Below are 115,343 nucleotides of genomic sequence, written 5' to 3'. Positions count from 1 at the left end.
GAAGTCTGGCTGGATGATCCGGGATATGACGGTGCGCGCGGGGCGTTTGTGTCTCAGGGGCTGACAGTGCGCCCGATCCGGGTGGATGAAGAGGGGATGGATATTCACGACGGACTGAGCCGCTGGCCTGATGCCCGGCTGGTTTTTACCGCACCGTCTCATCAGTTTCCGGCAGGCGGAACCCTGAGTCTGTCCCGGCGCGCAGCATTACTGTCCTGGGCGGCGAAGCACCATGTCTGGATTTTGGAAGATGATTACAACGGCGAGTTCCGTTATGCGGATCGTCCGCTTCAGGCATTGCAGGGGCTGGACAGGCATCAGCGGGTGATTTATGCGGGCACCTTCTCCAAAATGCTATACCCCGCGTTCCGGCTGGGTTTTCTGGTCGTGCCGAAAGCGCTGATCCCGGCATTTACCGCGATAAAATACTTTGCTGATACCGGGTGTGGCTATCTGGAGCAGGCGACACTGACGCGCTTTATCAATGAAGGTCATTACGCACGTCATGTACGGCGCGTCCGCAAAGCCTGCTATGAACGGCAGCATGCGCTCACTGATGCGATTAATCATTATCTGCCTGCGGTATTTGATATTGTTCCCAGCGATTCAGGTATTCATCTGATGTGCCGGATGAAAAACCGGGTTCCTGCTCAGATTGTGATACAGACAGGGCGCGCTTGTGGGATGGGTATGCAGCCGCTGTCGCGTTATTGTCGTCCGGATACCCCGCAGGAAGGGGTTTTGTTCGGATTTGCCGCATATCCGGCAGAACCGCTCAGGGACGGGGTCCGCCGTCTGGCGGCGGCATTACAGGCGGCAGGCGTTACGGTCGCTTAAAACAGTTTCAGGATCATCATTACGGCACTGCACAGGATAAGCACCAGGGTTGCATATTGAAATGCGCGATCCGGCATCCGTATCAGCAGAATTTTGGTCAGCGGCATACTGATAAGGGAGCCGGCGAATAACCACAACGCCAGGCTGACATCGGTGTGTCCGTCCTGCATATAAGCAATGGCAGACGATCCGGAGAGCAACGTTGTGACAAAAATGGAGGTGCCGATAGCTTGTTTGATATCCATTTTGGCGTAACGCAGCAGCATCGGTAGTACCACTATTCCGCCACCGACACCCGTTGCGCCTAATACAATACCGGCGGCAATCCCCGGCAGCAGCAGTGCGCGTACAGAAATGGGGTCTGATGCATCCGCAGGCGGCAGCGGCGGGCAGAAAAACATCCGCCGGATAAATAACCAGAGAGAAAAAAGGATCGCGGCAACCACCAGCAGATTAATGGTTTGATTAACGGTGGTCTGCCAGGCGGGAACGGAGGCGAGATAGCTCACCAGCAGGCTGGCACCAAATGTTGCGGGCAGCATAATACCGATAACAATCATTGCGCGTTTCAGCGGAATATTTCCGAGTCTGTAATGTAACCAGGACGAGGTGATTTTCATCAGCATGGAGAGGAGGTTGGCTGTCGCAACGGCCATCAGGGCATTCATTCCGTAGAGATAGGCGAGGATGGGCAACACGATAACCCCGCCGCCCACGCCGGTGGTGCTGATAATCAGCCCGGTGACGGCACCGGTGGCCAGTGTTGTGAGTGTCGCTATCATTGCGTATCCCTGATACAGAATAAAACAGGCGTATTATCATACCGCAAGCGGGTGCAAAGCCCTAAAAAAACGCGGAATTGTCCCCGGTATCATATTTATAAAGCAGGTTCATGCAGATAAGGATTATTCCGGTCAGTATTTGGAATTTTTTGCGTTATGATCACGCGGGGAATTATGTAATAAGTGAAATGAAAGGAAACTGCATGAAAAGGGGCGTTTTTTTATCTGTTGCGATTGCACTGCTGGCGGGTTGTAAAGAAGCACCGCCACCGGCACCGGATGGATATTATGTGATTGATAATATTACCGTCACATATGATAACACCGCAGATAATGAAAGCTCATCCGGGGACCCGGAGCAAAATGTGAAATCCGCTATCCGCGAAACGATGGTGGGTCTGAAAGAGACAACCTATTTTTATTTTGAACCGGCGAAGGTCACTGTCGATAACAGCGGCAGCCGGTTTGACAGTGATATCAGCGGCAATACGTTCGATCTTAATAATATACAAACCACATGGGCTACACCGGACGGCGGGCAGACTGTGTATCTGACCACCGAGAAAGAAGGTGCGTGCGGCTTTTTTAACTGTATCCTCTCTATGACGTTGTCCAAAGCGGATCATACGTCAGAGAAACTGGCCGGACTGAAAGCGGTGTCTGATGCCAGAGCATCCGCCTATGAAGCGTATCTGGATACCCAGCGGCTTTATTATAAGCAGGCGGGCTTCCCGGACGTGCCCGGTGATACCGTCAGAATGACAGAAAACATTGCAATTACGCTGCCTGAAATGATGGCACTGAGCCTGAAAAAACAGGAAACGGACTCTTATGTCCGCGATATCGGTGGAATACAGATCGATCGCGACGATCAGAATGTGGAGATTTACCGCTTCAGTGATCCTGTCAGCGGAGCCGAAGGTATTATTCATCTGGTCAAAATCCCGAAATACCGGTTTCGTTTTGATAAATGGCTGAAAAAACAAAAAGGTGTGGTGCATCAGGAAGAGAACGGAGCTATTTATTACAATCGCTGGGGTAAGCCTGAAAGTACGTATTTCAGGTATGACCTGAAAGAACGGCGCTATGTGATTGTTGTAGCGGAAACGGCAGACCCGGAAACAATGCGCCGCCTGTACAGTATTGCGCGATCTATCGGGAAAAATCCGGAAACAACAGATAAAAAGTAACGAACAGACAGAAAAGGCCCGGTAACAGTTTGTGTTACCGGGCGGTTTATTATGACTCTTTGGTACTGATATAGATATTTTTCACTTCTGTGTAAGCATCCAGCATCATTTTATGGGTTTCGCGCCCCAGACCGGAATTTTTATAGCCGCCAAACGGGGCATGTGCCGGTAACTCATGATAGGTATTCACCCACATACGCCCGGTTCTTACCGCTTTTGCCACGCGTAATGCGCGGTTAATATCTTGTGTCCAGACCGCACCGCCCAGCCCGTATTCAGAATCATTTGCCATCGCGACAACTTCGTCTTCATTACTGAACGGGATCACAACCAGCACCGGTCCGAAGATTTCTTCGCGGGCAACGCGCATCTGATTAGTGACATTGGTAATGATTGTCGGCTTCATAAAGAAACCGGCATCCAGCCCGTCACGGGTCAGGCGCTCGCCGCCGGTAAGAACAGTGGCACCCTCTTTTTTCGCCAGTTCAACATAGCCGAGAATGGTGTCCAGTTGTCCCTGACTGACCTGGCTACCCATCTGTGTCTCTTTCGCCATCGGGTCGCCGACATTGACTGACTCAAAGCGGGCTTTCAGTTTTTTCAGGAATTCGTCATGGATATCTTTATGCAGGAACAGGCGCGAGCCGGATTCACATGCCTGACCCTGGTTCATCAGGATAGCAATCGCGGCATATTTTACCGCTTTTTCCATATTGGCATCCGGGAACACGATATTGGCGGATTTCCCGCCCAGCTCCAGGGTTGCCGGGATCAGTTTTTTCGCGGCAGCTTCTGCCACGGTATAGCCGACGCTGGTGGAGCCGGTGAACGCGACTTTATCCACATCCGGATGGTCGAGAATCGCCTGACCCACGACCGAGCCACGTCCGGTAACAATATTGACAACACCGGCAGGCAGAACATCATTCATGATGCGCCCCAGTTCCAGCAGTGTGATGGGTGTCAGGCTGGCGGGGTTTATCACCACGGTGTCACCCGCTGCAATCACCGGTGCCAGTTTCCATGCCGCCATCAGCAGCGGGAAGTTCCAGGGGATAATCTGACCGATAACGCCCAGCGGCTCGCGGATCACCAGACTCAGCGTATTTTCATCCAGTACATCGGCCTGATCTGAATGGGCGCGGATAGCGCCGGCAAAGTAGCGGAAATGGTCAATCGCGGCAGGCAGGTCAATAGAAATAGCTTCGTTGTACGGCTTGCCGTTATCAAGGGATTCCAGAGTGGCGAAGCGCTCTTTCTCTGCTTCCAGGCGGTCGGCAATTTTCAGTAACAGTTGCTGGCGTTCAGCGGGGGAGGTATGACGCCAGGTTTCAAATGCTTTTTTTGCACCGGCGACCGCGGTATTTACATCTTCCGCAGTACCGGCAGGGTAATCGGCTAACAGTTCGCCGGTTGCCGGGTTAAATGTCTGGCTTTTGGCGTGATCACTGCTTTCAGTCCAGCGGCCGTTAATCAGCATTTTGTAGGATGGTTGCGGGCGCAGTGCGTGTTCAATATCTTTCAACTTAATCATTATCTTCTCCGTTCTATCCGGGTGACGGATGAGTGCCGGGATGGCCTCATCGGTACAACAAGGCACAAATTCACAGAAATATAGCTGACAAGTATTTTATTAACGTCCCGGAACATTACCATATCAAACTATTAACGTGGTGATTAATTGGTTACTAAATACAAACGGCAGCATTAATTACCAAATTTATTGGTTATGAAAATAAAGTTAGAGCAGGAATATTGCAGACTGAGGTTGCTGCGAGGATGGCAACTCAAAAGCAAAATGTTTCACGCCCGGAAAAAGGTGAGTACGATCCTTGACCAGGGGCATTACTCCGCTATGCTGAGGCAATCGGCGGGTGGCTGTATTTTTATTTTCTGCCCGGCGTGTAACACCGGGCTTCAATTCACACCATCAATAATAACCTTCCGGCAAACAGCAGCAGCACCACTCCGATGATATTATCAAACAGTTTGCTGTGGGCGAGGAAGCGTTCGCGTATCCGCTGATGGGAAAAAAGCAGGGAAACCAGCATAAACCATGCGGCATTCACGCCACACATCCAGATACCGTAGAACAATTTTACCGATACCGGTGTCGACACACTGACCAGCGTGGTGAACATCGCCAGGAAAAACAGCATCGCTTTCGGATTGGTGGCATTGGTCAGAAAACCCATCCAAAATGCTTTTCCGGCGGTTTGTGCTGATCCTGAATCTGCATTGTCCGGTGTGATTTTGGCACTTGATCCTTTGCTGCGCAGGAATTGGACACCGAGCCAGATAAGGTAAGCCGCACCAATGTATTTCGCAACATTCATCAGCCACGGTGTTGCCTGCATCAGGGCGGTCACGCCAATCAGTGTATATACCACATGAACAGAAATACCTGCGCCTATCCCCAGCGCTGTCATCAACCCGGCTTTGCGTCCGTAGTAAATGCTCTGGCGCAACGTGACGGCAAAGTCCGGCCCCGGCGAGACAACAATGAAAAAATGAACGAGCGCAAGCCCCAGAAATTCATTCCAGTTAAATAGGTTCATAGTAACCTCAGTGTTGTATACCCTTATTCATTCAAAGTGCAGGTTCGTTGGCTGCATCCTGAATGATGTTGGGTATGGACGCGGCGGAAATGGCTCCGCCGCAAAGAGACAGATGTTATCAGGCGACGTCGTATTGAATGGACAGAACGCCTTTTTTGGTCTTTTGTGATTTAAGGATAACAGAGCCGATTTCCCCGAGTGACTGCACATGTGTACCGCCGCAGGAGTAAGGTTCAAAGTCCGCAAAGCGGATCTGAAACAGCCCGTCGTCATCCTGATAATGGTGACATTTATGATCAGCGTCGATCAGTTGCTGACAGCGCTGACGAACATCTTCTGAATCAATAATAACCGGCGATCCGACAGGAATATATTGGATCCGTCCTTCATCCGGCCAGTGATGACCTTTGGTTGGTTTCCAGCCGAGGGTTTCCATCACATGAGAGAGCAGATGCCCGCCGGTATGCAGCCGTGAGTGCAACAGGCGCTTTTGTGCATCCACACAAATCACCGCTTCACCGGCAGGAACAGCGGCATCAGTGTAATGAATGATCCCCTCAGGCATAAAAGCCGTCTGAATAACATTTACATCACCAATCGTTCCGGTATCACCCGGTTGCCCGCCGCCCTGTGGATGAAACAGGGTTTTATCCAGGATAACCGCATAACGCCCGTCTTCAGCCGGATGGCAATCCAGTACAGTGACAGTATCTTGTAAGGCCGTGCTGGTCAGATAACATTTTTCGGTCATGATGATGTGCGTCCCGTGATTATTCTGTTTGATTATTATCCATTGTATTGCAGACTCTGTAATATGATAATACGGCAAAAATGCAAAGGATTTATTCCCTGTGATCACAAGTGAAACCCTCGCATTACTCGAAGAAATGGCGGTGTTTGCCAAAGTGGTTGAGACCGGCAGCTTTTCTGAAGCCGCCCGGCAACTGGGTGCCTCCCCTTCTGCTATCAGCCGCTCGGTTTCCCGTCTTGAACGCGCGCTCAATACCCGCCTGTTACAGCGTACAACCCGGAAATTGCGCCTGAATGAAAGTGGTAAAGCGGTTTATCAGCATTGTCTGGCGCTGGTGAATTCTGCGGGTGCGGTGATGAATGCCAGCGGGCAGTTCAGTGAAACGCCCTCCGGGCTGGTACGTCTGGGTGCGCCGAAAGCACTGGGATATTTTATGGTGCATCCGCTTATCAATGAGTTCCTTAATACTAATCCCGGGGTGAATGTCATGTTGCGCCTCGAAGACCGCTATATGGATTTGATTGATGAAGAGATCGATCTTGCTATCCGCATCACGAATGAGCCGCCGCCGGGGCTTATCGGCAAGCGACTTTTTGCGGTCACCCATGTCCTGTGTGCCACACCGCAATATCTTGCTGAGCACGGTGTACCGTCTGACCCGCAGGAGCTGAAAAACCACAGTTGTTTATTTCTGAGTGAGGAGGCAACAGATACCCGCTGGCGTTTTCAGCAGGGAAATAAAGTGGTGTCTGTGAATGTACACGGGCGTTATGCATCTAATCACAGTGGCGTGCGGCTCGATGGTGTGAAATCACACCTTGGTATTGGCGGGCTGCCGGTATTTACTGCCCGTAAATCACTGGAAAGGGGAGAGGTGGTTCAGGTACTGGCGGATTGGACATTTAAAACGCGTTACAGTGGAGATGCCTGGTTGCTTTATCCGCCGTCGCGCTATCAGCCGCCGCACATGATGGTGTTTATTGATTATCTGGTTCAGAAATTGCGGAACATTACGTGAAATGTGAGTCATATAAATATGAATTATGAATAAGGGTATAAATCGCAGACATAAAAAAAGCGCCTCAAAGGCGCTTTTTTCGTGAATCTGTCACTCAGAATGCTTTGCTGTATTTAGCAATGATAGCAGCAGCCTGGGTCAGATGAGAAAAGAAAACTTTGATGCTTTTCATAATGAACTCCTGCGTTTGAATTAGGTTTAAAGCGTGTGTCGCTTCGATGGAGGTATCTTACCAGTTTTGTGATTCCGGTCAACATTAATTTCAACTATTTTTTAATGATTACAAAATCATTTTAATAACAAAAAAGCAGCGAAAAATAGCAATAATGAGCATCATAAGCGGAGGGAAACAGTGTGTTTCTGCTGGTATGTTTTTATTTAATTGATTTAGCAGTATTTTTTAAGGCGTGCAAATATGTTGTAAATGTTGAATTTTGGTTGTGAGGTAAGATTTCCTCTGTGCGACGGGGATCTTTTACTGAGCAAGCCGGGGTATTCTCAACTTTTGTTGAACACCTAATCGCAGACATAAAAAAAGCGCCTCAAAGGCGCTTTTTTCGTAAATCTGTTACTCAGAATGCTTTGCTGTATTTAGCAATGATAGCAGCAGCGTGGGTCAGATTTGAGAAGAAAGATTTAATCATTTTCATAATGAACTCCTGCGTTTGAATTAGGTTTAAAGCGTGTGTCGCTTCGATGGAGGTATCTTACCATTTTTGTGATGTCGGTCAACATTAATTTCAACTATTTTTTAATGATTACAAAATCATTTTAATAACAAAAAAGCAGCGAAAAATAGCAATAATGAGCATCATAAGCGGAGGGAAACAGTGTGTTTCTGCTGGCATGTTTTTACTGAATTGATTTAGCAGTATTTTTTAAGGCGTGCAAATATGTTGTAAATGTTGAATTTTGGTTGTGAGGTAAGATTTCCTCTGTGCGACGGGGATCTTTTACTGAGCAAGCCGGGATATTCTCAACTTTTGTTGAACACCTAATTGCAGACATAAAAAAAGCGCCTCAAAGGCGCTTTTTTCGTAAATCTGTTACTCAGAATGCTTTGCTGTATTTAGCAATGATAGCAGCAGCGTGGGTCAGATTTGAGAAGAAAGATTTAATCATTTTCATAATGAACTCCTGCGTTTGAATTAGGTTTAAAGCGTGTGTCGCTTCGATGGAGGTATCTTACCATTTTTGTGATGTCGGTCAACATTAATTTCAACTATTTTTTAATGATTACAAAATCATTTTAATAACAAAAAAGCAGCAAAAAATAGCAATAATGAGTATCACAACCGGAGAGAAACAGTGTGTTTCTGCTGGCATTTTCTTACTTAATTGATTTAGCAATGGTTTTTATCTGTGCGGATATATTGTAAATGTTGAATTTTAGTTGTGAATAAAAAAAGGGTGGCATACGCCACCCGAAACTGTGCATTTAAAGGATGAGACTGTCGTTACTTTATTGTTGCTGCATTAATGGCGGTTGCGTACTAACTGATAGCGGCGCGTAATATATTCAACAGGCGCACTCCAGATGTGCACCAGACGGCAGAACGGGAACAGAATAAACAGAGTCATTCCGAGCACCAGGTGCATCCGGAAGATAAAGGCAACGCCCTCTAAGTGTGCAGCGGCATCCCCCTGAAACGTCACCACAGCCTGCGCCCAGCCGACCAGTTTCATCATTTCGCTGCCGTCAGTGTGTTGTGCGGAGAACGGAATGGTTGCCAGTCCGAGGATCACCTGAATGACCAGCAGTGACAGGATAAGAATATCGCCGGCTGAGGATGTTGCACGTACACGTGGATTGGTCAGACGGCGCTTGAGCAGCAGACCGCCACCCACCAGAGTCATCACACCGCAGGCTCCGCCCGCGACCATTGCCAGCATCTGTTTTTGCCCCACCGTAATGAAGGGTTCGTACATCCAGTGCGGCGTCAGCATTCCGACAAAATGACCGAAGAAGATCCCGATTATCCCGAAATGGAACAGGTTTGATGCCAGATGCATCCCTTTTTTACTGAGCATCTGGCTGGAACCCGCGCGCCAGCTGTACTGACCATAGTCATAGCGCAGCCAGCTGCCGATGATAAAAACTGTTCCTGCAATATACGGGTAAATATTAAAGAAAAACGTATTGAGGAAATTCATGGATTCACTCCTTTCGCCGCAGGGGACGCCGGGGCATCACCGACCTGAATATAATTCGGGGCGACACTTTGTGAAAAACGACGCTGATGCTGTGTCAGCACGGAGTTATCACAGCCTTTATCCGCCAGGAATGTAACCTGTTCTTCTTCCCAGACCGCATCGAGTGCAGCCGGGGTATCATCACGGGCTTCTCCTGCGACCTGACGGTTCAGTGATTCAAGTGTCAGTTCACTGTCGGCCAGTTCCAGAAGAAGTTTGAACAGCTCATGGTAATGGCTCTCCCGCTGGCGCAGACGCTCCCCGAGAAGTGCCAGGATCGGCGCGATATCTTTCAGTCCCTGAATGGCTTTTTCCGGCGGCATCACAGAGAGATATTCCAGATAAACCGGCAGATAGTCCGGCAATTCGCGGCTGCTCAGGGTGATCCCGGCTTCTTCATATTGATCCAGTAATGAGACCATCGCCTGACCACGATCGCGTGATTCGCCGTAAACATGTTCAAACAGCAGCAGAGAAGTGGCTCTGCCGCGATCAAACAGTTCACTGTAACGCGCCTGACTGTCGAGCAGGGACTCTGCGGTCAGTTCACCGGTGAAATACATCAGCGCGGCAGCCTGAGTCAGGCGCAGCTCGTGCGCCTGTTCAATCTCCGTGATCAGTTCATCACGGTGCGTCCATAACGCCTCATTTGGATAATCCAGCAGGCATCCGATGATTTTCAGTGTGATCATGATGAATGCCTCTCTGAGATTGGCGCATCTTCAGGCGTCTTTTGGGTGATATCAATGGCATCGATACGGTGGCTGTTAAACAGATTAAATTTAGTGTCGCTGCCGTGGCAGCCGTCACCGAAACTGAATCCGCAACCGTTGCGTTCCGGGAAGGCTTCCCGCGCGAGTTCGCGGTGGCTTGACGGAATAACAAAGCGGTCTTCATAGTTGGCGATAGCCAGGTAGCGGTACATCTCCTGCGCCTGGGCTTCTGTCAGCCCGACCTCTTCCAATGCACTGATATCACGGGTTTTATCCACAGTTTCAGCACGTTTGTAATGACGCATTGCCAGCATCCGTTTCAGTGCAAGCAGCACCGGCGCGGTATCGCCTGCGGTCAGCAGGTTAGCGAGATACTGCACAGGAATGCGCAGGCTCTCCACATCCGGCAGTATTCCGCTGTGCGGTAACATGCCCGCATCGCTGACAGACTGAATCGGTGACAGAGGCGGCACATACCAGACCATCGGCAATGTGCGGTATTCCGGGTGCAGTGGCAGGGCAAGTTTCCACTCCATCGCCATTTTGTAGACCGGCGATTTTTGTGCTGCATCAATCACACTCAACGGAATGCCGTCGGCCTGCGCCTGGCGGATCACGTCCGGGTCATTCGGGTCGAGGAAGATCCCGAGCTGGCGCTCATACAGATCTTTTTCGTTATCCGCACTTGCCGCTTCTTCAATCCTGTCAGCATCATAGAGCAGTACGCCGAGGTAACGGATACGCCCGACACAGGTTTCCGAACAGACAGTCGGCTGACCGGCTTCAATGCGCGGGTAGCAGAAAATACATTTTTCCGATTTGCCGCTCTTCCAGTTGAAGTAGATTTTTTTGTACGGACAACCGGTCAGACACATCCGCCAGCCGCGGCACTTGTCCTGGTCGATAAGCACTATTCCGTCTTCGGCGCGTTTATAAATCGCACCGCTCGGGCAGGTCGCGACACATGCAGGATTCAGACAGTGTTCACACAGACGCGGCAGATACATCATAAAGGTCTGCTCGAACTGGCCGTACATCTCTTTCTGCATGTTATCGAAGTTTTTGTCCGCACTGCGGCGGCTGAATTCACCGCCTAAATCATCTTCCCAGTTCGGACCGTTTTCGATTTTTGTCATGCGCTGACCTGTTATCAGGGAGCGCGGACGTGCGGTTGGCAGATTGCCTTCCGGTGCATTTTTCAGATGATCATAGTCATAAGTGAACGGCTCGTAATAGTCATCCAGCTCAGGCTGATTCGGATTGGCAAAGATTTTCGCCAGCACACCGACTTTACCGCCCATGCGGGGAACCAGCTTGCCACGGATATTTTTTACCCAGCCGCCTTTCCATTTGTCCTGATCTTCCCAGTTGTGGGGATAGCCCAGACCGGGTTTGGTTTCGACGTTATTAAACCACGCGTATTCAACCCCTTCGCGGCTTGACCAGACGTTTTTACAGGTGACAGAGCAGGTATGGCAACCAATACATTTATCCAGGTTCAATACCATGCCGACTTGGGAACGGATTTTCATTTTGCTTTCTCCTGCCCGCTCAGGGTCTGTTGGTAGCCATCTTGCTCACCGTCGAGCCAGTCCACGTTTTTCATTTTGCGCACGACTACAAACTCGTCGCGGTTGGAGCCGACAGTGCCGTAATAGTTAAAGCTGTACGCGAGATGACCATAGCCACCGATCATATGCGTCGGTTTAGGGCAGACGCGTGTGACGGAGTTATGGATCCCGCCACGCATACCGGTGACTTCAGAGCCGGGCAGGTTAATCTGACGCTCCTGGGCGTGGTACATAAAAATCATGCCGTCAGGAATACGCTGGCTGACTATCGCACGGGCAGTCAGTGCACCGTTGCTGTTGAAGGCTTCCACCCAGTCGTTATCTTCAATTCCCAGTGAGCGTGCATCTTCTTCACTCAGCCACACCACAGGACCGCCACGGCCGAGTGTCAGCATCAGCTGGTTATCACTGTAAGTAGAGTGAATGCCCCATTTCTGGTGCGGTGTCAGGAAGTTAAGTGCTTTTTCCGGATGACCGTTTGGTTTTGCGCCCAGCAACGGCTGTGCTGCGCGGGTATCAACCGGCGGACGATACACCACCAGCGATTCTCCGAAAGCACGCATCCATTCATGATCCTGATACAACTGCTGGCGTCCGCTCAGGGTGCGCCACGGGATCATTTCATGGACGTTGGTATAACAGGCGTTATAGGAAACGTGTTCATCTTCCAGACCAGACCAGATAGGGCTGGAGATAATTTTACGCGGCTGCGCCACGATATCGCGGAAGCGGATTTTTTCATCTTCTTTATGGATAGCAAGATGAGTATGGTCGCGTCCGGTGATTTTACCCAGTGCATCCCAGGCTTTGACGGCGACGTGCCCGTTGGTTTCCGGTGCCAGGGTGAGAACCACTTCAGCGGCATCAATCGCGGTTTCAATTGCCGGACGACCTTCTGCCACTCCGTCTGTACGGGTACGGTTTAATTTTTTAAGAAAATCAATTTCTTCCTGCGTATTCCAGTTTATGCCTTTCCCGCCGTTGCCGAGTTTATCCAGCAGGGGACCGAGAGAGGTAAAACGGGCGTAGGTTTCCGGATAATCACGCTCTACAGCAATCAGGTGCGGTGCAGTTTTGCCCGGGATCAGGTCACATTCACCTTTTTTCCAGTCTTTCACATCAAACGGCTGTGCCATTTCGGCGGCAGAGTCATGCTGGATCGGCAGGGTGACAATATCTGTCTCTTTGCCCAGATGCCCCGGACAGAGTTCAGAGAAAGATTTGGCGATCCCTTTATAGATTTCCCAGTCTGTTTTGGACTCCCAGGCAGGATCAACAGCGGCTGTCAGCGGATGAATAAACGGATGCATATCGGAGGTATTCAGATCGTCTTTTTCATACCAGGTCGCTGTCGGCAACACGATATCAGAGAACAGACAGGTGCTGGACATGCGGAAATCGAGTGTGACCACCAGATCCACTTTGCCCTGCGGGGCATCATCCACCCATTCAGCCTCTTCCGGTTTGACACTGCCCTGCTGACCCAGGTCTTTACCCAAGATCCCGTTTTCAGTTCCGAGCAGGTATTTCAGCAGATACTCATGCCCTTTCCCGGCGGAGCCGAGCAGATTGGATCGCCAGATAAACAGGTTACGCGGGAAGTTCTGCGGGTTGTCCGGCTGTTCAGCGGCAAAGCGGATACTGCCGTTTTTCAGACTGTCGACAGTGTATGCCAGCGGATCTTGTCCGGCGTCTTTTGCACGCGCGGCAATCTCCAGTGGGTTGACGTTCAGCTGCGGTGCAGATGGCAGCCAGCCCATGCGCTCAGCGCGGATATTGAGATCCAGCAGACTGCCGCTGAAACGGGATTTATCTGCCAGCGGGGACAGCAGTTCCTGCGGCTGAACAGTTTCGTAGCGCCACTGGCTTGAGTGGTTGTAGAAGAAAGACGTGCTGTTCATATGGCGCGGTGGACGTGACCAGTCCAGACCAAACGCCAGAGGCAGCCAGCCGGTCTGCGGGCGTAGTTTTTCCTGACCCACATAGTGGGACCAGCCACCGCCGCTCTGACCGACACAACCACAGAACACCAGCATATTGATGATGCCCCGGTAGGTCATATCCATGTGATACCAGTGGTTGATCCCGGCACCGACAATCACCATTGAGCGACCGTGTGTTTTCTCTGCGTTATCCGCAAACTCGCGGGCAATACGGATGATATTGTGCTGGCTGACACCGGTTACTTTTTCTGCCCACGCCGGAGTATAGGCTTTGATTTCACTGTAATCGGTGGCGCAGTTTACATCACTCAAACCGCGGTCGATGCCGTAGTTGGCGAGGGTTAAATCAAAAATACTGGCAACGCGGGCTTCACTGCCGTCCGCCAGGCGGATAATTTTCACCGGCAGTTTGTGTATCAGTATTTCATCCAGCGCCACACCTTCAAAAAACTCACTTTCGATGCCGCCGAAATACGGGAACGCGACATCTGCGATTTCATCGTGTTTCTCCAGCAGGCTCAGTTGCATGGTGATTTCATCACCGGTTTTAGCGTCACGCGGCTCGAGGTTCCATTTGCGGGATTTATCCCAGCGGAAGCCGATAGAGCCCTGCGGTGCCACAAGTTGCCGGCTGGTTTCATCAATCGCGATAGTTTTCCACTCAGCATTTTCTTTCTCGCCGAGGGAATCAACCAGGTCTGAAGCCCGTAACATGCGGCCCGGAACATAACCGCCTTCTGTGCGCGGATCTAACATCACCAGCATCGGTAAGTCAGTGTAGGTGCGGATGTAATTCGTGAAATATTCGGTCTGACGTTTTGCGTGGAATTCGTTGAGGATCACATGCCCCATTGCCAGCGCCATCGCACTGTCTGTCCCTTGTTTCGGGTTCAGCCACTGGTCACACAGTTTGGCAATTTCAGCATAATCAGGGGTGATCGCGACCGTTTTGGTGCCTTTATAGCGGACTTCAGTGAAGAAGTGCGCATCCGGTGTTCTGGTCTGCGGAACGTTAGAGCCCCAGGCGATAAGGTAAGATGAGTTATACCAGTCTGCGGATTCAGGAACGTCAGTCTGCTCACCCCAGGTCTGCGGAGACGCGGGGGGTAAGTCGCAATACCAGTCATAAAAACTCAGGCAGGCACCACCGATAAGCGACAGATAACGCGCCCCGGACGCATAGGAAACCATCGACATAGCAGGGATCGGCGAGAAGCCGATAATTCGGTCAGGACCAAATTGCTTAGCGGTTGTAATATTTGCCGCCGCAATCATTTCATTCACTTCCTGCCAGTCAGAACGGACAAATCCACCGCGTCCGCGCGCCTGTTTGTAGCTTTTTGCTTTGGTTTCATCATTGATGATGGATGCCCATGCATCTACCGGATCCGCATGTTCAGCTTTGGCTTCGCGCCACAGTTTGATCAGGCGCTTGCGCACCATCGGGTATTTCACGCGGTTGGCGCTGTAGAGATACCAGGAGTAGCTTGCACCACGCGGACAGCCGCGCGGCTCATGATCCGGCAGATCAGGACGGGTGCGAGGGTAGTCAGTCTGCTGCGTTTCCCACGTCACCAGCCCGTTTTTCACATAAATCTTCCAGCTGCATGAACCGGTACAGTTCACGCCGTGGGTGGAACGGACAATTTTGTCATGCTGCCAGCGGCTGCGGTAACTGTCTTCCCAGTCGCGGTTAACATTCAGTTCTTGTCCGTGGTCGCCGGAGAAGGTTTCCCCGCGCTGCTTAAAATAACGGAATCTGTCTAAAAACTTGCTCATTCGGTGTTCCCCCGATAAGCGCCGGGCGCTCACATTGCTCTGATAATTAGAATGGGTTATTTATTTTTACGGCCGTAAACCAGCCATGTGATCAGAATGCAGACCACATAAAAGACAACAAACACTTTCATTGCACCCGCCGGTGACCCTGTCAGGTTCAGCGAAATACCGAAGGCATTCGGAATAAAAAATCCGCCGATAGCCCCGATTGAGGAGATAAAACCGAGTGCGGCGGCACTTTCTGTCACCGCTTCCCGCTGGGCTTCTTTCTCAGTTCCGCCTTGCGCTAAGACGCGCTCAGTGGTGATTTTGCGGAACACCACGGCGATCATCTGGAAGGTGGAGCCGCTGCCCAGACCGGCGGTGAAGAACAGCACCATAAATACGCCGAAGAACGCGGCAAAAGAGCCGGTATCATTTGCGCCCGGTAAGGTGAAAAACAGCAGGAAAGTGAATGTCGCCATGGCGATAAAATTGATAAAGGTCACGCGGATGCCGCCGAATTTATCGGACAGGAAACCGCCGAGCGGACGCGCCAGCGCACCCAGCAACGGACCGAAAAAGGCAAATTTCAGAATAACGATATCCGGGAACTGGGTTTTGGACAGCATGGCAAACCCGGCTGAAAATCCGATAAAGGAACCAAATGTGGAGAGGTAAAGAAAGCTCAGTATCCACAAATGTTTGCGTTTCAGAACCGGTAATTGCTCACTCAGTGAGGCTTTGTTGGCGGAGAGGTCATTCATGCCCGACCAGGCTGCAATAGTAAACAGCAGCAGGAACGGCACCCAGATCCACGCCGCATTTTGCAGCCAGAGAACCGAACCGTCGGGCTGAGTAACACCATTGCCGCCGATAAAACTGAATATACCGAAAGTGACAATAAAAGGTGCGGTTAACTGCATCACACTGACGCCGAGATTACCCAGACCACCATTGATGCCCAGCGCGCCACCCTGTTTAGCTTTCGGAAAGAAGAAGCTGATGTTCCCCATACTTGAGGCGAAATTTGCCCCGGCGAAGCCGCACAGCAGGGCAATAATAACAAATATGCTATATGGCGTTGACGGGTTCTGCACAGCAAAACCGAGCCATATACAAGGCACAATCAGGATAAGGGTACTGAATGCCGTCCAGCGGCGACCACCGAAAACAGGGATAACAAAGGAGTAAGGAACGCGTAACAGTGCGCCGGAAACAGAAGGCAGCGCCGTCAGCATAAAGAGTTGATCAGTGGTAAAATTAAAGCCGACTTTCGGGAGATTGACGGCAACGGCGCTGAATAACATCCACACACAGAATGCCAGTAACAGGCAGGGAACGGAGATCCACAGATTACGTGACGCAACCGCGTGACCGCTTTCTGCCCAGAATTTTTCATCTTCCGGACGCCAGTCAGTAATGACGCCCGCCGGAGCCTTGCCTTTGGATGTCTGAGCCATAACACAGCTCAAAATTATGCTGAAATTAAAGGCGTTTTTACGTGGATTACTGATAGCGGATACTGATCTTTATCAAAGGGTGAACCGATTGATTTTTAAGCGTAAAACCGTCATTCTACTTTAGAGGTAATGCATTATTTATTGTAATAACATATAAAATCAATGAGTTAATATCGTTACTGTTAGTGTGGTTTATGAATACTGATACCTCATGGTTTTAAGGGTTACTACTTTAGTAGTAGGTATTTTTTCGGGAGAATCGGGGAAAATACGCCGGTCTATTCACAGGAGTGTCAGCCGTATGTTGAAACACACATCAATTCTTACTCAAATCACCGGCTGCATGGTGTTGCTGACCGTCTTTGCTGTGATCGGTATGGGGCTGACGAATCAGATAACGGAAAGTGTGCAGGGAAATGCCCATGCGATTAATAAATCCGGCACATTACGGATGCAGAGCTACCGTTTCTTGTCTGAAATTCCGCTGACAGCGGAATCGAAGGGGTATCTGGATGATTTTGAAGCTGATTTAACCATTCTTTCCGGAATGAAAGCTGTCGGCGCTGCGCCTATTCATAAACAATTTCTGACGATCGAACAAATCTGGCGGCAAAAACTGCGCCCGGCGCTGGAAGCGGCGGAACAGCCGGATGAAGCACGGGCACAGGTAACTGAATTTGTGAAGAAAATTGACGGGTTGGTTTCTGCGATTGACCAGCAGACGGAATCGACTATCCGGTTGGTGGCGGCGATACAACTGGTTTTTATTGTACTGATGGTTATGCTGCTTTTGCTGTCTGTCCGCCACTTCCGCCGCCGGATTTTGCATCCGTGGCGGCGTCTTATGGCACAAGCTGATGCGATGGGGCAGGGTAATTTTCAGTTGCGCTTTTCGGATTATGACCACCGTGATGAGATCACGATGATCGGAAAGGCACTGAACCGCACAGCCGGAGAGCTCTCCGCTCTTTACAGCGAGCTGGAAGAGCGGGTAGCGGCAAAAACACAGGATTTACAGCAGAGAAACCAGACGCTGGCGTTTTTATATAACGCCAGCCAGCGCCTGAACCAGACGGCAGATCTCACGGCGCAACTTACTGATATTTTGAAAGAATTACACCAAATCGTACCGGGTGATTCGCTGTGTCTGCGGATTTTTGAGGATAATAATCCCGCACGTTATACCGACATTGGTGATGGCGGGCATGTTCCGGTACAGGCTCAGGAGCAACTGACGTGGAACCTGAGCGGGCCGATTAACCGCTACGGAGTATTGACGCTGTTATTACCGGCCGGACAGGCGCTGGACAGCGAACAGCAAAATATGATGCAGATGCTGAGTAAACAGATTATTTCTGCATTTGCACTGGCGTATCAGCATGAACAACAGCAACAGTTGATCCTGATGGATGAACGCTCTGTGATTGCCCGCGAACTTCACGATTCTATCGCGCAGTCATTATCCTGCCTGAAAATTCAGATAAGCTATTTACAGATGCATTCGGCGCAGATCCCTGAAAATTGTCAGACGTTACTGACAGAAATGCGTCAGGAAGTGAATGGTGCGTATCATCAGTTGCGTGAATTACTGACTACATTCCGCCTGAAACTGACTGAACCCGGATTATATGCGGCATTACAGACGACACTGGAAGAATTTAATCAGCGGACAGGGTTCAGTATCGGATTTGATTTTCAGCTCTCAGGGCGGCAGGTATCCGCACATCAGACGATTCATGTGGTGCAGATTGTCCGCGAGGCATTAAGTAATATTCTTCAGCATTCAAACGCGTCCCGGGCGCAGGTGCAGTGCTGGTCTGACGCGCAGATGATTTATATCTGCGTGGAGGATAACGGGGAAGGTATCCCGGAAAATCCGGAAAAAAATAATCATTACGGGTTATCTATTATGCGTGAACGTGCGGCAACATTGCAGGGAACGTGTCAGATAACTCCCCGGGAGCAGGGTGGTACACAAGTGATGATAAGCTTTCCCTGCAATACAATTATAAAAATAAATGAAGTTGATTCAGGAGCAAGGTAAACATGAATAATAATGCAGCGGCACGCCTTTCTGCCGGTGAGATAATATTGAGTGACCCCGATGAGCCGGGCGATGTCTCTTCACCCGCCACTATTTTGCTGATTGATGATCATCCGATGCTGCGCAATGGTGTCAAACAGCTTATCAGCCTGGAGCCGTCACTGAAGGTTGCCGGTGAAGCCGGGAACGGGCGGGACGGAATTGCGCTGGCTGAAACACTCGATCCGGATCTTATTCTGCTGGATCTGAATATGCCGGACATGAACGGCTTTGAAACGCTGGATATTTTGCGGCAAAAATCCCTGTCCGGGCGCATTGTTGTGTTCAGTGTATCCAATTACCGCGAAGATTTGATAACTGCTCTGCGGCGCGGGGCGGATGGATATCTGCTCAAAGATATGGAGCCGGAGGAGTTGCTGGTGGCTCTCAGGCAGGCGGCAGCCGGAAAAATGGTGGTTTCCCCTGCACTGACAGAAGTGCTGGCGGGCGCACTGCGGGAAGTGCGCAGTGAAGGAGAGCCGGATATAAACAGCCTGACGCCGCGTGAGCGCGATATTCTCAGGCTGATAGCGCAGGGACAGCCGAATAAAATGATCGCCCGCAAGCTGGATATCACCGAAAGCACCGTAAAAGTGCATGTGAAGAATCTGATGAAAAAAATGAAGGTGAAGTCGAGGGTGGAAGCGGCGGTGTGGGTGTTGCAGCAGAAATAGCTTTCCGCTTTTCCGCGTCATCCTTTGCCCTGTGGCTGCGTTGGCTTCGTTCATCCACCCCGGTCACATACTGATGTATGCTCCCGGGGATGTATTCACTTCGCCGCCTTGCCACAGAACAAATGATTTAGCGGAAGATTTGGCCGTGTTCGGGTGTATTCACTTCGCCGCCTTGCCACAGAACAAATAATTTAGCGGAAGATTTGGCCGTGTTCGGGTGTATTCACTTCGCCGCCTTGCCACAGAACAAATGATTTAGCGGAAGATTTGGCCGTGTTCGGGTGTATTCACTTCGCCGCCTTGCCACAGAACAAATGATTTAGCGGAAGATTTGGCCGTGTTCGGGTGTATTCACTTTGCCGTCTTGCCACAGAACAAATAATTTAGCGTGTGATCTGGTAGTGAATGATTAAGAAAATCAGCATATTATTGTTGTCACATAGTTTTGTTATTATCAGTGGATATATCATATATAAAGGAACAAATATGATTATTGCAGCGCACCGTGGTTTTGCTTCCCGTGCACCGGAAAATACCATGACCTCTTTCCGGGAGGCGGTTGAGTTTGGTTGTTCGTGGATTGAAACGGATGTTCAGCTCAGCGCTGATGGTGTGCCGGTTCTTATTCATGATGAAACCGTGAACCGTACCACTAATGGCAGCGGAAAAGTGACGGATTTAACTTTGCGCGAACTGCGGGGGTTGGATGCCGGGTTGTGGTTTGGTGAAGCATTTCGCGGGGAAAAAATTCCGCTGCTGACGGATTTACTGGAACTGGCGGCAGAAAATGGCACACACCTTAATCTGGAACTGAAAACAGAACTGACAGACAGTGACGCTGCGATTGCCGACCTGTGTGAAGCGACCGCTGCGGTGATTGAAATGAGTGCATTTCCCGCAGAGCAGATCCTTTTCTCAAGTTTTGATACCCGCACATTGCGTCACATGCACAAGCGGATGCCGCTTATCCGGCGCGGACAGCTCTGGGAGAAAATCCCGGAACAGCCGCTGACGTTATTGCAGGAAATTGATGCGTTCAGTGTTCACTGTGACTGGCTGTTTTTGCAGGAAAAAACCACAAAATTTCTGAAGAAATCCGGTTATCAGGTCTATTGTTATACGCCGAATTACCCGGAACTGGTTGCGCATTTTGCCGATTGGGGCGTGGGTATGCTTATCACGGATAATCCGTGGGTGTACAGAACGGAAAACATCTTTTCCTGAATGGAAAACGGAGTTTCGTTATTTGTCAGTAGGGAAAGCAGAAACGGCTGATTACAATCACACCGGCTACTCTCTTTATACCCAACGTCATTCAGGATGCAGGAAGGCGGCAAGGGAAGGCAGACGGGGAGCATACATCAGTATGTGACCCGGCTGACTGAGTGCAGCCAACGAACCTGCGGTTTGAATGAATAAGGGTATATAAGGTCGGTGTGATGCGCAGATATATCATTTTCAGTTTCTGGATTGTCCTGATGTACCCGCTGGGTGTGGATTTACACCTGACCGGGCTCCCGCGTATAGCGGCAGATTTAAATGCCGCAGAAAGTGCGCTGCATATCGCTTTCTCTGTGTATCTCGCGGGCATGGCGTCCACCATGTTGATTGCCGGCTGGTGTGCTGATCATATCGGGCGCAGGCCGGTTGTCCTGGCGGGTGCCGTTATTTTTGCACTGGCCTCTGTGGCGGCAGGCTCTGCCACAACCATGCTTTTCTTCCTGATTGCCCGCTTCGCACAGGGGGTGGGTGCCGGATTTTGTTATGTCGTGACATTTGCCCTGTTGCGTGATGTGCTTTCCGGGCAGGCGCTGGCAAAAGTGTTGTCTATGATGAATGGCATCACCTGCATTGCGCCGGTGCTGGCACCGGTTATCGGTTTTATTATCCTCCTGTATTTTCACTGGTCAGTGATGTTTTATGCCTGTGCCGCATACGCGCTGGTGAGTATTATTTTCTGTCTGTTCTTTATTAAAGAAACCCGTCCGGAAAAGCCCCCGCACACAGATGAAACCAGTCGCGGTATAAAGGTCGCGAAAGAGGAATTTCTCAATACCTTTTTCCTGACCCGCCTGGCAATTTCCTGCCTGGGAATGGGGGTTATTCTGACCTATGTGAATGTATCGCCGATGATCCTGATGGGACAGATGCAATTTACATCCGGGCAATACTCTGTGGCAATGGCGCTGCTGGCAGTGGTCAGTATGAGTATCTCTTTCTCCATGCCGAAAATTATTACGGCTTTTAACAGCCGCTCTGTTCTTTATACTGCGCTGGGATTATTTTTTTTGAATGCCGTCTTGCTGGGCATTTTTCTTTGCGTAGCGGATTATGTGGTGCTGCTGCTGATTGTTTTCGGATTGTGCGGAGCGGGGTTTTCACTGATGTCCGGGATTATCATGAGCCAGGCATTATCCCCGTTTGTCACCCGCGCCGGGATGGCAAGCTCAGTACTGGCAATATCTCAGCTCAGTTTTGCATCAGCGTATATCTGGATTATGGCGCAGGCGGGTGTACCGTCAGTAACAATGCTGTTTATTATTCTGCTGACAACCGCACTGGCGGGTGCGATATTACTGAAACGGTATCCCGGCAGCGGCAGGAACGACAGCGCATTCAATGAATAAATCACTGCACCGACTGGATTTAAATTTACTTGTTATCCTTCAGTATCTGCTGGAGGAGCGCAGTGTCAGCCTGACGGCGGCAAGACTCGCGGTAACGCCCTCCGCTATCAGTAAAGCGTTAACAAAGTTGCGTACCTGGTTTGATGATCCGCTGTTTATCCGCAGTCCGCAGGGACTGACGCCGACACCGCTGATGCTGCGTCTGGAAAGCTCGTTGCCGGAATTTTTGCATGCCGCGAAATATATCTCAGAGATCCGTGACAGTGAAAACCCGAAAGGGATTCAGTTCCGTCTGCTGATGGAAGCGCCGCTCAACCTGATTATGCTGCATGACCTTTCTGTTTCTATCCTGGATAACTATCCTGAATCTGCTGTCAGTATCCGCGACTGGGATTATAACTCACTCAGTGCGGTGATTGCGGGGGAGGCGGATATCGGTCTGCCCGGACGTGAAAGTTACCCTAAATCAAAAGAGACAGTCAGTGCTATTCCTGACATTGTTAATTTTGAAGTCCTGTTTACTGACCGTCCGCTGGCATTTATCCGGCGTGATCACCCTGTTCTGAATGAAGACTGGACGATTGATAACCTGGTAAAATACCCGCATATCAGTACCGAATACGGAAACCGCATCCCGTGGGCGCTGGATGATTTATTGCATGATACAGGGCGTTCACGGCAAATCAGGCTCTCTTATTCCTCTTTTGAGCAATCATTACTTATGGCAGCACATCCCGGACATTCACTTATTACCTGTGCGCCCGGTTATTGTCTGCATTATGTCACTCAGTTCCAGCTGAATTTGGTCTGTTTGCCACTTCCGTTTGATGAGTCACTGTACCGGCAGCTGGAGATCCCTTTCCTGATGCTCTGGCATAAGCGTAATAATCATAATTCCAAAATTAGCTGGCTGAGAGAACAAATCCGCCACAGTATTACTGATTTCATTTATTCATAAAATAAAATACAAGTTATCTGAGTTGCATTCACTCCGAAAAATATAATACAAATTATCTGAGTTGTATTTAATTTTCTGTACATGGGATATTGGTTTTTTTTATTTATCTTAAGTAATAATTAAATATAAAATGTAACAAAATGATGCGTCTTTAGCCTTTTTGAGAGTTATATCTGCGTATGTTATAGGGTTAATACATCTCATGATTGTTTCTTCATATGTATAATCTGATGAATTTAAATGGTTATTTACATACTTGCGGTTTTTTTTAATTTTTTGATGATAGGTTTTACCAATTGTTTTTGTAATAACGAAAGAAGAATGATTATTTGCATGGCTTAACCGGATTCATTTATTCTTTACCCGAATCAGATAATAGATATTTACCAGTGTTACTTATTGGATTTTTATTTTTTATTACAATAGCAACATTAAACTCATTTAACTGGTATTTAATTGAAGAGTATTGTTTGAAAGTAAGGCAGTGGCTGGCTTTTTTCAGGTAATGGATTAAATAACAAACAGGGATTGCTGTTTTTTTTTATTGGGTTTTCTGGTGCTAAAGTCAGGCGGGGATTATTTTTATAAATTTTAGTAAATCCCCCGGGTAAACATAAAAGGAGTTAAACATCCTCAGGTAGAACAGGTTTTTCTATGTGTGATAATACTATATCTCTTTCGAAGGAAGTGGGTTTTTTCTTAAAAAGAAGGCGAAAAAGTCAGGGGTTAACCGGTTCGGAACTGGCTGAGAAACTCAATATCAGTCAGCAGCAAATATCCCGCTATGAACGCGGTTTGTCTGTGCTTAGTCCGGATGTCATGCTCAGGTATTGTGCGGCATTGGGAATGGCGGAGCGTGAGATCAGCGAACTTTTCTCCATTATCAGCACATACTATCAGTACGCTGTTTCCGAACAGGAAAATATAGACGGATTTGATGACACACAATGCTGAATATCTATCCGTAATGGCTTCCCTCTTTATCTGTTCTTTTGAGCTGACTCCCCCTTATCTGTTTATCTGATGACTAATAATACGTTATTTTTTTTACGGTATTAACAGCATTCAGATACATCAGGTGTTTTATTGAACCTGTATTTTCTCTCAATAAGAGTTAATTTTTATAAAATAGGAATGAATGAAAATGATGATTAACAAAAAAGCGCTGGTTATTGCCGGACTTTCACTGATTATTTCCGCTTGCTCGACTTCACCGGTAAAGAAAAATACATCCGGAATTAAAAACCCACCAGCTAAACAGCAAACCCGTTCTGCCACACCAAATGTAGAAGGTAATAACGCGGCACAGGCGTATGTGGGGAATAAACAAGTGGCTTCACAGGGTATTGTTATTGCCTCAACAAAGAACGCCTGCGTCGATGGATTTAATTTCCTGAAAGGTGTTAATCAGGGCGAATTTAATGAGTTCTCATCAAGCTATGGTCGTATTAATCAAAACTATACCTTCCTGAATGTGAATAAAGAAATTATGGATAAAGACTCGCGTGAAGTGTTATCCATGACGCTGAATAAGAAGCTGGATACATTATGTACAAAAGTCCAGTACGCAGGTTTCATCGGTGTGAAAGATAAAATAAAAGCACTTTCTGACATTTAATTTTATTTTCTGATTTTTATTTTTATATAGGGATGTATCCATGCAAGTTGCATCGTATTACTCGAAAACAAAAAGAGTAACAGCGTATCTGTTACTCTTTTTACAGTTATTTTTTCCGATATCAGTTGCAACATCGTCGGTTGCTTACGCGATGGAACAAGACAGTGAATTAATAATGTCAAATACGGTTGACGGACTTAATGTACTAATGGATGCATCCCCTGTACTGTCAGAGAAACCTGCCGGTAACTCGTCTGCCGGTAACTCTGGTAGTAACAATTTTACCGTTCAGATGCCTGACGGAGGCGAATTCGGCGTTATGCCCGCAGATCCGGGCGCCGGTTTTATTTCCGGTCAGAACGGCATGACGTTCCCGATGAGTGTCAGTACATTGCCGGACCCGGCAAAACCTGCCCCGCGTGACAATACCGTACGGACAGATGATATTTTCAGCGCCCTGCCGACAATGGGCCTGCCGGATATCTCACCTGAAGATGACGCCGCAGCATCAGAATCAAAATGGGCGGGAAATGCCTCACAGGCAGGACAAATTCTGTCGTCAGATGATGCCGTCGATGCGTCTGTCGGGTATGTCCGCAGCCTCGGTGAAAATCTGCTTAATCAGCAGGTGAATGACTGGCTGAACCAGGTGGGTCATGCCAGGGTACAGTTTGGCAGCAATAAAACCGGCGATGCCGATCTTCTGATCCCGCTGGTTGATAATCCGAACAGCTTATTGTTCTCACAATTCGGTATCCGCGCAAATGATGAGCGGACCACCACCAACCTCGGTCTGGGCTATCGTCAGTATGAAGACGGCTGGATGTGGGGTCTGAACAGTTTCTATGATTATGACATTACCGGCAGCAACTCGCGGGTGGGTGTCGGCGGTGAGCTGTGGGCGGATTATGTGAAGCTCGCGGCAAACGGCTATTTCAGAATTACAGACTGGCATCAGTCCACCCTGAATGACATGCGTGACTATGATGAACGCCCGGCGAACGGGTTTGATATCCGGGCAGAGGGTTATCTGCCGGATTATCCGCAGTTAGGTGCATTTGTAAAATATGAACAGTATTTTGGTGACGGCGTCAGCCTCGCACGCACCACCTCTTCCGGTGAACTGAAAAGTAACCCGTCCGTTTCCACGGTCGGTGTCAGTTACACGCCGTTCCCGTTAATCACCTTCAAAGGCGAAACGTCCGCCGGCGATTCCAATGACAGCAAAGTCGGGATGGAGTTGTCCTACCGCTTTGGTGTGCCGTTGTCTCAGCAGCTTGATACCGAAAACGTAGATTTAATGCGTAATCTGGCAGGTAACCGTTACGACTTCGTAGATCGTAATTACAATATCGTGATGCAGTACCGCAAGCAGGAACTGCTGCGGATCGGGCTGCCACCGGAACTTAAGGGTGAAGCGGCACAGACATTGCCGGTCACCGCCAGTGTTCTGAAAGCAAAATACGGACTGAAATCACTCCGCTGGTCCGCGCCTGAACTGGAAGCAAATGGCGGTGAAATCAGACAAACCGGTCTGACGACAGTCGATATCACCCTGCCTGAATACGTGTTTATGACCCGTAACGGCGCGCCGCAGGGCTACCGTGTTACGGCAGTCGGGGAAGATAACGAGGGTAACTCGTCCAATACCGCAGAAATGTGGGTCAATGTTATTCCGTCCACGGAAACCATCACTAAACTCACCGTCACACCAAACCGCGAATTACTGGCAAATAACAGTGATCAGTTTACCGCTGTGGCATTACTGCAGAGCAGCATCGGCGGTGGCGTGCTGGCAAACAAAGCGGTGACATTCAGTGTCTCCGGCCTGAAAAATTCAGAAGGTGTAACGATTTTCGATGCTGGTGGTAACAGTGGTCAGACTCTGACCGTGATTACCGGCGCGGATGGTACCGCAACGATTAAAATCATCAGTAAATCAGCGGGTAAAGGGTTACTGAAAGCGAAAATGCGCAACGGTAACAGCCGCACGGAAGCGATTGTGTTTGTTGCTGACAGCAGCACCGCGAAGATTAAAACCCTGGAATTAACTCAGAACAACGCGCTGGCAAACGGACAGGAAAAAAATATCGGTCTGACAACGGTCGTTGACCAGTTTGATAACCCGGTGAGTAATTTCACGTTAAACGCGAGAGCAGATAACGGTGCCACGGTGGTGAATGCCACTGCACAAACGGATGAGTCGGGTCGGATGACCACGCAGTTCAGCAGTGAAACCGCCGGAGATTCCAAACTGGTGGTTGAGGGTGCGGGTACATCAAAAAATGTAACTGCGCAGTTTATTGCCGATATCAGCACGGCAAAAATTCAGAGTGTGGTTATCTCGCAGGATAATGCTATCGCCAACGGAAAAGCGAAAAACCGTGTTCTGGTGACGGTCACGGACAACCGCAATAACCCGTTAGCCGGTGCGCCGGTGACAATTACCGTTCCTGTGCCTGCCCGCTATCAGACCCAGCCGGTGAGTGGTATGACCGACAGCCGTGGTCAGTTACAGGTGGATATCACCAATACCAAAGCCGCACAGGAAAATTATACCTTCAGTATTAATGACAGCCGTGAAACTCGACAGCTGACATTTATTGCGGATGAAACTACCGCAACTATCACAGATTCACAGTTAGTGATCGTAACGGACAATCAGCTGGCTGATGGCGTGGCAGCAAACCAGGTGAAAGCAACGGTTGTCGATCAGTACAATAACCGCGTACCGAACATGGCTGTTGAATTTAAAACAAACCATGATGCGATCCCGTCACTGAGTCAGCTGGCAACGGACAGCAACGGGGAAGCGGTATTTGATCTGACCAATACACTGACCGGAGCAACGGCTGTAATTGCCAGGGTTAACAATATCTCTGCCACGAAGAACGTGATGTTTACGGCAGATGGTTCTACCGGGGAGATCCTCAGCAATAATATGACCGTTGTGGTGGATAACAGCCCTGCAAACGGTACGAGCCAGAATCAGGTGAAAGCGATTGTCACTGACGCACAGGGGAACCTGGTGCCGTATGCCAATGTGACCTTTACTACCGATAACGGAGCAAGCCCGGCATCACTGGCATTGCTGACGGATGAGCAGGGAGCTGTGCTTTTTAACCTGACCAATACACTTGCCACGCCGGTTTCTGTTACTGCGCAGGTTAATGCCAACCAGATGACGAAATCAGTAACATTTGTCGCGGACAGCACTAACCCGGATGAACAAAAATCGTCATTGGCTGCTAATCCGGCAACGATTATTGCGGATGGCCAGACAGAATCAACATTGCTTTTCACCTTAAAAGATAAATTCGGCAACCTGATCCCGGGTCAGACCGTGGTATTCAAATCTGATTTGGAAAATACCACGCTGAGCGGCACCACTGAGAATCCGGACGGGACGTATACTGCGACCCTGAAAGGCACCAAATCAGGTGATGCAAAAATCAGTGTCACGCTGAACGGTAAAGCGTTTGCGGTGGCTCCGGTGACAGTCAGGCTGACGGCGGACGGCGGAAATCTGAGTAAGGATAAATCGTCCCTGAAGGCAGTTCCGGCGACAATAGTAGCGAATAATACAGCTGCATCAGCACTGACCCTGACCCTGAAGGATGTGAACGGTAACAGTGTTCCGGGACAGACGGTAGAGTTCAGTACTGTACTGGCGGGCACTACGTTCAGCACGGTAACGGATAATCAGGACGGCACTTACACGGCAACCCTGAAAGGGACCACAGCGGGTGAGGCTGCACTGAAAGTCACCGTCAACAGCGTGGTTCTGGATGTGACTGCGGTAAGAGTGACGCTGACCGCTGACGGCGGCAACCTGAGTAAGGATAAATCGTCCCTGACGGCGGTTCCGGCGACTATTGTGGCAAATAACACGGCGATCTCGGCGCTGACGCTGACGCTGAAAGATGTGAACGGTAACCTGGTGTCCGGACAGGCGGTTCTGTTCAGCACCTCACTGTCAGATACCACGCTCAGTACAGTGACGGATAATCAGGACGGAACCTATACCGCGACCCTGAAAGGCACCAAAGCGGGCGAAGCCGCACTGAAAGTGACTGTGAACGGCACTGAGCTTGCTGTGGCAGCGGTGCGTGTCACGCTGACCGCAGACGACAGTAATCTGAGTGAAGCGAAATCTTCCCTGAAGGCGGCTCCGTTGACTATCCTGACGGATAACACGGAAACCTCAACGCTGACGTTGAGCCTGAAAGATGTGAACGATAACCCGGTCTCCGGACAGACAGTTCTGTTTAGTACACTTCTGGCGGATACCACGTTCAGTACGGTGACGGATAACCAGGACGGGACGTACACCGCGACCCTGAAAGGCACCAAATCAGGTGATGCAAAAATCAGTGTCACGCTGAGCGGAAATACGTTTGCGGTTGCGCCGGTGACAGTGAAACTGACCGCAGACGGCGGCAATCTGAGTGAGGCGAAATCCTCCCTGACGGCGGCTCCGGCGACTATCGTTGCGAATAATACGGCGGCGTCGGCGCTGACGCTGACGCTGAAAGATATGAACGGTAACCTGGTGTCCGGACAGACAGTTCTGTTCAGCACAACTCTGGCAGATACCACGTTTAGCGGCGTAACTGATAATAACGACGGTACGTATACCGCGACCCTGAAAGGGACCAAAGCGGGTGATGCGATAATCAGTGTCAACCTGAACGGAAGTGTGTTTGCAGTCGCTCCGGTAACAGTTGAACTGACCGCAGACGGCGGTAATCTGAGTAAGGATAAATCGTCTCTGGCAGCCACTCCGCTGACTATTGTGGCGAATAACACCGCGACATCTGAGCTGACGCTGACGCTGAAAGACGTAAACGGAAATCCGGTGCCGGGACAGGCAGTTCTGTTCAGTACACCCCTGGCGGATACCACATTCAGTACCGTGACAGATAATAATGACGGGACCTATACCGCAACGCTGAAAGGCACCAAAGCCGGTGATGCCGTCATTAAAGTAACTGTGGGCAGCAATGCGCTGGATGTGGCACCGGTAACGGTGACACTGACCGCAGATGAGGGGAATCTGAGCGGGGAGAAATCCGCTCTGACGGCGGTTCCTGCTTCTATCCTGGCGGATAATACAGAAACCTCGGCACTGACTCTGACCCTGAAGGATGCGAACGGCAACCTGGTGAAAGGTCAGACGGTGGTATTCAGCACAGCTCTGGCGGATACCACGTTCAGTACGGTAACGGATAATCAGGACGGGACGTATAGCGCGACCCTGAAAGGTACTAAAGCGGGTGAGGCGGCGCTGAAAGTCACCGTGAACAACGTTGAGCTGGTAGTGACAGCGATAAGTGTCACGCTCAATGGTGACGGCGGCAATCTTAGTGATGATAAATCCTCTCTGACAGCCACTCCGCTGACTATCGTGGCGAATAACACCGCGACATCGGAGCTGACACTAACGCTGAAAGACGTGAACGAAAATCCGGTGCCGGGACTGACAGTTCTGTTCAGCACGACACTGGCGGATACCACATTCAGTACAGTGACGGATAATAATGACGGGACCTATACCGCAACGCTGAAAGGCACTAAAGCCGGTGATGCCATAATTAACGTGACAGTGGACAGTAATGCACTGAATGTGGCACCGGTAACGGTAACGCTGACTGCTGATGACGGTAACCTGAGCGGGGATAAATCTACCCTGACGGCGGTTCCTGATTCTATCCTGGCGGATAACACGGAAACCTCGGCGCTGACGCTGACACTGAAAGACGTGAACGGTAACCTGGTGTCCGGACAGACTGTTCTGTTCAGCACGGCGTTGGCGGATGTCACGTTCAGTACGGTAACGGATAATAATGACGGAACGTACACCGCAACCCTGAAAGGTACTAAGTCGGGCGAAGCGGCACTGAAAGTGACGGTGAACGGCGCTGAGCTTACGGTGGCAGCAGTGAGTGTCACGCTCAACGGTGACGGCGGTAACCTGAGTGAAGATAAATCGTTACTGGCTGTCGTTCCGGCAACTATCGTGGCAAATAACACAGAAACCTCGGAACTGACCCTGACGCTGAAAGATGTGAACGGTAACACAGTGACCGGACAGACAGTTCTGTTCAGTACCACGCTGGCAGATACCACGTTCAGCACGGTAACGGGCAATCCGGACGGCACCTATACCGCGACCCTGAAGGGCACCAAAGCCGGTAATGCGGAAATAAAAGTCAGTGTTAATAATGCGGTGTTTAACGTTGCGTCTAAGACAGTGAAATTGGTGGCAGATAAAACAACCGCAGTCATGGTGATTACTAACCTGAATCAGGATAAACACGCTGTAGCAGATACAGTATCGGCAAACGGATTAGAAGTGAAAATTGTGGATGCCAATAATAATCCGATTGACGGGGTTAATATCAAAGTTGCTGAAAAGACACCTTCAGGAATGGTGACGATCGTTAATGGTGAAGTCATTACGAATATTAATGGAATAGTTGAACCGAAAGTCATGAGCCGAATTAAAAATGTTGAGCTGTCAGTATCTGCGAAAGATGCAGGCGGTATCGATATAAGCGAAGACTACTCTCTGATATTTGACCTGGTTAAATTTAAAATCGGGTCAATCATCGAGGCAAATTAATCCATTACTTACCGGCTGATTTATATGTTGAGTCAGCCGGTATAACGCTTTTTTTATAAGGCAACACCATGAAAAACAAAATCATTGCTGTATTGTTAGTTGTTATGTCACATAGTGCGTATTCTCACTATGAGGTTGAAAATGTAAAAACGACCACAAGAATATTTTCATTCGATCTTATTCACAAATATCTTGCTGGTCATGACACCAATCATCCTAATACCTGTAAAGGAGCAAACTCCAGTACGCTGGCAACATGTACAGTGAATTATAAAGTCGTATCCGGCGGGAATAATAAGGAAATAAAATCCGGTTTTGTCGATTTAAGAGGCGACGGCAGTTACGATGATGAGCTGATGAGTGCAGTAACACACTATGATTCATTGAAGGTTGCCGAACGTCATGGCGTTGATTTAACACAAATTGTTGAGATACCAAGAGACAGTGTAACCTCGCTGACCGGCGGAAATAATCAATATACAGTGACTACGACATCACTGGGTCGTGTATGTGATGCATCTGCGGTGTGTAAGGATACTCCAAGTAACGGTTATCAAACAAATACATTAGATTTCAAGAAATTGACTGAGTTACAGGTTGCCTGTGAATTCACCAGTAAAGATCTCGATATTAAAACCACATTATCTGAAGATAATCTTTATTTATACTATGGCGCTGATGATAAAAAAATACTTCCTTATGTGTACAGTAGTGACAGTGTTTCAATTGACTGTGTTAACTGGTTATCTACGGCTATTTCGAAAAATATTACATTAGGCTATGAATCATTTAGCCAAAATGTCTCTGATGGCGATACACAATTAGAATGTAAATTATTTGGTGATATTAACGGAAGCGGTGATCCTGCCAGCTCAACGACTAAAATGACGATCCCCGGTTTTTCAACCAAAGATGAGTCCTTTAAAATACCTGAAGCATTTCTGGGGTTTTATGTCAGCTCCCCTTCAGGCACCGCGCAGATATCAACTGAGTTTAATTGTAATTTCAAATTAGCGACAGAGATTAAGTAACTGCAACATTAACATTTTCAGAATCCTCATTTTCTCAGATTATAACCGGCATGGTTTCAAGCTATGCCGGTTAGGTAATCAACTCCCCTTGTAAATAGCTATATCCTGTAAATCAGTAATTATAAGAAGATAGCGGCACTCATAATATTGGTTATTCAAAATTACAAATGTGGTTTTTTTTATTTTTATGCTGATTTTTGCTCGTTTTTTTATGAGTTTTTTTTTCGTTGTCATTTAATTGGTAGTTGTATTTTTATCTGAAAATTGAATTATTTTCATTTTTTTTGTAAGTCTATGTTTCTTTAATCTCTATCATGTGAGTATTTGGTAAGTTGTATCTTCTGTTATATGTCATGGTATTTTGATTTTATTGAATTTTATTTTATCAAGGTATTTAACTATCGATGGTTCTGGCTATTTGAATGTGATCTGTGAAGTATATTATCATTGACTGATAGCGTTATTTTTATTGTTAGTGGATGTAAGTGATATATCCAACTAAACGATGATGCATGTAATTAACTGATTAATTTAATTTTTATATTATTTTTGAGTTGAGGGTTAGTCAGCTGAGCAGGCATTCTGTTTTATTACGCCAAATGTAGAGAAAGTAACTCGGTTAATATGTATAAGGAAAATGAACAACATTGGTTGGTATCGTTTATATCTCAATATAAAACACCTGTATGGGCAGGTCTTATTTTTAGAAAGATATTAATCAGGCTGGTCATCATTGGCCTTTTATCATGTTAATCAGGATTGTGCTTTTTAAATGTAAACAAAGTAATTATGGGTAAAAACTCGTGTGAAGAGTTATTTTCAACACTGAAGAATATGCCGGGTGCATTATGTGGAAAATTCAGTGAACGGGTTTCATCGATGTGAAAGATAAAATAAAAGCGCTCTATGACATTTAATTTTCTTTCCTGATTTTTATATTTATATTCGGGGGATGTGTTCATGCCTGCTACGTCGTATTATTCAAAAACAAAAAGAGTAACAGCCTATCTGTTACTCTTTTTACAGTTATTTTTTCCTATATCGGTTGCAACATCGTCAGTTGCTTATGCGATAGAACAAGACAGTGCCGTCATGATGTCAGATACGTTTGACGGACTTAATGCACTGATCGACACATCCCCGGCACCGTCTGCAAAATCTGCCGGTAACGTGTCTGGCGGTGACAGCTTTACGGTTCAGATGCCCGCCGGAGGCGAATTCGGCGTTATGCCCGCTGATCCGGGCGCCGGTTTTATTTCCGGTCAGAACGGCATGACGTTCCCGATGAGTGTCAGTACACTGCCGGACCCGGCAAAACCTGCCCCGCGTGACAATACCGTGCGGACAGATGATATTTTCAGCGCCCTGCCGACAATGGGCCTGCCGGATATCTCACCTGAAGATGAAGCTGCGGCTTCAGAATCACAATGGGCCGGTAACGCCTCGCAGGCAGGACAAATTCTGTCGTCAGATGATGCAGTTGACGCATCCGTTGGTTATGTCCGCAGTCTCGGTGAAAACCTGCTTAATCAGCAGGTGAATGACTGGCTGAACCAGGTGGGTCATGCTCGGATTCAGTTCGGCAGCAATAAAACCGGCGATGCCGATCTTCTGATCCCGCTGGTTGATAATCCGAACAGCTTATTGTTCTCACAATTCGGTATCCGCGCAAATGATGAGCGGACCACCACCAACCTCGGTTTGGGCTATCGTCAGTATGAAGATGGCTGGATGTGGGGTCTGAACAGTTTCTATGATTATGACATTACCGGCAGCAACTCGCGGGTGGGTGTCGGCGGTGAGCTGTGGGCGGATTATGTGAAGCTCGCGGCAAACGGCTATTTCAGAGTGACAGACTGGCATCAGTCCACCCTGAATGACATGCGTGATTACGATGAACGCCCGGCGAACGGGTTTGATATCCGTGCGGAAGCGTATCTGCCGGATTATCCGCAGTTAGGTGCCTTTGCAAAATATGAACAGTACTTTGGTGACGGCGTCAGCCTGGCAAGCACCACCTCTTCCGGTGAGCTGAAAAGTAATCCGTCCGTGTCCACGGTCGGTGTCAGTTACACGCCATTCCCGTTAATTACCTTTAAAGGCGAAACGTCCGCCGGTGATTCAAATGACAGCAAAGTCGGGATGGAGTTGTCCTACCGTTTTGGTGTGCCGTTGTCTCAGCAGCTTGATACCGAAAACGTAGATTTAATGCGTAATCTGGCGGGTAACCGTTACGATTTCGTTGATCGTAATTACAATATTGTGATGCAGTACCGCAAGCAGGAACTGCTGCGGATCGGGTTGCCACCGGAACTTAAAGGTGAAGCAGCACAGACATTGCCGGTTACCGCCAGTGTTCTGAAAGCAAAATACGGACTGAAATCACTCCGCTGGTCTGCACCTGAGTTGGAAGCGCAGGGCGGCGAGATCCGTCAGACCGGTCTGACCACGGTGGATATCACTCTGCCTGAATACGTGTTTATGACCCGTAACGGCGCGCCGCAGGGATACCGTGTCACGGCAGTCGGGACAGACAACGAAGGTAATCTGTCCAACACCGCTGAAATGTGGGTCAATGTTATTCCGTCCACAGAAACAATTACCAAACTGACTGTCACACCAAACCGTTCATTATTGGCAAACAACAGTGATCAGTTTACGGCAGTGGCATTGCTGCAAAATGACACCGGTGGTGTGCTCGCAAACAAAGCGGTGACATTCAGTGTCTCAGGGCTTAAAAATTCAGAAGGCGTAACGATTTTTGATACGGATGGTAACAGTGGTCAGACTCTGACCGTGATTACCGGCGCGGATGGTACCGCAACGGTTAAAATCATCAGTAAATCAGCGGGTAAAGGGTTACTGAAAGCGAAAATGCGCAACGGTAACAGCCGCACGGAAGCGATTGTATTTATCGCCGACAGCAGCACCGCGAAGATTAAAACCCTGGAGTTAACCCATAACAAAGCGCTGGCAAATGGTCAGGAACATAATATTGCCCTGACAACAGTCACCGATCAGTTTGATAACCCGGTGGAAAACTTCACGTTAAACGCGAGAGCAGATAACGGCGCCACGGTGGTAAATGCCACTGCGCAAACGGACGAATCGGGTCGGATGACCACGCAGTTCAGCAGTGAAACCGCCGGAGATTCCAAACTGGTGGTTGAGGGTGCCGGTACGTCAAAAAGCGTAACTGCGCAGTTTATTGCCGATATCAGCACAGCAAAAATTCAGAGTGTGGTTATCACACAAGATAATGCCACCGCTGACGGTAAGGCGAAAAACCGTGTTCTGGTGACAGTTACGGATAACCGCAATAACCCGTTAGCCAGTGCGCCGGTGACGATTACCGTTCCTGCAACAGCCCGCTATCAGACCCAGCCGGTGAGTGGTATGACCGACAGTCGTGGCCAGTTACAGGTGGATATCACCAATACCAAAGCCGCACAGGAAAATTATACCTTCAGTATTAATGACAGCCGTGAAACTCGACAGCTGACATTTAAACCGGACATAACAACAGCATCAATTGCGTCACTTATCAGTGATAAAAATACAATTATTGCAGACGGAACTGAGTCGGCGACACTGACGGTTACCGTGAAAGATGCTTACAGCAATATTGTCCCTGATAACACGGTAAATCTGACAACCACACTGGGTACACTGAGTGCGCAGACGGTTGTGACAGACAATGCAGGGCAGGCGAGCGTCACACTAACCGCTACAAGGGTGGGTGATGCGACTGTTCATGCTGTTAATGCGACGGATCGTACGGGTAAAAAAGCAATCGTCCGTATTAGTCCGGACAGCAGCACAATGGCGGTTAAAAGTGTCCTGTTAAATGGCGACAAAACAACAAAAGTTGCCAACGGGACTGACAACTTTACCTATACCGCATTGGTTCAGGATGCTAACGGTAACCCGATCGCCGGTGCCACTGTGACGGCTGCGGCAGATAATCCTGACGCTGTTGTTCTGGTGGCAGGGACAACGAATGCGAATGGTGAAGTCATCATTACATTGGCCGGTACCAATAAAGCGATGGACAATATTATTGTCAGCGCCGCCACGGATTCCGGTGTCAGTGTTGATGCAGATAAAGCGGTCAGTTTCATCTATAACATCAATACAGCGAAAGTGAGTAAAGTGACGCTAAATGGCGACCTGACGCAGAAAATCGCAGATGGTGTCAGCAACTTTACCTATACCGCCCAACTGGTGGATGCCAATAACAACCCGGTTCGTCAGGCAGATCTGGATGTGAAATGGACGCAGGATAAGGGTAGTGATGCAGTGTTGTCTGCTGTCAGCAGTAAAACGAATGCCGATGGTCAGGCAGTTATTACGCTGACCTCAACGACTAAAGTGGTGGACAATATCCGTGTAAGCGGACAGTTCGCGGGCACTATTGTTGTACCGGCAGATAAAACAGTCAGTTTTACCTTCGATGAAGCATCAGCCAAAGTCAGTACCGTGAAGCTCAATGGCTCTGTCGTACAGAAAGTGGCGGATGGTACCAGCAGCTTTACGTATACCGCTCAACTGGTGGATGCCAATAACAACCCGATCCGTCAGGCTGATCTGGATGTGAAGTGGACGCAGGATAAAGGCAGTGATGTTGTGCTGTCTGCAACAACCAGCAAAACGGACGCAAGTGGTAAAGCGACTATCACCCTGACCTCGACCAAAAAAGCGACCGATGATGTCCGCGTGAGTGCGCAGTATGAAAATACGGCCAAAGAGGCGGCGGATAAGCTCGTCAGTTTTATCTTTGAACTGAACTCGGCAAAAGTCGGCACCGTAGCACTGGACGGGACAATCGTACAGAAAGTGGCCGACGGCGCTAACACCTTTACCTATACCGCTCAACTGGTGGACAGCAGCAATAACCCGATCCGCAAAGCGGGTCTGGATATTAAATGGACGCAGGATAAAGGAGCTGCAGTAAAACTGTCAGCGGTGAGCAGTAAAACGGATGCAGATGGTAAGGCCGTTATCACCCTGACCTCGACGACGACGGCTGTGGATGATGTCCGTGTAAGTGCTCAGTATCTGGCTACGGCAACCGTACCGGCAGATAAAACAGTCAGTTTTATCTATAACATTAATACGGTGAAAGTAAATAAAGTGGCACTGAATGGCGACCTGACGCAAAAAACGGCGGATGGTACCAGCAGCTTCAGCTATACCGCACAACTGACCGATGCCAACAATAACCCGATCCGCCAGGCTGATCTGGTTGTTAACTGGACGCAGGATAAAGGTGCAAATGTAGTACTGTCAGCGACAACCAGTAAAACGGATGCAAACGGTAAGGCAGTCATTACGCTGACCTCGACCACCACGGCTGTGGATGATGTTTTTGTGAGTGCGCAGTATGAAAGCACTGTGAAAGTCGCAGCGGACAAAGCTGTCAGCTTTATTTCTGACCTGACATCAACCAAAGTCGGTACAGTGACACTCAGTGGCGCAGTTGTTGAAAAAATCGCTGATGGCGTCAACAATTTTACCTTTACGGCTCAACTGGTGGATGCGAACAACAACCCGATCCGTAAATCAGGTTTGGATGTGAAATGGACGCAGGACAAAGGCAGCGATGTGGTGCTGTCTGCGGTCAGCAGTAAAACCAACACGGATGGTAAGGCGATCATCGTACTGACCTCGACCCAAAAAGCGGTGAATGATATCCGTGTGAGCGCACAGTATGTGGATACCGCCGCAGTGGCAGCGGATAAAACCGTTAATTTTATCTATAACATTAATCTGGCGAAAGTCGGTACCGTCTTACTGGATGGCGCTGTCGTGCAGAAAATTGCTGATGGTATAAGCAATTACACCTTCACCGCTCAACTGGTGGACAGCAATAATAACCCGGTCCGTCAGGCTGACCTGATTGTGAACTGGGCGCAGAATAAAGGTAGTGATGTTGTATTGTCAGCCGCAACCAGTAAAACGGATGCCAATGGTAAAGCCACTATCACACTGACCTCGACCAAAAAAGCGACAGACGATATCACTGTCAGTGCGAAGTATAAGGAAACAGCTGAAGTACCGGCAGATAAAACAGTCGGTTTTATCTACAACATTAATACAGTGAAAGTGAATACGGTAACGCTGGATGGTAACCAGACACAGAAAATCGCGGATGGCACCAGCAGCTTTACCTATACCGCACAACTGACCGATGCGAACAACAACCCGATCCGCCAGGCAGGTCTGGATGTGAAATGGACGCAGGATAAAGGAACAGACGTAGCGCTGTCAGCGGTCAGCAGTAAAACCAATGCAGACGGTAAGGCGGTTATTACGCTGACATCAACCACCACAGCGACAGATGATGTCCGTGTGAGCGGGCAGTACGCGCAAATCGCAGCCGTACCGGCAGACAGGACAATCAGCTTTACCTATCAGCTGACCTCAGCCAAAGTCGGCACGGTGGTGTTAAGCGGCCTTGTCACTGAAAAAATAGCGGATGGCGTGAACAGTTTCACCTATACCGCTCAATTGGTGGACAACAACAATAACCCGATCCGTCAGGCAGATCTTGCTGTTAACTGGACGCAGGATAAAGGCGCAGATGTTGTGCTGTCATCCGCAACCAGTAAAACAGATGCAAACGGTAAAGCGACTATCACCCTGACTTCGACCAAAAAAGCAGTCGATGATATCCGCGTGAGTGCGCAGTACGAAGAGACTGTTAAGGTGGCAGCGGATAAGCTCGTCAGCTTTATCTTTGAACTGAGCTCAACCAAAGTCGGCACGGTGAAACTGGACGGCGCAGTCGTGCAGAAAGTTGCAGACGGCACCAGTAACTTCACCTACACCGCTCAATTAGTGGATGGCAATAACAACCCTGTCCGCAAAGCTGATTTGGTAGTGAACTGGACGCAGGACAAAGGAACGGCAGTGAAACTGTCGGCGGCAACCAGTAAAACAGATGCTGACGGTAAGGCAGTTATCACTCTGACCTCGACGACAACGGCTGTGGATGATGTCCGTGTGAGTGCACAGTACCTGGCAACAGCAGCGGTTCCGGCAGATAAAATGGTCAGTTTTACCTATCAGCTGAGCTCAGCTAAAGTCGGTACAGTGTTACTTGACGGCGCGGTTGTGAAGAAAGTGGCGGACGGTGTGAACAGTTTCACATATACCGCCCAACTGGTTGATACCAATAACAACCCTGTCCGTCAGGCGGATCTGGTTGTGAACTGGACGCAGGACAAAGGCAGTGATGTGGTGCTGTCGGCGACAACCGGCAAAACTAATGCGGACGGTAAGGCAACCATTACGCTTACCTCAACCAAAAAAGCAGTTGATGATGTCCGTGTGAGTGCTCAGTATCTGACGACAGCGGCTGTTCCGGCTGATAAGACCGTCAGTTTTATTCATGACCTGACATCAGCTAAAGTCAGCACGGTGAAACTGGAAGGTGCAGTCGTACAGAAAATTGCCGATGGTGTGAACAGTTATACGTTTACCGCTCAGTTGGTGGATGATAACAACAACCCGATCCATCAGGCGGATCTGGATGTGAAATGGACGCAGGACAAAGGGGCGGCGGTAAAACTGTCGGCGGCAACCAGTAAAACGGATGCAACCGGTAAGGCGACCATCACCCTGACCTCGACCACCACCGCTGTGGATGATGTCCGCGTGAGTGCGCAGTATAAAGAAACAGCGACAGTACCGGCAGATAAAGCAGTCAGCTTTATCTATAACATCAATACGACAAAAGTGAGCACCGTAACACTGAATGGCGACCTGACGCAGAAAATTGCCGATGGTGTGAATAACTTTACCTATACGGCACAACTGACAGACGGGAACGGTAACCCTATCCGTCAGGCAGACCTTGATGTGAAATGGACCCAGGACAAAGGCACAGATGTTGCGCTGTCAGCGACAACCAGTAAAACGGATGCCACCGGTAAAGCCACCATCACACTGACCTCGACCAAAAAAGCAGTCGATGATGTCAGGGTGAGTGCGCAGTATGCAACGTCTCCGGTAGTCCCTGCAGATACAAACGTCAGTTTCATTTATGAACTGTCCTCTGCAAAAGTGGGTACGGTGACGCTGGACAACGGAACGGTTGTGCAGAAAATTGCTGATGGCGTGAACACCTTTACCTATACCGCTCAGTTGGTTGATACCAATAACAACCCGATCCGTAAATCAGGTCTGGATGTGAAATGGACGCAGGATAAAGGTACCGATGTCGTGCTGTCGGCGACAACCAGTCAAACGGATGCCAATGGTAAAGCCACTATCACGCTGACCTCGACCACCAAAGTGGTGAGCGATATCACGGTGAGTGCGCAGTATCTGGCGACGACGACCGTTGCGGCAGACAAGAAGGTCAGCTTTATTTATGACCTGACATCCGCCAAAGTCAGTACGGTGACCCTGGACAACGGAACAGTTGTGCAGAAAATCGCCGATGCCGTGAATACCTTTACCTATACCGCTCAGTTAGTTGATACCAATAATAACCCGGTAACTCAGGCTAATCTGGATGTGAAATGGACGCAGGATAAAGGTGCTGATGTGGTGCTGTCGGCGGCAACCAGTAAAACGGATGCCACCGGTAAGGCGACTATCACGCTGACCTCGACCAAAAAAGCGGTGGATGATATCACTGTCAGTGGACAGTATCTGGCGACAGCGACCATTGCAGCAGATAAAAAGGTGAGCTTCATCTATGACATGGCATCAGCCAAAGTCGGTACTGTGAACCTGGACGGAGCCGTTGTGCAGAAAATTGCTGATGGTGTGAACACCTTTACCTATACCGCCCAACTGGTCGATATCAATAACAACCCGATTCGTAAGGCGGATCTGGATGTGAAATGGACGCAGGATAAAGGCAGTGATGTGGTGTTGTCGGCGGTAACCAGTAAAACGGATGCAACCGGTAAGGTTACCATCACACTGACCTCGACCAAAAAAGCGGTAGATGGTATCACCGTGAGTGCACAGTATCTGGAGACGGTCAAAGTTGCGGCAGATAAGAAGGTCAGCTTTACTTATGACCTGACGTCAGCAAAAGTCAGTACGGTGAAGCTTGAAGGTAGTGTCACGGAGCAAATTGCCGATGGTATTAAGTTCTATACCTATACCGCGCAACTGGTCGATCTCAATAACAACCCGGTAACTCAGGCTGATCTGGATGTGAAATGGACGCAGGATAAAGGCAGCGATGTGGTGTTGTCGGCGACAACCAGTAAAACGGATGCTACCGGTAAGGCAACGATCAAACTGACATCAACCACCAAAGCGGTGAGTGATATTCAGGTGAGTGCGCAGTATCTGGAAACAGCAACCGTTCCGGCAGATAAGAAGGTCAGCTTTATTTATGACCTGGCGTCAGCCAAAATCAGTACTGTGATACTGGACGGGGCTGTTGTGGAGAAAATTGCCGATGGCATAAACACCTTTACCTATACCGCGCAACTGGTTGATATCAATAACAACCCGATCACTCAGGCTGATCTGGATGTGAAATGGACGCAGGATAAAGGCGTTGATGTGGTGTTGTCGGCGGCAACCAGTAAAACGGATGCGACCGGTAAAACCACTATTACGCTGAAATCGACCAAAAAATCGGTGGATGATGTCATTGTCAGCGCTCAATACCTGGCCACAGTGACCGTTCCGGCAGACAAAAAAATCAGCTTTATTGCTGATGCCGCAACAGCACGTATTTCGTCGGTGAATTTAAAAGGGGAGATAACCCGCAAGGTCGCCAATGGCACAAATACCTTTATATTTGTAGCGACGGTAACTGATGCGAATGGTAACCCTGTACGGAATATGGATGTGACCTGGAACAATAATAAGCCGGGTACAACAACACTGGTTGCGACAGCACCGAAAACAGGCGTTGATGGTACAGTGGAAGCCACACTGACAAGTTCGTTGACACCAACATATGACATCATCATTTCTGCCGCGATAGCTGGTCAGAATAAGGTTGATGCAAACCTGAACGTTTCTTTTGAGGAGCTATTCAAAAGTACAATCACCGTTGTGGATGCCGGTAAAACGGGTACCGTTGTTATTCCGGGAGCGAGAATTGAAATTTATTCCGAGAATAAAGGTGAAAAACTGGTTGATGAACTGACACCAACCAACGGTAAGATTCAGGTCGAGTTGGTAGCAGGACGTTATGCGATTGTTATTACAAAAGATGGATTCAGGACATATGATAATTTCATTGAGATTCGTTCGGGTCTTGATCTCAATTATCAGTACGGGCTGATCCAGATAGGTAACAATGATGCCAAGATTATTGTCCAGTGGCTGGAGAATAAACCAAGCGATCCGGATACCTATATTAAAGTACCGGACGGAACCAATGTTTTCCGTCAGAAGAAAGATTACGACGGGGTACATCTCGACAGAGATAATACATCAGCTCCGGGCCTTGAAACCATAACGATCGAGAAGTTTAAGCCGGGAACCTATACCTATGCTCTGGAATGCTACAATTGTACCTGGTCGAATTTCAATAACACAGATGCAAAGGTATCAGTACACATTAATGACAGAGTGACATTGGCAGCAGGAACATCTCCGGATACTTATGTTACATCTCCGGGAAATGCTGTGGCGGGCACTGGTAACTCCACCAAATTCTGGCGTGTACTTGAAATTAACGTAACCAGTGCCGGGGTTATCAGTGTGAAAGTGTTAAATACTTACAGTACTGCTTTTTGATTCTGTAATTATGATTTAATAAAGTAATTGCCTGAAGTGAATGTATAAAATACTGTTTTTAATATAGAGTTTCAGGTGTGATTAGATGATAAAAGCCCCGGCAGAGATGTCCGGGGCTTTTTTTTCCACGTATCTTTTCGCAGGTAATTCTTATAGCTAATAGTGCTGATGTCTATGATGTACTCTCTATAATTCTCTGGTTTGTCAATCATATTAAGGCGTAAATTCGTATATTTGACGTTGAATTAATGTTGCTCAAATGTTTGTTGTTTTGTGATCACTGGTAATGGCGTTATCTTCATATGTAATTATTTATGATTATTTTGTAACCAAGTGATTCTAACGTAAACGTAAGAAGAGTCAGGGAAATATTTAGGATAAATCATGATTATTGTGCAAAAACAGACACTTCAATTTAACTTACTGATGTGATTAGTAAATTTGATTTATTGTGCTGTATTTTTATCGCAAATATTTTTTTATTAATAGTTTATGCCTATCATTCTATTTGAATGGAGAGGTGAATAAAAATTTGCACATACTGCTATAAGTCATTTACTCTTTACATGAAAATAAAATGATGCATATAAATCTGACCATTATATAGATGTGATAAAATATGGCAGAACGATTTGAAAAGAGTCATTTTTAATGAAAAACGTTAATTAATAATAGCGTGAAATTACTTTGCCTGTTTATGAATATATTTGAACCCGTGATCACTACTGGTTGGTAATTTCAATTCTGTATTTCAGCCATTAAGGATGGTAAGAAAAACATGATTTGAAAAACAACAACAATAATTGTATATGATATTATTTTACACGCATGAAGTGTTTTGCTATCAGGTTATTTTTAAAATTTAAATTTAATTAGAGGATTGTGTTATTGGTTGATGAATAAAAAAACAATAACTGGTTTATTTAACTATTTAGAGATTATCATTATTTCACATGGCATATGAAAAAGACTATGTTGCTGATATGGCATGGCTATCATAATACTTTATTCATAACAATAGCAGTCAGCGTATAATGTAGTCGTCAGGAGGATTTGTGATCAAGAATGTTCATCCTATTTCCAGTGTAATAGGGCAAGCGTTAAAAAGTAAACGTCGTCAGCTCGGATTATCCGGTATCGAACTTTCCAGAATTCTAAGTATCAGCCAGCAACAAATTTCCCGTTATGAACGGGGAGTCAATTGCTTCAACCTGGATATGCTGATGCGTTATTTTGCCGCATTACAGATGACACCTAATGATGTTAATAATTTATTTTCTGTTCTCGGTAGTTATTATCATCACAAAGTAGGTGAAACAGAAGGACGAGTCATTCAGTAGAATTGTTGTTATTATGAAAAATAATTTAAACAACAATCAAGCATATTTGTAAAATCATAATAAATTAAAAATATTATGATGTAAGTGCTATTAGTGTTTATTGATAAGTGATTTCATTCAACTATTTTTATTTATCCGGGACGGGAATGTATTTATGTTCACAACATTTAAGTCTGTCAACATGCAAAAATTTAAAATGTATTTACTGTTTTCATTACCTTTTGTTTTTCCTGTTTCAGCGGCTGAATCTTCTGCATCATACTCAGTACTCAAACAGTCTGAACCTGTTTTTTCTGAAACGGTAAATGGCATTGGTGTTGTTGTTTCTGCGTCTCCGGATAATTTAAGTTCCCGCTTTTTATCGGGACGGCGGGGAATGCCATTCCCGATGGATCTGACGACATTACCTGAACCGACAGGGAAACATTTCTCCGGCAGTAAAATACCACAAGGTGATGTTTTTGCTTCATTACCCGGCGTACCTGTTCAGGAGGATGGCCCGGGAGCGCAATTTTATTCTGATGAAATAGCGCAGGCATATCAGGCTTTTTTTGAAAATAAATCAATAAATTCTTTTACTGAATATACCGGGGATTTAGAGCGGAATCTTAAAAGTAATCAGGAAAGTAATTTGTTAAATACGACTACTTATCTTGTTATTTACAGTGAGAAACCATAGTCCGGTATAGCACAATCAGAATGCAGTGACTTCTTTTCCACCAACATCAACATCATCGGGAGGAATAATGATTTTTGATGATATGAAAACCGATCTGGGCAAAGTTATGGAGAAATTCATTAGAGGTGGGTGTGATATTACCTATAAACATGATGGTGAAAATGTTATTTTTTATATTCTTGAAAATAACGGAATACATATCCAGATAAATATAAATTGTATCAGTGATGCACCTATATGTTATCCGGTATCTTTTTCCGGAGAGGAGAGAGTTGAACTTATTCCTGTATAGCCTTTGGTTTATCTGGGGGAATGTGCTTATTACAGTCATTCCCTTAAAGACAGATGTTTATATTTGTATGAGTATTTATTCTTCATTTTTATTTATGCTGTACTTCACGACGACAGGACAAAAAAAACTCATGGCATTATTCAAAAAAAATAACGAAATTACACAGGAAGATAAGACTACTAAGACAGATGCTGTAAATAAAGAGAATGTAATAAATACAGCAGATAAAATAGTTAAGAAATTAACCATTATTGGTGCGGACTGTGTCATACAAGGTGATATTAAACTCGATGGCAATATTGAAGTATACGGGCAGATAAAAGGAAATGTGACATCCGGAACATTTAAGGTATCAGTGATGGATAATGGCAGCATTGAAGGCGATGTTATTGCCGAGCATGTATCCATCAATGGCCGGTTAGCAGGCGTATGTCACGCAAGGAATATTGAAATATTACAAAAAGGTGTGCTGAATGGTGTTTGTCGGGCTGAAGTATTTTCAATTAATACCGGAGGTGTTTTTATAGGACAGTCAGAACCATATATAAAAAAGGCAACTGAGTTGAATAAAGAAAAGAAATCCCACCAGGATATTAATTCTTCTGGTGAGAATAATGAAGTGAAAATTATAAAGAAATAGAATCCGATGCTATTTTTAAGCAATAAGGATAAATTAACTGTGAAAAATTATTCTTTGGTTTTTTTAGTATTGTTATTTATATCTTTTTTTTCTTTTGCAAATAACACACAGTACGATATTTATTTACTCAGCCAAAAAGCCGGACAAGGAGATGCCGATGCCCAGTTTTTACTTGGTTCAATCTATCTTTCCGGGGATTATGGTGTAAGAAAAGATATTGATAAAGGTAAGTATTATTTATTGGTGGCGGCAGGTAAAGGGGATTCAGATGCTAAACGCTTTCTGGCATATCAGTTTTATAAAGAACATGAGTTTTATATCTTTATCCGCTGGTTATCCTATTACAGCCTTGATTTCATCAGAGAGTAAGTAATATATTATTTTTGGCAACCGGCTTGTGACTCTCACAAGCCTTTTTTGATCATGTCGCCGGAAACTGATTCGTTTTCTTTTTTATTGATTTAAATGCACTTAGCTTTATATCACTGCACACCTTTCCCAGCTTTATTGTCAGACTGTTTCGCATATAAATTTTTATATCATCATCCATGATGTTTTCATTCTCACGTAAAAAATTAAACTCATTCATTACATCATTGTATTTTCCCGCCAGTACGCGGTAACTTTCATTATTTATTTTTCGCAGTAAATACATATCATCTATGCAGCTGTTACTTGTAGAGTTTTGTATTGTCCCGGGGACCAGTCTGACGGAATCAGTTGTTACATTTTGCACAGGAGGTGATGACCGGACAGGAGCGGGGGGTGTGGCAGATGTACAACCGGATAGTGTAACCAGCAATCCTGATATCAAACATACTCTCTTAAAATACATGATAACTCCTCTGACGGATATATCTCAGATACTAATGGTGAAATAAGACAGAGTTATATAGTAAGTTGAGCTGACAGGGCTTGTATATAAATAGAGTGTGACGAAATTAGCATGATATTATAGCACCTGACAGGTGTTTTATAGTTATTAATACAGGGAGATTGATATTATTAAAGGATATGTACTGATAATTCTGTGTGAAACACAATCGAATGTAACCTGAACATATATATACATGCAATTAGAGTAACGTATTTCGGGTAATAATAAACAATTTAGTGAAATAATACAGGATCTGCGACTGATGTCAGCAAAATAAAAAAAGGCATCCGCCCCCGGATGCCTTTGCAATCACAACTGAATAGTGAACTATTCAGCGGTTCTGGTACTGCTGCGGATCAGATGGTCAAATGCACTGAGTGAGGCTTTTGCACCTTCGCCTGCCGCGATAATTATTTGCTTGTAAGGCACAGTGGTGCAGTCACCAGCACCAAAGATCCCTTTAATACTGGTTTCGTTGCGGGCATCGATAACAATTTCCCCCATCGGGTTCAATGCTAATGTGCCTTTCAGCCACTGCGTATTCGGCAGCAGTCCAATCTGAACGAAGATCCCGGACAGTGTCAGGGTATGAATATCACCTGAAACACGGTCTTTATATTGCAGACCGGTGACTTTGCTGCCGTCACCAAGGACTTCTGTGGTTTGGGCGTTAACAATGATATCCACGTTTGGCAGGCTGTGTAATTTCTGTTGCAGCACCGCATCGGCTTTCAGTTCCGGAGCAAATTCCAGTAACGTCACATGGCTTACCACGCCAGCCAGATCAATCGCAGCTTCCGCACCCGAGTTCCCGCCGCCGATGACCGCAACGGATTTTCCTTTAAACAGCGGACCGTCGCAGTGAGGGCAGTAAGTTACACCTTTGGTGCGATATTCCTGCTCACCGGGAACCCCCATATTGCGCCAGCGTGCGCCGGTACTGATGATAACGCTGCGCGCTTGCAGTGTGGCACCGGATGCGGTCTGTAACTGATGTAACCTGCCCTCTTCCGCCGCCGGGATCAGTGCGGTAATACTCTGATTATCAATGATATCTGCTGTATAATCTTCTACATGCATTTTCAGTGCGGCAGCCAGTTTTGCACCTTCGGTTTTCGGAACTGAGATATAGTTTTCGATATCCACCGTATCCAGAACCTGACCGCCGAACCGCTCCCCGATAAGACCGGTACGGATGCCTTTACGTGCGGAATAAACGGCTGCGGATGCGCCCGCAGGACCACTGCCCACAATCAGAACATCATAAGGTGCCTGTTGATTCAGTGCGTCAGCCGCACGTTTTCCGGCATTGCTGTCCACTTTATTAATGATTTCAGCCAGCGTCATACGCCCCTGACCAAATTCATTACCATTAAGAAATACGGTCGGCACACCCATAATATTGCGTTCTGTAATTTCATTCTGAAATACACCGCCGTCAATCGCCGTATGGGTAATGCGCGGATTCAGAACCGCCATCAGGTTCAGCGCCTGGACAACATCCGGACAGTTATGGCAGGAGAGGGAGTAATAGGTTTCAAAATGAAACTCTCCGTCCAGATTACGAACCTGACCCAATAATTCCTGTGCTTCTTTTGACGGATGACCGCCGACTTGTAACAGTGCTAACACCAGTGATGTAAATTCATGACCCAGCGGTGAACCGGCAAAACGGACACCGTGTGATTCACCGGGATTTGTTATCAGAAATGACGGCGTGCGCACAGCTGCACTGTTATCTTCCCGCAGAGAAATTTTCGGGGACAATGCCACAATGTCATTCAGTAACGATTTAAGCTCAGCGGATTTAGCACTGTCGTCAAGGGTTGATACCAGCTCAACCGGACGGATTAACTTTTCGAGATACGCCTTGAGCTGCGTTTTCATGGTGTTATCGAGGATAGTGTTATCGAGCATGATTATTCCCTTAAAAAACCGGGTGCAGATGCACCCGATAGAAATTGCTGACAAAGCGCGAAAAAGCGTGGTTTTTCTCACTTTGTGTTATCTGCCGAAAATCAATAGATTGATTTTCCTTGTTATTTTCACAACCTCAGCAGAGCATTACAAACGTTGTTTGTGATGCTCTGCATCGGGTGCAGATGCACCCGATAACAATTATTAATATAAAGAAGACGGGTCTTAGATTTTACCGACCAGGTCCAGTGACGGAGACAGTGTCGCTTCGCCTTCTTTCCATTTGGCAGGGCAGACTTCACCCGGATGGCTTGCAACATACTGTGCGGCTTTTACTTTACGCAGCAGGTCAGATGCATCACGGCCAATACCTTCAGCAGTGACTTCAATTGCCTGAATGATGCCCTGCGGGTCAACGACAAACGTACCGCGGTCAGCCAGACCTTCCAGCTCACGCATGTTTTCGAAGTTGCGTGTCAGTGCGCCGGTCGGGTCACCGATCATGGTGTATTTAATTTTACCGATGGTGTCAGAGCTGCTGTGCCATGCTTTGTGAGTGAAATGGGTATCTGTTGAAACAGAATAGATATCCACACCCATTTTTTGGAATTCGTCGTAATGGTCAGCCAGATCGCCTAACTCTGTCGGGCAGACAAACGTGAAGTCAGCCGGATAAAAGAAGAAAATGCTCCACTTGCCTTCAGTGTCTTTTTCAGTGACTTCAATAAATTCACCGTTTTTGAATGCCATGTTTTTGAAAGGTTTGATTGGGGTATTGATTAAAGACATAGGTAACTCCTCCTGTTTCGTTGAGGACAACAATACGCAAACGGGAGAGGGTGCGCCAATGGCTTCCCGCTATCGATTTGATAGGTTTTACCTTGTGATTAAATTAATTTGATAGTTTTAAGGCTTATATTGCGGAGAGTGATACCACAGAGCAGATATTGCGCAGGAACAACAAAACCTCACTCAGTACAAGAAGCACATTCAATCAGAAGAGAGATTTGTTAAGATCTAAACAACTAAAGATGAACAAAAAATCAGTGGCGGAATGACGTTTCGGCTTTCAATTTAAGGTCGCTGTGTTTATCATGCCCCTTCTTTTTTCGACGGCGTAACTGGTTTTGGGCATTGGCCATAAGTAGACCAATCTGCTTTAACAGTCTTTTTTCAGTTACGGTTCTATCTGCACGACCTCCGGGATAGAGTACATAAATGACTGCAATAACTTCTCCGACACCACTTGTTACCCTGAAAGGCCTGAGCAAAGGCTTTGACGGCAAAAATATCATTAATAATTTCGATCTCACTATCAATCACGGTGAATTCGTCACCATTCTTGGCCCGTCCGGGTGCGGTAAAACAACGGTTTTACGTCTGATTGCCGGACTTGAGGATGTGGACAGCGGCACCATTATGCTTGGCACACAGGATATAACCCATATTCCTGCCGAACAGCGCCATATCAATACCGTATTCCAGAGCTACGCACTATTTCCGCATATGACAGTATTTGAAAACGTCGCATTCGGGCTGCGTATGCAGAAAACCCCCGAAAATGAAATTACCCTGCGCGTGGAAGATGCACTGAAAATGGTGCAGTTGCAGGATTTTGCCAACCGCAGACCGGATCAGCTTTCCGGCGGTCAGCAACAGCGGGTTGCAATCGCCCGCGCCGTGGTGAACAAGCCGGAAGTCCTGCTGCTGGATGAATCTCTTTCCGCACTTGATTATAATCTGCGCAAGCAGATGCAGAGTGAACTGAAAGCATTGCAGCGCCAACTGGGGATCACCTTTGTTTTTGTCACTCATGATCAGGAAGAAGCGCTGGCCATGTCTGACCGCATTATTGTTATGCGTGAAGGGAAAATTGAGCAGGACGGCACACCGCGTGAAATTTACGAAGAGCCGGAAAACCTGTTTGTGGCGCAATTTATTGGTGAGATCAATATATTCGGTGCCGATGTTCTGCACCGGATAGATGACCAGCGGATCCGCGCCAGTGTTGAAGGTCATGAGTGTGATATTTATACCACGCTGGCGGTGATACCGGGACAACATGTGCATGTACTGCTGCGCCCGGAAGATCTGCGCGTTGAAGAGATCCATGATAATGCGCCGGTTGCAGGATTGATAGGCTATGTCCGTGAACGCAACTATAAAGGCATGACGCTGGACTCTGAAATTGAAATGGAAAACGGCAAACGGGTGATGGTCAGCGAATTCTTTAATGAAGACGATCCGGATGTGGATCACTCGCTGGATCAAAAAATTGCAGTGACGTGGGTTGAAAGCTGGGAGGTGGTGCTAAGCGATGAAAAAGACGCGTAAACCTTTCCAGACTATTGTGATAACCCTGATTGTCGCGTGGTTACTGTTATTTGTTTTCCTGCCTAACCTGATGATAATCGGTACCAGTTTCCTGACGCGTAATGATGCGGATCTGGTCAGCATGGTTTTTACCCTTGATAACTACCGCCGGTTATTTGACCCGATGTACGCGCAGGTGATGCTGCATTCGCTTAATATGGCAGTGATCGCAACACTTCTGTGTTTACTGATTGGCTATCCGTTTGCGTCAATGATTGCCCGCATGCCGCAGAAACTACGCCCGCTGATGCTTTTCCTGCTGATAGTTCCGTTCTGGACAAATTCCCTTATCCGCATTTACGGGCTGAAAATATTTCTCAGCACGCGGGGTTATCTGAATGAGTTTTTATTATGGACGGGCGTGATAGATAAGCCGTTTAAAATTATGTATACCTCAGAAGCGGTGATACTCGGGCTTATCTATATTTTGCTGCCGTTTATGGTGATGCCGCTGTATTCAAGTATTGAGAAGCTGGATAAATCCTGCCTGGAAGCGGCCCGTGACCTCGGTGCGAATAAACTTCAGACCTTTTTTCGTATTACTCTGCCGCTTACGATGCCCGGAATTATCGCCGGTTGCCTGCTGGTGCTGCTGCCGGCAATGGGACTGTTTTATGTGGCGGATCTGATGGGCGGGGCAAAAAATCTGTTGATTGGTAATGTTATCAAGAGTCAGTTTTTGAATATCCGCGACTGGCCATTCGGGGCGGCAACCAGTATTTTCCTGACGGCAGCGATGGGCTTATTGCTCTGGGTTTACTACCGTGCGGCAAAACTGTTAAATAAGAAAGGTGAACCGGAATGACGGGACGCCTGTTACGCGGTGGTTTTATGACCATCATTTATGCTTATTTATACATCCCGATTATTATTCTGATTGTGAATTCTTTTAATTCATCCCGTTTCGGGATCAACTGGCAGGGCTTTACCACTGACTGGTACAGCATGCTGATGAACAATGACAGCCTGCTTCAGGCGGCAGGGCATTCACTGATGATGGCGGTTCTCTCTGCCACATTTGCCACGGTTATCGGTTCGCTGACTGCGGTTGCCCTCTACCGGTATCGTTTCAAAGGTAAACCGTTTGTCGGTGGTATGTTGTTTGTGGTGATGATGTCACCGGACATTGTGATGGCGATTTCACTGCTGGTACTGTTTATGATCCTCGGGGTATCGCTGGGGTTCTGGTCGCTGCTCTTTTCGCATATCACATTTTGCCTGCCGTTTGTGGTCGTTACGGTTTATTCGCGGCTGAAAGATTTTGATGTGAAAATGCTGGAAGCGGCGCGTGATCTCGGTGCCGGTGAATTTACTATCCTGCGTAAAATCATTCTGCCGCTGGCATTACCGGCTGTTATTGCAGGCTGGTTGCTGAGCTTTACCCTCTCGATGGACGATGTGGTGGTGTCTTCATTTGTCACCGGACCAAGTTATGAGATTCTGCCGCTGAAAATCTACTCGATGGTAAAAGTCGGCGTTTCACCGGAAGTAAATGCATTAGCAACGATTTTAATGGCTCTTTCATTATTTATGGTGATCCTCAGCCAGCTTGTATTGCGCACCAGCTCACACAAACAGCAATAGCCTTTCCTTAACCGGCGCGGTCTGCCGCAGACCCGCCGGTTAATATTGTCTGTAATTTCACATTACAACTGAATTTTGTATTCTGATGTCGCTTTACCCCCGGCTGGTCCGCTTTTATAATCACCCTGCATATACCCTTATTCATTCAAACTGCAGGTTCGTTGGCTGCACTCAGCCCGCCGGGTCACATACTAATGTATGTTCCCCGGCGATCGGAGCTTGCCGCCTGCCTGCATCCTGAATGACGTTGGGTATAATTACTGAAGGAGGGCGTTATCGCCTGTGATATTCATCGACTAACCCGAAGCTCTGAGGGGAAACACTGAAATGAAAAAGTGGTCCTTGCTGCTTGGTGCCGGTATTCTGGCAGCAGGCATAAGTTCAGCATCAGCAGATAACAGTAAAACGCTTTATTTCTATAACTGGACTGAATATGTCCCGCCCGGATTGTTAGAACAGTTTACAAAAGAGACCGGAATCAAGGTGATTTATTCAACCTATGAATCCAATGAGAGCATGTATACCAAACTAAAAACCTATAAAGACGGTGCTTATGATTTGGTGGTGCCGTCGACGTATTTTGTCGCCAAGATGCGCCATGAGGGTATGCTGCAAAAAATAGACAAATCAAAACTCAGTCACTTCAGTAACCTGGACCCCAATCTGCTGCATAAACCATTTGATCCTGAAAATGATTACTCTGTTCCGTATATCTGGGGCGCGACGGCTATCGGTATTAATGGCGATGAGATTGCCTCCGCATCAGTAACATCATGGGGTGATCTGTGGAAACCGGAATATAAAAACAGTCTGCTACTGACCGATGATGCGCGTGAAGTGTTCCAGATAGCACTCAATAAGCTGGGATATTCTGCAAATACCACCAACCCTCAGGAAATTGAGGAAGCGTATAAAGAGCTTCAGGCGCTGCGTCCGAACATCCTCGCGTTTAATTCTGACAACCCGGCTAACCCGTTTATGGAAGGGGAGGTTAATGTGGGTATGATCTGGAACGGCTCTGCTTATGTTGCCCGTCAGTCTGGTTTGAATATTGAGGTTATCTGGCCTTCAGAGGGCGGTATTTTCTGGATGGACAGCCTGGCAATACCGGCAAATGCCAAAAATCCGGAAGGTGCCCATCAATTGATTAATTTCCTGTTGCGCCCTGAAATTGCAGCACAGGTTGCACAGACCATTGGTTATCCGACACCAAATCTTGCCGCAAAGGCACTGTTACCGGCAGAGATAGCGAATGATAAGTCCCTCTATCCTGACGATGAAACTATTCATAAAGGACAGTGGCAGGATGACGTTGGCGACAGCAGTGTGTTGTATGAGCGCTATTATCAGAAACTAAAAGCAGGTCGTTAATTTCACTAATCAATTGATTTTATGTTATAGATAGCAAAAGGTGCTCTCAGGAGCGCCTTTTTTGTTTCTGTATGTAATAAAAAACAAAGTGAATTATTTTTCTTTTATTACACATAATTATATAACTTTTTATATTTTGTAATAATAAACCGTGGTTAATCAATAAAGATCATTACTCAGCATGGCAGTGTGAGATTAATCATATCCAATTATGTCAGTGTCGCAATTGCTTGTTTTAAATCAATTTACGTTTAACGATATGAAATAAAAGAAAAATATGAGTATAAATGCTTTTTGGATCAGAAATTGAAGCAAAAAATAATAATCAAAATATTACAAATACAACAAGTAAGTTACAATATGTTAAGACGATTCTGCAATATCATGCTGAATATCTTTTTTTGCTGAGAATAAAAACTGGAAATTAAAGTTAATAGTTCATGTTGCAGCATGAAACACTTACTCACCATGAATGTCAGATTTTAATAGTTTTTTGAACAAACAGCATAACTGATGTCTATCTAAAAATAATTAGATGATTATAATTACGAAAGTAACTAAGTAGTGCGAAAATGTGTAAACAAAAGTACCGTTACTGGTATTGATTCTTTCAGTCAGGTTCATCATCGAACATCGACTATGTTTCACATAGGGCGTTTTTTTCACCAAAGTGGCTTTTTTTCAGGCTGAAATGTAAAATAAACGTGACTTAAATCACTAAATTGATGCAATGCACTGAAAAATACTTTGTTACATGTGAGCTATTTCGCTTTTTATGATGTTAGATCAAAGAACGATGATTAGGATATAGATTAGTATATTCACAAGCATTCAGAGCTATATCTAATTTTCATTTTTGGCCTTCATTCCTGTAGTAAAAGAAATGAACAGGCGGGAAAGTAAACATAAAAGAGCCAGGTAATTATACTTGAATAATTAACCATCCTTATGTGATTAGTTAATATCACCTGGTCATGATTTGTTTAGAGAATAATCTGAAATAATCAGAGTGGTTTTAAATTTTGTTATCGTAAATAAGATTCTGATGTTTTCCCTATGACGCTGTACTTTTAAATAGCTAAACAGATAAGTGGAAGTTATGGATATTATACAAATTCAGATAAATCCGTTTCTGTAATAGCTTGTGTTAAATAGTTTTATGTGTAAAGCGTATATCACTATCAAGCTGGATTTAATTGTTACGTCATAATTTAAAACGAATCTCTTCATTATATTTTTTGCATTTCGTAAGAAATGCTTTGTTATTTTTATTTTATTATATAAAAAATATTGTAAATTTAGGTATTTTTACTTAATTTAATTCACGACTTATAGAGAAATAGGTAGATATTATGGAAACTTCCGACTTTTATGCAGTCTTAGGCCACAGAATCCAATCAAGACGTAAAGAACTCGGGATCGTTACAGTTAAATTAGCGCAAAAGCTGAATATCAGTCAGCAGCAATTTAACCGTTATGAGCGCGGCGTTAGTAAAATCAGTCTTCATCATCTCATTGAATTATCTGATTTATTAGACGTACCTGTTGAATGGTTCCTCAACGGAAAATCTGAAGCATCAGAACATCCCCACGAGCCACATATTCAGATGCGTTCAAATCAGTTCAGAGCAGAGACCGTTTTACTGAACGGAAAACAGTTTATTTAAATTTTGACACTGTTACTGCATTTGCCGGTAACAAAACCAAAATATATAATCAAACGAAACCAGTAAGCCAGTCATCTTCATTATTATCATGATTGAAATCAGCGGATAACACATCCGGGGCTATGCCACACTGTTTTTTATTCACCATATTAAGAAGATATTGTTGGTACCAGGCATGGTAATTAACTATCTCAATACCAACCTGGCTTACTGATTTACGTATTTCCGAATAAGAATATTCCGGGTTATTGGCTAATTCTTTTTCTACAGTAATTATTAAGTTTATCTTTTTTTGTATATTCCTTTCGTTATTATCACCTAATCCCATCAATGAAAAAGCCTGATAAATATCTTCAGGACGATCTCCATTTGTAACAATAATGTCATATAAGCTACGAGCTGCTACTTCATCTGTTTCCTGAACACGTTTTGTGCCGGAATGTGTATTCATAGTATTAAGTGTCATGTTTGACCCTTTTTATGTTTTCCTGAAAAATAATGCTTATTTCATTTTTCTTTTTATTAAGAATCTCCCGGAGTTCTTTCGAGTCTATTTGCGCTATTTTTTGTTTAGCAAACGTTTCCGGTGTCAGATAAAGTAATTTTTTCCCTACACGTAAGATGATGTGCTGACTGAAATGAAATGAAACCGGAATAGAAATAGTTCGCGCTATATATTCAGAATCCTGATTATTTTTTTTAAATTCAACCGGCAGGATCAACGCACAATCATTTTCAGCCGCATGTTGCCCGGTTAGTTGCTGTATCAGCAAATGACGACTTACACGATCACCGAAAAAGGCGGTCAGTTCTGTTTGCAGACAGAGCAGTGAGTCAGAGAAATGTGTATCTATGATGGTTTTATATTCATCAATAAAATTTATTAATTGAGGTAATAACTGTAATACCCCTGTCTGAAATCCTGCTTCACAGGCAGAATTATGCATCTGCGCCGTCGTTATCCCGGCGGATTTTATTAACTGTGTTGCACGGTGTTGCGCTTGCTCTGTGAGTGTATCAATCCGCTGAAGCGCATCAATGCTGGCCTGCTTAATTACAACTCCGTGGCGCAGGTGAGAAATCAGTGATTCAGGAAGTGAACGGCACATAGTGAAATACCAGTTGAAAAAGTGAATAAGGAAGTGCCGGAATCGTATTTTTATCCGCAAAGGATAACTGTGTATCAAACATCAGTGGCAGCCTGGCAGAGAGTGCCGGTGAGAATTGGTGCATCAGCTGAGTCATGGCGGTAATACCGGGATCAGCGATATTATTGTCATTCGTAAATGTCTGCACCGCCGGCCAGTCAGGCAGAGGCAGTACCGGACATAATGACAGAAATGCGCGCTGTGTATTATCCGGTGGTGAATCATCCGGCAAACCATAATGATGGCAAAGTAGTTTGCCCAGATAGTCACAAACCCGCGGTAATTGTGTCCAGTTGAGCAGCAACTGCATCGCGTGTTGTGAACCGGTATCAAAGTCGATACTCAGCGGAAGTTGGTAGTGATTCAAAATTGCCGCATTAGTCACTTTGCCATGAAGTGGATCATCCTGCGGTAATTCTGAAAATCGGCGGCTGCTGTGAAGGTAACCGGAGGGCTGATACATCACGCGGGTAATGGCTGCCTGTATATCCGGTTGGTTATCCATTACGTTTTTCCCGCAGATTGAATAAAAATGTCCGGATGCGGGATCGCTGCAGATAACCTATCCCGCCGGCCAGTAACAAGCCTGCCAGAGACAGTAACAGTACCAAAGGGGATAACGGTACACGTTCCTGTTCAGAAGGCGGTGAAATAACCAGCGGTTTGTAGTGCAGAATGACTGAAATATGCGCTTCGTCCAGACCACTGAACGCGTTCATGACAAAGGTTTGAATATTGTGGGTGAAGCTGTCTTCATCTTCAATACCGGTGTGATAGATCAAGACAGAAGCCCGTGGTGGTTCCGCGTGTTTTTTACGTGGTTCCGCCATTGGGTAGCTGAGATGTACCCGTGTTTCTGCTACTTCTGCGAAGGAGTTGATCGACTGCTCCAGGCGCTGTTCGATAGCCGAGATCAACCGTGCTTTTTCGGACTGTGGTGAGGCTATCAGTGAATCGGCAGGAAATGCGCCTGCTATCTCAACCCGTTCATTGCTGGGTAACTGATATTCCTGCAATACACGAATGGCGTAGCGGCTCTGTTCTTCCGGTACGGTGACAGAAAACAACCCCTTTCCCTGGGGTATTTTGACCGCCTGAATATGATGTTTATGTAATGCGGCCAGAACTTCATTGGACTGACGCTGATTGAGGGAAGAGAGCAGGGGCCCCTCATTACAGCCGGTGAGCATCAGTGTACTGAGTCCGCATATCATCAGTATGATAAATAAACGACGCATTACTGACCCTTAATCACGGAATCTACCGCACTGATACCCAGGTGTGTGACGCGGGAGTAAAAATTGATCTCCGTATGCCATTTAGCCATTGCCGCCTGGTTTTCAATCAGCATCATAACTTCGTTATTACCGCCGCCACGGTTTTGCTTTTGTAATGCTGAGGTTTTGTCGCGTAGCGCAATTTTCTCTGTACCGGGAAAACTCAGATTTTGGTAGGCAGCCTGTTCCCTGTCGGCCAGACCGGAGAGCATACTACTGATGCCGGGAATCGCACTGACCGGCGGAAGTGTATTAAATGATGACATAATTATCCTTATTCATACCCTTATTCATTCAAACTGCAGGTTCGTTGGCGCGGGGATGCGGGCCTGCATCTTAAATGACGTTGGGTATATGTCAGTGATAAGAAAACGGCAGTCCCGTTTTCTTATCAGAATTAATGACAGATTAGCGGTGAAGAGTTATCAGCGCATGTTACCAATCGGGGTGCTCAGGTTTTCTTTGTGCTGGCGTACGATAGAAGAGAGGGCTGATAGTTTCATACTGAGTGCGCCGGAGGTTGTTTGTAATTTTGCCATATCATAGGCTGTGGAGCCGGCTTTTACTTTATCCATTAATTCCATCAATGTTTTATTCTCTTTTTCAATTGTCTCTGCAAAGTAAGCAGGAATAGTTTCGAACGTAATATCAGCCATAAATATCCTTATTTATTATGGGAGGGTGAAATCAATATGATCACCGGGTAAAATACGGTAAGACTGTTCTCCATAAATACCAGGGGTGTCAATGTTTTTTTTCGTTTGTTGATATAAGATTAATGTGTCAGTGTCATTTTGAAATATTACTTTATTTATTTTTCGTATGTGTTCAGCTATGCTGTTATTGTTTTTTTGTTCAGACGATACAATGATTTCATTGTTTTTTCGTATGATGGTGTAATTTATAATATCATTGCCAATTATTTTTTTGATTAAATTGATTATGTCATGGAATGAATATTGTTTTATCTTAAGTCTGCTCCTGAATATATCAGGGATTATATCAATATTGTTGGTGACGTGACTGTTTTCTTTGTTGATATAAATTATATCTATTAATTTATTATTCTTTTTTATTTTAACTATATCATTTTTTCTATGTTTTAATGAATTTTCTGTTAGTGTATAAATAATATAGGGTTTTAATTTATTGTGGATGTTATCTGAGATCGTATCACCTGATTTCATTATAAACAGAAGGTGATTGCCATTCTGTATATATCCATTGTGCCGGATAAACTGATTTATAGTCGTCTTCGTGTCATTTTTATAGTTATTTTCACTCCTGTTTTTATCATATAACCAAAAAAAAATTAATATTATAAGTATAGCAATCAGCAGTAATAATCGTTTTTTTTGACGTAAATTAAAGTATTTTTCTTTATTAATTAGGTTGTTGTGTTTGATTGTCAGTATCGCTACATCCCATTGGTCATCTATTTTTTTTATCGCAAATAACGCTTTTTCGTCATGATAAAATGGGATGTTATAATTAATTTCCTCAGTGATTAATATATCTTTATTCTCTTTGTGGTAAACGATGTAACTATTATCTAATAATATTATTTCTATGTATGTTAATGATGTATCTGCCGGCTTAATATTAAGGCTGATACTTGTTTTATGACCGACATCCTTTTTGTCAGATCCCGGATATGAATGAATAGTATAACATCCATTTGGTAATGTGATTTCTTTTCCTTTCAATGGTTCAGAAAGAATAATGAGAGTATATAATTGCTGCATTGATTCATCCGGGTTATTTAATAAAATATACAGTGATATTATTGTTATCGTGTGATTTATTTTCAAATAATAATTGGTTTTATAAAAAAATGGTAGTAAAAAATAGCGCAGTTATTTATATTTTATGCTAAGTTTTATTGGAAAAGGCAAGGCTGTCTTGGTTTTTCACTAAATACGGATTGGTTATGCCAGTGGAAAAGGCGAAAATAATTATATGAATAATAAAATATCTATATATATCTATAATGATATGGGTGGAGTAAATGAATCATTTTGTCAAAATAACGAAAACCATTATTTTCCTGTGTCAAAATGTATTAAATTACTGGCATTTATTGACTGTCATTATGGATTGTTGCATACAACATCAGATGTTACAGAAGATATATTATATCAAAATCACGAGGGTATATTTACGATTCAGGGCATGGTGCTTAATCTGGAGTATCAGATTATTTGCGAAATACTCAATGCACAGAGCACATTAAGCGGATTATTTAAAAAAATTCGCAATTCTGAGCATTACTGGCTGATTAAACATTTGGTTCTGGCGGCAGACAGCAAAAATAACAGTGTGATGGATATCAGTAAAAGTTATGGGTTGTCAGGAACTCATTTTCGCCGGTTATGCCAGCGCTATATCGGCAGTCAGAGCAAGAATCAGTTGCGACATTGGCGGGGCGTTGCATCGGTACTGGATGTTTTAGTCAAAGAGCACTCCCTGACCCGCATTGCGTCTGATCACGGCTATTGCTCGGCATCTCATTTTTCCAATGAAATCAGACAACAGTTTGGTATGTCGCCAAAGAAAATAAGGGATCTGCATCATGCGTTTAAAAAATAGCGGCAGATGGCTGGCTGTATTGTTTGTTCTGGTGGGTTCCGGCTCTTCCGGGATGCTGTATGCACAGAAAAGTGATAACAAAAATACACTACTCTATGAAAAAAAAACGCCACAACAGGAGCGTTTTGTGGCGAAAGAAACCCGTGCGGATCAGTTTTTTGATGCGATTGGCGGACAGTCGCATGTCATGATGGTGTCATCGGAGGCCGTGAAAAAAAAGCGTATTACCGGGACATTTGATCTCTCTGATCCACAGGCGGCTTTTAACCTGATGCTGACTACACTATCTCTGGTGTCTTATCAGGAACACCGCACCCGTTATATTTACAGCAGCAATGAAATTCAATCATCCATGCTGACGCTTAATAGCATCAGCCTGAATGCGCTGGTCATTTTTCTGAAACAAACCGGATTGTATGATGCCCGCTACCCGATTAAGTCGGACAAGCAAAAGCAAATCCTGTATATCACTGCACCTCCCCGCTATATGACACTGATCCGCCAGTCTGTTGAGGCACTGGAGGCACAGAACAGTGCGCAGGAGCAGGGTGACAGCCCTGAAAATGAACAGATTCAGCTAATAAAACTGGAACACAGTTTTGTGCAGGACAGAGAACTCGCTTCACGCGGACAAACTGTCGTCCTGCCGGGTGTGGCGACAGCGCTGCGAGAGTTACTGAGCAGCGGCAGCAGCGGAAAAACCATTCTGGCGCAAACGGATGATAACGGGGAAAGCATAGAAAGCAGCGGGGATTCAGCCTGGCTGAGTGGTGCGCATATCCGCATTGTTCCCCTGCCGGGAGAGAACAGTCTGTTACTGAAAGGCAGCAGCAGCTCACTGGTGCTTATCAGAAAAATGATACAGCAGCTTGATGTTCCGAAAGAACAAATCGAATTATCGTTATGGATAATTGATGTGTCCAAAAATAATGCCGATCAACTGGGAATAAACTGGCAGGCAGATTACAGCAAAGGGCAGACAGGTTTTTCCCTGGGCTCAGGTCTGAGTGAACTGAATCAATTTACCGGATTTTCTTTTTTCGGGAAAATCCGCGCCTTAGCGGCCAAAGGACAGGCAAATATGGTATCGCGGCCGATTGTGCTGACTCAGGATAATACGCCTGCCATTTTTGATAATAACACCACATTTTATACCTCCATCAAAGGCGAGCGCGTTTCCTCGATGGAGAGTATTACCTTCGGTACAAAAGTGAGTGTAATACCGCGTATCGCCAATCAGCGTAAGTCTGTCGAGATGATCATTGATCTTGAAGACGGTGCTGAAAAACAGACGAATGATGAAGAAAATGGAGAGGGCACACTACCGGTCGTCAATCGTACCAATATCAGTACTATCGCCCGTGTCGCACAAGGCAATACGCTGCTTATCGGCGGGTATACCCGCGATAACACGCAGTTTCATAATGAGCGTATTCCGCTGCTGGGGGATATCCCGTTGCTCGGTCGTTTGTTTCAGTACCAGTCTGTAAAGAATGAAAAAATGGTGCGTCTGTTTCTGTTACAGCCGCGTATTTTACAACAGGATTTTTTTGATGACGTCAGTGTCACCGGTCATCTGCCTTTTGATAAGGGCAATAAACAGGGATTGTTAATGATGGAAAATCTCCGGCAGGATTACCATCATGATTAACGGCATTGCTGCCCGCCCGCTGACCATGTCTGAAACCGCACAGGTTAAAACACCGGGGAGCCCTGAAACAGAGCCGCAATCCGCTGAGAATGCCCCGGCGCATGATGCGGAACAGATGATGGACATGATGGATGATATGTCTATGGCGCTGGCTCAGTTTAACCGCCGTCAGTATGGCAAAGAGGAACAGATAAGCCAGCGTCCGGCGTCTGACGTTAAGCAAAGCGGTGATGTCGGCGAAAATAAGCTGGATAAAGTAGTGAAATGGTTTACTGCCGGTAACCACTCCCTGCGTGAATTTCTGGACTATGTCCGTTCTATGTTTCCGGATCCCAGTGATTACGTGATGGCGCTGCGCTCACTGATGCGCAAACTGCCGTTTTCCGCAGAAGAAGCGGCTGAAATTGATGCCGAAATTGAACAGTTACTGTACGGCGAATTTGCACAGGAAACGCGGGCGGGGATCAATGTTGCCCTGAAAATCCGTCAGTATGCACCGGTTACACAGCTTGAATATTCTCAGTTAAGAAAGGTGTACCGCAGTTATATCAGTTGGAAATTCGATATCCTGTATCTCTATAAGGTCTGGCTGGAGCAGTATAAAAAAAATCGCGTCAAAAGCCTGCTGCATTATGTCCGCGATGCTCTGGTGTGTGATATGGCGGCAATATTACCGAGTTGCAGTCATCACAGTGAATTCGGGGAACTGACATCCCGTCTGCATTCGATGAATCAGCTTATTTCCCTGACAGATCTGTTTTATCAGAAAATTACGGCGCTGAATTGTTCTGAGCCGGTGCTGGCTGATGAAACGACCATTAACCAATTTATTATTTCTGGTCTGGGTGATACTGATGCTTTTCGCAATGAAACTGCAACACTTTTATCTTCGGTTGAAAATGATAAAAACAAACCGCTGATCTTACAGCGTTTTATTACTATTTTTAGTGAGATACCTGATGTGCTCTTCTTGCAGGAGGAACAGAAAGAACGTGTCGTTTCTTTTCTTAAAGAACATATGAGTGAAATTATTCATACTCTATAACTTTTAATGGCAACGGATTGCTATGCTGACATCATTTATTAATGCGGTAAAAAATAAGCCGGAAATATCCGTGCTGCTGATTATGATCATGGTGATCGCCATGCTGATCATTCCGCTGCCTAAGATCCTGGTGGATTTTCTGATCGGCCTGAATATCGTGATCTCCATCCTGATGTTATTGCTCTCTTTTTATATAACACGCATTCTGGGGTTTACCTCATTTCCTGCCTTACTGCTTATCACCACACTGTTTCGTCTGGCGCTTTCTATCAGTACCAGCCGCCTGATCCTGCTGGATGCAGACGCAGGTAATATTATTCAGTCGTTCGGTGATTTTGTTATCGGCGAAAATATTGTTGTTGGCTTTGTTATTTTTTCCATCGTTACTGTTGTCCAGTTTATTGTGATAACCAAAGGTTCGGAGCGGGTGGCGGAAGTGGCGGCCCGCTTCTCACTGGACGGCATGCCGGGCAAACAGATGAGCATTGATGCAGATCTGAAATCCGGACTTATTGATAACGAAGAAGTGCGTAAACGTCGCAAAGAACTGGAGCAGGAAAGTCAGATGTATGGTGCATTTGATGGCGCAATGAAATTTATCAAAGGTGATGCGATCGCCGGAATTGTCATCATTTTTGTGAATTTTGCCGGCGGAATAGGGATCGGTGTTGCTCAGATGTCGATGCCGTTCAGTGAGGCGCTGAGTACGTATACGTTGCTGACTATCGGCGACGGACTGGTTGCGCAGATCCCTGCATTGCTGATTGCAATAAGTGCCGGTTTTATTGTGACGCGGGTCAGCGGTACAAATCAAAACTTAGGTGCCAATATTATCAGGGAGTTGTTTTCTCATGATTTTACCCTGTTGGTAACGGCCGTTCTGGCATTGTGCATGGGGATGCTCCCGGGGTTCCCTGCCGGTATTTTTGGTTTGCTGGGTGGAGGACTGTTGCTTTTTTATGTGTCCCGGATGCGGCAGAGAAAGCGGCAGGATGCTGCGGTACAAAAAGAGGGTTGTGCAAACCCGGTTATGCAGGAGCCGCAATCATCCTCTGAAACCCCGTTTGTCTCCCGCGGACTGACGGCTGAAAATAATGAGGCAATCCCGCTTATCATTACGCTTCATACCTCTTATCAGACCTTATTTGAAACAAACAATATTACTGCCTGGCTGCGGGAAGAGTTTGCCTTTCGCTACGGTTTTTTTCTGTCCGGTATCATCATGAATTACAGCCATGATGTATCTGTGCATCAATCGGTTGTTTTAATTAATGAAATTCAGTCCGGCACCATCAACTGCTATCCGGATAAATATAAAATTGTGCAGGAAAGCGGGGCACTTGATGTGCTTAACATTGAGCCGGTGGTTATTGAGCTGAAAAATGGCGGAAGAACATACTGGGCAGATAAAAAACAGTATGAATTGTGCCATGCGTCAGGGATAGAAACAGCGCCGGGAATGACGGTGTTTTTCAATGAATTCAGCCGGATAATGACGCAACATATTCAGGAGTTACTCGGGATCCAGGAAACAAAAACGCTGCTGGATAATATCGAAAACAAATATCCGGAACTGCTGAAAGAGTGTTACCGCTATTTGTCTGTACAGCGGGTTGCGGATGTCTTTCAGCGGCTGATTTCAGAGCAGATTTCTATCCGTAATATTAAAACTATTCTTGGCGCACTGGTGCAGTGGGGACAGAAAGAGAAAGATACTCTGGTGCTGGTAGAGCATGTCCGCAGCCAGCTTGCCCGCTATATTTCTGACCGCTTTACCCGCAACCGGGTGCTGTATGCCGTTGTATTGTCAAATCCGGTGGAAGAGATGATCCGCCGGGGAATTCGTCAGTCGGCGGCGGGTACTTTTATCAATCTTGAACCGGCACAGCTCGATCATTTCTATGATGCGATGTCTGTGGTGATGGAGCCGCTGCGTGAACAGCCGGATATTGTATTACTGACGGCTATGGATATCCGTCGTTTTGTGAAAAAACTGATTGAGCTGCACTATCCGGAGGTAGCTGTTCTGTCATTTTCAGAAATTGTACCGGCGACACAGGTGTCGGTGATTGAGTCTGTGTAAGTAAATCAAAGAAAAAGGAAACCAAAGATGGATTTTGCAACACTGGTGACAGAAGGCATGAAATTGATCGGACGCAGTGATCTGGTTGCGGATGTCGCTGCTATCGATAATCACTCCACTATTACGCTATCACTGAGTGATCAGCAGGTTGTTCACCTGACAACGATGGATGAGCTTCCGGTTATCTGGGCACCACTGCCGGCCGAATTACCGGCATTGCACGCAGAGGTGAAAGGGGAACTGCTGGATGCACTTACCGCGCAGACAACCTCTCTGTTTTATCCGGGATTACCGGCCATCCGGCAGACAGATGACGGCACAGAGCTGGTCGCCTGTTTCAGTGAAAGTGCGGTAAGTGATAGTGAAACCTTTATTCAGGCGCTGGATCAGTTTGTCCGCGTTTATCAGCAATGTCATGCACTGCTACTGCGGGCCTGATCATGCTGGATTCATTTGTCAGCCACCTGGCTTTTCCTGTTCATATTCAGGGGTATTATCTGGAAGCACCGCTTCCCAGGGTCTTTATCGGTGAAATTTGTCTGTTATGGCAGGATACCTCATGTCAGGTGTTGATCGGACGGGCACAGGTAGTTGGTTTTAATGAAAAATATACTCTTCTCAGTCTGATTGGCAGGGCGTGTGGTCTGACACTGACAACTGTCATTGCCCCCACTGGTGAGCGGCTGACATTATCCTTTACCCGGCAAATCCCGGGCTCGGTGATTGATCCGTCAGGAAATACGCTGATCAGGCTGAGTGAACCGGCAGGAAGCGATCAGCGGACAATCACACGATTGATTAGTGCAGATGCTCCGGATGTTCTGTCACGTCAGCGCATCACGGATATTCTTCCGACGGGTGTCAAAGCGCTCGACGGCTTGCTCACTTGTGGAAAAGGGCAGCGGCTGGGCATTTTTGCCGGTGCGGGGTGCGGTAAAACGGTACTGATGAATATGCTGATTGAGCATGCAGATGCCGATATATTTGTTATCGCACTTATTGGTGAGCGGGGACGTGAAGTCACGGAACTGATTGATGACCTGCAAAAAAGTGCCAATGCGGCTCAATGTATCCTGGTCTGTTCGACATCTGATAAACCGGCAATCGATCGCTGCAATGCGGCGCTGGTGGCGACATCACTGGCGGAATATTACCGCGATGAGGGAAAAGATGTTGTGTTGTTTGTTGATTCACTGACCCGCTATGGTCGCGCGTTGCGTGATGTGGCGCTGAGTGCCGGAGAATTGCCGGTACGACTGGGCTTTCCTGCCTCGGTATTTGAACAACTACCGGCGCTGCTGGAGCGGCCCGGAGCCACAAAAAACGGTGTAATCACCGCGTTTTATACCGTATTGCTTGAAAGTGAAGATGAACCTGACGGCTTCGCTGATGAAGTTCGCTCAATACTGGATGGTCACATTTATCTTTCGCGCAGGCTGGCAATGAGCAACCACTATCCGGCAATTGATATCCTTGCCAGTATCAGCCGGGTGATGTCTCAGATTGCCTCTCCTGAACATTTATCCGCCGCAGGACGGTTTCGTCACTTTCTGGCAAAACAGAAAGAGCTGAAACTGCTGGTTGAGCTGGGGGAATACAAAACGGGCTTTAATCAGAACAATGATAAAGCGGTGGCACTGACAGAGCCGATGCGCGATTTTTTGTGTCAGTCACCGGGCGAATCCGTACCGCTGAGTGAGGTCAGCCATGCACTGCAAAGCCTCACTGCGTGAGGTCAGCCAACTGATTGCGCATTTCAGCCTGAAGGAGCGTTATGCACAGATTACATTGGCGCAACTGAACCTGCGCTACAGAGAGGAGCAGGAAAATCACCGTAGTTTGTTGCAGTTAATCAGCGCACTTGAGCAGCAGATTCTCAGTTTTGATGTAACAGGAATACACACTTACCTGGCACTAAATGAGCGGCGGCGAAAACAGTCAATTTACCGCAGGCAGATTCTGGATATCAGAGTCAAAGCGGAGGAATCTGCATTGGTGCAGGTACAGATTATTGAGGATATCAATAAAACTAACTGTCTTATTACAGGACTGAAGAAAAAAATAATAAAAATAGAACATTATAAACCCGAATAAATAGCTATTAATAAATCATGTCAGGGATAATTAAAAATAACTCAGCAAAGGATTGTTTATGAATATTACGGAGGTATTCCATTATGCACAAACAGATTGCATTGATCAGACAGATAATATTCAACGGTTAACTGAAAAAACAAATGGAAAGTTAACTGAAAAATTAAAGGATAAATTAAGAAATAAAACCGGAATGCCGGTCAGGTTGATCCCGGCGGATATGGATATCCGGCTATTATTCCTGCAAGGAAAAACAAAGAAACTCAGCCGGATAGCGGAGCGAACTGATATATTCCGGATAACATTACCGGCAGTATTACCGCTAAACGCTACCATTACACCGGAGCCACTGTTTCCGGTGACCAGAAACAGATCGGGAAGCGCTGAACTGATACCGGTTTCTGTCAGCCGGACAGAAGAAAGCCCGCGGCCTGTTATGGTACGGGAAACCGGACATGACTCTCCTGTCATTACTCAGTCTGTTACTTTGCCGGTTTCCGGGACATTACATCCAACAGAAAAACATCTGTTCACAGACGCTGTGCTGACAGATGAAACCCGGCAGTCAGCTACCGGAAATATTCAATTATTTCATTATCATAATTTGTATTTTTTGAACCGGCCTCAGACAAAAAAACAGGCAGATATAGCAGATATTAATGATGTTATTCCTGTTTTACATACTGAAAAACTGCTGGCGGAGTATCCGGTATTATCCTCCGGGTATACTGATATAGCACCTGAGTTACGGCAGAATATTCCGGTATTGTTACAGCAGTCGGCTCAGCATGGAATGGCGGAAGCGAATGTTAAAGCGGAACATTACTTTTCCTACGCGTTTAAAATGCAGGGTGAATATAATGAAATGATCCATATTTACCGTAAACAAGAGCAGCAATTTATTCTTGAAACTAATTCAGAGCGGTTGAAGCGCCATCTGAAGGCGAATATCCGCCACGGACAGAGAGAGAGTATTGATATTGTATAATTTGACGGGTTATCAGTATGTATTATGACAGTTGCCGGGCAATAGAATTTCTGAAAAAAATACTGCCTGAAAAACACAATAACAAAAATAAACGGGAAATTATTTGCCGGCTGAAAAATTCACAAAATATATTAATGGTTGCTATAAATCCCGAACAATTATTTCAATTTTTAATTGGTGACAATGATATTCCATGGGAATTAATACCGGAAAGCTATCTTTCTTCTCTGATTGAGAAAAATAACAATCTGTTATCGCTACCTTTTTTTTCACTCGAGGAGTATCAACTGACGGTCTGCACTGAAAAGCATGGCAGAAGCCGGGAAGCCGGATTATGGTTTGAAATGCACGGAATAGATTTTTATCTGATTGATGCAAAAGGACATTTTGATATCACCTCACCGCTGGTGACACAGCAGGGCGGGGTATCGGTTATTGGCGGTATTTATATCGGTTACACCAATACTTGTCTCGGAATAATTCGCGGACTTAATGAGGGTGACGCCCTTCTTATTACACACAATCACTACATTATGCGGGCAGGAGGCTATTTTCAGATGATGCTGGAACAGACGGAAGACGGTACCGTAATAACCGGGGTAGGTGTAGAGACACAAGAGTCACTGAGTACGCCACAACAGACTATTTTTGACAGCAATAAACTGTCTGTGCGGGTAGATTTTCTGCGCCATCGCCGGGTTTATCCGCTGGGAGAACTGCTGGCATTGAGACCCGGAGATAAACTGGTGTTACCGGAGACAGATAGCGATCCGGTGATCCTGGAAATCGACGGGCAGCGCTTTGCACAAGGGGAGCTGGTTCGCGTCGGTACACACTTTGCCGTGGAAATTCACCAGATTTTCCATAAGGATGCGTGATGACTGACAGCGCCGTATCCATGATGGTGATGCTGGCGGCGGCATCACTACTCCCCTTTATTCTTGCCGCCGGAACCTGCTACCTTAAATTTTCCATTGTGTTCGTGATGGTGCGTAATGCACTGGGAGTGCAGCAGGTGCCGTCAAATATGGTACTCAATGCCATTGCGCTTATTTTATCCATGGTAGTGATGTTCCCCATAGCCAGTAAAACTTATTACTATACGGTGGAAAATCCGGTCGAACTGTCACTGCCGGAGTCGGTCACCCGCTTTGTTGACGAAGGGCTGCATGATTACCGGCAGTATTTATTCCGTTATGCGGATAAATCTCTGCTGCACTTTTTTGCGCAACCTGACAGCGATGATACTCAGGATATTGAATTGGATGAAAACAGCGATATTGAATTTTTTCACCTGCTGGCCGCTTACGCATTAGCCGAAATAAAAGCGGCATTTCTGATCAGCTTTTATCTCTATCTGCCGTTTATTGTGATTGACCTTATTGTCTCCAGTGTATTGCTTGCACTCGGAATGATGATGATGAGCCCCGTGACACTCTCTGTCCCGATCAAACTGATCTTATTTATTGCGCTGGATGGCTGGTCACTGCTCTCAACCAGCCTGGTCTCACAATACCTTGAACTTATGGATACATGATATGGATATCATTTATGCCGCAGATAAAGGAATTTATCTGGTCATTATGCTGTCATTGCTGCCTGTATCGGTGGCAACAGCCGTTGGTCTTATTGTCGGGTTATTACAGACTGTCACGCAGATCCAGGAACAGACATTGCCGTTTGGTCTGAAACTGATCGCCGTTTTCACCTGCATTCTGATGCAGCTATCCTGGCTGGGCGACTCTCTGCTCCATTATGCCCGGGAGATGTTTTCGCTGGCACTGAACGTGACTGCTGCGGGCTGAAAATATGGCATTACTGACCTGGTTGCATGACATGCTGCATACCACGCTGTTTAACAGTGTACGGCTGTTTGCGGCGTTTGCATTTATCCCGTTTCTGAATGAAAAATTTATACTCAGCCGCACCAGCAGGGGTATTGTGATTTTTTTACTGGCACAGAGTCTGACCGGTGATCACGCGGCACCGGAACACGGATTTTCTGTTATACATCTGCTGAGTGAAATAACCGCCGGGTTGGTTATGGGGCTGGTATACAGCACGCCATTCTTTATTTTATCCGCTCTGGGTGAATATATTGATAATCAGCGCGGGGCAAATATCAGTGATATTGCTGATCCGACGACCGGCTCTGATGCGTCGCCATTCTCGACCTATCTCAATTTGTTCGGCGTGTCTTTTTTCCTGATGAATGACGGCATGTTACTGCTGCTCTCTTCACTGCGGGAAAGTTATATTCTGCTGCTGCCCGGGCAGTTGCTGACATCCATAAATTACAGCGTGGTCATGACCTGGTTGACAGAAAGCCTCTCACTGTCACTGCTTTTTTGTATGCCGTTGTTTATTATTCTGTTTATATCAGAAGTAAGTCTGGGCGCGCTGGCGCTTTATAATTCACAGCTCAATCCTTTTTCACTGTCGCTTTCGGTCAAAAGTATCATTGCCTTTCTGCTGGCTCTGCTGCTGTTTCGCGGAACCACTGTCCGGGATGCGATTGCACTGTTTGATCCTGCGCTGGTGACGTTATTTTTGAGGGGGAGTGATGGCTGAAAAAACAGAAAAGCCGACCAGTAAAAAACTCAAAGATGAATCAAAAAAAGGTAATGCGTTTAAATATAAGGAGTTGTTATCTACAGTTGGTTATATGACGGGGTTCTGCTTTTTGGTTTATGTGGCAGACTGGCGTGCATTCAGCCGATTCTGTCTGATAGTTTTACGTAATGTAAACACACTCTCACTTTCAGTTTATATTGATGAATTATTTAGCCTTTTTCTTCAGATGGTTTTACCGTTGATAGGTTTGTGCGGGTTCTGTGTCAGCTTTGTCTCACTGTTACAGACCCGCTTTGCCCTTGCGACGGAATCTATCAAATTTGATTTAACAAAAATCGATCCGGTAGCCGGATTCAAGCGGATTTTCACCAAAAAATCCCTGAAAAACCTGGTAAAAGCACTGCTGTCAATCGGAGTATATGTCGCCGCAGGGTGGGCATTTATCATGATGAATGCGGCTGATGTTTATGCCCTGGTCAATATCCCTTTTTCTGATGTGAGACACAGTTTTATTCATTTTGTTGCCCGCTATGTATTTACTTTTATGCTGCTGTTATGCCCGTTATTGGTCATCGACTATATCGTGGAATATCTCTTGTTCTTCAGTGATATGAAAATGGAAAAACATGAAGTTAAACAAGAGTATAAAAACAGTGAAGGCAATCAGGACATAAAATCTGCCCGTAAACATCAACACAGAGAATTGCTGAGTTCGGAAACGAAAGCATTAATTAAGAACTCAGATGTGGTGGTGGTTAATCCGACACACATCGCTGTTGCGGTTTATCTTGATCCGGATAACGGAGTGATGCCACTGATCACGGTAAAAGAAAAAGGCAAAAATGCGCTGGCTGTCCGGCAATATGCTGAAAAGCATCAAATACCTGTTGTCCGGGATATTCCGCTGGCGCGTAGGCTGTTTAAGAAGTATCACGTTTTTGACACCATTATTGATGATGATCTGGATAAATTCCTTGACCTGTTGTTGTGGCTCAGAGATGTGGAGCAGGCTGGTACAGATATACCGGATATAGAAAACACACACTGATACTGCCTGTATCAGACAGGTGAGTATTTTATGAAAGTGATTATCAGCAGATTTAGGTACTATTTATCACACTTGATAATCGAATATTATTAAGGATAATTGTTATGGATAACAAAGAAATACTGAATATTAAATCGCTGGTTGAAAAGATTTTCACACATATTGAAAACGGAACGATAATTAAGGCATTAGTACCAGAGGATCCGGAAGATTATAGTCATGTCTATTCATTGGCCTGTGATTATTATGATAAAGGATTAATTGAACAGGCGGAAAAAATATTTCATTCATTATGTCTGTATGATTTCAGTAATACTGATTATCTTTTGGGATTAGCTGCCGTTAAACAGGTACAAAAACAGTACCGGAAAGCGATTAACCTGTATGCAATGGCGATTAATCTGGATGATACTAACGTATCAGCTTATTTATATTCTGGTCAGTGTTTTCTTTTTATGGGCGATACAGGCACTGCAACTAATCGTTTTAAGCATGTATTAACACTGAGTTGTGAATCACAGGATAAAGAGCAGGCAGAGTATTATTTGTCATTGCTGGAGAATAAAAATGGCTGACAATATAGCATTGAATCACGAACGAATAGTACCGGGTGTACCGGAAGAGAATTATGCATTAAGAGAAGATGATGATAGTGCAGCAGTGCAACCTGTTGCAGGTCAGTATGATAATATTATTTTGGAACGTGAGAGCCGGGAACGGTTAGAGACTATCACAGATGAATTATCTGAAATAAAAACAATGCTTTATAGTAATAAATCATCAGATGCTGAAATTGAAATAGCACTGGCACGTTACAAGCTGTTGATGAGTAAAGATAATATTGTATTTATTCAGAGTATCGACCGTAAATGGTCTGATGATGCTATTTATATTAATAATCGTATTCATGATTTTGAGATTTCAAAAGAATTAATTACGCATGAATATTATGATGAGCAATTACATATTCTAGTCAGATATAGCCATGATATCAGCCTGAAGTATCATAGGGAAGGTATGTCAGGTTATATGGAGTTTTATAAAGGAACAACAAAAATACTCAATGACTATGGTAATTATATTGGGGATGTTGTTGATGATGGTAAAAAAACACTATTAAAGGAACATAAGCTTATCAATGATCTCCATAGTGTTACAAAAAAATATATTCCTGATTTAGATACAGATACCGGATTTATCTATAAGAGTAATATTGAGGTTGTTCCGGGTAAAAAAAATGGGTTATATAATGTTGCTATTGATGGCCAAATTATTGAATCTGATGTTAGTTATAAAAGTGCAGTAACTGCACTAAATGGTTTTTTTTCTGTATTTGATAAACCAATTAATGGTACAAAATTCATTAAGCAAATAATACCTGAGAAAGATAAGGATGGGAATGTAATAAAGTTAACAGGAAAGGTGCGCCAGTTTGTTGTGCCGGATAACGTATTTACATATTTAGAAATAAATAATTATGCAAAAGACTATGAAAGTAATGTTAGTGGTTCACTGAGTGAAATTCATAAGTTAAATATTTTCACAAACAATGAACATGTTGATGCTATAAATGAAATGAATTTAAATGAATATACTGGGTTAAAAGAAAAAATCAAAGATGCATTAGATAATAGTCGTATTTCGTCAAGTGGATCTCATATAACAATCTATCGAAAAATTGCATATGACTATGATGGATGGAAAGCAAAAATTATTGTTAGGTATGAAGAGATCTCAAAATCGGAATATGATAAATATATGAGGGATGATCCTGACATTTATATTAAGACCTGGGCGAAATGGAAGCCAACAGTTGATACAAAACAGGTTGTATTAAATATAGATACCTCTGTTAAAGTTGATTCGACTGCTTTAAATATACTAACTACCAGGTTAGATGGGATGAAAAAAGAACTTCAACTATCGATTGATGAATTTTCTCAGCACTATAGTACAAAAAACAGTAACTATGAAAATATGGTTAAGAACATTACTAATATGATCTCTGATTTATTTAATGAAATTAAAAACATGCTAAGAAACTAAATATTACAGTATGAATCTGAGGGATAATATGGATATTAATTCTAATGTGTCTTCCGTTAAAAAAACTGATAATGTGCAGCAAGGGCATGATGTCGGTACAGCAGAAATGCAAAAAACAGCAGGGGCGATGGTTACACTGCATACTGAAGCTGCAGTTTCTTCGGTGATTAATAACGCTGTAAAAAATAAAAATAATTACAATAAACCTCGTATTTCAGGTAATAATAAATCGAATGGCAAAGTCACTGAGTATAAGGAAATAAATCTGGTTAAAATTTCATATTATGAAATGTTCGCTAAGATACAGGATTATTTTTTTTCAGAACAAACTGAAAAATATAAAAATAGTGCAGCTATAAATAAAAAACAATATGCATATATTATGACGGACAAACAAATTTCCATTATGAATAAACGTATTGATGAATTGTCAACTGGGGTAAATAACCAGATGGATAATTTATCAGATTATTATTATGGGGTTTTTAAATGTCCTGAAGGAATTGGTGGGTATTTAAATTACCCCGGAAATATGGATAAGATTTTTTTAGCCAAGTTTGGTAAGGAAATGAAAGAAAAATTTATATCTGTGGCAAAGGATGAAAAACTGAAGGGTGCATTAGTAACGGATGAAATGGCAACAAAATCATTCAAAAAATACCTTGCTGAAAAATTTAATATTGCCAATGTTTATAGAACACTTTTTAATAAAGAAAAAACGTCAGAAGAAAAAATAAAAATCGTCTCTGAACTGCTGAATGATTTTAGCGAACTACCATCAGAGGATAGTGCTGCCGGAAAAAAATGGATAGCTGACCTTGGTAACTTGCACTCTGAACTGAGTTATTTACACAGTCAGGTTAAGCTATATAACAGCATGGCTGCATATTGTGAACAAGTAGCGAATAGTAATCCAGATAATAATTCAGATGGCAGATATGAAAATGAATTAGCGGTAATCATGGCAAAATTGTCAGATTTACGTGAAAAAATGATACAGAGCAAAATGGAAAGTGAAATTCGGGTTCAGCAGCTTCAGCAACTGGCATTGCAGACAAAAACAGAAAAAGAAGCGGCAGATATTGAGATGAAAATTAAAGAAGCTGAAGAGTTACAGGCATTATTTAAATGGCTGGCTCCCTTAATTGCATTTATTTTACTGATATTAGCAGCACTTACGGCAGGTACAATGACTGCTTTTATTGTGGCACTTATTTTTACTGTCGTTATGGTCATTGATGCAATTCTGGATTCACTGGGCAAAGCCGGCATTATGAGTACGCTGATGACGCCGTTTACAAAGCTAATGGAAGAGATTCAGCAATTTATTAAAAATATTGCTCTTGAAGTAGCGAGAGCGGAAGGGAAATCTGAAAAAGAGCTCAGAGAGTTAGAAATGTATATGGAGATTATCGCTATGGTCGTAGCCATGGCGGTGATGGTTGCCTTGATGGCGGCATTGAGTGCGATGATTGGAAAGCTGGTTGGTCATTTTTTATCAGAATCAGTAAAACAAATAATCAAAGAGATTATGAAAGAAGTGCAGCGTGCGATGATTGTCATGTCTGTCTCAAATGTTGTAACCGGGGGGGCAAATACTATTCTTCAGGCACAAATTAGTGAGGAAGTTTCCCGCCGTATTGCGGATATCGAATTTGACCAGCAGCTTATTGATTCACTGACAGAGATGATGAACAGGCTGATGGAAAGCTTTTCAGGACATCACGAAGAACTGCGCACGTTAAATGAAAAAACCAGCGCGATGGCACGGGATAGTTTTCGCAACCGGAAAGCGATATTAAATACCCCGGTATAATTTGTTAACTTAAAAAGGATTTTATAATGACTACACCAATCTCATCACCTGTAATAAAGCCATCAGTAACACAGGCAATTGTTGATGAATCTGCCGGTAATAATACTGCGGGTTTAAAAAATGTACCAAAGGTGCATCATTCGTCACAATTAGTTGAAACTGTGGTTGAAAATAGTGGTTCAGTCAAAGCGCAGTCAGTGCCACTTACTGATGATGAAATCAAAAATATCATCAAATCCAATGCGCCTGCAGGCACTTTTGCATTACTTTCTGAACAGGATCAGCGGTGGATGAGTATCGCGATTGAACTTTTTCGTGTCCTGTCGGATGACTCTCTGTCACAACGTGCTATGCGTGACAAAATGGGAGAAGTCGTAAAAAAATTGGCTGAAAAGCTGAAGGATCATAAATATAAAGAAGCGGATATTCAGGTAAAAGCCGCTATTGCCGGCGCTGTGGCTTCAATGGTAGTAGCTGTTGCCGGTGCGGTGTACTCTGTCAAAGGGTTGGGTGCAAATCCTGACGGGGCATCATTACAGAGTATTTCAGGTCAGGCGATAAGCTCTCTGACACAAACTACCGGGAACCTGGTGTCTCAGATTATCGGTGCTGATGCTACCCGTGAACAAGGCGAGGCTGAACTGACCCGGGCGGCAAAAGAGGATGCATTGAACAGTATGTCATCACACAATAAATCTGCAGATGTACAGCAGGAACTGGTTAAGAAAATTATGGAGCTGCTCAGTCGCTTCTTTGACGCTCAGACGGCGACGAAAAGTCAGCTGATTAGTAATGCGCGGACATAATTTTATCATTCTGTTTTTCTGCGGAGCAGCCCTTAATCCGGCTGCTTTTTTTATTCTTTTTTTCTCATCATGAAGAAAATTCATCTTTATTTTACCACTTCCGTTTTGATCTCTTCCGCAATTGCCGGTATAAGAAAGATAAGTCTATACGTCTGGACGTCTAAATAATGATATTCACCTGCGCTGTAAGGAAGAACACATGAAACTTGAAACGCTCTCTGTCCACGCCGGGTATTCACCGGACCCGACCACAAAATCAGTCGCTGTACCTATCTATCAAACCACGTCTTATGCCTTTGATGATACACAGCATGGCGCGGATTTGTTTGATCTCAAAGTTCCGGGAAATATCTACACCCGCATTATGAACCCGACAAATGATGTTTTAGAACAAAGGGTTGCGGCGATTGAGGGCGGTATTGCGGGGCTGGCGGTAGCATCAGGCATGGCGGCGATCACCTATGCGATTCAGACCCTGGCAGGTGTCGGCGACAACATTATCAGTGTCTCCAAATTGTATGGTGGTACTTATAATTTGTTTGCGCATAATTTTCCCCGTATCGGGATAGAGGCCCGCTTTGTGGAGCATGACGATTTTGCACAACTGGAAGCGCTGATTGACGACAACACCAAAGCCGTGTTCTGCGAAACCATTTCGAACCCCGCCGGACATATTGTTGATCTGGAAAAGATAGCGGAGATTGCCCATCGTCATGGCGTGCCGCTGATTGTCGATAATACAGTGGCAACCCCCGCACTGTGCCGCCCGATTGAGTTCGGGGCTGATATCGTGGTGCATTCACTGACGAAATATATTGGCGGACATGGCTCTTCCCTCGGCGGCATTGTTATCGATTCCGGAAAATTTCCGTGGCACGAGCATGCAGACCGCTTTGCGATACTGAATACGCCGGATCCCTCTTATCATGGCGTGAATTATGTTGAACACTTCGGCGCTGCTGCATTTATTGCCCGTTGTCGTGTGGCGCCGCTGCGCAACACAGGCGCGGCACTCTCTCCGTTTAACAGTTTCCTGATTTTACAGGGGCTGGAAACACTGGCACTGCGTATGGAACGCCATGTCGAAAACGCACAGCGCGTAGCCGAATATCTGCAACAGCACCCGCAGGTGGTATGGGTGAAATATGCCGGTCTGGCGAACAGCCCGGAGCATGCTCTGGCACAGAAATACGTGAAAGGCACACCGGCATCGATTATGTCTTTCGGTATCAAAGGCGGGGCAGAGGCGGGGGCGAAGTTTATCGATGCACTGAAACTGATTGTCCGCCTGGTCAATATCGGGGATGCGAAATCGCTTGCCTGTCACCCGGCAACCACAACACACCGTCAGCTGAATGAAGCTGAACTGGCCCGCGCCGGGGTATCAAGAGATATGATCCGTTTATCAATTGGTATTGAGCACATTGATGACATCCTGGCAGATATCAGTGCGGCACTGGACAGTGCAAAATAAAAAACAATTATAACAATGCGTTTCGGAGATGGTATGAGAAAAATTATAGTATCAGCGCTGCTCGCCTGCACCACATTACTGGCGGTTTCCTGTTCTCAGAATGAGGATGAAAAACCCCTGAAAGTCGCCATTAATACAGGACCGGACCAGGCAATCTGGGAAGAAGTGGTAAAAGTTGCCAAAGAGAAGCAGGGGCTGGATATTGAGGTTATCGCCTTCAATGACTATGTCCTGCCGAATGAAGCGCTGCGCAATAAAGATGTGGATGCCAATGCGTTCCAGACCGTGCCGTATTATGAGGCGCAAAGCAAAGAGCGCGGTTATCAGTTTGAAGTCATTGGTAAGACCTTTATTTTCCCGATAGCCGCTTACTCAAATAAAATAAAATCCGCCGCTGAATTACCCAATGGTGCAACGATTGCGATTTCCAATGAAACCACGACGCTCGGCCGCAGCCTGTTACTGTTGCAGGCCGAAGGACTGATTAAGCTGAAAGACGGGGTAGGCTATCTGCCGGGTACCCCTGATATTATTGAAAATCCGAAAAAACTGAAAATTGTTGAGATTGATACACCACAACTAACCCGCGCGCTGGACGACCCGGATGTGTATCTTTCAGTTATTAACAATAATTTTTCATCACAAGTCGGACTCTCTGCTGCGCGCGACGGGCTGTTTATGGAAGATGCCGATTCGCCATATGTGAACCTGATTGTGGCCAGAGCCGCAGACAAAGACAATGAGAAGCTGAAAAAGCTGGTCGCAGCGTTTCAGAGTGATGAGGTCCTGAAGAAGGCGGAGGAAGTTTATCGTGGTGACGCCGTCCGTGCCTGGTAAATACGCGTCATCCTTCCGTCCATAGCCGCGTTGGCTGCACTCATCGGCACGGGTCACATACTTATGTATGCTCCCCGTGCCTCTTCGTTTGCCGCCTTGCTCTGAACGAAATGATTTAGCGTATTGGCTTGTGAGTGATATTTTTATAAAAACAGTCTAATAATTTCATTTCGCAGATAACCGGTAAAAAAAGCAGAAAGCATGCAAGCCATGGATGGCGAGCCTGAGCGTACAGGGAGGTATTCACAGCGGCTTTCTGTTTTTACCGGTTTATCAGCGTGGCACCGTAATCCCCGGTTTTATCTCAGTGGCTTATTCCCCGAATCCTTACCTTGAATCTCCCGCCGATTGCCTGAATAATAGTCGTCATTCAGACAAGGAAAATACAATGAAACAACTGATTATCGGACTGTTAGGTGTGGCTGTACTGGTCGGCGTGCTACTGGTCTCCAATTACAACAGTATCCAGGCGCAGGATGAAGGCGTAACAGCATCGGCCTCTGAAATGCTCAATCAATACAAACGCCGCGCAGATCTGATCCCGAACCTGGTCAAAACCGTTCAGGCCTCTTCAGACTTTGAACGTCAGGTATTGCAGGATGTAGTGGAAGCCCGGGCGAAAGTCGGGCAGATGAATATTAATGTCACTGATCTGAACGATCCGGCACTGCTGGCAAAATTTCAGCAGGCGCAAAGCGAACTGGGATCTTCACTCTCCCGGCTGCTTGCCGTATCTGAGCGCTATCCGGATCTGAAAAGTAACGCGCTTTACAGTGATCTGATGGTGCAACTGGAAGGCAGCGAAAACCGGATCGCGGTGGCTCGAGGGCGTTATATTGAAAGTGTCCGTGAATACAACACCACTATCCGTAAATTCCCTGCGGTGATTATTGCAAATTACATGGGATACACCGGTAAGCCCAATTTCAGTGTGGAAAATGAAGCAGAAGTCACCACGGTGCCTGGTGTTGAATTTAAGTAAAAAATAAAGGAATAACAGGATGTTATTCCTTTTAGTTATTCTGATTACTGATTATCCCCAAAGGAGAGTGGGAATAATAAGGAGTTGCTGTGTTAACTGAAGAGTTTCTCTCCAATAACGTACTCAGCCTGATTGTGCTGGTTATCTGTATCTTAGGCTCTGTTGGGTTGATGATTTATAACCGCAGGCGGGAAAAGGGTAAACATGCCACATTAATGCATATCTCCCAGCTTGTGATGTGGGCGCTGTGTGTGGTGATCCTCGGGGATTTTACAGAGCAGGGAATTGTCTATTTTCAGTGGCGCTTTATCACCGCTGATACCGTGGCGATGATTTGTACCACACTGATCGTATTGTTGTTGATCCGTAAATTATTCCTGATGATCAACCGCCTGGCGCAGGCACAGATAGCCCGTGGCAGTGATATTACCTCTGCGCACATTATTTCCCGCGTGCTGAAAATTCTAATCGTGATTGTGGTTTTTCTGCTCTACGGTGAACATTTCGGCATGAGTCTCTCCGGGCTGATGACGTTCGGCGGGATCGGCGGTATTGCTATCGGCATGGCAGGGAAGGATATTCTCAGTAATCTTTTTTCCGGCATTATGCTCTACTTTGACCGCCCGTTTAAAATCGGTGACTGGGTCAGTTCGCCTGACCGGCAGATTGAAGGTACGGTGGTGGAGATTGGCTGGCGCATCACAAAAATTATTACCTTTGATCACCGCCCGCTCTATATTCCTAACTCCCTGTTTTCCTCCATCAGTGTGGAAAACCCGGGGCGCATGACAAACCGGCGGATCAAAACCACCATTGGTCTGCGCTATGAAGATGCAGATAAAATTGCGCCGGTTGTCAGTGATATCCGTGCCATGCTGAAAGCTGATGAAACAATCGATCAGCACCAGACCATGCTGGTTTATTTTGATGAATTCGGCGATTCGGCGCTCAATATCATGGTCTATTGCTTCACAAAAACCACCGTCTGGGCAGATTGGCTGGCGGCACAGCAGGCGGTGTATTTGAAAATTATTGCTATTGTTCATCAGCACGGCGCAGATTTCGCTTTCCCGAGCAGGACTCTGTACATGGAACGCAATTCCGCTCCTGCAAGCCGCGAACCTGCGGGAATGTGATCCGGCACCTTGCACTGAATACCCTGTTTCCGTTATCGTGCCGCCGGTTAATCATTAAGATGTGACTCAGAGGCGGCACGGTATGGCGAAATATTTTTCTATCGGCGAAATGGCAAAACTTCATAAAATCAGCATTCAAACGCTGCGTTATTATGATCAACTGGGGTTATTCAGACCGGTCTATGTCGATCAGGAAAGCAACTACCGCTATTACACTATCGATCAATTCTCTCAGCTGGATATTATTAAATATCTGAAATACTTAGGGATGCCGCTGAAAGAGATCAAACACCGCTTACAGGACTCGGATACACAAATCCTGAATCTGCTGACGCGGAAAATCACGGTTGTGGATGAAAAAATCCGTGAGTTGGAGCTGATAAAGAAAGTACTCTCCACTAAAAAAGAGACGCTGGAGAAAGGCATTGATACGGACAGCATCGGCAAAGTTACCCGCCGCTATATTCCCCGCCGCCATATTTTATCAATGGATTACGAACCGGGTCTGAGCTTTGAGGAAACCATGGAATTCTCACGGCGGCAGATTGCCAATATCCTGGAAGAGAATATTTCTATTTTCTACGGCGGTGTCAGCGGTCTGGTGTCCCGCGACAATTATCTTGCCACACAGCAGGTTAACTATCTGAACAGCTTTGTTATTGTTGAGCGTGACCTGTTTAATCCGCAGGTGCAGAATAAAATTACTGAAATCCCCGACGGTGAATTTATCTGTCTGATGTATCAGGGACCCTACAGTGACAATGGTGCGGCATTTAAAACCATCACTGATTATGCTGAATACAAACGCATTCCGGTGGATGATATGATGTATGAAATTCCTGTAATTGACCCGCTCTCAACCAATGATAAGCATCATTTACTGACTGAAATTCAAATCAAAGTGAAACGGCGTGAAATAGATACGCGTTGCCTGGTGTAAGACTCTCTCCTTACTATAGATAATTATCCGTAATATGCAGAAACAGGCTGAAAATACAGAGTCTGTTTCTGTTTTTTTATCTGATAATTACCCGTTTTGTGATGAGCGTCAGATATCCCCGCATTGACTCTATAGTAGCAATAGAGTCTATAGTTACCCCATTCCCGTACACCACGCTACTACACAGCTGATCCTGAATCAGGATCCCGAATTTATAATGAAAATGATGACGTGCCGATCAACACGCTGATCGCATGAGGAGTCTATTGTGCAAAAACCAACTGATTATGATTTGGAAACTAAACTGATCCATCAGGGACACTCGCCGGATCCAACCACCGGGGCGCTGGCAAGCCCCATTTATCAGACCGCGACATTTGCTGCGCACTCTGTTGAACACTTTGAAGAACTCTGCCGGACATGGGGCTATGTTTACAGCCGTGAATGTAACCCGAACCTGACTGAGCTGGAGAGCAAGCTGGCTATGCTGGAAGGCGCGGACAGCGCGATCGTCAGTGCCTCCGGCATGGGCGCGATTGCATCAACACTGCTGTCACTGGTAAAAACCGGTGACCATATTGTCAGCGCTGACGGGATCTTCTCTCACACCCGGTTATTGATGACAGAGCTGCTGGCAAAATTTGGTGTGGAAATTACGTTTGCAGATGCCACAAACAGTGACAATATCCGCGCGGCAATGAAACCCGCCACACGTCTGGTCTATGTCGAAAGCCCGCTGAACCCGTCGCTGGAGCTGGTGGATATCCGTGAGATTGCCGGGATTGCTCATGAAAACAAAAGCCTGCTGATTGTCGACAGCACATTCTGTACTCCGATCCTCCAGCGTCCGTTGGATCTGGGCGCTGATCTGGTGGTTCACAGCCTGACTAAATTTATGAACGGACACGGCGACACATTGGGTGGCGCGGTGATCGGATCGCGTGAATTGATCGAGCTTATCAAATGGCCGGGCTTATGCTGCTTTACCGGTGCTGCACTCGCGCCGAACAATGCCTGGATGATCATGCGCGGGATGAAAACCCTGGATATGCGCATGAAAAAACACTGTGAAAATGGTCTGGCGCTGGCGGAATTTCTGACCTCACAGAATGAGATCGAAGAAGTGCGCTATCCGGCACTGAAAACTCACCCGCGCTATGACTTGTGTCAGTCTCAGATGAACGGGTTGGGCGGCGGTATTGTCTCTTTCCGTCTGAAAGAAGATATTCACGGGCTGAGCCGTGACCAGGTGAGCCGCAAATTTGTTAACTCCCTGAAACTGACCACCATTGCCACCAGTCTGGGCGAAGAACACACTCTGGTACAGATGAACGGTGAAAACCTGATCCGCATTGCGGTGGGTCTTGAATCGGCAAAAGACATTATTGCGGATTTCCGCCAGGCACTGGACGCCGTCCACGGCTGACATCACAGAGATAACTATCATGGCAAATAGCATGGAAAATCTATCCCGCAGGAAACGTCTGCTGATCCTGTTTCTTCTCGCGTTCGGTACGACCGCGATGTACAGCCTGCCTTACCTGAAATCGTCATTTTATGATCCGATGCAGAAAGCGCTGGGGCTGACACACATTGAAATCGGCAACTTACTGAGCCTGTATGGCTTAATCGGTATGTTCTCTTATTTCTTCGGCGGCTGGTTTGCTGACCGTTTTTCACTGCGTAATCTTATCTCTTTTTCACTGCTCGCATCCGGCGGGCTGGGATTCTGGTTCGCCACGTTTCCGTCTTATAACACGATCCTGCTGATCCACGTTCTGTGGGGCGTGACGACGATCCTGACATTCTTTGCCGCCTCGATCAAAGTGGTGCGGATGCAGGGAACAGAAAAAGAGCAGGGGCGGATCTTCGGGTTCTATGAAGGGCTGTCCGGGGTTTCCGGTACATTGATCTCATTCACCGGGCTCTATTTCTTCGGCAAATTTGCAGAAGCCGCAATTGGTTTTCGCTATGTGGTCTGGCTCTATTCAGGCGCTTCCGTTGTTTGCGGGATCTTGTTATTTTTTCTGATCGCACACCGTGGCGGGAATACCAATTCAGATAACGCTGAAGAAGAAAAAACCACATTCCGTTCACTGATGAGTGTGGTGACAATGCCGAAAGCCTGGCTTATCGGGCTGATCATCTTCTCCACATATGTGGTCTTTTCCAGCCTGACGTACCTCAGTCCGTATTTGTCGCAGGTCTATGTGGTGCCGATTACGCTGGTTACGGCGCTGTCGATAGTCCGTACCTATGTGATTAAAATGGTCGCATCGCCGGTTGCGGGGATCGTGACAGACAAAGTCGGATCATCTATCAGTGTTATGTTTGTCGGGTTTATCATCATGGCAGTCAATTGCGCACTATTCCTGGTTATCCCGAAAGGCAATGCCTTTATGTGGTTTGCTGTAGTGAATATGGTGGTATTAAGTGCGCTGCTGTTCGCGTTTCGCGGAATTTATTTTGCGTCTGTTGCAGAATCAAAAATTCCGATGAAAACAACGGGTGCCGTGGTCGGGTTTGCGTCATTTATTGGTTTTTCACCGGATGCATTCTATTATTCTGTCGCCGGTTACTGGCTGGATAAATACGGCGAGACGGGTTACAGCTATATTTTCATGCTCTCTGTAGGTTGTTCATTGCTCGGCGTGGTTGCGACCTTCCTGCTGCGTCAGATTAACCGCCGGGAAGCCGCGGGCGGTGATGAGATGATACTCCCGGCATCTGCCTGACAGATATTATATATACCCAACGTCATTCAAATTGCAGGCAGGCGGCAAAGGAAGATAGACGGGGAGCATACATCGGTATGTGACCCAGCTATCGTCGTTACGCCAGCGAACCTGCGGTTTGAATGAATAAGGGTATAAAATTAATTATTAATAACGGTACTCAACACCGAGCCAGAAATTACGGCCTTCTTCCATATACCCGTTGGTAAAATAATAGGATTTATCAAACAGATTATTTACGGATGCATTGGCAGACATGCCGTGTCCGAAGTCGTAATCCATCCGCAGATCCGTTGTGGCAAAGCCTGCGATTTTCTCGTTGCTGTCATTATACTGATAGCTCCATGCACGGAACTCTTCTGCCAGGGTGAGTGTCAGCGGATCGATCGGATTCACTTTCAGCCAGGCATACATTTTGTGTGTCGGCAGACCTTCCACATGATCAACATCTTTCGGATCGCTGTGAATGTAACTGTAATTTACCCCGGTTTTCAGCCAGTCCGTTATGTCACCTTTCACGCCCAGATCCAGCCCGGTATAATCCACGCGACCGCTGTTCTGGTTCTGAAAGAAATCCTGACCATTTTTCACGACAGTATGGGCGAGAATCGCATCATCTACGCGGTTATGATAAATACTGGCCTGGTAGCCCCATTTATCCGTAATGCTGCCTTCATAGGTTAAATCAAAAGTCAGCGCACGCTCGGCTTTCAGATCCGGATTAATGATCCCTTTTGAACCATCTTTCGGTTTTTCAGTGGTATAACGCTCTTTCTGTGTCGGGAAACGGCTGCGGTCAGAAACGGAGAAACGGACATTATCCTGATTGGCAAAGGTGTATTTTGACATCACTTCCCAGTTGAATGCATTCTGGCTGTTATCGCCTGCACCTTTATCCGCATCAAGGCTGTCACGCCAGTCATAGCCGATGGCACCGATAATATCGAGATCGGATGTTGCTGCCCACTGGTACTCTGTTGCCACAGAATAGGTGCGGTCTTTGTAACGCAGAATTTCCCCGTTGCGTTCTTTTTGTGCGCGGTGAATATCATCTTTCCAGTGTCCGGAAAAAGAAAGCAGATCGCGCTCGCGCATATCAATTCCTAACTGGAGAGAGGCGCCGTTACTGAAATCATCATAGTGACTATAATCTGCCTGATTACCTTTTTTCGGGTACATCAGCAGGGTATTCACAAATTTATCGTGATACAAGCGGCTCTGGAGATTCACGCCGTCGGTAATTTGTGTGGTGCCGTTGAAATAGTAGCTCTCTTTATTATAATCCGGCCATTCCCAGTATGAATATTTGCCCTTGCCTGTCCCGGCTGACGGCGGGCTGTCTTTCTCACCCTCCTGTTTCATATAGGTCACAACATATTGATCTGTTTCGCGCGGTGTCCAACCCACTTTGACCATGCCGCGTTTATCATCAGAGGAAGAGTGCGCACGGCGGCCATTACTTCCGGCTGCGGCATTATCATCATCAGATGCCGGCAGACCCAGAAAGCGCTGTTTGTACTGACTGCCGCTGACCTGGATAAAGCCGAGGTCGCTGCGCGCACCGACACGGGCGCTGGTGTTGTACGCATTATCCGCACCACGGGCAAACCCCTGACTGTAGGCTACATTAGCCTCAAACGGTTTTTTCGGCGTGGCGGTAGTGAGGTTGATAGCACCGCCCATCAGGTTCGGACCCTGTAACAGCGAAGTGTAACCTTTACTCACTTCAATGCTTTCCAGCTCGCTGGTCATAAAGCGCCCGAGATCGAGATTGCCGTCATAGGGTACATAAGTCGGTATCCCGTCGAAGAAAACCGGCACCTGGCGGCTGTCAAAACCCCTGACTTTCACTGTCAGTTCGTTGCGGTTACCTGATTTTTCAAGTACTACACCCGGCATAGTACTGATCGCGGTGGCGGCATTGGTTTTGTTCAGGGATTTCATCTGAGATTGGGTGATGACATCCGGGTTTGAAGCCAGCGGGCTGCCCCAGACTGTCAGTATATCGGCACCTTCCGCGTGAACAGCGGGTGCCGTCGCCAGCAGTATGACGGAGCAGAGTAGCGTTCGTTTCATTTTATTATTTTTCCTGTAACCGAATTATCGATATGTATTATTTTATATAACGATTTTTTTAAAAATAGGATAATGCAGCCGGGTCAGTTACCGACTGCGTTATCCTTATTCATACTCGTCATACTTCAAGATGCCCGGTTGTTGACTGCACTACGCCCGCCGGGTCACATACTGATGTATGCTCCCCGTCTGTTTTCCCTTGCCGCCTGCCTGCATCTTGAATGACGTTGGGTATATCACACCGGATACAGCCGGACCTTAATATCTGCCGGCGGCGCATAATACGGCGCTGATGTCACAAACAGTTTCAGTCCGGTATCTGCGTAATCCCCGATAGTCTCTGCGTTCAGCCCGCCTGCGGCGGACAGAGTGCAGTGTGGTGCCAGTACAGCGGCATCTTTAGCCAGGCGGCGGATCTCATCAGGATGAAATTTATCCAGTTGCAGCACATCCGGGCGGCCTTGCAGCGCCAGGTAAGCTTCATCCGGATTGTCCGCCTCGACAATAATGGTTTTTTCCGGCGCATCATGGCGCAGAGCGGCAATAGCAGTACTCCAGTTATCCGGCTCTGCCAGAAAGCGCCGGTGATTGGCAAACATCAGAATAGTTTCCGCGCAGCCCTGCCGGTGAATAATACCGTTTCCGGCAAGCACGGCAGCGGTTGCCAGCAGTTTGGTGCCGGGAATATTTTTCCGCGTACAGGCCAGTTGTGCATCCTGTTGTGATTTGCGCAGAATATCGACCATCCGGCGCGTTGTATGAGTAACGCCGCTGCTCCACTCAATCACATTCTGAACAATTTTCCAGCCCTGATGCAGGGCGTCAGCGCGACCTCTTGCGACTATCAGCAGTGAACCTGAATCAGCATGATCGCCGTCGTTCATGTGTAATTCAGTCTGTAATCCGAGTTTTTCCAGTAATTTCCTGCCCACTGTCAATCCGCTGACAAATCCCGCCTGTTTGCGGGAGAAATGCATTTCACCTTGCAGCGCGCCTATTCCGAGTGCGCGGGTGGTCAGATCGCCGTAATGGATGTCTTCCAGCAGCAGGCTGTCCAGGAAAGCATCACTGTAATAGATCACTTTGTGCCCTCCGGCAGCAGCAGTGCGGCTTGCGGCACCACACTCCAGGAAACCATTGCCCAGTCGCGGGTGGTTGGCACGACCGGCAGACCGTCTGCGGCCTGTTTGTCATAATAACGGCGCAGCAGGGTCATTTCCTGTTCATCCAGAGAGCCGAGTGACCAGATAACGCCTTCGGCAAACTGCTCAAAGGCCATATTGTCGCTGCTTTGGCAGTTCGGGCTGCGGATAAATTCCACATCCGGATGAATGCCGAGCTGATTAAGGATATTCACCGCGTAAATGTATGTCGGCAGCGTGACCGGTGTGCGCCCGATGGCGCGGATCACCCGGATATCCACAAAGGTCGGGCTGACGGTGTGCGTGGTGTAGACGCGCAGTTTTGCCTGACGGTTCAGTTTGAGCAGCGCGGCCTGTAAATCCATCACCAGTGTTGAGCGGGATGCCACTGCGATATCACATGGCGGTAAGTCAGACCAGTCATCTTCCCAGGCGCAGTGGCGGAAAGTGACATTATCGCTTCCCTGAGCCTGTGCGCGCTGACGGGCGACTTTCAGCATCCCTTCGCTGTAATCAATACCGGTGACCTGTTCAAATTTATCTGCCAGTTGCAGCGCAACAGAGCCGGGCCCGCAGCCGACATCCAACAGTGTTTTTGCACCCGTGGTATCTACGATCTCTTTAAAGCGGATCAGGTAGGGATCGGCGGGGTTGGCGCAATTTTGTGCCATTTTCTCCGCACGTTTGTCCCAATGTTCCGGATCTTTGCGTGTGCGTTCAGCCTGCGCCAGATGGTCGCGGTAAAGTTGTGCGAAATCGATATCATCAATTGTCATGACAATCCCTTATAAGTGGGTTGCGCAAAGTGCGCGGAAATATGTTCCGGTGTCACATGATAGAGTGCCGCCAGCGTTTCCGGTGTGAGCAGGGCGGCAGGTTTGTCCTGGCGGGCAGGCTGCGCGGAGCCGAGCATCACAATGCTGTCTGCCACCGCCGCCGCGTGTTGCGGATGATGGGTGGACATCAGCACTGTTATGCCACGCTCCCGTAACTGCTCGATTTTATTGAGTAATTTTATCTGATTGCCGAAATCCAGGCTGGCGGCAGGTTCATCCATAATCAGTAAACCGGGCTGTTGGATAAGGGCGCGGGCGATCAGTACCAGTTGCTTTTCGCCGCCGCTCAGGCAGGAATAGGCGCGTTGTGCGAGATGCGCAATGCCCAGGGCATCCAACTCCTGTTCTGCCATCTGACATTCAGCACGTCCCGGGGAGGCAAACAGGGAAAGATGCGCACTGCGCCCGAGTGCGACCATATCCAGCACGCGGAAAGAAAAGGGCATATTATGCGCCTGCGGCACATAGGCAACGCGGCGCGCCAGTGCGGTGGCGCTCCAGTGGCTCAGCGGTTTGCCGCCGATGTGGATCTCCCCGGCTTTCGGCGGCAGTAAGCCAAGCAGGGTTTTCATCAGTGTTGTTTTGCCGCAGCCGTTGGCACCAAGCAGACAAATAATATCACCCTGCTGTAATTGCAGATCGATGTTAGTGAGTATTAACTTCTCTCCGTAACCAACAGCCAGATCACGGGTGGTCAGTACATCGCTCATCCGTTCCTCCGTGTTTGCAGCAGCAGGAAAATGAAAAAAGGTGCACCGACAGCAGAGGTCAGAATGCCCAGCGGCAGCTCGATGGGTGCGATGGTCCGCGCCAGGGTATCTGTCAGCAACAGCATTATTGCCCCGATCAGCAGGGAGACCGGCAACTGGTGACTGAAGTTAGCACCCACTAACAATCTGGTGATATGCGGAACAATCAGCCCGAGCCAGCCGATGATCCCGGCAATGGAGACCGCGCTGGCGGTGATCAGTGTGGCGCTGACAATAAAAACCAGGCGCGTTACCGTAACATTCAGCCCGAGCGTGCGGGCTTCTTCATCACTCAGGCTGAGCAGGTTCATGCGCCAGCGCAGCAGCAACAGCGGTACCATTCCGGCAAATATCAGGGGGGCCGTGGTTTTAATATCATCCGGTGATACGGCAGACAGCCCGCCCAGCAGCCAGAAGGTCATCGTGGGCAGCTGTGTGTAAGGATCGGACAGTATTTTCATCAGAGAAATAGCCGAGCCGCACAGGGCGCTGAGCGCAATACCGACCAGCACCAGTGCCAGCACCGGGTCATGCTGACGGGCAAGGCGCGCCACGGAATACACCAGGGCGACAACACATAGCCCGCCGGTAAAGGCGAACAGCTGGATAGTGAGCATTGACTGACCTAAAAAAATGCCGAGGATAGCCCCGACACCGGCACCGGCTGAAACCCCAAGAATATCAGGGGAAACCAGCGGGTTACGGAACATGCCCTGATAAGCCGCACCCGCCATGGCCAGCCCGCCACCGATCACCAGTGCTGCTGCAATGCGAGGCAGGCGGATTTGCCAGAATACCGTCATATTGCGGCTCAGTACGGGATCGTCCCCGCCGCTGTTGCCGGTAAATTTGGCCTGTACCACATCCCACAACTGTTGCGGGGTTAGTGAGAACTTACCAACATTCAGTGCGACCCCGATAGTTATGATAAGGATCAGGAGCAGTAACAAGCTCTTTATACTGATTGTCATCGGGCAGATAACAGAGTGTTAATCTGTGCCTTTGTCAGCGGAGAGTGATAAAACAGACGGAAAAACAAGCCGATATCGGCTTTCAGATCGACACTGTCCGGTTCAGATTGTGCCTGTAAGCGGCGCAGCCCGAGCAGCCGGTTCAGTCCCGGCGGGCTGTCGAGCCAGCCGAACGGCAGCCCGGCATAGTAAAATACCTGTTTATTTTTGACCGCATCCAGGCTCTGCCAGACTTCACCCTGCATAATGGCGTGATAGGTCACCGCGTCCTGCGCAATAATCATATCCGGATTCCACTGCAATAATTGCTCTGCTGAGACATCTGCCAGCCCCTGCATGCCCGGAACATCTGCGACATTCTCAAAACCCAGTAATTCAGGGGCTTCGCCGTGAATTGAACCCCGAAGACCGGTTTGTAACCCGTTTGCTCCGCGGGCAAGATAGAAGCGTTTCTCGTGTGTTTGCCGTGCCGCAAAGTGCCGTGCATCCTCCAGCCATTTTTCAGCCAGTTGTGCCTGCTGTTCTGTCCGCGCGGTTTCTCCCAGCCGGGCGCCGAGACAGCGCAACTGATCCGGTGTCTGAGACAGATTTCCGGATAACAGGAGATAAGGAATACCGGTCTGCCGGCTGAAGCGGCCGGCTTGTGAGCGATAAGTTTCATCTGCCAGGCCGCTGTCGATAACCATATCCGGAGCCAGTGCCAACAGACCTTCCGGTGACAATGTACTGCCGCGCCCGGAGATCCGTCCCAGTTTTGGTAATGCTCGCCATTGCGGGGCAAACAAGGGTTCATCCCGCAGGAAAAGTGAGGAGAATCCTGCCAGTTTTTCAGGTGCCACAGCAAACAGCAGTTGGTCAGTCGGCGGCCCGCTGCTGATAATCCGGGAGATTGCGGCAGGTTCGGGTAACTGACCGTAGCTGAATTCCTGTGAGGTTGTTTCCTGTGCTGCTGCTGCAAACGGCAGAGTCAGAAAAGCAAGCAGCAGGGCATACCGGGAGAGGTAAAAAGGATGTTGCAGGCTCAGTGTCATGGTGATCAGGCTAGTCTTTTTTATGGTTATCGTTATATTTATGATTATATAACGGACGTTAGCGCAGAGCATGAGGTGAGTCAATAAAATCAGCAGTAAACAGGGATGTAAGTCAAAACAAGGTAAAATTGCGGTAAAAATGTTGTATAACTACAGTCTCTTTCAGCGCATTCAGGATATTTACGTAATATTACGCAGGTATTCCCTATCTCCGGCGACACACAGAGCAGGCTGTATTAAGATAATAAATATGAAGAAAAAACGCCCTTCGTTACAGGACGTGGCTGACCGCGTCGGTGTAACCAAAATGACCATCAGCCGCTTTTTGCGCAACCCGGAACAGGTTTCAGAAAAATTGCGCGGCGCTATTGCCGGCTCACTGGATGAACTGGGGTATATCCCGAACCGGGTGCCGGATATTTTATCCAATGCAACCAGCCGCGCCATCGGCGTACTGGTGCCGTCACTCACAAACCAGGTGTTTGCAGAAGTGATCCGCGGCATTGAAACCATTACGGATGCGCAGGGATATCAGACTATGCTTGCGCACTATGGTTACCGGGCAGAAAAAGAGGAAGACCGCCTGGTCTCCCTGCTTTCGTACAATATTGACGGGTTGATTTTAGCCGAGCGAAACCATACCCCACGCACACTGAAAATGCTGGCAACAGCCGGAATCCCTGTGGTGGAACTGATGGACAGTGTGTCACCGTGCTATGACTCATCCGTGGGGCTGGATAACATCCGTGCCGCTTTTGAAATGACACAGATGATGATTTCACGCGGCTGCCGCCGTGTGATTTACCTGGGCGCGCGTTCTGACGAACGGACAATGATGCGTTTTCAGGGCTATGAACAGGCGATGAAACAGGCAGGACTACCGGCGGGAAATGTGATGACGCCGGAAAGCTCCTCTTACTCGCTGGGCACAAAACTTCTGCACAAAGCCAGGGCGGAATATCCGGATGTTGACGGCTTGTTCTGTACCAATGATGACCTTGCTATCGGGGCGATTTTTGAGTGTCAGCGCTTAGGTATCCGCATTCCGGAGGATTTGGCTATCGCCGGGTTCCACGGACATGATGTCGGTCAGGTGATGACACCGAAACTGGCCAGTATTCTGACCCCGCGTGACCTGATGGGCAGCCGGGCGGCAGAGATCCTGCTGGCACGCCTGCGCGGTGAATTACCGGCTCAGCAGAAAGTGGATGTCGGCTTCGAATTATTACCGGGAGAGAGCATTTAGCTGCTTCCGGCCCCTTCTTTGTGGCAGGGATTTCATTTGAGAGAACTGTCACACTTTATCGATTAAAAAACGCTGTTTGATTGCATTGTAATCATATCCGTTGGTAATGTTACCGGTAATAAGTTACCGGTAACATATCGGTGATAATGACCGCATTAGAGGAGTATTTATGAGTGATAGCCAAAAACCACATCACGCCTTTGTTCTGATGGGGGTTTCCGGTTGCGGAAAATCCGCTGTAGCCAACGGAATTGCCACCGGGCTGAATGCGGCATTTCTCGACGGGGACTACCTTCATCCGCGTGCCAATATTGAAAAAATGGCAGACGGACATCCGCTGAATGATGACGATCGCGGGCCATGGCTGCAATCTCTCAATGATGCCATTTTTGCTATGCAGCGGACGAACGAACTTTCCGTCATCGTCTGCTCAGCCCTGAAAAAAAGCTATCGCGATATTCTGCGCCGTCAGAATAAAAACCTGACATTTATCTGGCTGAAAGGGGATTTTGATTTGATCGAAAGCCGCCTGAAAGCCCGTAAAGGGCATTTTTTCAAACCGGAAATGCTGGTCACTCAGTTTGATACCTTAGAAGCGCCGGACACCACAACTGAGCGCGATGTACAGATTTTAGACATCAGCCCGCCGCTGGATACCGTTATCACCGGCGCAATGCAGATTATCACTCAGGTTGCCGGAGAGCGCTCATGACAACATTAACCCTGGTATTAACCGCTGCCGGTTCAGTGCTGTTACTGCTGTTTTTAGTGATGGTGGCGCGCCTGCATGCCTTTGTTGCCCTGATGATTGTGGCTATTGGTGCCGGGCTTTTTTCCGGCATGCCGCTGGAGCAAATCACCCAGACTATGCAAAACGGGATGGGCGGGACATTAGGCTTCCTGGCAATTGTGGTCGCGCTCGGAGCCATGTTTGGTAAGGTACTGCATGAAACCGGCGCACTCGACCAGATAGCGGTAAAACTCCTGAATTCGTTTGGTGAAAAACGGGCGCATTACGCGCTGGGGATAGCAGGGATTATCTGTGCATTACCCCTCTTTTTTGATGTGGCGATTGTTCTGCTTATTGGTGTGGTATTCGCGGTTGCCCGGCGCACCGGTGATAATGTTGTCCGGCTGGCTATCCCGTTATTTGCCGGTGTTGCGGCAGCGGCATGCTTCCTGTTACCCGGACCGACACCAATGTTGCTGGCGGATCAGATGAACGCCGATTTTGGCTGGATGATCCTTATCGGGCTGTGTGCGGCGATCCCCGGGATGATCCTGGCCGGTCCGCTGTTTGGTAATTTCATCAGTAAGTTTGTGACGCTGGAACTGCCGGAAGACATGACAGAGCCAAGTATCGGGCAGAGTAAAATGCCGTCGTTCGGTCTGAGCCTGGCGCTTATTTTGTTCCCGCTGGTGTTGGTGGGGCTGAAAACGATTGCAGCACCTATGGTGGATCCTGATTCAAAATTACATGCCTGGCTGGTGTTTATCGGGCATCCGTTCCTGGCAATTCTTATTGCCTGCCTGGTGGCTATTTACGGGCTGGCTATCCGCCGTGGTATGAGCCGTAATCAGGTGATGGACATCTGTTCTGCGGCCATTCAGCCGGCGGGGATCATTTTGCTGGTGACCGGAGCCGGTGGTGTATTCAAACAGGTGCTGGTGGACTCAGGTGTGGGGCCTGCACTGGGCGAATCGCTGATTGGTGCCGGTTTGCCAATCGCGGCAGCCTGTTTTCTTCTCTCTGCCGCGGTTCGTGTTATTCAGGGCTCGGCGACAGTTGCTTGTCTGACGACGGTCGGGCTGGTTCTGCCGGTTATCAGTGAGCTGGGCTATTCCGGCGCACAGCTTGCCGCGCTCTCTGTTTGTATCGCGGGCGGATCGATTGTACTGAGCCATGTGAATGACTCCGGTTTCTGGTTATACGGGAAATTTACCGGTGCGACAGAAGCACAGACACTGAAAACCTGGACTCTGATGGAAACTATCCTCGGAACTACCGGGGCACTGGTCGGGATGCTGTTCTTCGCATTCCTGTAACACTTGTCTTCTCTTTATTAAAGGCAGCGGATTGTTCAGATTCGCTGCTTTTTTTATATCATTCAGTCACCTGCATAAAGCCTCCATGACATAAGCCGATAATCGATATGTCCGTCAGGACAACTTTCGTTATTTTTTTATTTTCATTTTTATGGCGGCGGAGCCGGGGATCACATGCTGAAAAAAATAAAAAGGTGGGCATCTTCGCGTCAGACGTTGCATGTCAGACAACCGGATAATATAGAAATTTTTCAGAAACGATTAAGTGAGGCTGCCGGTGTATGTGCCGGAAATGAACCGGCTGAAAGTCCGGGTGAACAGCAGAACGGGCATGGTGATATGTTGTGCCGTCACCTTCTGGAAGGTATCAGTGCAATTGAAATTATCCGTAACTCGTTGTTGGATTCAAGTAACCGTCTGGCGAGTGAGCAGAGCACGCTCGATGAAATGACACACCATAATGGCGAAACCCGCCAGCATATGCATGAGCTTAATAATGTGCTGGATGACATCAGTGAACATGCGGACAAAGGGCTGGATTACACGAAAAAACTGGTTTTTACACTGGAGCAGATCAATCAGAATATCGATAATATTGAGCGCCTGTCTAACCAGACAAACCTGCTGGCAGTCAACTCGGCGATAGAGGCTTCCCATGTAGGTAGCCGGGGTGCAGGGTTTTCTGTTATTTCCCGTGAGATAAAGCAATTATCGGGTGAAATTCAGGATGAAGCGACCACGATTACCTCTTTTACCGGCAAGATTCAGTCTCATGCTCATCATATTCATACGGATGCGAAAGATAACCAAAAATTAGTGGTGAGTATTCGTAATATTGCAGTGCAGGCAGAAAGTCGTCTGCAAAATATGATCACTTGTTCATCCAGAATGCAGGCCATTATCCATTTTGTTGCTATTCAGCAGTTTCTCAATACGGTCAAGCTGGATCATGTTATCTGGAAAGGCGATATCTACAGCCGCTTACTGGATGGGAATGCCGATTTGCTTGTAAATGATCATACTCAGTGCCGGCTGGGAAAGTGGTATTACGCAGATGAAGGGCAGAAATTTATCAGTCATGATGCATACCGCCGGCTGGAAGGACCGCACAAAACAGTGCATTTGTCTGGGCGTAAAGCGCTGGAAGCCCGTGCTCAGGGGTGCAGGCGTGATGAAGAAATGTATTTGGGGGAGATGGAAAGTGCCAGCCGCAGTGTTATTCAGCACATTGATAACTTACTCGAATCAATAAGTTATTAGATGCCGTTATCAGACGATGTCATCAGAATAGAAAAAAGCATCGACGTGCGATGCTTTCATTATTTTATGATTTAAAATCAGTTGGTTGCCGTAATGGTTTTTTGCAAAACAGTAGCAGCCAGGGTATCACCAGTCACTGTTTCATTACTGTTTTCGGTCAGATCCCACAGACCGATTTCTCCGTCATGGTTGAGTGTCACAATATAGCGGCAGCCCGATTTCAGGGCACTGCTGTGCTGACGTTTCAGTTTGGCGCTGGTGAAATCACTCAGTATTTTATATTGCGGTAACTGATGACGCAGTGTGTTTGCCAGTAGCAGTGCATCCACATTCTGTGAAGCATCTTCATAGGTCACAACAATATCGGGCTGATTAACAATTGCTTTATCCAGACCCAGAGTTTGGATAAGCAGTAACAGCCGCTCAATACCGATAGCAAATCCGGACGCCGGCAGTTTTTTGCCGCTGAACAGCTCAACCAGCCCGTCATAACGACCACCGCCGCAAACTGTCCCCTGTGAACCCAGTTCATCTGTTATCCACTCAAAAACAGTGCGGGTATAGTAGTCCAGACCGCGTACCAGCCGTGGATTTACCACATAAGCAATATTTTCGCTGTCCAGCAGACGGCGTAAATCATCGAAGTGGTGCTGTGATTCATCACCCAGGAAATCCAGCAGACGTGGTGCCGCTTCAATCATTTCCTGCATATCCGGGTTTTTACTGTCGAGAATACGCAGCGGGTTGGTTTCCAGACGGCGCAGACTGTCTTCATCCAGCAGTGCTTTGTGTTCTGTGAAGTAACTGACCAGTTGCAGGCGGTGCTCTGATCGTTCCTCCGGTGTACCCAGTGAGTTAATCTCAAGGCGCACATGTTTATCTACGCCGAGCACTTTAAAGATATCCTTCACCATAAAAATCAGTTCAGCATCAATATCCGCGCCGGGCATACCAAAGGTTTCCACTCCGAACTGCGTAAACTGACGCAGACGGCCTTTTTGCGGGCGTTCATAACGGAACATTGGTCCCTGATACCACAGGCGCTGCGTGGTGTTGTAGCACATGTTGTTATCAATAACCGTGCGCACGCAACCACTGGTGCCTTCAGGACGCAGCGTGATGTGTTCACCGCTTTTATCCAGGAAGTTATACATCTCTTTGGAGACAATATCGGTGGATTCGCCGACCGCACGCTCAAACAGAGCGACCGGTTCCAGAATCGGCAGCCTGACCTCCTGGTATCCGTAACGGGTGGTAATATTCCTGATCCGGTTTTCCAGCCACTGCCAGACCGGGGTTTCTTCCGGAAGCACACTTCGCATCCCCCGGATTGACTGAATTTTTTCCATTTTTAATCCTCTATATACAGTTTCTCTGTGAGAAATTCCGGCTGTCATCATTGTCAGCCGGTAACGCCATCTCAGCGGTCTGCTCAGGGCAGATCCCCGGGATGTACGACAGGGCGAGCCCGGGGCGGGATGCGGGTGTTTTTTTTTCGCGGCGCATGATGAAAACCAGGTACAGCGGAATAGTAAACATCTGTAGCACCATGCCCCAGAACAGCGGCGTTGTACCGGCGCCTATCAGCGCGACCATGGTGAATCCCAGACCAATCAGGCTCAGAGTGGCGTAAATAATAAAGGTGCGGCTATACTGCATTTTTTTGGCGATCATGCCGATAGGCAGGGAAACCGCGGCAAAGGCGTATGGGATCAGACTGGCTGAAACCGCAAGAATAATGATGCTGCGAAACTGCTGCTCCAGGCTGGGTGAAATAGTGAGCAGAAGTACGGCGCTCATCATACAGGCGGTGCAAATCAATCCCTTATAAGGCACGCCATGGCGGTTTACCTCGGCAAAAAATGAGGGGAAGGTTCCGTTCTCTGCCGCAGAGCGCGGCACTTCAGTCTGTAAAATCTGCCAGCCGGGCAGTGCGCCGAAGCAGGCAATAATCGCCAGCGCAGAGATAATCTGCCCGGCATGACCGCCCCATAAATATTGGGCTGTATCGGCAAATGGCGCGGTGGAATTAATCAGTTGTTCGTGGGGCAGAATGCCCATCATGACATTAACGGAACTGAGATAGCAGGCCGCTGCAATTAAAAGCCCGATAATTGTTGCTAACGGAATATTGCGTCGCGGATTAATAACCTGCGCGGAGGAAACTGACGCGGATTCAATTCCCAGATATCCCCAGAGTGAGATAGCGGCAGCAGCCATAATGGCGTCGGTATCACTGGTTTGTGTGACATTGAAACTGCTGATGTAGCGGGTGTAATCAAAACTTGTCCAGCCAAAAATACTGATGCTCAGAATGACTGTAAGCATACAAAGGCCGGTAAAAATTTGTGCATAACCGACAATTTTTGCGCCCTGCAAACCCAGCAGAACGAAAAACCAGAGAATAATAATCGCGGTGATTGCGGCGTAAAGCGGGGTGTGAAGTTGCGGAAAGAAATAAGAGAGATAGCCAACCCCGGAGATTAACAGGGCACAGTTGCCTATCCAGGTTGAAAGCCAGTAAAACAGGGATGTCTGTAAGCCGGTGTACTGACCAAAGGTGCGGCCGATATTGGCAATAACGCCGCCTTTACAGGGCGAGATTTCACCTGTTTTGGCGAATACCAGCGCGAGTGCGAGCACACCACAAAAGGTGATAAGTCCGCCCCACAGCGCAATAGAGCCAATGTGCGCGAGCGAAGAGGGTAACATGAACACACCACTTCCCATCATATTGGAAGCAGTCATAATGATCAGAGCAATCAAGCCCATACGGTGGGTGGGTTTACCATTGTGAACCATACCATTTTGTCCTCACAGAAATACTCCAGCTACAGATGAGTGAGAGAGAGACCACATGATCAGCGGACTGACTGGTGTTTTTTTGTCTTTTTTCTTGCATCATCCTGCGTCGCTGTATAGGTTAGAGAGCGTTGCCGGCAGGATTGGCGTCTGCGCCGGCAACGAACCGTAAGGAGGCAGTGGATAATTACCACTGCCTTTTTTTATGCCGCGTGTAATTTCGCGTCGGCGATAACGTCATCGATCAGCGCATCAATCTGAGCAGTGTCCAGATGGTGAGCGGTGGTGATCAGGTGAGCATCATTACCGGAAGTCGCGAGGCAATGCTCTTTCCAGACCCGTTCAGACGGGCAAGGGAAGACAACGGTGATGGAGTTTTTGTTGCGCCATGCATTGATACCGGCTTTCTGCAGACGATCAACGGCGTACTGCGCCATATCCAGGCTGCGGCCGATGCGGCGTTTCCAGTCTTCGGTTGAATGTGCGCGGACAGCTTCCCATAACATCAGTGGTGTATGACCATTACGGGAACCTGTGATGGTTTTATCGTGTGCGGAGATGTAGTCAATTTCGACGGAGATGCGGTCAACATTCTCTTTTTTCGCAACAACAATACCGCAAGGGATTGGCGTGCCAATCATTTTGTGGCCGGAAACACCAATTGAATCGATACCATCAGCAAAGGTAAATGCCTGTGGTTCATCAACAAATGGCAGGATCATGCCGCTCAGTGCCGCATCCGCGTGCAGATAGTAATCTTCACGTTTGATACCGGCTGCTTTCATGCGTTTCTGGATCTCAGCGATATCATCAATCGCACCACGGACGGTTGTCCCGATGTTGGCGAAAATAATCGGATGGGCTTCTTTATCATCCGCAATTTTCTTCATCAGATCGTCATAGTCGATTTCGCCGTTTGGCTGAGCTTCAACAACCTGTGATTTGATGCGCAGTAATTTGACGATTTTCGCCACAGAGTAGTGGGTATCTTTTGAATAGTAGAGCGTACCATCAGGGAAGATTTCACGACCCAGGTAGCAACCGAACATATTACCTTCGGTCCCGCCGTTAGTGACATAACCCCAGCTTTGTTCAAACGGAATTTTGAACAGGTCTGCGAAATACTCCATTACTTCTTTTTCGAAATCGAAAGAGTTCAGCAGATAGTTACAGTACTCGCCCCAGTCCCCACAGTTATTGATGGAGAAACGTAAGAAGCGTTCCAGATTGGTGTAATTAAAATCCGCAGATTCAGGATAACCGATGTTGAAATACTGGTTTTTTACGCAATATGCCCAGAATGCATCGAGTTTGTTTTGATCATTGATAGACAGAGTCATAATTATTTACCTCTTGTTTTTCAAAATATAAAGACTGTAAAACGCAACGGATTACGATTTATTTTGTTCGTCATGGATATAAAGGATGTCTTTCCCTGTTTTCGCGCGACCGGCAGCCACAAAGCTGAACAGCGGAATAGTGAGTGACATCATGACCAGACCCCAGAACATGGAATCAGACCCGGAACCTAACAGCGCAAAGACGCAATAAATGATGCCGATGACCACGAGGACGTTGTAGAAAATAAACGTACTGCCGCGGTTCATTTTTTTGGACACCATGATGATAGGCAGGGAAATCAGCGCATACATGTATGGCAGCAGAGAGGCGAATACAGACATCAGAATGACGATTTCAAACTGTTTGGCGAGGTTTGGTGATGCGGTCATCAGCAGCACTAAGCTCATCAGTACACCGGTGAAAATAAGGCTTTTCATCGGAACATCATTTTTATTCACATCGGAGAAGAATTTAGGGAACAGACCCTGGTCAGCACCGGCGCGGGGACCTTCAGACTGAAGAATTAACCAGCCGGAGATAGAGCCGAAGCAGGCAATAATACTCAGAATTGACGCGACAGTACCGGCGGTTTCACCGAACATATAACGGGCAGCATCAGCAAACGGCGCTGCAGAGTTAATCAGTTCTTCATGCGGAACCAGACCCATGATGACGGTGCAGCTGCCGACGTAGCAGACAGATGCAATCAGCAGACCATAGACGGTTGCCCGGGGAACGGTGTATTCCGGTTTATCTACCTGACCACTGGACACCACGGCGGATTCAACCCCGAGGAAGCCCCACAGCGCGATAGATGCAGCAGTAATAATGGCGGAAGTATCGCTTTTCCCGGTGCCGTTATAGACCTGGGAGAACATCTGCGGATCAAACCAGAACCAGCCGATGACACCCACACCCAGTACCACAACCAGCATACAGGTCGCGGTGAAAGACTGTGCGCGACCGGCGACACGGGCGCCGAAACTGGCTAAAACAACGAAACCCCACAAAATAACGATAGCAACAATGCTGCCGATAGTCGGGTTTCGCAGCTCAGGGAAGAAGTAGCTGAGGTAGCCGACACCGGCAACCAGCAGCGCGACGTTACCGACCCAGGCACTTATCCAGTAGCAGACAGTGGTCTGGAAACCGATAAACGGCCCGAATGCATCACTGGCATACGCCACGATACCGCCGTTACGCGGAGTGATCAGACTGGTTTTGGCGAACACCAACGCCAGCGCAATCACACCAATAATTGTAAATAGCCATCCCCATAAAGAGATGTAACCAATGCCCGCAAGGTTGGTTGGCAGCATAAACACACCGGAACCCATCATATTTGATGCGGTTACCAGGGTTAGTGCAACAACCCCCATTTTATGGGCGGAACTGGCACTCATGTTTCCCATAATGCTTTTCCTGTTAATGATTGTTAGTTGGAAAGGTGCACCCGATGACAATTACCGAGATAGGGAAAACTTAATTTCTTAAAGCCCTCTGAAATGTGATCTGGATCAATAAAAACAGTGTTCACATAACAGTTTCAACTGAAAATGAACGTTTTATGAGCTATTTTTCAGTAAGTGACTCCGTCCCCTTTTTTATGGCTAATACTCACAACTTTATGTGTGGTTATTATTTTACTTTTGTCACCGTTGAATTAACAAAATAACAAAGAGATAAATAAATATACCTATTTCAGTATGATGAAAAAGAACCGCATTCAGAAATAAACATAGTTCACCTAATATAAGTTAGAATGAGAGAGTCATTTTTATATTATATAAACATTAGATAATTTAATTGTTTTTAGCGGTCGGAGCGCTGAACTATGCCAAGACGAGAGCGCCTTTATTTTTCCGGATTACCACAGCTTATTAAACTTAACGGACACAATCATCAGAAACTCTTTCAGGAAGAGGAAGATTATTTCCGTTTTCTGACTTGTATTGACAAGTCTTTAGAATCATACGATTGCGAATTACATGCGTACTCTTTTCAGGCGGATACTGTTCTGTTACTGCTTACGCCAAAATCAAAAGAAGACCTTAGTCGCTTCATTCAGCATATCGGTCGTCAGTATGTTCCTTATTACAATAATAAATATCAGCGCAGCGGTGCATTATGGGAACAACGCTATAACAGTTGCCTTATTGAAGCGAATTCCTATTTTCTCTTAGTCTCTCAATATGTTGATACATTTACATCAGATCAGTCAGAATATAATGATAAACATAACTGCAATTATTCCAGCTTCAGCCATAACTCCGGGGAATGTGTTATTCCGAGAATGACTGAGCATCAGTGTTATTTACAATTAGGAAAATCACCGGAAGAGCGCGGCATTCATTATCAGCATTTTTTATATACCACAATAAGTCCGGCCGTCACTGAGCGGATACAAACCTGCCTGAAACAAAACTGTGTGCTGGGAACGAATCAATATTGTCAGAAACTGGAGTTTGAGGTGAACCGCACCGTGCGTCCGCATCAGACGGGACGCCCGCGTAAACACTACAGCAATAATGTGACGGATTGGATCTGGCTTGAAAACCGGGCATCAAAGTTACTGGAGCGTTATTGCTACCAGGAGATCCGCTTCCCGTTGCTGGAGTACTGGGATGAGAACATGAAAAATACAGCGGCATTTTCTCATGATAACCAGGACGCCCCGACACTTAATTGCAGTCATCCGGCTCTGTTGCGCGGAGAAGGAACAATGGGATGTCTGCGGGTGATAGCACAGCATCAGCATTTACAGTCGAAAAGTAAATTGTGGTATATCGGCGCTATGTTTCGCTCTGTTGCCGGGCAAAAGCAGGATTTTGAGCAATATCATCAGATTGGTGTGGAAGCGTTCGGCTACGATAATATTGACATCGAGCTGGAGCATATTTTAATGCAGCATGATTTTTTCAGTTCACTGCATCTCACGCCGTATATTGAATTAAATATTAATACCGTTGGTACAGAAGCTGAATTTACCCGGTTTCGTCAGGCGCTGGTGGCGTACTATCAGCCGTTTCTGCCCTTTTTTGAAGACCAGTGGCGGGTTATTCTGGAGGAAAGACCGGAGCAGTTACTTTCAACGGCGCACAAATTGCTGGATATAGTGAACAAAAAAGCGCCGTCGCTGAGTGATTTTCTGTCTGATGCTTCCACGACCCGTTTCCGGGAACTACTGGATTCGCTGAACCGCCTGAAAATTCCGTACAGTGTGACGCCAACACTTTATCCGGTGAATAATTACTGTCATACCCTCTTTGAATGGCGTACCACGCATCCGGACAGTCCTGATACACTGCTTTGCCGTGGTGGCCGCTATGATGCCAGCGCCTCACACCTGCTGGGGAAAGACATGGCTGTCAGCGGCTTCGCTTTCATGCTTGATCCTGTTATTTTTCTGATCCGCACATGTCATAAACAGTTGTTACGTCAAAATGCGACGGATGTGGTTTTGATCCCTGAGAATACCCGCGCCGCCGGAAACGCCCTGATTGTAGGTCGTCGGTTACGGACATTGTTCCCGCACTTTACGATTAAAAATGATTGCTCCGGGATGCGGATCAATGCTTGTCGTAAAAACGCGGAACGCAATGGCAGCCGTTTTATTATTGTGGTGCCGCCGGAGCATGGCGATGAGCTGGAACTGACTGACAAAAATAATGGATTGATTCAGAGTATGAATGAGAACGCGATGATTGGTGTGCTCGGGCACAGTGTGAACTGCTGAGAAAGGGCAGTATTCACAGTAACAGGTGAGTCTTTAAGCCCGTTACTGTGAATAACATTATTGCTGGCGGAGCAAGGCATCCAGCGCGTTATAGAGCGCTGTGGCACTGCGCTCATAGCCTGCCGCTGAGAGATGCACTTTATCCGGACGCGCAAGATCCCGCAGAACCCAGCTGTTAATCGCACAATCCCCGCCCATATATTGCTGCCAGTCCCAATAAAGTAAACCTTCGTTTTTTGCGACAGACTGCTGAATACTTATCACATTGTGCAGGTTTGCAGGCTGCTGTGAGCGGCAGTCAGGTGCCGCTTTGTTTTTGATGCTGTCACCGGGACCGACCAGCAGGATCACCGCATCCGGCATTGCCTGACGGATTTTATTCACATTCGCGGTAAGCTGCTGACGATAGAGATCCAAATTCAGTGTGTCATTGAAGGCCTCATTGGTACCGTAAGCGAGGATCACCATCTCCGGCGCGGTTTCTGCCAGAGTACTGACCCATTGCGGTGACCATTTGTCCGTCATGGCAATGGTGGCACCATTGATGCCGACAGCCGATAACATCACACCCGGGTGGTTGCGCGTAATAAACCAGCCACCGATATTCAGCGGGCTCTGTTCACTTGTCGTAATGTCCGCCGGGAAGGTCACCGGGACACTGTCAGAGAAACGCCAGCCGGAGGACGGCTGAAGGTTCAGTGTGTTGTTGGTGGCGGAGCGCACAGAAACCGATGCCGGATAAGAGGTTTGATATAATACCTGCATATCATACTGATTTGACGTTGGATTGCGCTCTTTCATCGTCAGTGTACTGTGGCTGGTCAGCGGCGAAATAATAAAGCCGCCCAGCGGGAAGTTCGGTGCATCATCTTTCCGGCTGGTCAGAAATGACCATTGTTTTTTCGGCTCAGTAAAGACGAAATTAGCGGTACGCTGCCCGGCAATAATGCTTGGCGGAACAAAGCCGATCCCGGCATCGCCGTAGCCTGCCTGAAATTTATCACGCAATGTACCGGAGAAAAAATCAGCCGCAGTATGTGAATCCCCGATCTGGACAATATGAACCCGGGCAGATGGATCACGCAGGCGATGCGCTAACCGGCTGAGATTCGGATCGCCATAGTTGGTCAGATCATTACGTGACACCGGTGGCGGTGTCTGTGTCGGCGTTATCCACGGCTTGTCAGCGCTGTGCTGACAAGACATCAGAGAGACGGCGGCGGCGAGTAATACAGTCGCGCCTGCGAGTTTAAGGTGCCACGACGGGCGTTTTTGTTGTTTCATTATGTGTTTCTTCTTGCATCTCAGATTCCTGAGGTGCAGCATTAAATTTAATCAGATCAAACACCGTGTCAGCGATAGCTTTCTGACCTTTATAGGTGAAGTGAATACCGTCCCCGCTGCGCAGCTTGATATTACTGCTGCCGTCACCGATATAATCGGAATAGATCTGATCCTGATATTTGAAAATTGTATTTGCGGACAGCCAGATTTCCCCGGCATTTTTGATTTCCGACTGATAAAGTCCGCTCAGATAGTGTACACCATCCGACAATTTCCCTTTGCGCATATTCGGCGGACTGATCCAGATGACATCCACACCCTGAATCCGGGCGGTTAACAGAATATCCTGAATCCGTTTACGGTACTGCTCTTCCCACTCTGGTGAGGTGAAACGCAGATAGCGCCCGCCAGCGTCCGACGGCATATCCCACGGATCATTCGGCCCGAGGAACACCACCATCAGCCGGATATCCGTGTTGGCGGCTAATGTCGTTCTGACGATTTCCGGCCAGTTGAAAAACTTGGGGTAAGTGAGACCGGTACTCTGCTTGCTGAGGTTGATGCTCTCAATGCCATAGGCTTTGGTCAGCCGCGATTGTAGCACAGGTGCTACGCCCTGCATGAGTGAATCGCCGACAAAGAACACTTTATCACCGGCTTCAAGTTCGATTATTGATTTCGGTGTCTTTTTCGCCAGAATTTGTTTTGCAGCCTGTTCTTTATCCAGCTTCAGGACAGAACTGCCTGCCGGCAGGCGATCCCGGTTAAGTAGTTCAGGGAAGGTCACAGACAGCGCAGCGGCCGGATAGAGATAGCCGTTGAGAAAATGCAGACCGGTCTGAAACTCTTCCGGAAATGCCAATTTACCGGGGATCGCTTTTTCAGTTTCTTCAATGACATGATTTCCCTGTGCATATTCCACCATGGTTTCTCCGGCGGCAATAACTCCATCCTGAAGGTATCCGCCGAGATCCCAGGCATAATGCCCCTGTAATTTTGCCCATGGTGCAGGCTGGTGATATGTCTGCTCCCAGTAACGTGCCAGCGGGTTTTGGTTCAGCCAGATAAGCGCCACGGAGGCACTCAGCACAATAAAAACCACTTTCAGGGCGCGTTCTAGGTTTTCTGTAAAATCAAAAATTCGCATAGATAAAACCCGGCATGCCTGAAGGTGAGAAAATGAAAACCAGTGTCATAAAGAGTGCCAGCGGCAGCGGATACCAAACCCAGGAAACCCGCTGATAATACTGACCGGCCTTGTGATACAGATTAACACATGACGGATACAGGAATAATAATACCCAGAACGCGGCAAGCAGCGGGGCGCTTGCGCTGACAGAGGATACAAAACCGCCTGCGGTCAGTTGTGTCAGCATGGTGACGGCATCACTGAGTGTGGCGCTGCGAAAGAAAATCCACGTCAGGCAGAGCACATGGAAAGTAAAAATCCGCGCTATCCAGACCGTGGTTTTCTGCCATACCGTTTCCGCCGGGTCTTTGCGCGGCGGCATAAGTTTGTGTTTGATATTCATCAGCACAATACCCAGCCCGTGCAGCGCACCCCAGATAATAAACGGCAGACCGACGCCGTGCCAGATACCGGAAATGACCATTGCAATAAAGGCGTTGATATTCATCCGCACCGCACCCTTGCGGTTCCCGCCGAGCGGGATGTAGATATAGTCGCGGATAAACACGGATAAACTGATGTGCCAGCGCGCCCAGAACTCTTTCAGGTTGGTGGCAAGATACGGCGCATTAAAGTTTACCGGCACCACAAAGCCGAGCAGCATGGCAATCCCCGTCACCAGGTTGGTGTAACCGGAGAAGTTAAAATAGATATTCCACGCATAGGCGTAAACGGCAACCAGTATCTCACCCGCGCTGTAATTGACCGGCGAGCTGAATACCGGATTGGCGAAATTCTCTGACAAATACGCGCTGAACAGAAACAGTTTTACCATCGACAAGGTGATCAGCAGCAGGGCTTTTTTGTAATTAATCACTTCCCGCGAGGTTGCCTGAATCTGCGGCATAAAGGCTTTGGCGCGGTTGATCGGACCGGCAACAATACTCGGAAAGAAGCAGAGATACAGAACCACATTCCAGAATGACGCTTTTTCAATCTCTTTACGACAGACTGACACCACATAGCTGACAGAGTGGAAGGCATAAAACGACAGCCCCAGCGGTGCAAGGATCGCAAGTGTCGGCAGCTCTGCTTCAATTCCGGCCTGTAACAGGGCACTTTGCAGTGATTCCTGTAAGAATCCGTAGTATTTGAAAACAGTAAAGCAGCCGGTAATCCCTATCCCCAGCAGGATGTAAATCCGGCGGGCAGACAAGCGGCTGCTCAGGACATTTGCCAGAAGATAAATAAACAGTGTGTAACCGGCAAGAACATACGCAAAACTTGGCTGAAACAGGAAAACAAATACGTAACTCGCTGTTATTAAAAGCGTATTTTGTAAGCCGGTTTTCTTTTGACAGAGCCAGTAAATCAGAAAAAAAGCAGTAAAGGAGGCAAGAAATTCAAATGAAAAGAAATTCATATCAGACTCTGTGAAAGCATGTGAGGAATGACGTTGTGTATATATACTCGTCATACTTCGAGATGCCCGGGTGTTGACTACGCAAAGCTCGCCGGGTCACATAGTTTATCTGTGTTCTCCGCCTATCTTGGCTTGTCGCCTACATGCATCTCGAATTATTTAGAGCATGAGTGGTGAGTATAATATAAGTTATCAAAGGCTATTCAATAAGAATGATGAAAAGAAAGAAAAAAACCCACGGAATAAGCATATTAACCGTGGGTTTCCGGGTTCAGTTCTGAGTGTTGCTCAGAAAACTGAACGATTTATGTGTTTTGGGCACTTTTCTGTGCAGTCGATATCAGTGTTTTATTACTGTCATACATCTGCTGCAGGTAGCGGTTATAGGTATCTCCTTTCTGGGAGTATCCTTCCAGCTGACGGATAAGATCCGGTGTACTCAGTGAGTCATCATCACCGAGGCGCTGTTTCGCCCGTTCTGAACGCAGTGAATTATAAGCACGATGCGTATTCAGATTTTTCATGTAAGCCGTGACACCATCCTCAATGGTGCTGTAAGCGTAGTAGCCCTGAACCTGACCGGTTCCGGCACTACAACCCCGTCCGCAACGCATACCAAACAGGTTATTGTTTGATTGGGACAGTTTTGATGTTCCCCAGCCTGACTCTGTTGCCGCCTGAGTGGCAACGAAGTGGGTGGGCAGGATATCGACACGGCTTAACAGCGCTTTCCAGTTGGTGCGCTTAGGTGAGCTGCATGTCATATCATAGCTCTGGCAAAGCGTTCTGAGCTTTGCGATATCACTTGCTGACCAATGGTTATTTTTCTGGCGTTCCAGTAACCAACTGCGGTCATTCATGATTTGGCGATTAACTTTGTCAATCGTCGGGACAATGGCATTTAAAAACGCTTTCTTTCGGGGTGTACCTGAAGGGTATTTTCGCAAATCAGGCAGCGCTTTGTTGAGCGGCCTGCCGTTATGAGAATACTCTAAACTTGTCGTGGTACTGGTTGAAGCAAAGCTAAAACCGGTAAAAAATAGAAAAATCAAGAAAGCGAAGACTGCACTTGTCCTCATCGTATGAGAGGGCATTGCTTTTCCTCGTTTTGATTGTCTGAACAAATTTCGAACGAATACTAGCAAAATAGAAAAACCATAGCCAGACTTATTCGCCATCGTTAAATATTAATGGTGTATGTTTTTACAGTACAATATTCTGTTTCCTGATTTTGTCTATGTCTATTAGTAAGTTAAAACAGGCATTAAATGACGGCTGTTTTTAGCAAAAAAGGCGGAATAATCTGGAAAATTAATGTGTTTTCTTCTGCAACTTATCGCATTTTCGTTTTTTTATGCGGTTTTTTATGTGGTTCTGTATCAGCATTCATTATTAGTAATATTCGAAATTCAGGATAGCGGTGGTATTGATCCGTCCCGCACTGAGCTTTGCCGCATCATATACATAGTAATACGCCCAGAGATTCAACCCGTTATTCACTTCAATAAATGTACTTTTTCCCCACTCAAACAGATAGGAATCTGACCGGACCTGCCTGCCCGGCGGGTTGATAATGACAGCGCTATTATTATTCATATCAGCATGGCGTCCGATACGGATCCCCACCCCTTTTGCCGCCCCCGGGCGCATATCCGTTAACGTTTTCATATCCTGCTGATATACCTGATTGCTGGCCAGGTAAGCTTTCACCGGGCGGCTGGTGCGACCATTCAGGCGATCGCGGCAGGAGATATCAAGATGAAAGCGGGTCATGCCGCCGGTTGTATCACGTTGCAGGCGTGCGCGATCCACCTGCGGCAATTCAACCAATAAGTCGGCATTATCAAAGGTGCAGGTTGTTTCGCGTGGCTGATAGGTTACATCCAGCGGTTGCAGAAACAGATCTTCATTATGTTCCGGCCAGTGTCCGCTTATCAGATAACTGAGGATATCCAGCCCGAGACGGATAAAAAACTGAATCAAACCAATGCGGGATGTATCTGCCGCGATAACGGCTCCGTCAAACCGGTATTGATTGCCGGAGACAGTCACATCGTTGCGGGAGCCCTGTGGCAGCACCCGCGCACTGAGTGTGAAACGCGCCTGAACGCGGTCAGCCGGGTAGGGTTTTCTGTTGTAATCAAACTTCAGTGTATTACCGGGCTGAAGGTCAATCACTCTGAATTCAACCGGATAGCGTCCGTTCTGAAAGCCGACAACCAGAGAGCGCTTTTGCAGATAAGAAGCGTTGACCACACTATTACTGTAAGCAGTACAACTGAATTCCCCGCTGTAACGGGTGTTGAAATAGAGTGTGGTTTCCGTCTGCCGGTAAAAAGTTTCGGACAGATCCACAGACAGCGGCGGTGCCTGTTTATTACCGGTATTTGAACATTCCGCCTGCACATAGCTGGTCAGCAGCATCAGAAGACCGGCGAAAAAATAACACTTTCTGAGCATCAGGGAATATCACCTTGTTCAGTACAGAGGAGGGGGGAGGTTTGCGGCGTAGCTGTGAGTGTGACCCGGCAAAAGCCGCTGTCGTTGTCTGTCAGCCGGACATCCATGTATGCCGGGCGTGTTTCGCTTCTTATATATATGAGGCTGTTCTGCCCGACATAACCGATGCTGTTATGCTGCCCGTCAGTTACTTCTGTTCCGAACGGCAATGGTTTTCCGCTATGACGGACAGCGCGCAGATAAAATTCCTGCCGGGTATCGGTTTTGAAATTGATCAGTGTCACCGCGCCTGCGTAAGGGACGATATCCTGCACATTTCCCATCAGTTCAGCCGCGTTCTCCGGTGCCTGAGAGGCATCCAGAATAATGGCATTTTTGCGGTAAGCAGACAGATACGGTACCAATACCCGACCCTGCGTGTCGGTGGTGATATTGTTGTCATTATTAACGATGGCGTTTGCTGTGCCCGGTACATTGACTATCGCAAAGGTTTCTCCCGGCTGATTTGCCGTGAGTACACCGCCGGACCAGGCAACCAGACTGCCGGTTGCACCGGCACCAAGCTGGCGGTACTGCCCTGATTCACTGTAAGACGCATTCAGTGTTACCGGTGCGGTGCGGTAAGCAGCACTGGTGCTGATGGTTGTACCAGTAACGGGTTGATGTGCCAGATTTACATTATAGTTCAGTGCGTTACTCTTACCTGCTGCGCCGCTCAGTCCGATATTACTGTTCCGGTAGCGCCCCTGTTCGGTCATGCTGTTGGCAGTCAGATACACTTTGTTGCCGGACAGTGTAAGTGGCACTGAGAGCGTCAGGTTCACCCTGGTTTCTTCATTATTATTACGATTATTATCTGAAGTGCTGTTATTGCTCTGGTTATAACTGACCCGCCCGGCACTGATTGTATAATTAATATCCTGCCAGTTATTGGCATAGCCGGTTTGATATTCACGGGTGCTGCCTTGTCCGCCCCAGTAATCCCGCAGTGTTCCGGCTAGATAAACGGAGCCGTAATCCCCTCCGAGACGCTGATTGATATTGACGTTAAATGTACTGCGCTGACGGAAACTGCGATCATCTGCCGGCAATTCACCGGCGCTGTCCTGCCGGTTAAGCTGATTCTGATATTGCACGGCATCCGATAAACTGAAATAACCGCTGGTGGAATAACGGTAAGCCGCGAGAGAAAAATTAGTATTGGTCTGATGAATAAACCGGCTATACGCCACTTTGTAGCTCTGTCCGCGAAAACGCGGAGAGGGGGAAGAGAACATAGCATCAGAGTGAGTGACATCCACAGACAATGCACCCACAGGCAGATTGAATCCGCTGCCGAGCAAAAATGCCTGATAATTTTCAGCCGCGATCACACCACCGTAACCGGTGAGGGTATTATTGATACCATATTGCAGATTCAGTTGCGCAAAGCCAGGATGATAAGGATTATCTGTCAGCTGCACTTCACCGGCATTCAGTTCATATTTGAACAGACCTTCTTTTAACATATTCGGCACGGCAGAAAATGGTACTAAAAAGTGATTGCTCTGTCCGTCGGCTTCATTAACTTCCACCTGCAAATCGCCCCCGGAGCCGGTCGGCAGCAGGGTATCAACCACAAAGGGTCCCGGTGGTACACTTTGCTGCCAGATCAACTGGTTATCCTGATAGATTTTAACCAGTGCATTGGTTTGTGCCACGCCGCGCACAACGGGAGAGAAGCCCTGCCAGGCATCGGGATACATGCGGATATCTGTTTTCAGCCCTGCGCCACGAAAGCGGACAGATTCAAACAGTTCATTGGAGGTATAGCTGTCGCCTGCCCGCAGATCAGATTTTATCGCGGGAAACCCCCGTTGCAGATAGCGGGTATTGGTATCCCATTGTGTGCCCCGGTCGCGGGCGTAGGTCAGAGAGGATTGATCCCGAAATTGCCAGCCCGCCAGGTTCAGCCCGCTGTTGAGTGTCAGATACGCATTATCGTTATCGCTGCCGTCATTTTTTGTGGTCGCGTGATAATAATTGGCGTTATAACTCACTATCGCGGCATTAACACCCTGATCCCATAACGCCGGGTCCACATATCCTTTGAGTACGGTATCAAGCATGGCCTGCGGGACATTCAGGGCCAGCTGAAACTGACCGATATTCAGCGTATAACTGCCGGGAGGTACCTGGGTATCCAGCGCAACATAGCCGTCTTCATCCGGCTGCGCCGGGGTTTTTGTCTTACGCAGCCCCAGTTTGGCGATATCATCCCGAGCAATAAAGACAGACTGCCCGCTCTGGCGCAGCATCAGCGGAAAGCGGCCTTTCCATTCACCGTTGACACTTATCTCAATGGTGTATTGCCCGTCAGGGAATGTATCGTCCCGGTCAAACCGTGATAAATCCGCTTTTGCAGAGTCGCCGTAAAGAAAATTGGTATTAAATCCGGCGGTCTGTGCGGGCGTGCTGAACAGCAGCGGTAAAAGAGAGAGCAGGCGTATCAGCACAGATATTTTCTGTGCTGATACGCTCTGATTTAATACTCCCTGCGGGATGTCGCTGTGCATCGGTACCGGCTGTCAGTTCAGAGTCAGAGGGTAAGTATTGATGGCACCGAAATCATCGATCAACGTCAGTGTATACCGGTTACCGGCCTGTAAACCTGTTGCCCCTGAGAGGGTAAGCTGCGAATAAGGTGCGATCATGCTGCCTTCTTCCGCGAGTGCGCGGCCACCGGCCGTTTCTTTCAGGGCCAGAATATTAATGTAATACGGAGATTCATTTTTCAGGACATACTGCTGCCCGTCACGGAGAAAATTAAGCCGTGTGTGTGCAATATCAGCATTAAGCGTCAGCCCGGACGGACGGTAAAACAGTTTGATGCGTGAACGGATAGCAATCTGCATCATATTTTTATCCGCACTGTTTTCCGGCAATGGCGGAATATCCAGTAAATTCAGATAAAACAGAGATTCCCGATCCGTCGGCAACTGAACCGGCGTCATTTTTACGCGCAGTTGCTGACCATTTTTTCCGTCAATTTTTACCACCGGCGGTGTCAGGATAAAGGGAACATTTGCTGTTTCCGGAGTGGAGTCAGCATTACCATCATCAATCCATGCCTGAACCAGTGCCTGTTGTGTACCGGTATTAAATAATTGAACCGATACTTCTTTACTTCCCTGCGGATAAATAACCCGGGTGGAATTAATAATGACGTTTGCACTGCTGACAAATGTCAAAGTTAATAATAACAATGTAAAAAAACATTTTTTCATAATGGCTGTTTTCAAAGGTCAGACCCCTTAATTAAGAGGTCTGAAAAGCATCAGAAATAAGAGAGGTTGTAAGTCAGCATAGTATTGATTTTACCCGGCTGAGCGGCTTCGCTTCCTACTTTATAATATTGAGCATAAAACTGAACAATACCGTTATCTGCTGCGATTTTAGTATCGTACTGTGTATTTAAATTAACGAGTTGATTACCTTTCTGCGTGACTAATGCAATCCCCACATTTTTAGGGTTACCTTTTTCATCCGTTTCCTGGTTGAGCAGATAATTACCGTTATTCGCAATCATATTGGTTGATGCGAAATTAATGTGCAGTGTTTTACTGTCTTTATCACTTGCGTTACAGTCTGATAATTCAATAGAAAATGCTTTTTTCCCTTCTTCTATCACACCAGGACGGGTAATTTGACCGACGGTAATAGGGTCTAATAATACTGACATGTTTGTATTGCCATTATTAATAGTGCAGGTCGCATCCGTAATAAAACCAGTAAAGTTGATTGAGCCACCTGATGCTGTGGTTGCGGCGAATGCGGTATTCGCAACAAAAATAAAAGAAAGAGATGCGGCAAAAGCGAATTTTTTATTCATTATCCTCTCCGGGAATGGAATATATAATAAATTCCTTTGAAAAAATAATTTTTCTAAGAATTTATTTTTAGTAATAGCTATGTATACCGATTTAAAAAATAAATCAGTCGGGTTTATTTAGTTAGTAGAATTAATAAGAAGAAATTCTCCCGGGGAATATTTCATTGCCCGTAAAGGAGAGATGGGTTCTTATACATCAGAATGGAAAGCGTAACTAAAGCGGGGCTAATTATATAGTCATGAAATGATTAATTGAAGTATTTTTCTGATTTATGGCTTAAAAGGTAATAATTGTCTGTAATATTCATATATGGATGGATAATTTTGGAATTATATTCCAAAGTTTTATGTTAAGACGGGGCTATACGTTGATTGCTGTTAATACTTTTAAATACTTTCTAACTTAATGTTAAATTTAATAATATTTAATATTACTGTTTCTTTATAGTTATTAGCAGTGATAATTAAGAATAATTATCACTACGTTTTTTAAACATATAAAATCAACAACTAAGCGATCTACTGTGTCTGATTATCGGCACTGTGACAGAAAACTTTACTGTTTTTCAATTTTATTTTAAGTCTGTACTTATCACCATCGGAATGGACTGATAGCGAATAATACTATACCCAACGTCATTCAGGATGCAGGAAAGCGGCAAGAGAAGATAGGCGGGGAGCATACACAAGTATGTGACCCGGATAGTCTTACTGACTATCCGGACAGAACCCGCGGGGGTTATCAGCCGATATTTTGCTTATGGAAAGTCAGTCGTTCTTCAAAATAGGCTTTGAGGTGGGCTGCCAGTCCGT

90 protein-coding genes (2 of these 90 running past the window's edge) are annotated in these 115,343 nt (G+C 46.8%); 52 read left to right on the top strand and 38 right to left on the bottom strand.

Annotated elements, in window-relative coordinates; translation table 11 throughout:
• Nucleotides 1–837: the 3' portion of a MocR-like pyridoxine biosynthesis transcription factor PdxR gene (gene pdxR / locus ACMHKJ_RS06115; protein ID WP_413492757.1), read on the top strand. It extends 651 nt beyond the left edge of the window; only the last 837 of its 1,488 coding nucleotides appear in the window; its start codon lies off the left edge, out of view; its stop codon occupies nucleotides 835–837.
• Here the strand turns inward: pdxR and ACMHKJ_RS06110 are convergent.
• Complete coding sequence (locus tag ACMHKJ_RS06110) at nucleotides 834–1,619, bottom strand: sulfite exporter TauE/SafE family protein (protein ID WP_413492606.1); 786 nt, start codon at nucleotides 1,617–1,619, stop codon at nucleotides 834–836. The two genes, pdxR and ACMHKJ_RS06110, sit on opposite strands and share 4 nt — an antisense overlap.
• Before the next feature lie 203 nt (nucleotides 1,620–1,822).
• Between ACMHKJ_RS06110 and ACMHKJ_RS06105 the strand changes: the two genes are divergently transcribed.
• Nucleotides 1,823–2,809: a hypothetical protein gene (locus ACMHKJ_RS06105; RefSeq protein ID WP_413492605.1), complete on the top strand. Its 987-nt coding sequence runs from the start codon at nucleotides 1,823–1,825 to the stop codon at nucleotides 2,807–2,809.
• 49 nt (nucleotides 2,810–2,858) lie between these two features.
• Here ACMHKJ_RS06105 and ACMHKJ_RS06100 read toward each other — a convergent pair whose 3' ends face one another.
• The 3 genes from ACMHKJ_RS06100 to ACMHKJ_RS06090 all read right to left on the bottom strand — a co-directional run bounded on the left by ACMHKJ_RS06100 (nucleotide 2,859) and on the right by ACMHKJ_RS06090 (nucleotide 6,118).
• Nucleotides 2,859–4,343, bottom strand: a complete 1,485-nt coding sequence (locus ACMHKJ_RS06100) for an aldehyde dehydrogenase family protein (RefSeq protein WP_413492604.1) — start codon at nucleotides 4,341–4,343, stop codon at nucleotides 2,859–2,861.
• Nucleotides 4,344–4,731: 388 nt separating this feature from the next.
• On the bottom strand, nucleotides 4,732–5,367 hold the full coding sequence (locus ACMHKJ_RS06095; RefSeq protein ID WP_413492603.1) for a LysE family translocator: 636 nt from the start codon (nucleotides 5,365–5,367) through the stop codon (nucleotides 4,732–4,734).
• A 118-nt stretch (nucleotides 5,368–5,485) separates the two neighbouring features.
• Entirely contained in the window at nucleotides 5,486–6,118 is a 633-nt protein-coding gene (locus ACMHKJ_RS06090; RefSeq protein ID WP_413492602.1) for an alanyl-tRNA editing protein, read from the bottom strand.
• Between the two features lie 100 nt (nucleotides 6,119–6,218).
• Here ACMHKJ_RS06090 and ACMHKJ_RS06085 point away from each other — a divergent pair, with 100 nt between their 5' ends.
• A complete protein-coding gene (locus ACMHKJ_RS06085) occupies nucleotides 6,219–7,136 on the top strand; it encodes a LysR family transcriptional regulator (protein ID WP_413492601.1) in 918 nt (305 codons plus the stop codon).
• A 1,476-nt stretch (nucleotides 7,137–8,612) separates the two neighbouring features.
• On the opposite strand, the gene narI is transcribed toward ACMHKJ_RS06085, so the two are convergent.
• The 5 genes from narI to ACMHKJ_RS06060 are packed head-to-tail and all read right to left on the bottom strand — an operon-like array spanning nucleotide 8,613 to nucleotide 16,777.
• Nucleotides 8,613–9,290 carry a respiratory nitrate reductase subunit gamma gene (gene narI, locus ACMHKJ_RS06080; protein ID WP_413492600.1) on the bottom strand — a complete coding sequence of 226 codons (678 nt, stop codon included), beginning with the start codon at nucleotides 9,288–9,290 and terminating at the stop codon, nucleotides 8,613–8,615.
• Complete coding sequence (gene narJ, locus ACMHKJ_RS06075; RefSeq protein ID WP_413492599.1) at nucleotides 9,287–10,021, bottom strand: nitrate reductase molybdenum cofactor assembly chaperone; 735 nt, start codon at nucleotides 10,019–10,021, stop codon at nucleotides 9,287–9,289. The genes narI and narJ overlap by 4 nt, the downstream gene beginning before the upstream one ends.
• Nucleotides 10,018–11,574 carry a nitrate reductase subunit beta gene (gene narH / locus ACMHKJ_RS06070; protein ID WP_413492598.1) on the bottom strand — a complete coding sequence of 519 codons (1,557 nt, stop codon included), beginning with the start codon at nucleotides 11,572–11,574 and terminating at the stop codon, nucleotides 10,018–10,020. The genes narJ and narH overlap by 4 nt, the downstream gene beginning before the upstream one ends.
• Complete coding sequence (locus ACMHKJ_RS06065) at nucleotides 11,571–15,335, bottom strand: nitrate reductase subunit alpha (protein ID WP_413492597.1); 3,765 nt, start codon at nucleotides 15,333–15,335, stop codon at nucleotides 11,571–11,573. Before ACMHKJ_RS06065 ends, narH begins: the two co-directional genes overlap by 4 nt.
• 56 nt (nucleotides 15,336–15,391) lie before the next feature.
• Nucleotides 15,392–16,777, bottom strand: a complete 1,386-nt coding sequence (locus tag ACMHKJ_RS06060; protein ID WP_413492596.1) for a NarK family nitrate/nitrite MFS transporter — start codon at nucleotides 16,775–16,777, stop codon at nucleotides 15,392–15,394.
• 301 nt (nucleotides 16,778–17,078) lie between these two features.
• Between ACMHKJ_RS06060 and narX the strand changes: the two genes are divergently transcribed.
• The 15 genes from narX (at nucleotide 17,079) to ACMHKJ_RS05985 (ending at nucleotide 46,438) form a co-directional block, all read left to right on the top strand.
• Complete coding sequence (narX, locus tag ACMHKJ_RS06055) at nucleotides 17,079–18,821, top strand: nitrate/nitrite two-component system sensor histidine kinase NarX (protein WP_413492595.1); 1,743 nt, start codon at nucleotides 17,079–17,081, stop codon at nucleotides 18,819–18,821.
• A 2-nt stretch (nucleotides 18,822–18,823) separates the two neighbouring features.
• Complete coding sequence (narL, locus tag ACMHKJ_RS06050; RefSeq protein ID WP_413492594.1) at nucleotides 18,824–19,534, top strand: two-component system response regulator NarL; 711 nt, start codon at nucleotides 18,824–18,826, stop codon at nucleotides 19,532–19,534.
• A 486-nt stretch (nucleotides 19,535–20,020) separates the two neighbouring features.
• Entirely contained in the window at nucleotides 20,021–20,758 is a 738-nt protein-coding gene (locus tag ACMHKJ_RS06045; protein WP_413492593.1) for a glycerophosphoryl diester phosphodiesterase, read from the top strand.
• A gap of 215 nt (nucleotides 20,759–20,973) precedes the next feature.
• Nucleotides 20,974–22,161, top strand: coding sequence for an MdtL family multidrug efflux MFS transporter (locus tag ACMHKJ_RS06040; RefSeq protein WP_413492592.1), 1,188 nt, complete (start codon nucleotides 20,974–20,976; stop codon nucleotides 22,159–22,161).
• On the top strand, nucleotides 22,154–23,119 hold the full coding sequence (yidZ, locus tag ACMHKJ_RS06035) for an HTH-type transcriptional regulator YidZ (protein WP_413492591.1): 966 nt from the start codon (nucleotides 22,154–22,156) through the stop codon (nucleotides 23,117–23,119). The genes ACMHKJ_RS06040 and yidZ overlap by 8 nt, the downstream gene beginning before the upstream one ends.
• A 654-nt stretch (nucleotides 23,120–23,773) precedes the next feature.
• Nucleotides 23,774–24,073 carry a helix-turn-helix domain-containing protein gene (locus ACMHKJ_RS06030; protein ID WP_067366319.1) on the top strand — a complete coding sequence of 100 codons (300 nt, stop codon included), beginning with the start codon at nucleotides 23,774–23,776 and terminating at the stop codon, nucleotides 24,071–24,073.
• 190 nt (nucleotides 24,074–24,263) lie between these two features.
• The gene (locus ACMHKJ_RS06025; protein WP_223861212.1) at nucleotides 24,264–24,737 is read left to right on the top strand and encodes a hypothetical protein; all 474 of its coding nucleotides are present in this window, start codon (nucleotides 24,264–24,266) and stop codon (nucleotides 24,735–24,737) included.
• A gap of 40 nt (nucleotides 24,738–24,777) precedes the next feature.
• Nucleotides 24,778–31,362, top strand: coding sequence for an invasin domain 3-containing protein (locus ACMHKJ_RS06020; protein ID WP_413492590.1), 6,585 nt, complete (start codon nucleotides 24,778–24,780; stop codon nucleotides 31,360–31,362).
• Nucleotides 31,363–31,430: 68 nt separating this feature from the next.
• Entirely contained in the window at nucleotides 31,431–32,393 is a 963-nt protein-coding gene (locus ACMHKJ_RS06015) for a hypothetical protein (protein WP_413492589.1), read from the top strand.
• Nucleotides 32,394–33,353: 960 nt separating this feature from the next.
• Nucleotides 33,354–43,118: an Ig-like domain-containing protein gene (locus ACMHKJ_RS06010; protein WP_413492588.1), complete on the top strand. Its 9,765-nt coding sequence runs from the start codon at nucleotides 33,354–33,356 to the stop codon at nucleotides 43,116–43,118.
• 1,055 nt (nucleotides 43,119–44,173) lie between these two features.
• Nucleotides 44,174–44,458 (top strand): helix-turn-helix domain-containing protein, encoded by a 285-nt coding sequence (locus tag ACMHKJ_RS06005; protein ID WP_413492587.1) that lies wholly within the window; start codon nucleotides 44,174–44,176, stop codon nucleotides 44,456–44,458.
• A 154-nt stretch (nucleotides 44,459–44,612) separates the two neighbouring features.
• Nucleotides 44,613–45,137: a hypothetical protein gene (locus ACMHKJ_RS06000; RefSeq protein ID WP_413492586.1), complete on the top strand. Its 525-nt coding sequence runs from the start codon at nucleotides 44,613–44,615 to the stop codon at nucleotides 45,135–45,137.
• 67 nt (nucleotides 45,138–45,204) lie between these two features.
• Nucleotides 45,205–45,429: a hypothetical protein gene (locus ACMHKJ_RS05995; protein WP_413492585.1), complete on the top strand. Its 225-nt coding sequence runs from the start codon at nucleotides 45,205–45,207 to the stop codon at nucleotides 45,427–45,429.
• 130 nt (nucleotides 45,430–45,559) lie between these two features.
• Nucleotides 45,560–46,069 carry a bactofilin family protein gene (locus tag ACMHKJ_RS05990; protein WP_413492584.1) on the top strand — a complete coding sequence of 170 codons (510 nt, stop codon included), beginning with the start codon at nucleotides 45,560–45,562 and terminating at the stop codon, nucleotides 46,067–46,069.
• Nucleotides 46,070–46,108: 39 nt separating this feature from the next.
• A complete protein-coding gene (locus ACMHKJ_RS05985) occupies nucleotides 46,109–46,438 on the top strand; it encodes an SEL1-like repeat protein (RefSeq protein WP_413492583.1) in 330 nt (109 codons plus the stop codon).
• A gap of 52 nt (nucleotides 46,439–46,490) precedes the next feature.
• On the opposite strand, the gene ACMHKJ_RS05980 is transcribed toward ACMHKJ_RS05985, so the two are convergent.
• From ACMHKJ_RS05980 to ahpC, 3 genes are all read right to left on the bottom strand, one after another.
• Complete coding sequence (locus ACMHKJ_RS05980) at nucleotides 46,491–46,904, bottom strand: hypothetical protein (protein ID WP_413492582.1); 414 nt, start codon at nucleotides 46,902–46,904, stop codon at nucleotides 46,491–46,493.
• Nucleotides 46,905–47,273: 369 nt separating this feature from the next.
• Complete coding sequence (gene ahpF, locus ACMHKJ_RS05975) at nucleotides 47,274–48,848, bottom strand: alkyl hydroperoxide reductase subunit F (protein WP_413492756.1); 1,575 nt, start codon at nucleotides 48,846–48,848, stop codon at nucleotides 47,274–47,276.
• A 240-nt stretch (nucleotides 48,849–49,088) separates the two neighbouring features.
• A complete protein-coding gene (ahpC, locus tag ACMHKJ_RS05970) occupies nucleotides 49,089–49,652 on the bottom strand; it encodes an alkyl hydroperoxide reductase subunit C (protein WP_413492581.1) in 564 nt (187 codons plus the stop codon).
• A 429-nt stretch (nucleotides 49,653–50,081) separates the two neighbouring features.
• On the opposite strand from ahpC, the gene potA reads away from it, so the two are divergent.
• From potA to ACMHKJ_RS05945, 5 genes are all read left to right on the top strand, one after another.
• Nucleotides 50,082–51,197, top strand: coding sequence for a spermidine/putrescine ABC transporter ATP-binding protein PotA (gene potA, locus ACMHKJ_RS05965; RefSeq protein ID WP_413492580.1), 1,116 nt, complete (start codon nucleotides 50,082–50,084; stop codon nucleotides 51,195–51,197).
• Nucleotides 51,181–52,041: a spermidine/putrescine ABC transporter permease PotB gene (gene potB / locus ACMHKJ_RS05960; RefSeq protein ID WP_413492579.1), complete on the top strand. Its 861-nt coding sequence runs from the start codon at nucleotides 51,181–51,183 to the stop codon at nucleotides 52,039–52,041. Before potA ends, potB begins: the two co-directional genes overlap by 17 nt.
• Nucleotides 52,038–52,820, top strand: a complete 783-nt coding sequence (gene potC / locus ACMHKJ_RS05955) for a spermidine/putrescine ABC transporter permease PotC (RefSeq protein WP_413492578.1) — start codon at nucleotides 52,038–52,040, stop codon at nucleotides 52,818–52,820. Before potB ends, potC begins: the two co-directional genes overlap by 4 nt.
• Before the next feature lie 327 nt (nucleotides 52,821–53,147).
• Entirely contained in the window at nucleotides 53,148–54,191 is a 1,044-nt protein-coding gene (potD, locus tag ACMHKJ_RS05950; RefSeq protein WP_413492577.1) for a spermidine/putrescine ABC transporter substrate-binding protein PotD, read from the top strand.
• Between the two features lie 1,352 nt (nucleotides 54,192–55,543).
• Nucleotides 55,544–55,858, top strand: a complete 315-nt coding sequence (locus tag ACMHKJ_RS05945) for a helix-turn-helix domain-containing protein (RefSeq protein WP_067366374.1) — start codon at nucleotides 55,544–55,546, stop codon at nucleotides 55,856–55,858.
• A gap of 49 nt (nucleotides 55,859–55,907) precedes the next feature.
• Here ACMHKJ_RS05945 and ACMHKJ_RS05940 read toward each other — a convergent pair whose 3' ends face one another.
• From ACMHKJ_RS05940 to ACMHKJ_RS05910, 7 genes are all read right to left on the bottom strand, one after another.
• Entirely contained in the window at nucleotides 55,908–56,324 is a 417-nt protein-coding gene (locus tag ACMHKJ_RS05940; RefSeq protein WP_413492576.1) for a hypothetical protein, read from the bottom strand.
• Complete coding sequence (locus tag ACMHKJ_RS05935) at nucleotides 56,314–56,967, bottom strand: hypothetical protein (RefSeq protein ID WP_413492575.1); 654 nt, start codon at nucleotides 56,965–56,967, stop codon at nucleotides 56,314–56,316. The genes ACMHKJ_RS05940 and ACMHKJ_RS05935 overlap by 11 nt, the downstream gene beginning before the upstream one ends.
• Nucleotides 56,948–57,511, bottom strand: coding sequence for a hypothetical protein (locus ACMHKJ_RS05930; RefSeq protein ID WP_413492574.1), 564 nt, complete (start codon nucleotides 57,509–57,511; stop codon nucleotides 56,948–56,950). Before ACMHKJ_RS05930 ends, ACMHKJ_RS05935 begins: the two co-directional genes overlap by 20 nt.
• A complete protein-coding gene (gene sctJ, locus ACMHKJ_RS05925) occupies nucleotides 57,504–58,244 on the bottom strand; it encodes a type III secretion system inner membrane ring lipoprotein SctJ (RefSeq protein ID WP_413492573.1) in 741 nt (246 codons plus the stop codon). The genes ACMHKJ_RS05930 and sctJ overlap by 8 nt, the downstream gene beginning before the upstream one ends.
• Complete coding sequence (locus ACMHKJ_RS05920) at nucleotides 58,244–58,549, bottom strand: hypothetical protein (protein WP_413492572.1); 306 nt, start codon at nucleotides 58,547–58,549, stop codon at nucleotides 58,244–58,246. The genes sctJ and ACMHKJ_RS05920 overlap by 1 nt, the downstream gene beginning before the upstream one ends.
• Nucleotides 58,550–58,708: 159 nt before the next feature.
• Nucleotides 58,709–58,939: a hypothetical protein gene (locus ACMHKJ_RS05915; protein ID WP_413492571.1), complete on the bottom strand. Its 231-nt coding sequence runs from the start codon at nucleotides 58,937–58,939 to the stop codon at nucleotides 58,709–58,711.
• A 15-nt stretch (nucleotides 58,940–58,954) separates the two neighbouring features.
• Nucleotides 58,955–60,028, bottom strand: coding sequence for a hypothetical protein (locus ACMHKJ_RS05910; protein WP_413492570.1), 1,074 nt, complete (start codon nucleotides 60,026–60,028; stop codon nucleotides 58,955–58,957).
• 427 nt (nucleotides 60,029–60,455) lie between these two features.
• On the opposite strand from ACMHKJ_RS05910, the gene ACMHKJ_RS05905 reads away from it, so the two are divergent.
• The 24 genes from ACMHKJ_RS05905 to ACMHKJ_RS05790 all read left to right on the top strand — a co-directional run bounded on the left by ACMHKJ_RS05905 (nucleotide 60,456) and on the right by ACMHKJ_RS05790 (nucleotide 85,127).
• Nucleotides 60,456–60,872, top strand: a complete 417-nt coding sequence (locus ACMHKJ_RS05905) for a helix-turn-helix domain-containing protein (RefSeq protein WP_413492569.1) — start codon at nucleotides 60,456–60,458, stop codon at nucleotides 60,870–60,872.
• Nucleotides 60,856–62,523: a type III secretion system outer membrane ring subunit SctC gene (gene sctC / locus ACMHKJ_RS05900; RefSeq protein WP_413492568.1), complete on the top strand. Its 1,668-nt coding sequence runs from the start codon at nucleotides 60,856–60,858 to the stop codon at nucleotides 62,521–62,523. The genes ACMHKJ_RS05905 and sctC overlap by 17 nt, the downstream gene beginning before the upstream one ends.
• Nucleotides 62,516–63,568 carry a type III secretion system gatekeeper subunit SctW gene (gene sctW, locus ACMHKJ_RS05895; protein WP_413492567.1) on the top strand — a complete coding sequence of 351 codons (1,053 nt, stop codon included), beginning with the start codon at nucleotides 62,516–62,518 and terminating at the stop codon, nucleotides 63,566–63,568. Before sctC ends, sctW begins: the two co-directional genes overlap by 8 nt.
• Before the next feature lie 22 nt (nucleotides 63,569–63,590).
• Entirely contained in the window at nucleotides 63,591–65,651 is a 2,061-nt protein-coding gene (locus ACMHKJ_RS05890; protein WP_413492566.1) for an EscV/YscV/HrcV family type III secretion system export apparatus protein, read from the top strand.
• Between the two features lie 27 nt (nucleotides 65,652–65,678).
• The gene (locus ACMHKJ_RS05885; protein ID WP_413492565.1) at nucleotides 65,679–66,089 is read left to right on the top strand and encodes a type III secretion system chaperone family protein; all 411 of its coding nucleotides are present in this window, start codon (nucleotides 65,679–65,681) and stop codon (nucleotides 66,087–66,089) included.
• Between the two features lie 2 nt (nucleotides 66,090–66,091).
• A complete protein-coding gene (gene sctN, locus ACMHKJ_RS05880) occupies nucleotides 66,092–67,384 on the top strand; it encodes a type III secretion system ATPase SctN (protein WP_413492564.1) in 1,293 nt (430 codons plus the stop codon).
• Nucleotides 67,359–67,745: a hypothetical protein gene (locus tag ACMHKJ_RS05875; protein WP_413492563.1), complete on the top strand. Its 387-nt coding sequence runs from the start codon at nucleotides 67,359–67,361 to the stop codon at nucleotides 67,743–67,745. Before sctN ends, ACMHKJ_RS05875 begins: the two co-directional genes overlap by 26 nt.
• Before the next feature lie 58 nt (nucleotides 67,746–67,803).
• On the top strand, nucleotides 67,804–68,733 hold the full coding sequence (locus ACMHKJ_RS05870) for a hypothetical protein (RefSeq protein ID WP_413492562.1): 930 nt from the start codon (nucleotides 67,804–67,806) through the stop codon (nucleotides 68,731–68,733).
• Nucleotides 68,734–68,867: 134 nt separating this feature from the next.
• A complete protein-coding gene (locus ACMHKJ_RS05865) occupies nucleotides 68,868–69,611 on the top strand; it encodes a FliM/FliN family flagellar motor switch protein (RefSeq protein WP_413492561.1) in 744 nt (247 codons plus the stop codon).
• The gene (locus ACMHKJ_RS05860) at nucleotides 69,611–70,270 is read left to right on the top strand and encodes an EscR/YscR/HrcR family type III secretion system export apparatus protein (protein ID WP_413492560.1); all 660 of its coding nucleotides are present in this window, start codon (nucleotides 69,611–69,613) and stop codon (nucleotides 70,268–70,270) included. The genes ACMHKJ_RS05865 and ACMHKJ_RS05860 overlap by 1 nt, the downstream gene beginning before the upstream one ends.
• Before the next feature lies 1 nt (nucleotide 70,271).
• Nucleotides 70,272–70,538, top strand: coding sequence for a type III secretion system export apparatus subunit SctS (gene sctS, locus ACMHKJ_RS05855; RefSeq protein ID WP_413492559.1), 267 nt, complete (start codon nucleotides 70,272–70,274; stop codon nucleotides 70,536–70,538).
• A gap of 4 nt (nucleotides 70,539–70,542) precedes the next feature.
• A complete protein-coding gene (locus ACMHKJ_RS05850; RefSeq protein WP_413492558.1) occupies nucleotides 70,543–71,304 on the top strand; it encodes an EscT/YscT/HrcT family type III secretion system export apparatus protein in 762 nt (253 codons plus the stop codon).
• Nucleotides 71,297–72,355 carry an EscU/YscU/HrcU family type III secretion system export apparatus switch protein gene (locus ACMHKJ_RS05845; RefSeq protein WP_413492557.1) on the top strand — a complete coding sequence of 353 codons (1,059 nt, stop codon included), beginning with the start codon at nucleotides 71,297–71,299 and terminating at the stop codon, nucleotides 72,353–72,355. Before ACMHKJ_RS05850 ends, ACMHKJ_RS05845 begins: the two co-directional genes overlap by 8 nt.
• Nucleotides 72,356–72,459: 104 nt before the next feature.
• Entirely contained in the window at nucleotides 72,460–72,930 is a 471-nt protein-coding gene (locus ACMHKJ_RS05840) for a tetratricopeptide repeat protein (protein WP_413492556.1), read from the top strand.
• On the top strand, nucleotides 72,923–74,401 hold the full coding sequence (locus ACMHKJ_RS05835; RefSeq protein WP_413492555.1) for a hypothetical protein: 1,479 nt from the start codon (nucleotides 72,923–72,925) through the stop codon (nucleotides 74,399–74,401). The genes ACMHKJ_RS05840 and ACMHKJ_RS05835 overlap by 8 nt, the downstream gene beginning before the upstream one ends.
• A gap of 28 nt (nucleotides 74,402–74,429) precedes the next feature.
• Nucleotides 74,430–76,217 (top strand): hypothetical protein, encoded by a 1,788-nt coding sequence (locus ACMHKJ_RS05830; RefSeq protein ID WP_413492554.1) that lies wholly within the window; start codon nucleotides 74,430–74,432, stop codon nucleotides 76,215–76,217.
• Between the two features lie 26 nt (nucleotides 76,218–76,243).
• Nucleotides 76,244–77,023, top strand: coding sequence for a hypothetical protein (locus ACMHKJ_RS05825; protein ID WP_413492553.1), 780 nt, complete (start codon nucleotides 76,244–76,246; stop codon nucleotides 77,021–77,023).
• Between the two features lie 199 nt (nucleotides 77,024–77,222).
• The gene (locus ACMHKJ_RS05820) at nucleotides 77,223–78,497 is read left to right on the top strand and encodes a bifunctional O-acetylhomoserine aminocarboxypropyltransferase/cysteine synthase (RefSeq protein WP_413492552.1); all 1,275 of its coding nucleotides are present in this window, start codon (nucleotides 77,223–77,225) and stop codon (nucleotides 78,495–78,497) included.
• 33 nt (nucleotides 78,498–78,530) lie between these two features.
• Complete coding sequence (locus ACMHKJ_RS05815) at nucleotides 78,531–79,334, top strand: MetQ/NlpA family ABC transporter substrate-binding protein (protein WP_413492551.1); 804 nt, start codon at nucleotides 78,531–78,533, stop codon at nucleotides 79,332–79,334.
• Between the two features lie 388 nt (nucleotides 79,335–79,722).
• Nucleotides 79,723–80,316, top strand: a complete 594-nt coding sequence (locus tag ACMHKJ_RS05810) for a LemA family protein (RefSeq protein ID WP_413492550.1) — start codon at nucleotides 79,723–79,725, stop codon at nucleotides 80,314–80,316.
• Nucleotides 80,317–80,405: 89 nt separating this feature from the next.
• Entirely contained in the window at nucleotides 80,406–81,452 is a 1,047-nt protein-coding gene (locus ACMHKJ_RS05805; protein WP_413492549.1) for a mechanosensitive ion channel family protein, read from the top strand.
• 82 nt (nucleotides 81,453–81,534) lie between these two features.
• Nucleotides 81,535–82,392, top strand: a complete 858-nt coding sequence (locus tag ACMHKJ_RS05800) for a MerR family transcriptional regulator (protein ID WP_413492548.1) — start codon at nucleotides 81,535–81,537, stop codon at nucleotides 82,390–82,392.
• Nucleotides 82,393–82,660: 268 nt separating this feature from the next.
• Nucleotides 82,661–83,818, top strand: a complete 1,158-nt coding sequence (locus ACMHKJ_RS05795) for a trans-sulfuration enzyme family protein (RefSeq protein WP_413492546.1) — start codon at nucleotides 82,661–82,663, stop codon at nucleotides 83,816–83,818.
• 31 nt (nucleotides 83,819–83,849) lie between these two features.
• Nucleotides 83,850–85,127 (top strand): MFS transporter, encoded by a 1,278-nt coding sequence (locus ACMHKJ_RS05790; RefSeq protein ID WP_413492545.1) that lies wholly within the window; start codon nucleotides 83,850–83,852, stop codon nucleotides 85,125–85,127.
• Between the two features lie 147 nt (nucleotides 85,128–85,274).
• On the opposite strand, the gene ACMHKJ_RS05785 is transcribed toward ACMHKJ_RS05790, so the two are convergent.
• From ACMHKJ_RS05785 to ACMHKJ_RS05760, 6 genes are all read right to left on the bottom strand, one after another.
• Complete coding sequence (locus ACMHKJ_RS05785; protein WP_413492544.1) at nucleotides 85,275–87,203, bottom strand: TonB-dependent receptor plug domain-containing protein; 1,929 nt, start codon at nucleotides 87,201–87,203, stop codon at nucleotides 85,275–85,277.
• Nucleotides 87,204–87,439: 236 nt separating this feature from the next.
• Complete coding sequence (gene modD / locus ACMHKJ_RS05780) at nucleotides 87,440–88,285, bottom strand: ModD protein (protein ID WP_413492543.1); 846 nt, start codon at nucleotides 88,283–88,285, stop codon at nucleotides 87,440–87,442.
• The gene (locus tag ACMHKJ_RS05775) at nucleotides 88,282–89,121 is read right to left on the bottom strand and encodes a class I SAM-dependent methyltransferase (RefSeq protein ID WP_413492542.1); all 840 of its coding nucleotides are present in this window, start codon (nucleotides 89,119–89,121) and stop codon (nucleotides 88,282–88,284) included. The genes modD and ACMHKJ_RS05775 overlap by 4 nt, the downstream gene beginning before the upstream one ends.
• Nucleotides 89,118–89,891: an ABC transporter ATP-binding protein gene (locus tag ACMHKJ_RS05770; RefSeq protein WP_413492541.1), complete on the bottom strand. Its 774-nt coding sequence runs from the start codon at nucleotides 89,889–89,891 to the stop codon at nucleotides 89,118–89,120. The genes ACMHKJ_RS05775 and ACMHKJ_RS05770 overlap by 4 nt, the downstream gene beginning before the upstream one ends.
• Nucleotides 89,888–90,901 (bottom strand): FecCD family ABC transporter permease, encoded by a 1,014-nt coding sequence (locus ACMHKJ_RS05765; RefSeq protein ID WP_413492540.1) that lies wholly within the window; start codon nucleotides 90,899–90,901, stop codon nucleotides 89,888–89,890. Before ACMHKJ_RS05765 ends, ACMHKJ_RS05770 begins: the two co-directional genes overlap by 4 nt.
• The gene (locus ACMHKJ_RS05760; protein WP_413492539.1) at nucleotides 90,898–91,932 is read right to left on the bottom strand and encodes an ABC transporter substrate-binding protein; all 1,035 of its coding nucleotides are present in this window, start codon (nucleotides 91,930–91,932) and stop codon (nucleotides 90,898–90,900) included. The genes ACMHKJ_RS05765 and ACMHKJ_RS05760 overlap by 4 nt, the downstream gene beginning before the upstream one ends.
• A 250-nt stretch (nucleotides 91,933–92,182) precedes the next feature.
• On the opposite strand from ACMHKJ_RS05760, the gene gntR reads away from it, so the two are divergent.
• From gntR to ACMHKJ_RS05740, 4 genes are all read left to right on the top strand, one after another.
• Entirely contained in the window at nucleotides 92,183–93,178 is a 996-nt protein-coding gene (gene gntR / locus ACMHKJ_RS05755; protein WP_413492538.1) for a gluconate operon transcriptional repressor GntR, read from the top strand.
• 169 nt (nucleotides 93,179–93,347) lie between these two features.
• On the top strand, nucleotides 93,348–93,890 hold the full coding sequence (gene gntK, locus ACMHKJ_RS05750) for a gluconokinase (RefSeq protein ID WP_413492537.1): 543 nt from the start codon (nucleotides 93,348–93,350) through the stop codon (nucleotides 93,888–93,890).
• Nucleotides 93,887–95,224, top strand: a complete 1,338-nt coding sequence (gene gntU, locus ACMHKJ_RS05745) for a gluconate transporter (RefSeq protein WP_067366474.1) — start codon at nucleotides 93,887–93,889, stop codon at nucleotides 95,222–95,224. The genes gntK and gntU overlap by 4 nt, the downstream gene beginning before the upstream one ends.
• A 174-nt stretch (nucleotides 95,225–95,398) precedes the next feature.
• Nucleotides 95,399–96,484: a methyl-accepting chemotaxis protein gene (locus ACMHKJ_RS05740; protein WP_413492536.1), complete on the top strand. Its 1,086-nt coding sequence runs from the start codon at nucleotides 95,399–95,401 to the stop codon at nucleotides 96,482–96,484.
• 77 nt (nucleotides 96,485–96,561) lie between these two features.
• Here the strand turns inward: ACMHKJ_RS05740 and hisS are convergent, their stop codons facing one another.
• The 4 genes from hisS to hdcC all read right to left on the bottom strand — a co-directional run bounded on the left by hisS (nucleotide 96,562) and on the right by hdcC (nucleotide 102,039).
• The gene (gene hisS, locus ACMHKJ_RS05735) at nucleotides 96,562–97,833 is read right to left on the bottom strand and encodes a histidine--tRNA ligase (protein ID WP_413492535.1); all 1,272 of its coding nucleotides are present in this window, start codon (nucleotides 97,831–97,833) and stop codon (nucleotides 96,562–96,564) included.
• 10 nt (nucleotides 97,834–97,843) lie between these two features.
• Nucleotides 97,844–99,286, bottom strand: coding sequence for an amino acid permease (locus ACMHKJ_RS05730; RefSeq protein WP_413492534.1), 1,443 nt, complete (start codon nucleotides 99,284–99,286; stop codon nucleotides 97,844–97,846).
• A 203-nt stretch (nucleotides 99,287–99,489) separates the two neighbouring features.
• Nucleotides 99,490–100,626 carry a histidine decarboxylase gene (locus ACMHKJ_RS05725; protein WP_067366480.1) on the bottom strand — a complete coding sequence of 379 codons (1,137 nt, stop codon included), beginning with the start codon at nucleotides 100,624–100,626 and terminating at the stop codon, nucleotides 99,490–99,492.
• A gap of 51 nt (nucleotides 100,627–100,677) precedes the next feature.
• Nucleotides 100,678–102,039 carry a histidine-histamine antiporter gene (gene hdcC / locus ACMHKJ_RS05720; protein ID WP_413492533.1) on the bottom strand — a complete coding sequence of 454 codons (1,362 nt, stop codon included), beginning with the start codon at nucleotides 102,037–102,039 and terminating at the stop codon, nucleotides 100,678–100,680.
• A 422-nt stretch (nucleotides 102,040–102,461) separates the two neighbouring features.
• Here hdcC and ACMHKJ_RS05715 point away from each other — a divergent pair, with 422 nt between their 5' ends.
• A complete protein-coding gene (locus ACMHKJ_RS05715) occupies nucleotides 102,462–104,363 on the top strand; it encodes an ATP phosphoribosyltransferase regulatory subunit (protein WP_413492532.1) in 1,902 nt (633 codons plus the stop codon).
• A 57-nt stretch (nucleotides 104,364–104,420) separates the two neighbouring features.
• Here the strand turns inward: ACMHKJ_RS05715 and ACMHKJ_RS05710 are convergent, their stop codons facing one another.
• The 9 genes from ACMHKJ_RS05710 to ACMHKJ_RS05670 all read right to left on the bottom strand — a co-directional run.
• Nucleotides 104,421–105,647: an SGNH/GDSL hydrolase family protein gene (locus ACMHKJ_RS05710; RefSeq protein ID WP_413492531.1), complete on the bottom strand. Its 1,227-nt coding sequence runs from the start codon at nucleotides 105,645–105,647 to the stop codon at nucleotides 104,421–104,423.
• The gene (locus ACMHKJ_RS05705; protein WP_413492530.1) at nucleotides 105,613–106,794 is read right to left on the bottom strand and encodes an SGNH/GDSL hydrolase family protein; all 1,182 of its coding nucleotides are present in this window, start codon (nucleotides 106,792–106,794) and stop codon (nucleotides 105,613–105,615) included. Before ACMHKJ_RS05705 ends, ACMHKJ_RS05710 begins: the two co-directional genes overlap by 35 nt.
• Nucleotides 106,781–108,199 (bottom strand): MBOAT family O-acyltransferase, encoded by a 1,419-nt coding sequence (locus ACMHKJ_RS05700; protein WP_413492529.1) that lies wholly within the window; start codon nucleotides 108,197–108,199, stop codon nucleotides 106,781–106,783. The genes ACMHKJ_RS05705 and ACMHKJ_RS05700 overlap by 14 nt, the downstream gene beginning before the upstream one ends.
• Nucleotides 108,200–108,504: 305 nt before the next feature.
• Nucleotides 108,505–109,293, bottom strand: a complete 789-nt coding sequence (locus ACMHKJ_RS05695; RefSeq protein ID WP_413492528.1) for a protein bax — start codon at nucleotides 109,291–109,293, stop codon at nucleotides 108,505–108,507.
• Between the two features lie 298 nt (nucleotides 109,294–109,591).
• Entirely contained in the window at nucleotides 109,592–110,659 is a 1,068-nt protein-coding gene (locus tag ACMHKJ_RS05690) for a fimbrial protein (protein ID WP_413492527.1), read from the bottom strand.
• Complete coding sequence (locus tag ACMHKJ_RS05685; RefSeq protein WP_413492526.1) at nucleotides 110,659–113,214, bottom strand: fimbria/pilus outer membrane usher protein; 2,556 nt, start codon at nucleotides 113,212–113,214, stop codon at nucleotides 110,659–110,661. Before ACMHKJ_RS05685 ends, ACMHKJ_RS05690 begins: the two co-directional genes overlap by 1 nt.
• A gap of 12 nt (nucleotides 113,215–113,226) precedes the next feature.
• Nucleotides 113,227–113,940, bottom strand: a complete 714-nt coding sequence (locus ACMHKJ_RS05680; RefSeq protein WP_413492524.1) for a fimbrial biogenesis chaperone — start codon at nucleotides 113,938–113,940, stop codon at nucleotides 113,227–113,229.
• Between the two features lie 35 nt (nucleotides 113,941–113,975).
• Nucleotides 113,976–114,530, bottom strand: coding sequence for a fimbrial protein (locus ACMHKJ_RS05675; protein ID WP_413492523.1), 555 nt, complete (start codon nucleotides 114,528–114,530; stop codon nucleotides 113,976–113,978).
• Between the two features lie 742 nt (nucleotides 114,531–115,272).
• Nucleotides 115,273–115,343: the 3' portion of a hypothetical protein gene (locus ACMHKJ_RS05670; protein ID WP_067366504.1), read on the bottom strand. 112 nt of this gene lie beyond the right edge of the window; the window shows 71 of its 183 coding nt (coding positions 113–183); its start codon lies off the right edge, out of view — the gene reads right to left on this strand; it ends in the stop codon at nucleotides 115,273–115,275.

The sequence above is a fragment of the Morganella psychrotolerans genome (genome assembly GCF_965118875.1).
Lineage (GTDB): Bacteria > Pseudomonadota > Gammaproteobacteria > Enterobacterales > Enterobacteriaceae > Morganella > Morganella psychrotolerans_C.
This window is presented reverse-complemented; position numbering and strand designations above follow the sequence as displayed.

Bases quoted from the DNA above. Each gene is read 5' to 3' on its own strand.
- ACMHKJ_RS06110 (WP_413492606.1), bottom strand. From the start codon at position 1,619: ATGATAGCGACACTCACAACACTGGCCACCGGTGCCGTCACCGGGCTG.
- ACMHKJ_RS05990 (WP_413492584.1), top strand. From the start codon at position 45,560: ATGGCATTATTCAAAAAAAATAACGAAATTACACAGGAAGATAAGACT.
- ACMHKJ_RS05910 (WP_413492570.1), bottom strand. From the start codon at position 60,028: ATGCAGCAATTATATACTCTCATTATTCTTTCTGAACCATTGAAAGGA.
- ACMHKJ_RS05765 (WP_413492540.1), bottom strand. From the start codon at position 90,901: ATGACAATCAGTATAAAGAGCTTGTTACTGCTCCTGATCCTTATCATA.
- ACMHKJ_RS06090 (WP_413492602.1), bottom strand. From the start codon at position 6,118: ATGACCGAAAAATGTTATCTGACCAGCACGGCCTTACAAGATACTGTC.
- narL (WP_413492594.1), top strand. From the start codon at position 18,824: ATGAATAATAATGCAGCGGCACGCCTTTCTGCCGGTGAGATAATATTG.
- potC (WP_413492578.1), top strand. From the start codon at position 52,038: ATGACGGGACGCCTGTTACGCGGTGGTTTTATGACCATCATTTATGCT.
- ACMHKJ_RS05695 (WP_413492528.1), bottom strand. From the start codon at position 109,293: ATGCCCTCTCATACGATGAGGACAAGTGCAGTCTTCGCTTTCTTGATT.
- ACMHKJ_RS05830 (WP_413492554.1), top strand. From the start codon at position 74,430: ATGGATATTAATTCTAATGTGTCTTCCGTTAAAAAAACTGATAATGTG.
- ACMHKJ_RS06020 (WP_413492590.1), top strand. From the start codon at position 24,778: ATGCAAGTTGCATCGTATTACTCGAAAACAAAAAGAGTAACAGCGTAT.
- ACMHKJ_RS05685 (WP_413492526.1), bottom strand. From the start codon at position 113,214: ATGCACAGCGACATCCCGCAGGGAGTATTAAATCAGAGCGTATCAGCA.
- potD (WP_413492577.1), top strand. From the start codon at position 53,148: ATGAAAAAGTGGTCCTTGCTGCTTGGTGCCGGTATTCTGGCAGCAGGC.
- ACMHKJ_RS06040 (WP_413492592.1), top strand. From the start codon at position 20,974: ATGCGCAGATATATCATTTTCAGTTTCTGGATTGTCCTGATGTACCCG.
- ACMHKJ_RS05945 (WP_067366374.1), top strand. From the start codon at position 55,544: ATGGAAACTTCCGACTTTTATGCAGTCTTAGGCCACAGAATCCAATCA.
- hdcC (WP_413492533.1), bottom strand. From the start codon at position 102,039: ATGGGAAACATGAGTGCCAGTTCCGCCCATAAAATGGGGGTTGTTGCA.
- ACMHKJ_RS05705 (WP_413492530.1), bottom strand. From the start codon at position 106,794: ATGCGAATTTTTGATTTTACAGAAAACCTAGAACGCGCCCTGAAAGTG.
- ACMHKJ_RS05935 (WP_413492575.1), bottom strand. From the start codon at position 56,967: ATGTGCCGTTCACTTCCTGAATCACTGATTTCTCACCTGCGCCACGGA.
- ACMHKJ_RS06105 (WP_413492605.1), top strand. From the start codon at position 1,823: ATGAAAAGGGGCGTTTTTTTATCTGTTGCGATTGCACTGCTGGCGGGT.
- sctS (WP_413492559.1), top strand. From the start codon at position 70,272: ATGGATATCATTTATGCCGCAGATAAAGGAATTTATCTGGTCATTATG.
- ACMHKJ_RS06000 (WP_413492586.1), top strand. From the start codon at position 44,613: ATGTTCACAACATTTAAGTCTGTCAACATGCAAAAATTTAAAATGTAT.
- ACMHKJ_RS05885 (WP_413492565.1), top strand. From the start codon at position 65,679: ATGGATTTTGCAACACTGGTGACAGAAGGCATGAAATTGATCGGACGC.
- ACMHKJ_RS05995 (WP_413492585.1), top strand. From the start codon at position 45,205: ATGATTTTTGATGATATGAAAACCGATCTGGGCAAAGTTATGGAGAAA.
- ACMHKJ_RS05810 (WP_413492550.1), top strand. From the start codon at position 79,723: ATGAAACAACTGATTATCGGACTGTTAGGTGTGGCTGTACTGGTCGGC.
- narJ (WP_413492599.1), bottom strand. From the start codon at position 10,021: ATGATCACACTGAAAATCATCGGATGCCTGCTGGATTATCCAAATGAG.
- ACMHKJ_RS05725 (WP_067366480.1), bottom strand. From the start codon at position 100,626: ATGACTCTGTCTATCAATGATCAAAACAAACTCGATGCATTCTGGGCA.
- gntU (WP_067366474.1), top strand. From the start codon at position 93,887: ATGACAACATTAACCCTGGTATTAACCGCTGCCGGTTCAGTGCTGTTA.
- ACMHKJ_RS06030 (WP_067366319.1), top strand. From the start codon at position 23,774: ATGTGTGATAATACTATATCTCTTTCGAAGGAAGTGGGTTTTTTCTTA.
- ACMHKJ_RS05890 (WP_413492566.1), top strand. From the start codon at position 63,591: ATGCTGACATCATTTATTAATGCGGTAAAAAATAAGCCGGAAATATCC.
- ACMHKJ_RS05710 (WP_413492531.1), bottom strand. From the start codon at position 105,647: ATGAAACAACAAAAACGCCCGTCGTGGCACCTTAAACTCGCAGGCGCG.
- gntR (WP_413492538.1), top strand. From the start codon at position 92,183: ATGAAGAAAAAACGCCCTTCGTTACAGGACGTGGCTGACCGCGTCGGT.
- ACMHKJ_RS05700 (WP_413492529.1), bottom strand. From the start codon at position 108,199: ATGAATTTCTTTTCATTTGAATTTCTTGCCTCCTTTACTGCTTTTTTT.
- ACMHKJ_RS05825 (WP_413492553.1), top strand. From the start codon at position 76,244: ATGACTACACCAATCTCATCACCTGTAATAAAGCCATCAGTAACACAG.
- ACMHKJ_RS05760 (WP_413492539.1), bottom strand. From the start codon at position 91,932: ATGACACTGAGCCTGCAACATCCTTTTTACCTCTCCCGGTATGCCCTG.
- potB (WP_413492579.1), top strand. From the start codon at position 51,181: ATGAAAAAGACGCGTAAACCTTTCCAGACTATTGTGATAACCCTGATT.
- ACMHKJ_RS05820 (WP_413492552.1), top strand. From the start codon at position 77,223: ATGAAACTTGAAACGCTCTCTGTCCACGCCGGGTATTCACCGGACCCG.
- ACMHKJ_RS06025 (WP_223861212.1), top strand. From the start codon at position 24,264: ATGATGATTAACAAAAAAGCGCTGGTTATTGCCGGACTTTCACTGATT.
- ACMHKJ_RS06015 (WP_413492589.1), top strand. From the start codon at position 31,431: ATGAAAAACAAAATCATTGCTGTATTGTTAGTTGTTATGTCACATAGT.
- ACMHKJ_RS06010 (WP_413492588.1), top strand. From the start codon at position 33,354: ATGCCTGCTACGTCGTATTATTCAAAAACAAAAAGAGTAACAGCCTAT.
- ACMHKJ_RS06100 (WP_413492604.1), bottom strand. From the start codon at position 4,343: ATGATTAAGTTGAAAGATATTGAACACGCACTGCGCCCGCAACCATCC.
- yidZ (WP_413492591.1), top strand. From the start codon at position 22,154: ATGAATAAATCACTGCACCGACTGGATTTAAATTTACTTGTTATCCTT.
- ACMHKJ_RS05920 (WP_413492572.1), bottom strand. From the start codon at position 58,549: ATGTCATCATTTAATACACTTCCGCCGGTCAGTGCGATTCCCGGCATC.
- ACMHKJ_RS05875 (WP_413492563.1), top strand. From the start codon at position 67,359: ATGCACTGCAAAGCCTCACTGCGTGAGGTCAGCCAACTGATTGCGCAT.
- ACMHKJ_RS05790 (WP_413492545.1), top strand. From the start codon at position 83,850: ATGGAAAATCTATCCCGCAGGAAACGTCTGCTGATCCTGTTTCTTCTC.
- narX (WP_413492595.1), top strand. From the start codon at position 17,079: ATGTTGAAACACACATCAATTCTTACTCAAATCACCGGCTGCATGGTG.
- sctN (WP_413492564.1), top strand. From the start codon at position 66,092: ATGCTGGATTCATTTGTCAGCCACCTGGCTTTTCCTGTTCATATTCAG.
- ACMHKJ_RS06045 (WP_413492593.1), top strand. From the start codon at position 20,021: ATGATTATTGCAGCGCACCGTGGTTTTGCTTCCCGTGCACCGGAAAAT.
- ACMHKJ_RS05860 (WP_413492560.1), top strand. From the start codon at position 69,611: ATGACTGACAGCGCCGTATCCATGATGGTGATGCTGGCGGCGGCATCA.
- narH (WP_413492598.1), bottom strand. From the start codon at position 11,574: ATGAAAATCCGTTCCCAAGTCGGCATGGTATTGAACCTGGATAAATGT.
- ACMHKJ_RS05675 (WP_413492523.1), bottom strand. From the start codon at position 114,530: ATGAATAAAAAATTCGCTTTTGCCGCATCTCTTTCTTTTATTTTTGTT.
- sctC (WP_413492568.1), top strand. From the start codon at position 60,856: ATGCGTTTAAAAAATAGCGGCAGATGGCTGGCTGTATTGTTTGTTCTG.
- ACMHKJ_RS05915 (WP_413492571.1), bottom strand. From the start codon at position 58,939: ATGGCTGATATTACGTTCGAAACTATTCCTGCTTACTTTGCAGAGACA.
- ahpC (WP_413492581.1), bottom strand. From the start codon at position 49,652: ATGTCTTTAATCAATACCCCAATCAAACCTTTCAAAAACATGGCATTC.
- ACMHKJ_RS05835 (WP_413492555.1), top strand. From the start codon at position 72,923: ATGGCTGACAATATAGCATTGAATCACGAACGAATAGTACCGGGTGTA.
- ACMHKJ_RS05865 (WP_413492561.1), top strand. From the start codon at position 68,868: ATGGTTGCTATAAATCCCGAACAATTATTTCAATTTTTAATTGGTGAC.
- ACMHKJ_RS05980 (WP_413492582.1), bottom strand. From the start codon at position 46,904: ATGTATTTTAAGAGAGTATGTTTGATATCAGGATTGCTGGTTACACTA.
- ACMHKJ_RS05730 (WP_413492534.1), bottom strand. From the start codon at position 99,286: ATGGTTCACAATGGTAAACCCACCCACCGTATGGGCTTGATTGCTCTG.
- ACMHKJ_RS05850 (WP_413492558.1), top strand. From the start codon at position 70,543: ATGGCATTACTGACCTGGTTGCATGACATGCTGCATACCACGCTGTTT.
- ACMHKJ_RS06095 (WP_413492603.1), bottom strand. From the start codon at position 5,367: ATGAACCTATTTAACTGGAATGAATTTCTGGGGCTTGCGCTCGTTCAT.
- ACMHKJ_RS06065 (WP_413492597.1), bottom strand. From the start codon at position 15,335: ATGAGCAAGTTTTTAGACAGATTCCGTTATTTTAAGCAGCGCGGGGAA.
- ACMHKJ_RS05870 (WP_413492562.1), top strand. From the start codon at position 67,804: ATGAATATTACGGAGGTATTCCATTATGCACAAACAGATTGCATTGAT.
- ACMHKJ_RS05840 (WP_413492556.1), top strand. From the start codon at position 72,460: ATGGATAACAAAGAAATACTGAATATTAAATCGCTGGTTGAAAAGATT.
- potA (WP_413492580.1), top strand. From the start codon at position 50,082: ATGACTGCAATAACTTCTCCGACACCACTTGTTACCCTGAAAGGCCTG.
- ACMHKJ_RS05940 (WP_413492576.1), bottom strand. From the start codon at position 56,324: ATGACACTTAATACTATGAATACACATTCCGGCACAAAACGTGTTCAG.
- ACMHKJ_RS05690 (WP_413492527.1), bottom strand. From the start codon at position 110,659: ATGCTCAGAAAGTGTTATTTTTTCGCCGGTCTTCTGATGCTGCTGACC.
- sctJ (WP_413492573.1), bottom strand. From the start codon at position 58,244: ATGCGTCGTTTATTTATCATACTGATGATATGCGGACTCAGTACACTG.
- ACMHKJ_RS05775 (WP_413492542.1), bottom strand. From the start codon at position 89,121: ATGACAATTGATGATATCGATTTCGCACAACTTTACCGCGACCATCTG.
- ACMHKJ_RS06060 (WP_413492596.1), bottom strand. From the start codon at position 16,777: ATGGCTCAGACATCCAAAGGCAAGGCTCCGGCGGGCGTCATTACTGAC.
- ACMHKJ_RS05905 (WP_413492569.1), top strand. From the start codon at position 60,456: ATGGTGCTTAATCTGGAGTATCAGATTATTTGCGAAATACTCAATGCA.
- ACMHKJ_RS05785 (WP_413492544.1), bottom strand. From the start codon at position 87,203: ATGAAACGAACGCTACTCTGCTCCGTCATACTGCTGGCGACGGCACCC.
- ACMHKJ_RS05815 (WP_413492551.1), top strand. From the start codon at position 78,531: ATGAGAAAAATTATAGTATCAGCGCTGCTCGCCTGCACCACATTACTG.
- gntK (WP_413492537.1), top strand. From the start codon at position 93,348: ATGAGTGATAGCCAAAAACCACATCACGCCTTTGTTCTGATGGGGGTT.
- sctW (WP_413492567.1), top strand. From the start codon at position 62,516: ATGATTAACGGCATTGCTGCCCGCCCGCTGACCATGTCTGAAACCGCA.
- hisS (WP_413492535.1), bottom strand. From the start codon at position 97,833: ATGGAAAAAATTCAGTCAATCCGGGGGATGCGAAGTGTGCTTCCGGAA.
- ACMHKJ_RS05800 (WP_413492548.1), top strand. From the start codon at position 81,535: ATGGCGAAATATTTTTCTATCGGCGAAATGGCAAAACTTCATAAAATC.
- ACMHKJ_RS05715 (WP_413492532.1), top strand. From the start codon at position 102,462: ATGCCAAGACGAGAGCGCCTTTATTTTTCCGGATTACCACAGCTTATT.
- ACMHKJ_RS05740 (WP_413492536.1), top strand. From the start codon at position 95,399: ATGCTGAAAAAAATAAAAAGGTGGGCATCTTCGCGTCAGACGTTGCAT.
- ACMHKJ_RS05845 (WP_413492557.1), top strand. From the start codon at position 71,297: ATGGCTGAAAAAACAGAAAAGCCGACCAGTAAAAAACTCAAAGATGAA.
- ACMHKJ_RS05770 (WP_413492541.1), bottom strand. From the start codon at position 89,891: ATGAGCGATGTACTGACCACCCGTGATCTGGCTGTTGGTTACGGAGAG.
- narI (WP_413492600.1), bottom strand. From the start codon at position 9,290: ATGAATTTCCTCAATACGTTTTTCTTTAATATTTACCCGTATATTGCA.
- ACMHKJ_RS05930 (WP_413492574.1), bottom strand. From the start codon at position 57,511: ATGGATAACCAACCGGATATACAGGCAGCCATTACCCGCGTGATGTAT.